Raw genomic sequence first — 114,989 nt, 5'->3', positions numbered from 1 at the left:
CCCAGACCCTGCCTTCGGCGATCTATGCGCTGTTACAGACACCGTCGGGCGAAAGCGCGGCGTTGCGACTGGTCGCGGTTTCGGTGGTGATCGCCATGGGAGCGGTGCTGGTCTCGGAGTGGCTGGCACGGCGGATGAAGGGACGAGGCTGATGCTTGAGGTCGCCTTTCGTCACCGCTTTCCCGGGCTGGCACTGGATGTCGCATTCGAGGCACCTTCGGGGGTAACGGCGTTGTTCGGTCCCTCGGGCTGCGGCAAAAGCACGGCGATCAATGCCATTGCCGGGCTTTTGCGACCTGATCAGGGACGAATCGCGCTGGATGGCAGGGTGTTGTTTGCCGACCGCACCAACCTTACCCCACAGGCGCGCCGCATCGGCTGTGTTTTTCAGGATGCCCGGCTGTTTCCTCATATGACGGTCGAGGCCAACCTGCGTTACCCCTCGCGCTGGCGGCGCGGCGCGGCGCGGGACTTTGATCGCATCATCGGAATGCTGGCGCTTGAACCTTTGCTACAGCGCCGCCCCGACACTTTATCAGGGGGCGAACGTCAGCGTGCTGCCATCGGCCGCGCGCTTTTGTCGGACCCGGCGCTGCTGGTGATGGACGAGCCTTTGGCGGCGCTTGATGAGGCCCGCAAGGCCGAGATTATGCCCTGGCTTGAACGGCTGCGGGACGAGATCCGGCTACCGATCCTATATGTCAGCCATTCCGTGGCCGAGGTCCTGCGACTGGCGACAACGGTGGTTCTGATGCGTCAGGGGCGGGTGCTGCATTCCGGCCCGCTGACCCGCATCCTTGCCGATCCCGAACTTGCGCCCCAGCTTGGCGCGCGCGAGGCAGGGGCCCTGATCAGCGCCACGGTCGAAGGGCGCGAGGCCGACGGCATGATCCGGGTCGCTACCGCTGGCGGGCCAATGCTGTTGCCCGATCTGGACCTGCCCCAGGGCCAGGCGCTGCGGCTGCGAATCCTCGCTCATGAGGTCATCCTTGCCCGTGAGGCACCGCAGGGGCTTTCGGCGCTGAACGTCCTGCCGGTTACTGTGGCGCGGGTCGATGGCGGGCTGATCCAGCTCTCTTTTGGCAATGAGCGGATGCTTGCGCAAGTCACGCCACGCTCGGTCAAAGCGCTGGAATTGCTGCCCGGAACCCAGTGCCACGCCATCGTAAAATCGGTCTCGGTCCTGCCCAGTTAAACCGGGTCGAGCCATTGTCATTTGCGCCCGGCCGGGGAATTTGCTTATTCTGCCCCGCAAAAAAGACATGAGGGCAGTATGAACAGGTTTCTCAAGCTCGCCATTGTCGGGCTGGTGGCCTCTTGCGGGGGCGGCGGAAACTATAAGGCGCCGCGCAGTCTGGACAACGCCTGCGCCCTTGCAGCGGAAAGGCCCGCCTATATGCGGGCGATGAAGACGACTGAACGGCGCTGGGGCATACCGGTTCATGTCCAGATGGCAACCATCCATCAGGAATCAAAGTTCATCGGCGATGCCCGCACCCCGCACCGCTATGCGCTGGGAATCATTCCCATGGGGCGCCAAAGCTCGGCCTATGGCTATAGCCAGGCTTTGGACGACACGTGGGAGGAATACCGCAAAAAGACCGGCAACCGCCGCGCGCGCCGCGACAACATCCGCGACGCCACCGACTTCATGGGCTGGTACATGAACGATTCGGCGCGGATACTTGGTATCTCGAAATGGGATGCCGGCGCGCAGTATCTTGCCTATCACGAAGGTCGCAACGGCTTTGCCCGGGGTTCGCACAATTCCAAGCCGTGGCTGCTTAATGTGGCGGGCAGGGTTCAGCAGCGGTCCGAGCTTTACCGGGCACAGCTCGCCTCGTGCCGCTAAGGGGCCGGTTCGCCCGCCTATTTGCGGCGGGCGATCTCGTTTTCGATGGTAAAGGTCGAGGGCGGAAAGCTAAGCCCGGTCCGCATTTCACCCAGAATCACCGTCGTGCGCTTGCCGGTGTCATCAGTCACCACCCATTGGCGCAACTGCGTCGGGTTGGCGCTGAAAACCATCTGGATATTGCCGTATTCGGGGTGCTGGGGGTCCTGAGCCGTGACCACCGTGGTATTCTTTTTCTCGGCATAGCCAGTGACCATGCGCGCCTGCCCAAGGTTGATATTGGGCGCAAGGATCAGCGACAGCGGGGTCTTTGACAGCGGATATTGCTGCGGAGTGCCGCGCGTCTTGCCATCAAAGACCGCGACCTGTCCTGCCGAGGCCAGAACCAGCGTCCGGTCACCCTTGTATTCAAACCGGACCCGGTTCGGGCGGTGGATATAGACCACTCCGGTCGAGATCGAGCCATCGGCGTTCACCTGGGTGAAATCCGCCTTGGCGGTCTTGAGGCCGTTGAGATAGCGCGAGATCTCATTCAGCGGGATCTTTTCTGCCAAGGCGGGAAAAGCCATGGCAAGGCAAAGGACGGGCGCAAGGGCGAGCGTTTTCAGTTTCATGAGCGGAATGATACCGGACCTCCAAAGACTTGCACATCACGTTCACTGGATGCGCGCGTGCTTAACGCTGACAGGGCCGTGAGCGTTCCTTACAGCCGGCGCCCGGTCAACAGGCGCGGCATGGGGTCAAGGCTAAGGCCCGCCGCCTGCCGCATGAACCCGCGCCGCAGGGGTGGGATGGCATCAACCAGCCCCATGCCGATTTCCCGCGCCGCACGCAACAAAGGGTTTTTGTTGGAAAACAGCGTATTGACCCCGTCCATACCCATGGCCAGTGCCGTGGCATCCGGGCGGCGCCAGCCCTGATAGCGCGCCAGCACCAGATCGGTGCCGATATCTTCGCCGCGACGGCGGGCCGCAACGATCACCTCTGCCAAAGCCGCCACGTCGCGCAGGCCAAGGTTCAGCCCCTGCCCGGCGACGGGATGCACGCCATGGGCGGCGTCCCCGACCAGGGCCACGCGGGGGGCAACGTAACGCTCGGCCAGCGTGAGATTCAGCGGGTATGAGAATCGCGGCCCGGTCAGGCTGATCTCGCCCAGAAAATCGCCAAAGCGGGGGCGCAACACCGCCAGAAAGTCAGCGTCCGGCAGGGCCATGATGGCGCGGGCCTCGGCCTCGGCCTCGGACCAGACGATCGAGCTGCGATTACCCGGCAGCGGCAGGATCGCCAGCGGCCCGGTCGGCATGAAATACTGATGCGCCGTGCCGTTATGCGGCAATTCGTGATCGACCGCCGCGACCAGCGCGATCTGGCCATAATCGTGACCGACGCGCCGGATCCCCGCCCGCGACGCCACGCCCGATTGCCGCCCGTCCGCACCGATCAGCAGACTGGCGCTGAAACTGCACCCATCCGACAGGGTGGCGCGGATGGCAGGGCCCTCAAGCTCTTGCCCGATGACTGAAAGGCCCGGCAGATGCGTGACCCGCCCCCCCATCGCGGCCAGCAGCGCACGATAAAGGAACCTGTCCTCAAGCATATAGCCCAGACGGCCCTCTTCCAGCTCGGCACCGTCGAAATGCAGGCCAAAGGGACCCGCGCCCTCGCCCGGCAGGCCCTGCGTCGCCTCGACCTTGCGGATCTCTTGCGCATGTGGGGCCAGCTCGGCCCATAGCCCAAGTGCTGCAAGCAGCCGTTGCGAGGCCAGCGCCAGCGCATAGGCACGGCCGTCAAAGACGTCAGAGGCGCGGGCATCGGCCGGGCGGGTATCCACCACGGCCACCGACAGGCCCGCGTCAGCCAGCGCCAAAGCCAGCGCCGGACCATTCAGCCCACCGCCCGCGATCAGGATGTCGAAATCGGTCCTCATGCGGCGCACTATGACTTTCAGCGGCGAAATGTCCATGTGTCATGGTTGCCACCGTGCTCATTGCAGGGCTTCCCGCGCCGGGATAGCCTGCGCATCATCACCATAAAGATATTGGCTCGGGGGAAGCGCATGGATTGGCTCAAGGCATCAGCGGCGGAACAGGGACGTGCCATTCTGGCAGGGTTGATCAGCCCGCTTGAACAGGCCGAGGCCTATCTGGATGCCGCCACGCGCCATCCCTATGGCGAGCGGATCTATGCCCGCCTGACCCCTTCGCGCGCACGGGCCGAGGCCGTCGCCGCCCATGACCGTGCGCGGGCCGGGCTGCGGCGCGGCTTGCTTGACGGGGTAGCGATCAGTTGGAAAGACAATATCGACACCGCCGCCATCCCGACCGAGGCCGGATCGCGCCTGCTGCAAGGCCGCACCCCGCAAAGCGACGCGCCGATCCTGAGCGCGGCGGTGCTGCACGGGCTCGTCTGCCTTGGCAAGACCCATATGACCGAACTGGCCTTTTCCGGCCTTGGCGTAAACCCGATGACGGCCACGCCCCCGAACAGCATTGATCAGGACCTCGCACCTGGCGGGTCCAGTTCGGGCGCGGCGGTTTCGGTCGCCACGGGACTGGCCGCGGCAGCCATCGGCACGGACACCGGCGGTTCGCTGCGGGTGCCTGCGGCCTGGAACGGGGTCGTGGGCTTCAAGCCGACGACCGGCGCGATCAATGGCAAAGGCGTCGTGCCGCTGTGCCCCCGCTTTGACGTCGCCGGCCCCATCGCCCGTACCGTCGAGGACTGCGCCGAACTTTTCGCCGTTCTGCGCAGCGAACCTGCTGCCGATCTGGCGGGAATGGACACGCGCGGATTGCGGCTGATGGTGCTGGACGGCGTGCCCTTTGACGAGGCGCGCGCCGAACCGGTCGCCGCTTTCGAAGATGCGGTCAGCCGCCTTGCCCGCGCCGGCGCCCGCATCACCCATGCCGCACCGCCCTGCGTGGCCGAGGCGATGACGCTTGCCGGATTGCTGTTCTCGCCCGAGGCCTATGGCATCTGGCGCGCGCAGATCGAGGCTGCGCCCGAGCTGATGCACCCCCCGATCCTTGAACGGTTCCGCGGCGGCCAGAATGTGCTCGCCGCTGATTACGTCGCCGCCTGGACCGAGCTTGACCGCCTGCGCGAGACCTGGCGCGAGCTTGTCGCGGGCTTTGACGCGGTGATCCTGCCCACAGTGCCGATCATGCCGCCCCCGGTAGAGCGGCTTTTGCATGACGAGGCATTCTTTACCCGCGAAAACCTGCTGACGCTGCGTAATACCCGTATCGCAAACCTTCTTGGTCTGCCCGCAATCAGCCTGCCAACCGGCCATCCGGCCTGCGGTATCATGCTGATGGGGCGGGCAGGCGACGACCGCGCCCTGCTTACCGCCGCCGCCGCGGCCGAGGCGGCCCTGCGTTGAACCAGTCATTTTCAGGGAAAAACGCGGCCCAAGGGGCGCAAACAGCCCGTGAAACTCTGGACGCATGGGGGGATTGCCGGTAATCTTGCGACAAAACGGGGCGCAACGACCCCGACTGAGAGGCAGTCATGGCAATTCCCGAGCGGTTCTCGAACCTGCCGGATTACGCATTCCCGCGCCTGCGGAACCTGCTCGCGGGGATCGAGCCCGGGGGCGATCCGCTGATCCTGACCATTGGCGAACCGCGCCACGCGCTGCCGGATTTCGTCGGTCCGGTCATGGCCGAAAGCATCGCGGAATTTGGCAAGTACCCCTCGAACGAAGGGACGGCCGAGCTTTTGGCGGCGATTTCGGACTGGCTTGAACGCCGCCACGGGCTGCAGATCGGCCCCGAGCGGATCATGGCCCTGAACGGCACGCGTGAGGGGCTGTTCAACGCCGCCCTCGCGCTCGCACCCGAGCAAAAGAACGGCCAGAAACCGGCGATCCTTGTGCCGAACCCGTTCTATCAGGTCTATGCCGTGGCGGCTTCGGCCATAGGTGCCGAGGCGGTCTTCGTCCCGGCCACCGTTGAAACGGGTCACCTGCCCCGCTTTGCCGATCTGCCCGCCGATGTGCTGGACCGCACTACCGTGGCCTATCTTTGCTCACCCGCAAACCCGCAGGGCAGCATCGCATCCGAGGATTATCTGGAAGAGCTGATCGCGCTGGCCGACCGGCATGATTTCCTGGTCTTTTCCGACGAATGCTATTCCGAAATCTGGCGCGATGCGCCCCCGCCCGGCGCGCTGGCCGTGGCGACGCGCATGGGGCTGGCCGACCGGGTGGTGATGTTCAATTCACTGTCGAAACGCTCGAACCTGCCGGGCCTGCGCTCGGGCTTTGCAGCGGGTGGCGCGGCACAGATCGCCCAGATGCGACGGTTGCGCAGCTATGCAGGCGCGCCTTTGCCGCTGCCCGTTCAGCGTGTCAGCGCCCGCGCCTGGGCGGACGAGGCCCATGTCGACACCAGCCGCGCGCTTTACCAGCAGAAATATGCGATCGCAGACCGGGTGCTTGGCAATGTGCCGGGTTATCAACCCGTGCAGGGTGGCTTTTTCCTGTGGCTGCCGGTCCCCGAAAGCGTCGGGGACGGCGAGGCCGCGGCAAAGAAACTATGGGCCGAGGCCGGCATTCAGGTGCTGCCCGGCGCCTATCTGGCGCGCGACACCGCCACCGGAAATCCGGGGCGGAATTTCATCCGCGTTGCGCTGGTCGCACCGGCTGACCAGACCGAGGCGGCGCTGAACCGCCTGAAAAACTGTTTGTATCAAGGGGGTTGACGCATGGCGAGTTGGCAGGCGAAACACCGCGATCCGCTGTTTGACCAAAGCACGCAGGCTGCGCTGGAACGGCGCGGCAAAGAGCTGCTGGGTGCGGGCCTGGTCATCCTGGGCGTACTGATCGCGATGATGCTGGTCAGCTATTCGCCCGATGACCCCAGTTTCCTTTCCGCAACCGACCAGCCGGCGCAGAACTATCTGGGCCGCTTTGGTGCCTATGTCGCCTCGGCGCTGTTCATGATTACCGGCTTTGGCACCTGGGTTCTGGTGGTCGGCGCCGTCGTCTGGGGCCTGCGGCTGATGCTGCACCGGGGCGAAGAACGCATCATGCGCGGCATCTTTCTGCCGCTCGCCATGGTGCTGGTGTCGGTCTATGCCACCTCGCTTGCCCCGCCCGCTGACTGGACGCAAAGCTTTGGTCTTGGCGGGCATCTGGGCGATATGCTGATGGGGGGCATGCTGTCGGCGATGCCTCTGCGGGCCTCGGTCGCGATCAAGATCCTTGCGCTGCTGACCGCCATCGGCGCCGTTGCGCTGCTGGCATTCGTGCTGGGCTTTGACCGCAAGGAACTGGCGGCCATCACCCGCTTTCTGCGCGAGGGGCTGGCAACCGCCCGGCTGCTGGCGTTGCGCGGCGTGGATCGTGGTGCACGCCTGTCCTCGGGCATGGCGCAGCGCATAAAAAGTCGGGGCGAGACCCGGCGCGAACGTGGAGAGGGCCAGACCACGCAAGCGCGTCGCAGTGCCCTGCCCGGCCTGCGCCCTGCCCCCGCGCCTTTGGCCGAGGATCGCGATTTCGCGCCCGAGCCTGAGCTTGTCGATCCCGAAACGCATTACGCCGAGGATGATGAGCCGCCATCGGATGCCGCAATCAGCGCCCGGATCACCGATGCGATCCGCACCCGCTCGGAAGGCAAAGGGCTTTTGTCGGCGGTGACCGCACGCCTGACCGGAGCCCGTTCGGCCCCGGCACGCAATGAGCCTCCGCTGCGGGCCGGGGACGACGACGAGGATCACTTTCCCGAACCCGTCACCGCCGCACCCTTTGGTGCCGAAACCCCGCGCGTGGTGGTGCCGCCGAAAAAGCCCGCCCCCTCACGCCAGGCGCAATCCGAGGCCCAGCCCGCGCTGCGCTTTGACGATGCGGCAAACAATTACGAACGGCCTCCGCTGTCGCTTCTGTCTGCCCCCTCGACCGTCGAGCGCCATCAGCTGTCGCAAGAGGCGCTGATGGAAAACGCCCGCATGCTTGAGGCGGTGCTGGACGATTACGGCGTCAAAGGCCAGATCACCGAGGTCCGCCCCGGTCCGGTGGTCACGCTTTACGAGCTTGAACCGGCCCCGGGCCTTAAGGCCAGCCGGGTGATCGGGCTTGCCGATGATATCGCACGCAGCATGTCGGCGCTGTCGGCGCGGGTGTCGACCGTGCCCGGCCGCACGGTCATCGGGATCGAACTGCCGAATGCCCGGCGCGAAAAGGTGGTGCTGCGCGAAATCCTGGCCTCCAAGGCCTATGGCGACGGCTCCCAGCCCCTGCCCCTTGCCCTGGGCAAGGACATCGGCGGCGGGCCGGTGGTGGCAAACCTTGCCAAGATGCCCCACCTGCTGATCGCCGGGACCACCGGCTCGGGCAAGTCGGTGGCGATCAACACCATGATCCTGTCGCTGCTCTACAAGCTGACGCCCGAAGAATGCCGGTTGATCATGATCGACCCCAAGATGCTGGAACTGTCGGTCTATGACGGCATTCCGCATCTGCTTTCGCCCGTGGTGACCGATCCCAAGAAAGCCGTCGTCGCCCTGAAATGGGTCGTGGGCGAGATGGAAGAGCGCTATCGCAAGATGTCCAAGATGGGCGTGCGCAATATCGAGGGCTATAACGGCCGCGTGCGCGAAGCTCTGGACAAGGGCGAGATGTTCAAGCGCACCGTGCAGACCGGCTTTGACGAGGACACCGGCGAACCGGTCTTTGAGACCGAAGAGTTCCAGCCCGAGACCTTTCCCTATATCGTCGTCATCGTCGACGAAATGGCCGACCTGATGATGGTCGCCGGCAAAGAGATCGAGGCCTGTATCCAGCGTCTGGCGCAGATGGCGCGTGCCTCGGGCATCCACCTGATCATGGCGACCCAGCGCCCCTCGGTCGACGTCATCACCGGCACGATCAAGGCAAACTTCCCGACGCGGATCAGCTTCCAGGTGACCTCCAAGATCGACAGCCGCACTATCCTTGGTGAACAGGGGGCCGAACAGCTGCTGGGTCAGGGCGATATGCTTTATATGGCCGGTGGCTCGCGCATCACCCGCGTCCATGGCCCCTTTGTGTCCGACGAAGAGGTCGAAGAGGTCGTGAACCATCTGAAATCCTTTGGCCCGCCCTCATATATGGCTGGCGTCGTCGAGGGTCCGGACGAAGAGCGTGCCGAGTCGATAGATCAGGTGCTTGGCCTGTCCTCGGGCGAGGGGGGCGATGCCGAGCTTTACGACCTGGCCGTTGCCATCGTCGCCAAGGACCGCAAGTGCTCGACCTCTTACATCCAGCGCAAACTGGCGATCGGATATAACAAGGCGGCGCGACTGGTCGAACAGATGGAAGAGCAGGGCATCGTCAGCCCCGCCAACCACGTCGGCAAGCGCGAAGTTCTGGTGCCAGAGGTCTGAAAACCGCACGCATATGCCACTTGGGCCGGGCCGCTTAGCCCGGCCTTTTCTTTATTCGCCCTGCTCCTGAGGCCGACCCAGATGTAAAAGCAGCGCGTCGCGCGCGGCGGGGCGGATCAGCGACCCATGGCTTTCATCAGGATAAGGCCGGTGAATCAGGTTCAGCCCGGGAATACCGGACAACGCAGCAAGGATCGCGGGCGGCTGCGAAGGTGTTTCGGGCTGTCTTCCGGAATTGGCGATCAGAACCGGGGCCGGCGGATCCAGACGCCCGCCCGCCGCCAATATGCCGCCGCGAAACGCCCGCGCCTCACGCAGGGGCTCGCCCGCGTTCCACCAGGTCGAAGGATCAGCGGCGACATGCCGGGCGAAAAGGCGCGGCCGGGTAAAAAGCGCATGTAACACGAAAAGCCCGCCCAGCGAGTGGCCGAACAGCGTCAGATCCTGCGGATTGATCAGTTCGCGCCGGGCCAGTTCGGGCAACAGCGTGGTTTCGATCATGTCGAGAAAGGCGTCCTGCCCTCCGGTCGGGCGTTCGCCCGGACCGCGCAGGTCAGGCTGTGGCGGAACCGGCTTTTTGCCGGGCGAGGTCAGATCGTACCAGCGCCGCAGCGGATCAAAACGGGTCTTGACCGGGTAACCGATACCGACCACCGCCACCGGCGCGTTGGGCGCAATCTCTTCGCGCAGATGCCACAGGATCGGAAAGGTTGCGTTGCCGTCCAGCGCGACAATGGCCGAATAACCCTGCGGGGGGCGGCGCAGCAGGCAGGCCCATAAAGATGCGCCAGGGTTTCTGTGCCGGACCAATGTCGAAATAGCTGGCGCGGGGATCGTCGATACGCTCAGCCGGCTCCATGCCGCGCGGCCTGCGCTCTTGCGCGTGGGCCGATGCAGCCATGGCGATCAGCGAAGCCGCCAGAAGGTTACGTCGGGAAATGGGGGTCTTCATCCGCACCTCGGTCTGCCTGCGGGCTGGCGGTGAACGGGCTTGCCCTTGCAGGCGATGGGTTAGCCGGCACCGGTCATCCGCGCAAGCGGCTTAACCCTCATGCCCCATGACCAGCGGCGCAAGACTGGCCGAGCGATCACGCTGCCCCGAGCCTTCGTCCACCGTCACGACCACCGACAGGCCCGGCTCAAGGTATTCCGCCATCTCTTGCCCCGGATCGATGGCGATGCGTACCGGCAGGCGCTGAGCGACCTTGGTAAAGTTCCCGGTGGCATTCGACGAGGACAGCAGGCTGAACTCGGACGCCGTAGCGGGCGAAAAGGCCTCGATCCGGCCAGTAAAGGCGCGGTGTCGCATGGCGTCGACGGTAAAGCTGGCACGGTCGCCAAGGCGCATCCCGTGCAGTTCGGTCTCTTTGAAGTTGGCGATGACCCAGACTTCGGGACCGACATGGCTGACAAGCACCGTCCCCGCGGTCACATATTGGCCCACGCGCACGCCTACCTGTCCCAGCCGCCCGTCTGCGGGTGCGCGGATCACCGTATTATCCAGGTCGATCCGCGCCAACTCGACCTCGGCCCTGGCCGAGGCGATCCCGGCGCGTTTCGAGGCCAGCCCGACCTCGGCCCCGGCAACGTTTTCACGCGCAACCGCGATGGCGCTTTCGGCCTGGGTCACGGCAGCTTCGGCCTGACGCAGCGCAAGCTCGCTTTGATCGGCCGAGCTTTGCGCCGTCACGCCGCGCGATTGCAGCGCCTGCGCACGATCCCAATTCGATTTCGCCGTATCCCTTGCCGCCTCGGCCGAACGCAAAGCCGCCTCGGCCGATTGCAGGCTGGCGCGGGCCGAGTGAACGCTTTGGCGCTGAATCTCAAGCGCGGCCTGCGCCCCCTGCAAGGCGGCCTGAGCCTGCGCAAGCTTCTGGCGATATTGGCGGTCGTCGATCCGGGCTATGACCTGCCCCTCTCTGACGGCCTGAAAATCCTGCACCTCGACCGTGGCGACATAGCCCGACAGCTGCGGAGAGATCGAGGTGAGCTGGCCCCGGATATAGGCGTTCTCGGTCTGCGGATGGGCCGGACGAAACGGCGGCAGATGCCAAGCGTACAGCACGATCAGCAGGCCGGCGATACCGGCAATCAAGGCGATCAGGGTCGGGATAAGATGGTTCTTGGTCATATATCGGACTCGGGATGGGGTCGGGCGGCAGCGAAAAGGGGCTTCATCCGTTCTGCCAGCCAGTCGCGGAACAGATGCAGCAGCAGCGCGGCCAGTGCTGCCACCGCCACCAGAAAGGTAAGAAAGTAAGCGTCGTTATAGGCCATGACATAGGCCTGGGCGCTGGCGTCCTGTGCGATCTGCGCCACCGCCTGCGCACGCCGCAGCGCCGCATCGGCAATCTGCGGGGCAAGGGCGGCGCTGCGCTGCGCGATCTCGGCCGTGGTCAGCGGGTCGGCGGCGGTCAGCTCTTCGCGCAGGACTTGCAGATGCAGGGCCTGACGGTGGTTGATAAGCGTCGAGAACAGGCCCGAGCCCATCGCCCCGCCCAGCGACTGCGTGGACAGAAACACGATGACAAAGGACAGGATGTAATTCGGTCCCCGCGCCAGCGCCGCAAGCAGCCCCCGCATCATTGCCGGCGCGAGAAAGAACGCCCCGGCAAAGGCGATCATCGCCTGACTAAGCATCATCTGCGCCGGACGGGTGTCCTGCGTGGCATGGCTGTCCATAAAGGCCCCGGCGGCGATCAGCACCAGTGCGATGATGTGAAACAGCGGCACGCGCTCAGCCTTCATGAAGGGAACAAGCGCAAGCCCCCCCAGGATCGAAGCAACCGAGATCACCCCGAACAGTCCCACCAGTTGGTCCTGCGTGATCCCCAGCACCTGAAACATGCGCGGCGCGCCCGAGCTTTGTTCGGACAGCACCAGCCGAAAGATCAACAGCGTCACGGTCAGGTGCAGCATCGCCGGACTGGCAAGCCAGCGGATATCAAGCAGCGGCGCCTTGCGATGCAGCTCGATCACCACGGCAACGGTCAGCGCCACGATCGACAGCGCCAGCGTCCAGCCCAGCCATTCGGTGTCGGTCCACCAATGGATCGACCCCATGACAAAGCTGACCGTCAGCCCGCCAAAACCGATAGCGATCAGCAACCAGCTAAGCAGATCAGCAGCAGCAAGCACCTTGACGCGCGGCTGCGAGGTCAGCGGCAGCGCATAGACCAGCGCCAGTGACACTGCTGCCATCCCCAGCGCCATGTAATGCAGCCCGTCCCAGCCGTTATCACCCATCAGCGCAGGCGAGATCACCCGCGCCAGCATCGGCCCGGTCGCGACCACGGCCAGCACCATGGGCAGGCCGAAGCGCATCTTCCACTGGGGCGGCAAAGGCTCGAGCATATACATGAAGGCCAGCGTCGAAAGCGGGGCCGAGGCCATCCCGGCGCAGAACTGCACCAGTACCGCCGAACGCAGGTCCGAAATGGCAAAGGCCGCCAGCGAAACGGCCAGATAGACAAAGATTGCGACCTCGGCAAAGCGGCGCAGACCGAATTGGGTGCGGATCTTGATCAGCAACAGCGGCATCGAGGCGCGCGGGATCATAAAGGCCGCCATCAGCCATGTCGCCTGCGTGGTGGTGATGCCCAGATCACCAGCAACCTGCGGGATGTTGGTACTGACAAAGCCCTGCGCCAGCCCCTGCGTCAGGCCGATGATGATCGAGGCACCAATATAACCCAAGGCCACCGGCCAGGGTTTTGTAACAAATGACGCCGCCGCCGGGGTGGCGGGCGGAGGCGTGGGCGTCGGTGCGGCCCCTTCTGATGTGGCCGCAGTGGCAGTCATGCTTTCCTCAGCTTCTCGGCATTTTTGGCCATCTGCTTCAGAGTACGGCGCGTCACCTCCAGATCCTCGGGCGGGATATCCTCGGCCAGCTTGGCGTCTGCCTCGGCGCGAAAGCCCAGCAGAGGCTCAATCCGGGCGGTGTCGGTCAGATAAACAGCATGTTTGCGTGCGTCCCCGAAAGTCGGGCGGCGCACGGCCAGACCCAGCGACTCCAGCGCATCCAAAAGGCGCTTCAGCGTTGGGGTCTCAATCCCCATTTCCTCGGCCAGTTCCGCCTGGCTGGCGCCTTCGTTGCGGCCGATGATGATCAGCAGCCGGGCGCGGGCAAAAGTCAGCCCGTAATGTTCAACGCGGTGCTCAAAGGCCGAACGAATCGTTCTGGTCAGTCCGATCAGCGTCTCAAACAAGGTCGAGGATTGGTCTTTCATGGCGTCATAGGGCTGGCTGAAACAATTTCATTAGCCAGCTAATTAAATAGATCGCGAGTTTCAAGTCCCCTCGCCACAATGACGAAAGGGATGGGATCAGTAGTCGCGTTCGTAGAACAGGCCGATGGCGCTATCGCCCTCGCTATCCACCGAACCACGCGCGGTCAGCGTCTTGGAGACATCAAGATTCAGGTTCAGCTTGGTCTTGCCGTCACCGTCGACCTGCACATCGGTATAAAGGTTCTCGGACAGGTATTTGCCCGCCCTGACCGAGACCTTGCCCTGATCATCCGTCGTCAGGTCCAGATCGTCGAGACCGGTCGAGGCGCGCAGCCGCCCGACGATCCCTTCACCGCCACGCCCGGCCAGCGTTGCCACGGCACTTGCCAGTTGCGCGGCTTGCAAGGCGCTTATGTTGTCGAGGCCACGGCCGAACAAAAGCTGCGACAGCACCTCTTCCTGCGGCATCTCGGGCGAGGATTCAAAGGTGATCTCGGGGTCCTGCGCCTCACCATCTATGATGATGCGGGTGGTGATATCGTCTTGCTGTGTCTGGGCAACCAGCCGGATGACCGGGATCAGGCTGCCCTGCAGTTCGATCAGACCCTCGGTCATGTCAAAACGCTTACCCAGCAGGTCGACGCGGCCACGGATCAGCTCTAGTTCGCCGATGGGGATGGGCTGGCGGGCGTTGCCGGTCAGGCGGATCTCGCCCCCCAGCTCTGCATCGACGCCGCGACCGCGGACAAACACCTCATCAGGAGCCGAGATCAGCAGATCGAACTGTGCCGGATGCGCCGGGGGCGTTGCCGGAGGCGCGGCCATCCCCGCCTCGCGCGAGGCTTCGCTGGGGAATTCAAGCAGCCCGGCCTTGGCGCGGGTCTGACGTTGCGGCGGGCGTTCCGAACGGTGGATGATATCCGGGATAGCCTTGGCCCCACCAAGCCCGGTCGAGGGGATGCGCAGCTCGGTCGTGCCGACGTCGATCCGGCCCGAAACCATCGGCCCCTGTCCCAGCATGCCCGCGACGTTGATCGTGCCATTCACCCGTGTCTCGTAAAGGTTCGGGTCGCGCAACACGACATTCGCCAGCCGTACATCCAGATTCATCTGGCGATTGCCAGTCAGATTGACTGGGCCGGTCACGGTGATCGCCCCGCCCGCCTCGACCGCGCCCTGCACATTCACGTCGATCCGGCCGCCGTTGAAATCAGCATTCGCATTCAGGCCAGCCACCGCCAGCCCAAAGCGCGGCTCGGCCAGTCGGCCATTGGTCAGCGACACCCGGCCCGACAGGGACTCAAGTCCCGGCCGCCCGTTCAGGCGGAGGTCGAAATTCAACGGCCCCTCGACCGAGCGGGTACGCAGGAAGGGGTTCGCAGCAGCAGCATTGGTATTGCCATTGACTGTAATATCGGCAGTGGACAGGTCCGTCGCCGCCGAACCGGTTATCCGCGCCTGCGTATTGCCCGGTCCCGTCGCCGTCAGGTTCACATCATAGGCGCGACCGGTGTTCTGGATACGCCCGGCCACAGTCAGCGGGCCGGGGAACCCGGGCACCAGCAGCGCAAGATTGTTCAGCCTGGCATCCAGATTAAGCCCCTCGGTCGGGTTGCCGTCACCGGTGACGCTGAACTGGCCGTTGCCAGCGCGCAGCCGGCTGACAGTCAGGCTGCCATCCGGGCGTTGTGCGGCGGCCAGATCAAAGCGGGTCTCGCCGGCAAGGACGGCATCGGCCTGCGGATTACCAACGCCCAGCCCCCGGGCCGAACCATTCGCGGTGATCTGCCGCCCGCCGCCCTGCTCGTCCACAACATGGCTTGTGGCATTCACCGCACCACGGAAACCGCGGCCCAGGAACCGCAGGTCATCGGCGCGCAGGGTCGCAGTCAGATCGGTCGCGCCCTTGCCCAGCTGGCCTTCGGCGCCGACATGCAGGCGCGGGTTCTCGACCGTCGCCGTCTCGATCGCCAGAACGCCGCCGCGCTCGACACCGCGCAGAACCAGCCTTGTCTCGCCCGCCAGCGCGCCATCGACCTGCGTCTGACCAAAGGACAGGTTGGTTCCGGTGCCCGTCACGTCCAGCAACCGCGCGCCGGTCCCGTCATCCTTAAAGCTGCCCTGCGCGGTCAGCGCACCACGCCAGCCCCGGCCAAGGCTTGCCAGGGATTTCACATCGACCTGCCCGGTCATGTCAGTGCCGCTGGGCGCAATGCGCCCGCGCGCCGAAGCAAGCATCTGTTCATTCGTCAGGTTGAAATCGTGGACAGTAATCTCATCCCCGCGCTGCTCAGCCGAGAGGCGCAGATCGGTCACGCCGGTCAGCGCACCTTCGACATCCTTCTGGCCAAGACGCAGGTCGGTACCGCGCCCGGTCAGCTCGATCCGGCGGGCGCCGTCCTGTTCGACCGCCGTGGCCTCGGCCGTCAGCCCACCAGACAGGCCGTTGCCCAGCACCGCAAGATCAGGAACCGAGAAGTTCAGCGTCGCATCCATCGTCCCCGGCGCGAAATTGCCGCGCCCCTGCGCGTCAAGCTGGGGGTTGCTCAGCCGCAGGGTCTGAACCTCAAAATTCCCGCCCTTTTCAACCGCCTCGACCAGAAGGTCGGTTTCACCCTTCAGGGCGCCGTCAAGCTCGGCCATGCCGGTGACCAGATCCTGCCCCTTGCCGGTCAGGGTAATCTTGCGTGCACCCGATGCTCCGGTCACACGAGCCTCGGTCCTGACGCTGCCGGCAAAGTTCGGATCGGCAACCGACAGATCCGGCATGTCGATGGTCGCGGTCAGCGTGCTTGAATAGCTGTCCAGCCGCCCTTGCGCCTCGGCCGTCAGGTTCTGTGCGTTCACCGTCAGCTTGCGCAGGTTGATGCCCGAAGTGTCACGCCGCGCGCTAAGCCCGATCCGCGACTGACCTGAAAGCATCCGGTCGGCATGTTCCTGTCCAACGCTGATATTGTTGCCCAGGACCTGCGCCTCGACATCAAAACCTTTGCCAAGCAGGGCATAGCTTCCCTTGATATGTGCGTCAGCCGTGCCGCCAACCTCGCGCCCGGCCAGGGTCGAAAAGCGCCCGATATTGCGGTGCTGTGCGGTAATGTCGCCCGACAAGGTAATGCCGGTGCGCAGACCCGAAACCGTCGCCTCGCCCTTGAAGCCGAAATCCGCGCCGTTGATGTTCATGCCCCAGAGCCGCAGCGCATTGCCGGGGGTAAAGGCAAAGTTCAGACCGCCGTTCAGCGTATCACCCATCGCCTGCGCCAGACCGGGGTCGGAATGGGTCAGGTCGTCCATGCCAAAGGCGACCCAGCCCCGCACCTCTTCAAGCGCCTGCTCGGCCGTCAGGGTGACGCGGCCACGACCGTCCACGCGCAGTTCGGACAGCGAGACATCGTCACGGGCGATATCGCCCACCACGCCCTTAAGCACCCAGCCCGAGCCCTGCGTTGCGTCGTAATCCAGCCGCAGGTTGCCCGAACGCACCGTTGTCGGCTTGTCGGCCCAGGGCAACAGCACCGGCAACTTGGCCGCACCTGCGTCCTGTCCTAAAAGCAGTGTCAGATGCGCGCTTTCAGGTGCACCCCGGCTGGTGGTGGCGAGGTTTCCGTCCACGCGCAAAGCATCGGTCGCCACTTGCAGCGAAGGAATGACCAGCCGGCCATCCTGACCAAGCCAGCCCTCGGCCAACAGTTTGGACTGGCTGCCGAAAAAGGCGCGGTGCTGGGGCGGAACCAGCGCAGCGACATCGCCGCCAAGCTCGGCCCGGAAGGCGGTGCCGGGCGCACCGCTCTGCTCGACCGAATCGACCGAGACAGTGCCGGTCACACGCGGCTGGCCGTCAGTTGCCAGCTTGATGCTGACGTTGAAATCCGCCAACGGCCCTTCGCCCGCGATCTCGGCAGCGACAGCGGGACGGTCGTGCAGCTGAACCGCGTTGACGAACAGACCGTCGCGGTCCTCGTCCAGTTTCAGGTCAAGGCGCAGAACCCGGGTTTCGTTGGAAAAGGCTGCATCCAACGCGAATTCGCCGCGCGGCCCGTCCACGCGATTGATGGTTAGTTTCGTCTCACCCTCGCCGCCCGACAGGTTCATCGAACCGTCTATGGCGATCACCGCCTCTTGCCCGATCACCGGCTGACCAAGCTCGACCCGGCTGATGGCGATGCGGTCGATATTCACGCCCACCGGCAGCTGGGGCAAAGAGAACTCGCGCGCCTCTGCCCGGGGCGCGCTTTCGCCGCCGCCGGGCAGGCGCGGCAGGATCACCCGCTCGGCCGAAAGCTCGTCGATCTCGACCCGGCCAGCCAGCAGCGCCGAGCGGGTCCATTGCATCGCGCCGTTTTCCAGCGTGATCCACGCGCCGTCGTCATCGGTAATGGTCATGCGGTCAAAGGTCGCGCGCGAGGACAGGGCACCCCGGAAACCATCTATCACCACCTGCCGCCCGGCACCGGACAGTTTCTCCTCAAGAAACCGGGTGATAAAGCCCTTGTCGTCCTCGACCTGCTGCGAGATCTCGGCGGCGCTGTCCTGCGCCAAGGCCGCCAGCGGGGCGGTCAGCGCCAGACAAAGCGCGAACGCAAGACGATAAACCAGATCACGCATCAGAACGCCTGCCCCAGACCGATATAAACCTGCACCCCGCCGTCATCGCCATCGCCGCCGCCGACGGGTGTAGCGATGTCAAAGCGCAGCGGCCCGACCGGAGTGCGATAGCGAATGCCCGCGCCCGCGCCCGCCTGCCAGCCGCTGGCACCGGACCAGGCGCTGTCCTCCCACACCCGGCCAGCGTCGGCAAAGACGGCAAGACCGATGCGTTCGCGGATCTGGATACGCGTCTCGGCGGTCAGGGTGACGATGGACATGCCTCCGGTCTTGACGGTGCCCTCGGGCCCCTCGATCACCTCGACGCCAAGCGATTCATAGGAATGGCCGCGTACCGTGCCGCCGCCGCCAGACCAGAACAGATAGTCGCGCGGTGTCTCTTCGATCTCGGGGCCGACGACGGTGCCAAGCCGCACGCGCCCTGCCAGCGTAAAGCGATCATCGGTGCCAAAGCTGTAATAGGTGCGGCCTTCGGCCACGACCTGCGCGCCCGAGCCGGTCCCATCCCGCAGGCCGACAAAGGGGGTGATCCCGCCCGACAGCCAGTAGCCGCGCTTGGCATCGGTTGTATCGTCCCGCTTGTCCCAGGTGACCGAGGCGGGCAGCGCAAGCAGCCGGAAATTCGTGCGCCCACTGTCGTCATCGACCTTAAGGGCGCGGTATTGCAGGGCGATATCGGCTGTCAGCTCATCGCTGGGAATCCAGGTGAAGCCCAGACCGAAGGTGCCGGATTCAAGATCGTAATCCTCTTCCTCAAGGCTATCGACCCTGGCAATCAGATAGCCGGTCGTATCGGCGGTGATGGTCGCGGGCCGGTCAATGCGCAGCCCAAGGCTGTAATCCCGCCCGGTATCCCCCCCGATATCCGATATGCTGGCATCGACGCGCAGCCGCTCGCCGCCGCGGAAAAGGTTGCGGTTGATCCAGTAGCCAGTCAGCGACAGGCCGTCGGTGTTGGAATATTCAAAACCCGCGCCCAGACGGCGCAGTTTTTGCTCGGTCACCAGCAGGTCGACATCCAGCGTATTTCCGGGACCGATGTAATCCGATTCGGTCAGGGTGATGGCCGAGAATACGCCCGAGCGACGCAGGCGCTTGCGCACATCCTCCAGCTTTTCGGGGTCGAAACGCTCACCTTCGGGAAAGCCTGCGATCTTGCGCAGACGGCGGGGGTCCATACGTTTCTCGCCCCGGATCGTCAGCTTGCCAAAGCGCAGTTGCGGGCCGGGCGCCAGATGGATGCGGCTGTCCACCTGATTGGCGACGTGATCGGCGATGATCTCGGTCTCGGCGACGGCCGCCTTGGCGTGGCCGACATTGCGCCAGCCCTCGACCCCGGCCAGCGCGGCATTCTTCATATCGCCGGTGCGGGCGATCTCACCCCGGCGATAGTCGCGTGGGAGATCCGTCCCGGGTGCTACCGGCGCAATCTCGGCCCGGCTATAGCGGAAACGCGGCCCCGGCTGGACCGAGACAACCACCTGCCGCACCGCCTTGGGCGCATCGAGCGGTGCAATACTTGCCGCCTCTACCCCGTCCAGCCTGATGTCGATGACGCCCGAGTAATAGCCCTGATCGTAAAGCACCCCCAGGATGCGGGCATAATCCCCCCGCGCCGCCGCCAGCATATCCTGTCCGGCCACCCGGCCTTCGTCCTGGGCGCTGACCAGCAATGAGGTCTGCCTGATCGCCGCAAGCAGATCGTCGTCGCCGCCACTAACCTTGATATCCAGCTGAACCGGAGAGGAAGCGTTCCTGTCGCCGCGCCCGAACCAGCCCGAAAACGGCGAGGATGAGGCCGAGGACTGCGCCCAGACCACCCCCGCGCCGGCGCTCAATGCGACCGCGGCAACTGCACCTGCCCTGATCCAGCTTTTCATTGCCTGACTGCCCTGTTTCTGGCGTTTTGCCAGAGCATCGCAGGGAGTGGAGGCAAAATCCAGCGCAGCAGCCCCGTTCAGGGTAAATTTCAGCGGATTGCGGCCAGACAGCCATGCAATGCGGCCATGTCGTCACGTATTACCCCGACGGGCACGGCCTGCGGAATGCGCGCCATCAGCGGATCGGACAGGAAAGCACACTCGAATATCCCGAACCTGTCTGTGCAGGAACGCGCCACGCTGCCAGCCAGAAACAGCCCGTCCATCGGCATGAACCGCAAGGCAAGTTCGCGGCAGAACAGGCCAAACAGCCGCGCATAAAGGGCAAGCGTCGCCTCGGCCATGTCATCGCCCCGGGCGGCGGCCTCAACCACCGTCTCGGCCCGGCCCTGAGGCTGGCCCACGCGCATACTGTGCAGCCGGGCAAGACCGCGGCCCGCGAACAGCTCCTCGACCGAATCAATGGCGCGGCCCGCCTCGCCCAAGGCGGCGATCAGCGGCTCAGCCACCGATTGCGGCAGTCGGGTGTGGCCCTCTTCGGATTCAAGGCAGGCGATGCCGCCTTCGGGCAGTACCTTGACCGCGCAGACATTGAACCCGGTGCCTGCGTTCACCACCAGCCGCTGACCGTTCGACAGTGCACCCTTTGGCGCGGCGCGCAGAAAGCCCGCCGCCTCGCCATCCAGTGCCGGAGTGGCATAGCCCAGCGCGATCAGGTCGTTGATCAGCCGGGCACGCGGTGCGCCCGACAAAGCCCGCAGCCGCGCCTCGGAAAAGGTCCAGTCGCGGTTGGTCAGCCGCGCCTCATCGCCCCAGACCGGCCCGGCGACGGCAACGCAGACTGCCTCGATCCGGGGACTGCCCTGCTGGGCAAGATATTTCACAACTACGTCGTCAAAGGTCGCATGGTCATCGCCGCGAAACCGCGTGATCGCGCCCGTATCCAGCGCCCCATCCCGCGCCAGCGCCATACGCGCATTGGTGCCACCCACATCCGCCAACAGGATCGCCATGCCTGCCCCCATACATTAGCCGCAGTCTGCTGCGGGCCTTCTAGGCTATTCCGCGCCAGGCTGCTAGCGCTCACATCTCTATCGGGCGACCTGCTTTCATCCCCTGCCGCGCGGCTTCGGTTTGCAGGCAAAGCCCGGGAATGTTATGGCGCGCCAACAGCAGATGCGCGAGGCCACCATGACCGATTACATCATCCGAGACATCGCCCTGGCCGATTTCGGTCGCAAAGAGTTGGATATCGCCGAAACCGAGATGCCGGGCCTGATGGCCCTGCGCGCCGAATACGGCGAAGCAAAGCCGCTGAAAGGCGCCCGGATCGCGGGCAGCCTGCATATGACCATACAAACCGCCGTGCTGATCGAAACGCTGGTGGCGCTGGGTGCCGAGGTGCGTTGGGCGTCGTGCAACATCTTTTCGACCCAGGACCACGCTGCAGCGGCAATCGCCAAGGCTGGCGTCCCGGTCTTTGCCGTCAAGGGCGAGACGCTGCCGGAATACTGGTCCTATACCGACCAGATCTTTCAGTTCGCCGAAGGCACCGCCAACATGATCCTCGACGATGGCGGCGATGCGACCATGTATGTGCTGCTGGGCGCACGGGTCGAGGCGGGCGAGACTGACCTGATCGCCACGCCGACCAGCGAAGAAGAAGAGGCGCTTTTTGCCCAGATCCGCAAGCGGCTGGCCGCCTCTCCCGGCTGGTTCACCAGCCAGCGCGAGGCCATTCGCGGCGTCAGCGAAGAAACCACGACCGGCGTGCATCGTCTTTATGACCTGCACAAGAAAGGACTGCTGCCCTTCCCTGCCATCAATGTGAACGACAGCGTCACCAAGTCGAAATTCGACAATAAATACGGCTGCAAAGAAAGCCTTGTCGACGGCATCCGCCGCGCCACCGATGTGATGATGGCGGGCAAGGTCGCGGTGGTCTGCGGCTATGGCGACGTGGGCAAAGGCTCGGCCGCCTCGCTGCGTGGCGCAGGCGCGCGGGTGAAGGTGACCGAGGTCGATCCGATCTGCGCCCTGCAGGCCGCGATGGACGGGTTCGAGGTGGTGTTGCTTGAGGATGTCGTCTCGACCGCTGATATCTTCATTACCACGACCGGCAACCGCGACGTCATCCGCATCGAGCACATGCGCGGGATGAAGGACATGGCCATCGTCGGCAACATCGGCCATTTCGACAATGAGATTCAGGTCGCGGCCCTGCGCAACCACAAATGGACCAACATCAAGGATCAGGTGGACATGATCGAGATGCCCTCGGGCAATCGCATCATCCTGCTGTCCGAGGGGCGGCTGCTCAACCTCGGCAATGCCACCGGCCACCCCAGCTTTGTGATGTCGGCCAGCTTTACCAATCAGGTACTGGCACAGATCGAACTGTGGACCAAGCACGGCGAATATGCTCCGGGCGTCTATATCCTGCCCAAGGCGCTGGACGAAAAGGTTGCCCGCCTGCATCTGGACAAGATCGGCGTCAAGCTGACCAAGCTTAGCAAGGAACAGGCCGATTACATCGGCGTGACGCCCGAAGGTCCGTTCAAATCGGATCACTACCGCTACTGATACTGCCGGCACGGCCCTGAAAGGGGCCGTGCCCCGCAAATGCCGGGGAGGATGAGGAGGGGCCGCCCGCATGTCCGACGCTTGCCTGTTCTGCCGCATCGCACGCGGCGATCTGCCCGCCCATCGCGTGTATGAGGACGACCAGATCCTTGCCTTTCTGGACCTGCACCCGATCCGCCCCGGCCATTGCCTGATCATCCCGAAAGAGCATCACCCCTTCTTCGAGGATCTGCCCGAGGCGCTTGCCACCCGCATCACCACCTGCGCGCAACGCCTTGCCAGGCATATGAAGGTGCTTTACCCGGTCAGGCGCGTGGCGCTGTTCTATACCGGCATCCATGTCGCCCATGCACATGCACATGTCGTGCCGATGCACCACGAACACGACGTCTCATCACAAGCCTATCTGCGCGACGGAGTGCTGGATTTTGCGATCGTTCCGCAGCTTGCCGCCGATGAGGGCGCGGCAATTTCGGATGCGCTGGCGGCAGCCTTTGGCGGCTAATCGCCGCGAACGCGCGGTTTCTGTTGATATTCGTCGGACCGGCGCTAGGCTTTCTCTTGGGACGGACCAAACCCCAGGGGGACAATCATGAGCAAGCGCGACGATCTGATCGCCAAATATGCCGCCGATCTCAAGGACAAGCTGGGCATTACGCCCGACATGGATCTGTTGACCAAGGTGGTCATCGGCTGCGGGCCGTCGATCTATAACGCGGATGCGGAAACCGTGGCTGCTTCGGACAAGACCGAGCTTGAGCGGATCAGGAACAACTACCTGATCAACAAGCTGGGCTTGCCCGATGGCCCCGAGCTTTCCTCAGCCATCGACGAGGTCATCGCGAAATACGGCAGCTCGAACCGCAACAAATATCGTGCGGTCGTCTATTACATGCTCTGCACGCATTTCGGCAAACAGTCGGTCTATGCCTGAACCCGCCTGACGGGTCAGAAGCCGGCAACCGCAAGGGCAGGGCCGCCCGCCCTTGCGCGACCCAAAGGGCGCCGACCTGGCACCTTAATCAAGCATACGCTTGATCGCGACCACCTGCTCGGCACTGGCGGCGCGAACATCGGCTGCAAGCGCCGCGGCCTCGTCCAGCAAAGACTCGGGCGGGACCAGCCGATCCACCAGCCCCCAGGCCAGGGCCTCCGGGGCGGGGATCTTTTGCCCGGCCATCAGGATCATCCTGGCCCGGGACGGCCCGACCAGCGCCCGCAACCGCTGCGGATCGCTTGGCTGCGGCAAAAAGCCCAGACGCATCACGGGGTAAAAGAACTTTGCCTCAGGCACCGCCAGCCGCAGATCGCAGGCCAGCACCATGCCCAGCGAACCGCCCGCCGCCGTGCCGTTCAGCGCCGCGATGGTCAGACAGGGCATCGAGGCGACACGGGACGACAGGCGCTCCCACTCGGGGGAAAGGGCAAGGCCTGTGCGCGCCTCATCCAGATCGGCACCGGCGGAAAAGACCTTGCCTTCGCCGGTCAGGATCACCGCGCGCAGGTCGGGCCGGGCAGCAAGCGCATCGAATGAAGCCGTCAGCTCGGCCAGCATCGTGCCGGTCAAAGAGTTGGCCTTAGCTGGGCGCGAAATGATGATGCGACCAATTCCGTCAATGAATTCACTGATAACCATCATTCCCTCCTTGGCCCCGGGCGCTGGTTGTGGCAGAAGCCGGGTGGCGTTATTTATCTGTTCTCGCCCTGAAAGGTGTTAAGAAATGAACCTGCGACTGACAAGCTCCGCCCTGGCACTGGCCGCCATGACTGCTCCGGCTTTTGCTGATGTAACCCCGGAACAGGTCTGGCAGTCTTGGGTCGAGTATTATCAGTCGGTTGGCTATAGCGTGTCCGAAGGCAAGCGCGAGGCGGCTGGCGATACGCTGACCGTATCCGAAATCACCGTCAAAGGTGGCACTCCGGAAGGACGGGTTGACCTCACCATTCCCCAGATCGTGCTGAGCGATATCGGCGATGGCAAGGTCCGCACCGTCTATGCCGATCAGATGACCGGCCAGGTGCATGGCGTTAACCCCGAGGGCGCGAAATACGCTCTGCCCTTTACCATCGACCTGCCCGGCAACACCGCCGTTACCTCGGGTGCGATCGAGGATATGACGCATGAGCTCAACTATCCGACCATCGATATCACCCTGAGCTCGATCACGACGGAAGATAAAGAAACCAAACTGCCCGTTAAGATCGGCCTGGCGGATTCGGTCGGCACCATGCACTTTGTCGCAGGTACCCCCGCAAAGTATGACTATGACGTCAAGACCGGCAAGGTCACCTTTACGGGCGACATCACGTCCGAAGATGACGTGAATGTCAAATTCGACGGCAGCATCGAAGGCGTCGCAACCTCGGGCGACATGGTCGTCCCCGCCGACGGCATCGCCGACATCAGCAAAGACATGAATGCCGCGCTGAAAGCCGGTCTTGCCATGAACGGTCTGGCCAAAGCCGGTGCGCTGGCGGTCAGCTTTGAATTCTCGGGCACCGATGAGTACGACCAGCCCACCAGCGGTTCGGGCAAATACGACGGCAAGGGCCTTGATTTCAGCTTTTCGCTGTCCTCGGAAGGCGTCAGCTATCAGGCCGGCACCGATGCGAACACCTTCGAGCTGGCCAGCAGCAACCTGCCCTTCCCGATCAACTACGCCATTGAAAGCAGCAGTTTCGACGTTCAGCTGCCCGCAATGAAGTCGGACGAGGCGCAGCCCTTCAAGTTCACCTATTCGCTGACCGGGCTGACGCTTGGCGATGCGATCTGGAACCTGTTCGACGCCCAGGGTCAACTGCCGCGCGATCCGGCCACGCTGGATATCGACGTGACCGGCACGATGAAGGTCATCAAGGATCTGTTCGATCCGGCCACGATGGCTGACGCAGACACCTCTTCCGACGAGGGTGCCGGCGATATGGCCTCGGACGAGCCGCCCTTCGAACCGATCGACCTGACCATCAACCAGGTCGCGCTGAACGCGCTTGGCGCCAAGATCCACGCCGAAGGTGCGCTGAAAGCCCCCGAAAGCGGCGACATGACCACCCCGGTGGGTGAACTGAACGCCAGCTACGAAGGCGTCAACGGCCTGATCGACAAGCTGAGCACCATCGGGCTGATCCCCGAAGATCAGGCCATGAGCGTGCGGATGATGATGGCCATGTTTGCCAAGCCGGTCGGCGACGACAAGCTGGAAACCAAGCTTGAGTTCAAGGAAGACGGCTCGATCTTTGCCAACGGCCAACAAATCAAGTAATCCCGCGCGGCGCGGCACCGACGCGCCCTGAGGGATGCTTTCGCGGGGGTCGGGCATTGTCCGCGCCCCCGCCTTCATTTTACAAGGTGAACCGCATGTCAGAATTCGACCGACTCGAGACTTTGACGCAGCAGCTGCTGGCTGCGGCGCGCAAGGCGGGCGCCGAGCAGGCGGATGCCGTGGCGCTTGAAGCTGCCGCCGTCTCGGTCGATGTGCGTGCGGGGCATCTGGAACATGCCGAACGCGCTGAGGGGGTCGAAATCGGCCTGCGCGTGCTGATCGGTGGGCGACAGGCCTGCGTTTCGGCCTCGGACCGCTCACAGCGCACCATTGAAGAGATGGCCGCGCGGGCGGTTGCCATGGCGCGCGAAGCTCCGGTTGACGATACGCTGGGCCTTGCCGAACCCGGGCAACTGGCGCGCGACACCGACAACAGCGGGCTGGACCTCTTTGATCACGGCCGCGAGCCGACACCAGAAGAGCTGCAAGAACTGGCGCTGCGCGCCGAGGCAGCAGCACTTGCCGTTGATGGTATCTCCAAGATCGAATCCTCTGGCGCCAGCCACTCGCAGCGCCGGATGTGGCTGGCCGCGACCAACGGTTTCTCGGCGGGCTATGGGCGCAGCGGCCACAGCCTGTCCACAGTTGCAATCACCGGCGAAGGGCTGGCGATGGAGCGGGACTGGGCCGGGGAAAGCCGTGTTCATGCCGCCGACATGCCCTCGCCCGAGGAAATCGGCCGGCTGGCCGCTGAACGCACCGTCGCCCGGCGCGGCGCAAAGAAACCGCCGACCGGAGCCTTTCCGATCCTGTATGATGAACGGGTGGCGTCGGGGCTGATCGGGCATCTGGTCTCGGCGGTGAATGGCGCTGCGGTAGCACGTGGGGCAAGCTGGTTGCGCGATGCGCTTGGCGAACAGGTGCTGCCCAAGGGCTTTGACCTGCGCGAAGATCCCCACCGGCCGCGCTATGGCTCATCCCGCATCTTTGACGCCGAAGGGCTGGCGACCGCGCCCCGGCTGATCGTTGCGGATGGCGTCCTGCAGGGGTGGACGCTGGATCTGGCAACGGCCCGCAAACTGGAAATGGAGTCGACCGCCAGCGCCATGCGCGGGGCGGGTAGCCCGCCCTCGCCCGGCGTGACCAATCTGGAACTGACCCCCGGTGACCGCTCTGCGCAAGAGCTGATCCGCGAGATGGGGCGCGGCCTGATCGTCACCTCAATGCTTGGCGCCTCGATCAACGGCACCACCGGCGATTACTCGCGCGGGGCCGGCGGTTTCTGGGTCGAGAATGGCGAAATCGCCTATCCGGTCAATGAATGCACTATTGCCGGCAACCTGCGCGACATGCTGCTGCGCCTGATTGCGGCAAATGACCTGCATGACTGGCGGTCGATGCGCGTGCCCAGCCTGCTGGTCGAAGGGATGACCGTTGCCGGCGAGTGACCTTGCACTATTAGAGCAAGCCGCGCATGAAGCTGGCGAAATCGCGCTGCGCTACTGGCGGCGCGAACCGCGCTTTTGGGACAAGGACGGCGGTGCAGGTCCGGTGACCGAGGCCGATCTGGCCGTCAATGAACATCTTGAGCGACTGCTGCGCAGCGCACGCCCCGATTACGGTTGGCTTAGCGAAGAAAGCACCGATGACCCGGCCAGGCTTGAGGCCGAGTACTGTTTCATCATCGACCCGATCGACGGGACCCGCGCCTTTATCGACGGGCAGACCGGGTTTTCCAATGCGCTGGCACTTGCGCGCGGCGACCAGGTGGTGGCGGGCGTGGTCCATTTGCCAGCCATGGGCATCACCTATACCGCCTTGGCCGAGGGACCGGCCCTGCGCAACGGCCAGCCTATCGCGCCCTCGGCCCACGGTTTCGAGGGCGCGCATGTCCTGACCGGCAAGCCCAGCCTGGACCCGGTGCATTGGCGCGGCGTAACGCCCCCGCTCAAGCGTGGTTTCCGACCATCGCTGGCCTGGCGGCTGTGCCTGGTGGCGGAAGGACAGTTCGATGCGGCGCTGTCGACCCGCCCGGCCTGGGAGTGGGATGTGGCGGCGGGCAGCCTTGTCGCCGCCCGTGCCGGCTGTACGGTCAGCGAATTGTCCGGCACCCCGATGCATTTCAACGCTGCGCGCCCGCTGACCGACGGGCTGGTTGTGGCAGCACCCGCGCTGCACGATCAGTTGCTGGCCGCCATGACACCACGCAAAGGACGTTCAGGCAGCCAGCTTGATGCCCCGCCGCACGGCAGCTAAAAAGGACCAAAGGCCGGAGCCGCTCTGGTCTAGTCCCGCAGACGACAGGGCGCGAATATGAGCCGTCTTCCCCCCGCGACCCGCGACCGGCTGGCCGACGCGATCACATTTCATCCGGCCACGGCCGAAGCACGCTTGCTGCGCGAGGCGCTGGGGCGCTTTGCCACCGGCGTCACCGTCGTTACCACCGCCGACCCGCAGGGCCCGATCGGGATGACGGTGAACAGTTTTTCCAGTGTCTCGCTTGAGCCGCCGCTGGTCCTGTGGTGCCCGGCCCGCTCTTCGACCCGGCACGACGCGTTTGCCGGGGCCAAGGCATGGTCGGTCCATATTCTGGGCTCGGAACAGCTGGAAACCTGCCTGCGCTTTACCCGCGGCGGTCGCCAGTTCGAAGGGCTGGAGACCGCCGAAACCGCCGAGGGCGTCCCGGTTATCCCCGGTGTTGCCGCGCGTTTTGACTGCGCCGCACATGCCGTGCATGAGGCTGGCGATCATTCGGTGCTGATCGGCAGGGTGCTGCGGGTGACCGTGGCCGGACCGGGCGACCACCCGCTGGTCTTTGCCGCCGGACGTTTTGGCCAGTTCCAGCCCGACGCAGGCTAACCGCGCTTTAACCGCCGCAGCAGGGTGCGTACGATCAGCCGATGCGCCGGTCCTGCAACCAGCATATACGCCCGGCCACAGCGGTTATGCGTCACCACAGATGAAGTGATCGCCAGCTCTGCCCCTTGGGTCGAAATGCAGGTCATCACATCCAGATGCCGCTGCCGCTCGTTCAGCACCAAAAGGTCGGGTGTGGACTGTTCGACCAGAAAAGAACCCAGCTTTTCAGCCACACGCGCGTTGTCGCCAGGCTCTCGACCCGACCCGCCGATACGCCGGACCCCGAACCGCACCGAGACCGCATCGCGGATGCGAAAGGCCAGCCTCATCAGCGGCAAAGGATGGCCGCAGATGTAATTTCATGCTTCAAGCGTGATCGGTGGCTGAAGCCGCCCATCTTTTACTGGTTACGGCAATTCAACTGCTCGCGTGCAGCCACCAGCGGCACGTTGTGGATCTGATCTGCCTTGCACCATGTCTCGCGTCTCCGTCACTGTGCTGCGGACACCAGCCCAGGTGACGCCGTCGACACATAAAACGGACAAACCCCGCAGCCGGGCCTTAGCTGCCCTCAAGCGGGGGCAGCGGCTGCGAAAAGATGTCGTCAATGCGTGGCACCGGTGCCGATGAGGTGGCAATCGCCCGGCCCGGCCCCGACAAGGTGGCGATCTGGCGGGCCAGCTGGGCAATGGCCTGCGACTGGGCGCGAGCTATGGCGGCGGGCCCGTCATTCGTCAGCGGCACCGAGATGTCAAAGCTGCGCGCATGGTTCGCGCCGCCCGCCCCTTCGTTCGAGACGAAATAGCGCCCGCTGAGCCGATAGTTGCCGTCGGCCTGCGCCAGCGCCTTTTCGACCCGCACCTCAAGCCGGCGCTTGGGCGGCTCGGCCAAAGGCCACGGCTCGGCGATCACCGTGGCGCCGGACAGGTCCGAGATGCTGCGTGCCAGCGTCTGCGTAAAGGCACGCTGCGGGGTGTCAGCCCAAAGCTGTTTGGTGTTCGAACGCACCGCCCCGTCTTCGGTCTGCCAGCTAACCTCATCGCCCGAGGCATATTGCGGCAGGGACACGTCCTTAAGCTCGGCCGTGCCCAGACGGTCAGGAACGCGCGCGCCGCTGCTTGGCGGATCGATCAGGTAGCGCGCTGTCTTTTCACCGTTCGAGCAGGCACCAAGCAGGGCGAGGCAGGCGGCAGAAGCAAGGATGAGGCGCATCTTATCGTCCCAGGATGAAAGCTTGCGGATTGCGTTCGATGGTGCGCGCCAGACTGCCAAAGGCATTGGCGGCGCGGCGCATCTCGCGCATCAGGTTGATGGTTTCGTTATTGAAGCTTGACCGTTCGCCATAGGCGGCCATCACGGCATCGGCCCGCGCGGCCAGGGCCTCAAGCCGGGCCGAAAGCTGCGGCAGGCGCTTGGCAGCGTCCGAAACATCCTGCGCTGCCGTACTGGCCGAGGCCAGCGCCGTGTTCAGACTGCCCGCGGCATTGCCGTCGCGCAGATCGTTCAGCAGACCCGAAGCCGCCTGCAGCGTCTCGGACAGGTTCTTGGGCAGTTGCTCGGCGTCCTCGGTCCCCAGCAGGGCACGGACATCGCGCAGAATACCCTCGGCTTCGTTGCCGATGGCGGCAAAGTCCACCGCCTCGATCTTGGCGGCGGCGGCGTCTATCTGATCGACCATCGCTGGCACATCGGCAGCGGCCAGCTTGACCGCCTCGGCGGCGGCAGCAGCTTCGTCCACCATGCGGCGCACCTGACCGACCGCGCCGGATTCGCGCAACTCGGTGGTGACCTGACGGATCTCGCCCGCAGCGGCCTGCGCATCCTCAAGTGTTCCGCGCAAAGCAGCAGGAATGGCGCGGGTGTCTTCGCTGCTGGCGATGGCGGTGATGCTGTTCATCATGTCGGTGGCGGACTTCAGCGCCTCTTCGATCGGCAGATCGCCAACCCGGGCAAGGAAGCCCTGTGCAGTCTCGCTGAAATCCGAAATATCGCCCGGCACCGAAGGGATGATCGGATAGGGCTCGCCCGAGCGGTCAAGCTCGGCCGGGGCGGCCTCGGACAGCGAGACCAGTTCCACCTGCAGCGAGGTACCAAAGAATCCGGCGCTGGCGACCCGCGCACGCAGCCCCGCCTGAACCTGACGGGCAAGGAAGTCCAGCGCGTCTTCATGTGGCGCGTCCTCGGACAGGCCCAGACGGGTGGGGTTGATGACCAGCGTCACCTCTTGCTCGACATGTTCGCGGCCCTGATCGTCGGTAATGATCCGCGCCGCCAGATTGCTGACATGGCCGACCGTCAGGCCCATGAACTGTACATTCGCGCCCTTATCCAGCCCTTTGACCGATTCACCAACACGCATGAGAACGCGCAGCGCGGTTGAGTCGTCCTCGGCCAGCTTGTTCGCCTGCGCGGTGGCCTGATCGGTTTGCAGGGTAAAGACATGCCCGTCCTCGACCGGTCGCCCGCCCGAAGTCAGGGTGGCGAACTCGGCCCCGCCTTGCAGCACCGACGCCAGCGAGTTCACATTCAGCGACAGACCCTGCGCCCCAAGCGAAACGGAAAAGCCCGAGGTATCCCAGAACACCGTATTGGTGGTCAGCCGCTTGTCATGGGGTGCGGCGATAAAGACATCGGCCAAAACGGATTCATCAGTTTCGGACAGGCGCAGGTTCTGCATCTGCCCGACCGGCAGGCCACGGAACATCACCGGCGCGCCCTCGGTCATACCGCGCGAACGTTCCGCCGACAGCACTATCCAGGTGCCTTTCTCGCCAAAGCTGGTCAGCGGCGGCTTGTCGAGCCCCTGGAACCGGGTCTGCGGGTCGTCCGGTTTGTCATCCCAGAACCCTTCGATAAAGGCACCGGTCAGCACTGTATCCAGTCGCGAAATCCCCTGCGCCGAGACCTGCGGCCGCACGATCCAGAACTGTGCCTCTTTGTCGATGAAAGGGGCAAGGTCCTTGTCCACGCGCATATTGACCAGAACCTGCTGAAGATCGTCGGTAAAGCGCACCGATTCGACCTTGCCGACGGTGATCTCGCGGAACTTCAGCGCCGTCTCACCAGGAGTGATGCCGGTTGCATCCTTGAACGCGACCGAGATCAACGTGCCGCGGCTGGCAATCATGTTCCAGCCAACGCCCAGCGTGACAATCAGCGCCAGAATGGGCACCAGCCAGATCAGCGGCAGGCCGGGTCGCACCGGACGAGCGGCGGGCTTGCGGGCAGGATCAGCAGGTTTCAGCGGGGTATTGTCGCTTTGCGTGGGCGAAGGCCTGTCCGTCATTCCTAGTCCTTGCGGCTGCGCAGCGGTAAGCCGCGCCAGATCAGTCTTGGATCAAAACTTTGCGCGGAAAGCATGGTGAAGGCAACTGACAGCGCGAATGAGACAGCTGCCGGTCCCGGATGGATCGAGGCAACAAAGCCAAGCTGCACCAGTGCCGACAGGATCGCGACGACAAAGACGTCGATCATCGACCAGCGGCCAATGAATTCGACCACCTCATAAAGATGCAACCGCTTATGCGCCGCGCTTACCGTTGCCGGCCGCCCCGCGACCAGCGCCAGCCAGCTGATGGAGACAAATTTGGCGATCGGCACGATGATCGAGGCGATAAAGACAATCGCCGCAACACCATAGTTGCCATAATGCATCAGCTCGACCACCCCACCCAGAATGGTGGATTCGCTGCTGCCCTTGATCCCGCCCAAGGTTGAGGTCTTGAGCATCGGGAACATGTTCGCCGGAATGTAAAAGATGAATCCGGCCACCAGCCAGGCCCAGACCGCGTTCAGACAGCGCCGGTCAGGCGGCAGCAGCTCTGCGCCGCAACGCTGGCAGATCGCCTCGCCTTCCGGCCAGACCCGGCCGCAGCTGCGGCAGCCAACCAGCCCGGCGCGATGGGCGGTCAGGATCGGTCCGTCATGCGTGCTCATGCGCGGATCTCGGGCGTCATTTCGCGCCCGTCCGTGGCAACACCGGCGTCCTCGATGGCGTCCCAGATGGTCGCAGCACTGGTAAAGGCGTTGCTGGCCGCATTGACCACGATCAGCCCGCAAAAGGCCCAGAAGGCCGGGCCGAAACTGATATTTGCCAGCCCGCCCACCTTGACCAGCGCAAGCGCCGTGCCGATGACAAAGATCTCGGCCATGGACCACGGCCTCAGCGCCTCGGACAGGCGAAAGGCCGGGACGGCATGGGCATAGGGCGGGCGTCTGCGTGACAGGGGCCAAAGCGTATAGACCAAAAGCACCGCCCGCAGCACCGGAAGCCCGATGATCGAGCCAAGCAGCGCCACCGTCAGCGGCATCAGCCAGCCGTGGGAAAAGGCCAGTGCCACCCCGAAAAGCGAGGTCTGGTTGCCAAACCCCATGCGCGAGATTTCCAGGAACGGAAAGAACACCGCCCCGACCATCAGCACCAGCGAGGTAAAGGACAGCGCAATGATGCGGGTAAAGGCACCTGCGCGCGGACTGGCCAGCACGGTATTGCAGCGTATGCAGCGCGCAGTTTCGCCCGGCTCAAGCTCGCGCTCGATATGCAGCGCGTCGCAGCGCGGGCAGGCAATCAGCCCCGCGCCGGTGGTCAGATCATATGTGCCTTCGCTCTGCATTCCGTCAGAATATCGGGCCGCCGCCGCTGCGCAAGACGCGACAGAAGCGTGACAGAAGCGATTCGGCACCGGTGACATTGGCGCACCAGGCCACCCGCGCAGGGCTGAATAACACCGCTCGGCATGGCAGACATGATATTTAAAAGAAATCATGTACTTGAACGCGCCCTCATCACCCCACATGCAGGAAATACATGGTATTTGAAGCGTTAACTGGATTTTCACCGCGTTGCGAAAGACCTTCCCCGGCGAGCAGAGAAAGGGAAAGTTCATGGCCGGCAACGGCGGCGGCGCGCCAATCATCATCAAAAGGGTCAAAGGCGGAGATTCGGGCGGCCATCATGGCGGCGCCTGGAAAGTTGCCTATGCGGACTTCGTGACCGCCATGATGGCGTTCTTTCTGCTTATGTGGCTGCTGAACGCCACGACTGAAAAGCAGCGCAAGGGGCTGGCGGATTATTTCAACCCGACCATCGTCCAATCGGTGCAAAGCGGTCGTGACGGCCCCTTCGGCGGTGAGATTCAGGATGCCGAAACGAATTCGGGACAGGGTGCGGGCGCATCGCGCGACACCTTTCTTGCCCGCGCACTTGAAGAGCAAGAGGCCGAGTTCGAAAAGATGGCCCGCCATATCCAGAGCCAGCTGACCGGCAGCGGGGCAGAATCCCTGCAAAAGGTCAATCTGCTGCGCCATGTCATAACCCGCATGACAGACGAAGGGTTGGTGATCGAGCTGACCGACCTGGTGGACGAGCCTCTTTTTGTCGGCGACAGCGCCCAGCCCACCCCAACGATGATCGAGCTGTCCCGGATTTTGTCGGACATTCTTGGCCGGGTCCGAAATCAGGTTGCGGTCAACGGCCATGTGCGCGCCTATCCCGAAATGCTGATCCACTCTCCGGTCTGGGCACTGTCGGACGCGCGCGCCCATACGCTGCGCAACCTGCTGGAAGTGGCCGGCTTTGACGAAAAGCGTATTCAGCGCGTCACGGCCTTTGCTGATCGGCGCAACCGCTCTGTCAATCCAATGGACCCGAGCAACAACCGGATAGAGGTGATTTTATTAAGATGACCCGGCCAGATCGGGTGCCGTTAGGAGCATGTTAACCCGAGACGGGCAGACTTCCTACAAGAACGACTCATACAGGGTGACAACAGAATGTCGATTTCATCTGCCCTCAGCGCCGGGGTTTCGGGGCTGGCCGCAAACTCTACCCGCCTGGCGAATATTTCAGATAACATCTCGAACTCAGGCACCTATGGCTACAAGCGCGTCAATACCAGCTTTGAAAGCATGGTGATCAACCAGGCCCGGGGCGACGGATTTTATACCGCTGGCGGGGTGCGCGCCAGCAGCAGCCGCGCGATTGATCAGCGCGGCAACCTCGTGTCAACCTCGCATCCGCTTGACATCGCCATTGCGGGCCGTGGCATGCTGCCGGTACTTGATGCGTCGTCGGTACGCGCAGGCGAAGGTACAACATCATCCAACCTGCTCATGACCTCGACCGGGGCATTCCGGATTGATGAACAGGGCTACCTGCGCACCGATTCAGGTCTGGTCCTGACCGGCTGGCCAGCAAATAGCGACGGCACCATCCCTGCGCAGTCGCGCAATTCGGCTGGCGGGTTGCAGCCAATCATGATCAACGCAAGCCAGACCGCCGCCGCGCCAACCACACGAATCAACCTGGGCGTCAACCTGCCCGCGGATGAGGCGGTGGGTGATGCGGCCGGCACCGCACGCAAGGTCGAGGTCGAATATTTCGGCAACCTCGGCAATTCGGAAAAAATGGAGATCACCTTCAAGCCGGATGTCTCCGGCACGGCGGGGGCACGAACGAACCGCTGGACAATGGAGATCCGTGATAAGGCGATTACCGACGATCCGTCCACCCCGGATGATGAGTCGCTGATCGGCGTCTACACTCTGGAGTTCGACAATAGCCAAAGCGGCGGCGGCACCTTGTCGAAGGTTACTACCGACGCCGGAGGCGCCTATGATCCTGAAAAAGGTACACTGACGGTTCCTGGTGCGAACGGCCCTATGACCATCAACCTTGGGCGCTATGGCGACAGTCAGGGCCTGACCCAGCTCAGCACGGATTTCACATCCGCCAATGTGACCAAGAATGGTTCGCCCGTCGGCAGCCTGACCGCGCTTGAAATCGACGAGAATGGCTCTCTGCAGGCAACCTATGACACCGGCTTCACCCGTACCTTGTATCAGGTTCCGCTGGTGGACGTTCCGAATCCAAACGGTCTGATCGCAATGGACAACCAGACCTACAAGATCTCACCTGAATCAGGGGCCTTCTACCTTTGGGACGCAGGCGATGGCCCGACCGGATCGGTCGTGGGCTATGCACGCGAAACATCAACGACCGATGTCGCAGCAGAGATGACCGATCTGATTCAAACCCAGCGCGCCTATACCTCCAACGCCAAGATCATTCAGACGGTCGATGAGATGTTGCAGGAAACAACAAACCTCAAGCGCTGACGCTGATCGGGACGATCTCGGACCATCCCGCATTATAGAAAAGCAAGGATTTGTTTATGAGTATTTCATCGGCTATCTCAAACGCCGTATCGGGCCTGACCGCGGCTTCGCGGGGCACCGAGGTCGTCTCTGCCAACATCGCCAATGCATTGACTCCCGGCTATGCACGCCGGGAGCTGAACCTTTCTACCCGCTCCCCCCAAATGGGCGGCGGCGTGCACATCGGCGGTGTCAGCAGGCTGATCAACAAAGGACTGCTTGCCGATAACCGGTTGGCTAAGGCAAGTTTGGGTGCCTCGGAAACCACTGCCGCCTTTCACGCCGCTATGGAAAAGACCTTCGGGGCCGGAACTGAGCGCACCTCGCTGGTTCAGGCCCTGACCGATTTTGAAACCGCGCTGACCAGCGCCGCATCGCGTCCGGACAGCGAGGCGCGCCTGTCGGGCGTGGTCGATGCAGCCGGAGCACTGGTTAAAAAGATCAACGACATTTCGGCGTCGATCCAAAAGGAACGCGCAAAGGCAGACAAAACCATCAGCCAGGACGTAACACGGGTAAACGATGCGCTCGAACAGGTGGCAAAGCTGAACAGCCAGATCGTCGTCCTTGCCGCCCAAGGCAAGGACACCGCTTCCTTGGTCGACGCACGTCAGGCCGCGATTGACGAAATTTCGGGCATCTTGCCGCTTCGCGAAGTTCCGCGTGAAAATGGTCAGGTCTCGCTGTTCACACCAGGTGGAATGGCGCTGTTGGATGGCACCAAACCGGTGCGAATTGGTTTCAGCGCCGCCCCGGGCATCAGTGCCGGGATGTCGGTCGAGAATGGCGACCTTTCCGCTCTGACCTTTGACGGCACCCCCCTCACCGCCGCGCAGCAGGCAATGTTGGGCAAGGGCAGCCTTAGCGCAAATTTTGCCATCCGTGATCAAATCGCTCCCGCCTTCCAACAGCAAATCGACGCCTTCGCGCGTGAGATTTATGCGCGCTTTTCCGATCCCGCCCTCGATTCGTCGCTGACTGAAAATGATCCGGGGCTGTTCACAGATGCTCAACACGCGCTTGATCCCGACAATGAGCCCGGTTTCGCCAGCCGTATCGCCCTCAACTCTTTGGTTGTCCCCGATCAAGGTGGGCAATTGTGGCGGCTTCGGGCTGGGATCAATGCCGATGGGCCGGGCGACGCCGGGGAAAGCGAACTTCTGAGCCGTCTGGCGAAAGCAATAACAGATACCCGAAGCCCGGCTTCGTCCAACCTCTCTGACACACAACGCAGCTTGCAGACGCTTTCCGCTGAGCTTTCCTCGAAAGCGGCGACGAGCCGGCTGACTTCGGAAGCAACCGCGCTGCAAGACCGTTCGCGCCAGTCCGGCCTCAAGGAAGCACTTCTCGCTGACGGCGTAGACAGCGACAAGGAAATGGAAAGCCTGCTGGCCTTGGAGCGCGCCTATTCGGCTAATGCCAAGGTCTTTCAGACCGCTAATGACATGCTTGACGCTATCCTGAGGTTGACATGAGCTCTTTCTCCTCCATCGGCGATCTCACCCGCCCGCATCAACTCCGGCTGGGTCAATATACGTTAAAGGCCAAGCTCAACCGCCTGACTCAGGAGGTCACCACAGGCATCAAGTCGGATATTGCCAAGGCCGTCGGCGGTGATCTATCGGAAATCTCGCATATTGATTCGCGCTTGAAAATACTGACCACGCTTCAGCAGAATGCCTCAGAGGCCGGGATCCGGCTGGAGGCCATGCAGTTGGCATTGGGTCAAGTCCAGTCCCTGACGGACGACCTTGGTCCCAAGCTCCTTGTCGAGGCAGAAAATCTTGAGCCCAGCGACCTGATCTTGCGGGCTCAGGATGTCGAACAAAGCCTCCGTCAGGTGTTCAACGCACTGAACGGTAATGTAGGCGGTCACTATGTTTTCTCGGGTACGCGAAATGATCGCGCACCGCTCGGCGGCTTTGAAACCATGCTGTCCGAACTGAAAACTGCTGTCGCGGGGGCGACAACTGCGGCTGATATCACCAAAAAAATTGACGCCTGGTTCGACGCCCCAGCCGGAGAGGGCGGCTTCACCGACCTGATCTACCAAGGTGCAGATGCTAAAGGTCAGCAGGTTCCTATCTCATCAGAACACCATACCGGCAGCCGTTTGACTGCAAATTCTCCAGAACTGCGGGACGCATTAAAAGGTATGGCGATCATGGCCTACATTGCCTCGGCCGGCCAAACCATTGACGCGACCAACCTTCGAGAACTCTTCACCGAGGCCGGCGGCCTGCTCATCAAAGCAACTACCGGGTTAACCAGTGCCCGAGCTGAATTAGGTCAGCAGCAAGCGCGGGTGACGCAAGCGCAAGCCCGGAATGCTGCCGAAGTGACATCATTCTCAATCGCGCGCAACGCCCTGATCGGAGCAGATCCTTTTGAGGCCGCAACAGCGTTAAAAGAAACCGAAGCAAGCATTGAAAGCCTCTACATCCTCACGAACCGGCTTTCCCGCCTTAGTCTGACGGAGCACCTGTCGTGAGGTTTCTTTGCCTTCTTCTATTGCTGCTTGGCATCATCCATCCCAGCTTTGCCATGCCGGTCCGCATCAAGGATCTGACCAATGTCGATGGCGTCAGAGGCAATGATCTGGTCGGCTATGGCCTCGTCGTCGGCCTCAACGGCTCCGGCGACAGTCTGCGCAACGCTCCCTTTACCGAAGAAATCATGGCTGGTCTTCTGGAACGGCTCGGCGTGAACGTAACTGACGAAGCATTTCGGCCAAAGAACGTTGCAGCAGTGATCGTGACAGCCACACTGCCTCCTTTTGCCCGAACCGGATCACAGATTGATGTGAATGTGGCCGCGATCGGCGACGCGAAAAGCCTTTTGGGCGGGACTCTGGTGATGACACCGCTGAACGCCGCCGATGGTGAAATCTATGCCGTCGCACAAGGCGCAGTACTAGCCGGCGGGGTCGAGGCCTCGGGTGCTGCCGCTTCCGTCGTGCAGGGCGTGCCAACGACAGGCATGATCCCGTCTGGCGCCAGAATCGAAAGAGAGGTCGCCTTTGACTTTTCACAGATGACCAATCTGCGTCTGGCACTAAGAAATCCCGATTTTACCACTGCAGCGAGGGTGGAGGCGGCGATCAACCAAAAGCTCGGCCGGGGCCTGGCCGAAATGATCGATTCAGGGACTATTGCCATCGACCTTACATCCCAAGGCCGTCTGAATCCGGCGCGCATGATGGGCCAGATCGAGAATATCGTCGTCGAGCCAGAAACCGCTGCCCGGGTGGTCATAGATCACAAGTCCGGCACCATCGTCATGGGGAAAGATGTCCGCATTTCGCGCGTGGCTGTATCACAGGGCAACCTGTCGCTGCAGGTGCGCGAAACTCCCGTAGTGTCGCAGCCCAACCCCTTCGCCCCGGGTGAAACTGTCGTAGTACCTCGGACAGAGGCTGCCATCACTCAGGAACCCGGAATCGGTTTTGCCGAAGTCACTGGAGAATCATCTCTTTCTGATGTTGTTGCTGGGCTCAACGCGCTTGGCGTTCGCCCACGCGACATGATCGACATTCTGAAAACGATCCACGCCGCCGGCGCGCTGCACGCCGAATTCGTCGTGAACTGAGCAGCTTACGACACTGCAGATCGACGATAATGGATTCCCACGCCAGCAGCGCCCGGTCGGGTAGGGAACACGTCAGCTTCGACGGATCACAGGATCGGTATGAAACTACTGAGCTGGCTATCATACTGCTCAAGCACACCTTCGGCGATGTCGTGCAGAACGCCATGCAAGGACAGGTTTCCTGTTTCCACGGCTTCCTTCACGAATGGAAAGGTCATCATGTTTTCGAGAGAAATCAGCACTGCCTGCCGTTCAAGCGCGCGAATTTGCTTCTCGGCCGGTAGGGACGCAATACGTTCATAGCCGGGACGCAAAATATCCATCCATCGTCCAACGAAGCTCGATTTTTCTTCCAACTCGGGTGCATGACCTGAACACATTGCGTGACAGCCCTGAACACCGCCGCAGTTGGTATGTCCGACGACAACAATATGCGCGACCTTAAGCGTATTGACTGCATATTCGATCGCAGCCGAGGTGCCGTGCTGCTCTCCGTCAGGCGCATAAGGCGGGACCAGATTGGCAATGTTGCGGTGAATGAAGAATTCGCCGGTGTCCGCGCCAAAGATCGAGGTCACATGCACCCGCGAATCACAGCACGCGATGACCATAGCCCGGGGGTGCTGACCGTCCTCGGCAAGGCGGCGATACCAGACCTTGTTTTCAAGAAAGGTTGTCGCACGCCATCCATAATAGCGTTGGATCAGATACTGCGGCAGGGGACGTGCTTGCTTCATCGTTTCCTCATCTGTCAGCCGCGACTTGATAACCGCAGAACCCGTAAAGTTCGAGCGTTTTGGCACCATCCTCATAACCTTTTCTTGAGGGATTGGTGCCAGTTTCCACCTCAACTTTTATGACCCGACAAATGAGCGGCTATGACCAGGATTTCAGTTCTGACTGTAAGTGAGGCCGCGCGGATAGATGTGCAAAGGCTTGAGCAAATCATACAGGAACTGGGGGAAATCGCAGCCGGTCAGATCATCGGCATGGCACTTGAGCAGATGGCCCTGACCTTGCATCGTACCGTCTCTGCGTTCCAGAGGGGTGATCCGGGGATGATCGTCGCCCATGCAGACAAACTTTCCCGGCTGGCCTGGCAAATGGGGATGGTGACACTGACAGCTGTCGCCATCGATGTCGGGGCCTGTGCCGAGCGGCAGGATTACACCGCCCTCGCCGCCACCGTCGGTCGCTTGGAGCGAATCGGAAACCATTCGCTGACCGAACTGTGGGACTTGCGAGAGACACCATGAAGCTCAGCCCTTGCAGCCCCCGACCCGGGCGCTAGGCTGTGGTCAGAAATGCAAAACAGAGCATATCAATGACACCCGAATTCGCGGACCCGAGTACCTCTTCGCTACCCCTATGGCTGATTCGCCAGGGCGAGAACGAACCCGTTTTGCCTCCAGAGCTTGGCTCTGTGGCAGCGAACTGGGCGAAGGCGCAGGGTTTCATCGGCAGGCCGGGGCAAATCTGCCTTCTGCCCTCGGCCCAGGGCGGGATCGAAGGGGCGCTTTTCGGCATAGGCCCGGCACCAAAACCATCCAGCCGACCAGCACGCGAGCGCTTTTCACTGGCACGGGCAGCCGAGGCGCTGCCCCCAGGCAGCTGGCGGATTGCAAACCGGCCTGACGGGTTCGATCTGACCAACGGCGCGCTTGGCTGGCTTTTCGCACAATACCGCTTTGACCGTTACAAGCGAATCGAACCGCCGAAAGCCCGGCTCATATGCCCCGAAGAGCTGGAGCCCAGGCGATTGATCGCCATGGCGGCGGGCGAATATCTGGCACGCGACCTGATCAACACCCCCACCTCGGATATGGGCCCCGACGAGCTTGAGCAAGCCGCCCGCGCGCTTGCCCAACGTCATGGTGCAGCGGTCGAGGTGATCCACGGCGAAGATCTGCTTACCGCGAATTTCCCGATGATCCATGCGGTCGGCCGTGCCGCCGCGCAGGCACCGCGGCTGATCGACCTTCGCTTTGAGGGCAAGGGGCCACGGCTGACGCTGGTTGGAAAAGGCGTCTGTTTCGACACGGGCGGGCTCGATATCAAGCCCCCTTCGTCGATGGGGCTGATGAAAAAGGATATGGGCGGCGCGGCCAATGTCCTGGGCCTGGCCGAGACGCTGGCCCGCCTGGGCCTGCACCAGAGCATGCAGCTGCGCGTTCTGATCCCGGCAGTGGAAAATGCCATTTCCGCCAATGCATTCCGCCCCGGCGACATCCTGACCAGCCGCAAGGGACTGACGGTCGAGGTGAACAATACCGACGCCGAGGGCCGGCTCGTGCTCGCCGACGCATTGGCGCTGGCAGATGAAGAGGCGCCCGATCTGCTGATCTCGATGGCAACGCTGACCGGCGCGGCCCGCGTCGCACTTGGCCCTGAACTGCCGCCTTTTTTCTGCGACAGCGATGCAGTCGCGGCGGCAATCCAGTCGGCCGGGCTTTCCCACGATGATCCGGTCTGGCGCATGCCGTTTTGGGAACCGTACGAGGCGATGATCGAACCCGCCATCGCCGATCTCGACAACGCGCCATCGGGCGGCTTTGCGGGCGCGATTACGGCCGCCCTGTTCCTGCGCCGCTTTACTGGCCAGGCCCGGGCCTATGCGCATTTTGACATCTATGGATGGCACCCCAGCACCGCGCCCGGCCGACCCAAGGGCGGCGCGGGTCAGGGTATGCGCGCCCTTCTGCATGCCCTGCCGGAGATTTTGTCATGACCGCACCCGACCGCCGCCTGACCCCGGCGACCGAGCGGGTCGCGTTGGAAACATTGCGCGGCACCCTGCAGCGCCCCAGCTATACGGCAGGAGAGCCAGCGCGTCTGGCAGTGCCGGTGGCCGATCTGTGCCGCGCACCGCGAGGCGCGCGCGACCGTCAACTGAACTTTGGCGCCGATCTGACTGTGATTGAACGACAGGGGGACTGGGCCTTTGTCCAGGCCACATCCGATAGCTATTGCGGCTGGGTGCAGGCGGCTGGGCTCGGCCCGCAACACCCGGAAATTACCCATCGCCTCAGCGCCCCCGCGAGCCACGCCTATACCGGGCCGGACCTGAAAACGCCCGAAACGATGCATCTGTCACTGGGCGCACGGCTGTCGGTGACCGGGATAAAGGACGGCTTTGCCCGGTTGGCGCAAGGCGGCTGGGTCCCGGTCCAGCATATCTCGGACCGGCCCGAAGCCGACCCTGCGGCGGTGGCCGGGCGTCTGCTCGGCACGCCCTATCTCTGGGGCGGCAACAGCCGCTGCGGGATTGATTGCTCGGGTCTGGCGCAGGCGGCACTAAGCGCCTGTGCGATCCCCTGCCCCGGCGACAGCGATTTGCAACGGAAAGCCTTTCCCGAGATAGGGGACGAGATTCGCCGCAACGACCTGTTGTTCTGGCCCGGTCATGTCGCCCTTGCACTGGATTCGCAGCGTATAATTCATGCCACCGCCTATGCCATGGCGGTGATCATCGAGCCTATCGCCGAAGCTGTCGCCCGAATCGATACGGCTGGGAACGGGCCGTTTCTTGGCGCCCATCGCCCGCCACCACCGGGAGGGGCCACCTATCCCTGACCCCCTATAACAAAGGAGGCATGCTTGGTTCATCTTTGGGTCCGCGCGGAAAGCCGCGCCAATGAGCAAAGGGTCGGCGTCACGCCCGAAGGCGTGGCCGCGCTGATTGACCAAGGCTTCCGCGTCACGGTCGAGGAAAGCCCGCATCGCATCCTGCCTATCGCCGATTACCGGGCAGCAGGGGCCGCGATCGCCCCCAATGACAGTTGGCCCGACGCCCCAGGCGATGCGATCATCTTTGGCATCAAGGAGCTGCCCGAAGACGGTGCGCCGCTTGCCCATCGGCACATCATGTTCGGCCACGCCTATAAGGGACAGCCCGCCGGGCAAGCGCTGCTGCGCCGGTTCCGCGACGGGGGCGGCACCCTTTACGATCTGGAATACCTGACCGACGACAATGGCCGCAGGCTGGCAGCCTTTGGTTATTGGGCCGGGTATGCCGGTGCAGCAGTGACGTTAAAGGCATGGGCGGCCCAGCGAAGGGGTGGCATCTGCGGGCCGGTTGATACCTGGCCTTCGCAAGACGCGCTTGAGACAGAGCTACGGGCCGAACTGGACGCGACCGGCGCCCCGCGTCCCCATACCATCGTCATCGGCGCGCTGGGGCGGGTGGGTAGCGGGGCCTCGGACCTGCTGACGCGGATGGGGGTACGGGTGACGAAATGGGACATGGCCGAAACCGCAGGCGGCGGCCCGTTCCCAGAGGTCCTTGCCCATGAGATGTTCATCAACTGCATTCTCGCCAGCCCGCAAACTCCGGTCTTTGTCCCGCCCAATGCGGTCAATCCCGGCCGCCTGCTAACCGTGATCGGCGATGTGGCCTGCGATCCCTCCAGCAGCTTCAACCCGGTCAAGGTCTATGACCGGGTGACGGACTGGGCCCGGCCGGTGATACGCGTCGCCGAGCAACCACCGCTGGATGTGATGGCAATCGACAATCTGCCGTCACTTTTGCCGCGCGAAAGCTCGCTTGATTATGCCGGACAGCTTTTGCCAGTCCTCAAGCAGCTTGATCATATAGATCAGGGCGCATGGGGCCGGGCCGGCGCGCTGTTTCGCGACCATCTCGCGGCGCTTTCAGCGTAAAGGGGAACACAAGCCGCCCCGGACCGTTGAGCTTGCGAACCGATCCGGGACCGGAGGCGATCATGAACACTATCCGACGCACCCTTGCCGCCACGCTCGTCCTCGGCCTTGCTGCGCCTGCAGCGATGGCCGAGTTGAACGACCGTCCCCCGAATGCCCGTGACCAAAGCCCGGCCTTTCCCGGCCAGACCCGTGCGCCCGAAATCCATCAGGACATCCCGATTGCCCGCAGCACGCTTATTCGCGGGCTCGACAGCCCATGGGGGATGGCGCTTTTGCCTGATGGCGGGCTGCTGATCACCGAGCGTAGTGGCGGGATGCGGCTTTTCCGCGATGGCAAGCTTTCAGACCCGATCAAGGGCCTGCCCGCTGTCGACGCCCGCGGCCAGGGTGGTCTGCTGGATGTGGCAGTCGCACCGGATTTCTCCCGGACACGGCAGGTCTGGTTCAGCTTTTCAGAACCACGCGGCGAGGGGCGCAACAGCACCTCGGTCGGCACCGGAAAGCTATCAGCAGACGGAAAGGCGCTTGAGGGCGTGCGCGTGATCTTTCGGCAAGAGCCGGCATGGGCCTCGACCCTGCATTTCGGTTCGCGGTTGATCTTTGACCAGCAAGGGCAGCTTTTCGTCACCACAGGCGAAAGATCGCTGCCCGAGCCACGCAAGCTGGCCCAGGACCCGCACACCCATCTGGGCAAGGTCCTGCGCATCAATCCGGCAAGCGGCGGCCCTGCACCGGGCAATCCCCCCGCTCAGGGTGACACGCGGCCCGAGATCTGGTCCCTTGGCCACCGCAACCTTCAGGCAGCGGCGCTTGACGCACAGGGTCGGCTGTGGACGGTCGAACACGGCCCGCGCGGCGGGGATGAGCTCAACCGCCCGCAGCCAGGGCGCAACTACGGCTGGCCAATCATCACCTATGGGCAGGATTACAGCGGCGCGCCCATCGGCCAGGGCATCACCCAACGCGAGGGGATGGAGCAGCCGGTCTATTACTGGGACCCGGTCATCGCCCCCAGCGGCATGGTCTTTTATCAGGGCACAATGTTTCCCGAGCTGCGCGGCGACGCGCTGATCGGCGGCCTGCAAGCACAGGCCGTGGTGCGCCTGCGGATCACCGGCGACCGCGTCAGCGGCGAACAGCGCCTTGTCGAGGGCATCGGCCGCGTCCGCGATATCGAGGTTGCCCCCGATGGCGCGATCCTGATCCTGACCGACGGCGGAGCGTTGATCCGGCTTGCCCGGGGCTGAGGGTCAGACCGGACGTTGCAGGTTGTCCTCTTCCTCTTCGGGGGACAGGCCCAAAGCCTCCATCCCGGCTTCGAGGTAATCGGCAAGCTGGGGCTCGCCCATCAGGTAATCCTCGGTCGGGGTGCGGCGCTCGGCCTTGGCGGTGCGAATCGCCTCGGTCAGATCTTCGGCGGCAAAGGTATCGCGGCCAATCCACATCACCGCGACAAGGCTTGCCTGCTCATCCTCGTTCAGACCGGCGATGAATTCGGCAAGCTCGGTTTCGGTTCCATGGCCCCTGCGCTGCCCGCTATGCGCCCAAGGGTTTACCCCGCTGTCATATTCGCGCGCGCGGATGATGACATGGGCGATCTTTTCGGGGCTGATTTCCAGCATGGCTGCACCTCCGGTCTTTGCCCCTTTGTCGCGCCGGGCAACGACGGGGTCAATCACGGCCGTACGGTCACCGTCCAAACAGCCGCTCGATATCCGAAAGCTTGAGCTCGATCCAGGTCGGGCGGCCATGGTTGCACTGGCCCGACTTCGGCACCCGCTCCATCTCGCGCAGCAGGGCGTTCATCTCATCCGCCGTCATGCGCCGTCCCGAACGGACCGAGCCGTGACAGGCCATTGAGGACAGGACCGCGTCGACCCGCGCCCGCAGCCGCTCGGATGTGCCCTGATCGGCCAGATCGTCGAGAATGTCGCGGATCAGTCGCTGGACGTTCAGCCGTTTGACCAGCACCGGCACCTCGCGTACCGCCACCGCACCACCGCCGAAAGGTTCAATCACCAGACCCAGCTCGGCCAGATCCCCGGCGATTGAAAGAATCCGCTGGGCGTCGGCCTCGGACAGTTCGACGATCTCGGGGATCAGCAGGGCCTGACTGGCGATGCCGTTCGTCTCTTGCTGCGCCTTCAGCCGCTCATAAACCAGCCGCTCATGCGCGGCGTGCTGGTCGACGATGACGATGCCATTGGAGGTCTGGGCGATGATCCAGTTTTCGTGCAGTTGCGCGCGGGCCGCGCCCAGCGGGGCGTCGGTCTGCGCCTCGCCCCCGGGCTCCGGCTCGACGCGGGCCGAGGGCGATTCGGCAAAGCCCGGCGCCTGCAGGGCAAGGCTGGCTGCAATCGCCGGAGCCGAGGGGCGAGAGGGGGCGTAGCTTGCCTGATAGCGGCGCGGAGCTTCGGGCTGCGGCTCAGGCCGCGCAAGACCCAGCGCCGCCGTTGCCACAGTCGATGAGACACGATGCCCCGCCCCCGCCAGCGCGTGACGCAGGGCCGAAACGACCAGCCCGCGCGCGATCCCCGGTTCGCGGAAACGCACCTCGGCCTTGGCGGGGTGGACGTTGACATCGACCTGATGCGGGTCGCAGGTCACAAACAGCACCGCCGCCGGGTGACGCCCCGAAGGCAGCACATCCATATAACCGGCCCGCAGCGCCCCGGTCAGCAGCTTGTCGCGAACCGGACGACCGTTCACGTAAAGATGCTGCGCAACCGCCGCGCCGCGCGAATAGGTCGGCAAGGCGGCAAAGCCGGTCAGAGTGATACCGTCCCGCTCGGCGTCGATCGGCAGGGCGTTGTCGATAAAATCGCGACCCATGACCCGCGACAGCCGTGTTTGCAGGGCGCCGAACAGATCGCCTTGTTCGGCATCGGCGCGGAACAGTACCCGCGCCTCGTCCTCATCGGTCAGGATAAAGCCGACATAGGGTTCGGCCATGGCAAGGCGGCGGATGACATCGGCCACGGCCTGCGTCTCGGCCCGGTCCGTGCGCAGAAACTTGAGCCGGGCAGGGGTGGCAAAGAACAGATCGCGCAGTTCGACCACCGTGCCCCGATTGCCAGCGGCAGGCTTGACCGAACCGATACGACCGCCAGAGACCGAGATTTCAGCCCCGTCAAACCCCGCGGCACGGCTGGCAATACGCAGTCGCCCGACCGCGCCCAGGCTGGGCAAAGCCTCACCGCGAAAACCAAAGCTGCGAATATCCAGCAGGTCGCTGCCGTCGATCTTGCTGGTCGCATGGCGGGCAAGCGCCAGAGGCAAGTCCTCGGCAGTCATGCCGCAACCGTCATCGGTAACGCGGATCAGCGCCTTGCCACCCTTGGCAATCGCCACCTCGATGCGGGTGGCACCGGCATCCAATGCGTTCTCGACCAGTTCCTTGACCGCCGAGGCCGGCCGCTCGACCACCTCACCAGCGGCAATGCGGTTGGCGGCCGCCTCGTCCAGTTGCCGGATCACCGGGCGCATATTGGGGTCATGGGTGTTCATAACCCCATATTTAGCAGTTTCGGGCAAGGCGGGAAAGGATTCGTCAGTCGGTCGCCTCAACCCCGTCGGGCCGACCGACCAGAACAAAGCGAATCTGATCGGAATGCAGCAGGCGACGCGCGACGCGCTGCACATCCTCGGCAGTGACGGCCTCGATCTTGCTGTTCCGGGTATTCACGTAATCAGCCGGCAGGCCGATCAGCTGCATCCCCGCCAGAATCGACGCGATCTTGCCATTGCCATCGAAACGCAGCGGATATTCCCCGGTCAGGTAGGTCTTGGCATCGGCCAGTTCCTTTTCGGTCACGCCTTCGGTGACAAAACGGTCCCAGACCTGCCGGATCAGATCAACCGCCTCGGCCACCTTGTCATTGGCGCTGGCCATGCCGCCCTGCCATGTCTCGCCATAGACACCATTCGACAGACCGGTGCCCACGCCATAGGTCAGGCCACGCTTTTCGCGGATCTCTTCCATCAGGCGCGAGGAAAAACCGCCGCCGCCAAGAATGTGATCCGCGACGAAGGCCGCGAAATAATCCGGGTCGGACATGGGCAGACCGGGTTGGGCAAAATTCACCACGGTTTGCGGGCTGTCCCAGTCTATCACCGTCACGCCTCCGGTCAGTTGCAGGCTGGCGGGCTGGGGCAAGGGGGCCAAGCCGGTTTCAGGCAGCCCGCCCAGCACGCTGTCGATCAGCTTGCCCAGTTCCTCGCCAGTGATGTCGCCCGCCGCCGCGACGACCACGCGATCCCGGGCGAGGATACGATCCTTGGCCGCGACCAGATCATCACGGGTCAGGCTGGCAACGGATCCGGCAGTGCCGTTGACCGAGGTGGCATAGGGATGATCGCCCCATGCCTGTCGCGCCAGTTCCTTGGCGGCAATGGCATTGGGATCGGTCGCCTCGGAACGGATCACCGCTTGCAACTGTCCGCGCACCCGCTCGACCGCGTCGGGGTCAAAACGCGGCTCGGTCAGCGCCTGACGCAGCAGCCCGGCTGCCTGATCGCGGTTTTCGGTCAACATACGGGCGCTGACGATCAGCGCGTCATCGCCAACGTCAAAGCGGTTCTGCGCGCCCAGCCCCTCGACCGCCTCGGCATATTGGACCGAGCTCATGTCGCCCGAGCCTTCCTCAAGCAAGGCGGTCATCAGGCTGATCTGGCCGCGCTTGCCGGGCGCATCAAGGCTGGCGCCGCCCCTGAACATCAGCGACAGCGCAGTAAAGGGAATCGAGTGATCTTCGACCAGCCACACCTTGATGCCACCGGGCGAGGTGATCTCCTGAATATCAATAGCGCGCGCACCCTGACCCATGGCAGTCAGGCTGACCAGCGCAGCAAAGGCGAGGGTAAAGACAGCGCGGATCATTCGATTTCCCCTGATTTGGCGGCGTCTGCCGAGGCCGATCTTGCAGCCTCGTCCGTCGTGTCAGGCGCGGGCAAGAGCCAGCCGGTGACGCTGACCTTGCTGTCGAGCACCAGTTTTGCGGCGGCACGGATATCCTCGGGCGTTACAGCGGCAAGGATATCCGGCCAGTCGTTCACATCCTCGACCGTCAGACCGACCGCCAGGCCCTGACCATAATCATAGGCGCGGCCATGCGCCGAATCCTGGGCATAGACGCGGGCGGCGCGGATGCTGGTCTTGACCCGTTCAAGCTGGGCAGGGTCGGGACCGTCGGTCAGGAATTTCGTCAGCGCCGCGTCCAGAGCCGCCTCGGCCTCGTCATTCGGGACGCCCGGCACCGGCACCAGCGAGATGCCAAAGGTGGTCGGATCGACCGACAGCCCGTCATAGAAGGCATTGACGTAAAGCGCCTTGCCGGTCAGCACCAGATCGCGCGCCAGAACCGAGGTCTGGGCCGAGCCGGCCAACAGATCGGCCAGCACGGTCAAGGCAGCGGCGGTCTGTTGGTCACCGGGGTTGCGTTCGGGCGCAATCACAGTGCGGATCAGCACCGGCTGGGCCACACGGGCGTCAACACGCTCAATGCGGCGGGGCGAGCGCTGGACCGGCTCTTGCGGGCGCGGTTTGCGGGCGGCGTCGGGTTTGGGCGGCACCGGACCGTAATATTTCTGCGCAAGTTCGCGGACCTGATCGGCGGTTACGTCGCCCGCCACCACCAGCACGGCGGCATTGGGCGCGTAATGGGCATCGTACCAGGCGATCGCGTCCTCGCGCGTCAGACCCTCCATCTCCTGGCGCCAGCCGATCACCGGGCGGCCATAGGGATGGTTATAGAACTGAACCGCGCTGCGCTCTTCGGCGAATTGCGAACCGGGGTCGCTGTCGGTGCGCTGCGAGCGTTCCTCAAGCACCACCTGCCGTTCGGCCTGCCAGTCATCCTCACCAATACGCAGATTCGCCATGCGGTCTGATTCCATCTCCATGATCAGCGGCAGGCGATCGCTGGCGATACGCTGGAAATAGGTGGTGAAATCATAGCTGGTAAAGGCGTTGTCCATGCCGCCATTGGCGGTCACGGTTTTGGACAGCTCACCCGCTGCCAGCTTGTCAGTGCCCTTGAACATCAAATGCTCGAGGTAATGGGCAATGCCCGACTTGCCGGGCTGTTCATCAGCCGAGCCGATCCGATACCACAGCATCTGCACGACAACCGGGGCGCGGTGATCCTCGATCACCACGGCCTCAAGCCCGTTATCAAGCGTGAAGTGGCTGATTCCCTTTGGCATCTCGGCCAGTGCAGGCGTGGCGGCCAGCACCAGTGCAAAAGGTGTCAGGCGGGAAAGGATATTCATGGGCAGGCTCCGGTTCCGGGTGCGCGCCCAGAAGCTGCCTTGCCCGGCGCGGGCGCGCAAGCCTGCCGCCCGTCACCTAAGCGTGATACGCGCGGAATCAGTCGCGCAGCACGCTTCTTTCAGGGGCTGCCGGCGCAGGCACACCCCGGTTGCGCGGCGGCGCGGCGGGCAGCAGCACGCCGGTCGGGCGCCAACGCTCAAGCTCGGCCCAGCTGTCCAGCGTCATAGGCTCATAGGCGCGGTAATAGACATTGGTCCGCGCCAGCACCTCAAGCAGGCGACGCGAATGACGGCTACGCCATTGGGCATCCTCTTGCGCGGTGGTCTGGCGGATGGTGCCGTCGCGGCCCAGCCGCGAGCTATAGGCGATCAGCGCCCCATCCGCTGCCCCGACCCCCTGGGCCGAAAGCTGCGCCGGATTACCCCCCAGGGCGGCAACGGCATCGGCGCGCGGCGTCGGATCGGTAATATTCGAGCCACCCGGCGTCGGAGCCGGCAGGTCGTTCAGATCCGTCGGCATTTGCAGCGGCTTGGTGGGCAGGATGGCGAATTCGTCGGGACTTGTCCGCCCGGCATTGATGTTCATCAGGTGCGGATCGGTGCTGCAGGCGGCAAGGCCCAGCATGGTCAAGATCAGTGCGATCGCCCGCATCTTCCGTCCCTCTTATTCGTCCCGCGCCGTTCTTAGCGCGTATTCCCGTCCTCGTCACGGGTCTTGTCGTCAAAGGCCGCATCGCCCGACGCCTCGGGCTGCGCCGCAGGTTCGGGCTGGCGGGATCTGGCCTGCCGGGGCTTGGCAGGAGCCTTGCGCTTTTTTGTACCCTTCTTGCTTTCCGGCGGCTGCAGAACCAGCCCCAAAGCACCAAGAAAGATGGCAATATCCGCGACGTTGAAACTATAGGGGTTGCGCCAGCCGGGCAACGACATGTTCAGGAAATCCGCGACCGCCCCATAGGTCAGCCGGTCCACGACATTGCCCAAAGCCCCGCCGATCAGCAGCCCCGCCGCGATCTGGGCAAAGCGCGAAGGCTTTGCCTGTCGGATCCAGATCACGACCCACAGACAGACCGCCAGCGCAATCGCGATCAGAACCCAGCGCATGATGTCGACATCGCTGGCGAACAGGCCAAAGTTCATGCCCTGATTCCAGGCCATGCGCAGGTTCAGCCACGGATCGAACAGGTCGATTTCGCGCACCCGGTCGAGCCGCATCATATGCACGACCAGATATTTCAGCACCTGATCCAGCAGGAAAATCACCCCCGCCGTCAGGATGACAGGACGCCAGACCGGGGGCGCCGGTTTCTTTGAGCGCCGCCGGGGTGCCGCAGATTTCTTACGCGGCTGGGGGGTCGCGGTCTCGGCCATCAGTGACGGAAATGCCGCTGGCCGGTAAAGACCATGGCAAGGCCCAGACGGTCTGCCGCCTCGATCACCTCAGCGTCACGCATCGAGCCGCCGGGCTGGATCACCGCCCGCGCCCCGGCTGCAGCCAGCGCCTCGACCCCGTCGGCAAAGGGGAAGAAGGCGTCAGAGGCAACCGACGAACCGATGGTCAGCGCCTCGGTCAGACCCAGCGCCTCGGCCATGTCCTCGGATTTGCGCTTGCCGATCCGGGTCGAATCGACGCGGCTCATCTGACCGGCGCCGATGCCGACGGTGGCAAGATCGCGGGCATAGACAATGGCGTTCGACTTGACGTGCTTGGCAACGGTCCAGGCGAAAAGCAGGTCCTCAAGCTCTTGCTCGCCCGGCTTGCGCTTGGTCACGACTTTCAGATCGGCGCGCAGGATGCGGCCATTGTCACGGCCCTGCACCAGAAAACCGCCCGCGACCTGCCGGAAGGCCAACCCAGGGGCCGCCGGATCAGGCAACCCGCCAGTGGTCAGAAGGCGCAGGTTCTTTTTGGCGGCAAAGATCTGCTTTGCCTCGTCGGTGGCATCGGGCGCGATCACCACTTCGGTAAAGATCTCGGTGATTGCCTGCGCGGTTTCACCGTCCAGAACCGTGTTCAGCGCGATGATGCCGCCAAAGGCCGAGGTGCGGTCGCAGTCAAAGGCGCGGCGATAGGCCTCGACCGCCGTCTTGCCGCGCGCCACACCGCAGGGGTTGGCGTGTTTGATGATCGCCACCGCCGGCCCTTCGGCCGGGTCGAACTCGGCCACCAGTTCAAAGGCCGCGTCGGTGTCGTTGATGTTGTTATAGCTCAGCTCTTTGCCCTGCCACTGCTGCGCGGTGGCAACGCCGGGCCGGTCCGAACCGTCGCGGTAGAAGGCGGCGGACTGGTGCGGGTTCTCACCATAGCGCAGGCCTTGGGCAAGGGTGCCGGCAAAGCTGCGGCGGCGCGGGGTTTCTTCGCCGATCGCCCCGGCCATCCAGCCCGAGACCGCAGCGTCATAGGCAGACGTGCGCGCATAGGCGATCTGCGCCTGACGCTGGCGAAAGCCCAGGGTCGTGGCGTCGTCGTTGGCATCCAGCTCGGCCAAGACGGCGGAATAATCCTGAACGTCCACCACCACGGTCACGAAGGCGTGATTCTTGGCCGCCGCGCGGATCATCGCCGGGCCGCCAATATCGATGTTTTCGATGCAGTCTTCGTAGCTTGCGCCTTTGGCGACCGTCGCCTCGAACGGATAAAGGTTCACGACCAGCAGGTCGATCATCCCGATATTATGCGAGCTGGCAGCGGCCATATGCTCTTCGTTGTCGCGCAGGGCCAGCAGGCCGCCATGCACGACCGGGTGCAGCGTCTTGACGCGGCCGTCCATCATCTCGGGAAAGCCGGTGACATCGGCGACGTCAACGACACTCAGCCCTGCCTCGCGCAGCGCCTTGGCAGTGCCGCCGGTGGACAGGATCTCGACGCCCCGCGCCGAAAGCGCCCGCGCGAAATCGATCAGCCCGGTCTTGTCGGAAACGGAAATCAACGCGCGCTTCAGCGGAATGCGGTCGGTCATCGGTCTGGGCCCCGTGAAATGGATGACAGATTTGGCCCGTCACCTAGCGCCGGAGCGCGCCAAGGTCCAGCAGATCTGGATGGCGCGGCCCTGCAATCGCGCAGAAATCACCATCTGACGCGATGGGCGCGGCTCGGCCAGTGCCCGGTCAAGCAGGCAGGACGCCTCAAGCCGCAGCTCTCCGACGCCATCATGCGAAAACAGCCATTCATCGCCGCCGGGCAGGGTCAGATGGATTTCCTGCCCCTGCTGGCGGGCCTGAATCTCGGGGTGCAGGTGGAAACGGACGTCAAAGGCCAGACCGCCCTCGGGGCGGACCTGCTCAAGCCGGGCCTGGGCACTGGCATCAAGCGCCGCAAGCGAATCCTCGCCCCGCAGCCCAAGACCGTCGGGATCAAGCCACAATTCCCGCAGATGGGTCAGCCCGTGGCTGGCCAGCCAGCCGTCGTGGCCGGCCAGCAGATGCGCGGGTTCAGGCGAATGCGCCGGGCCGCAATCCGGGGTGGTCAGGTTGCCAAGCGCATCGCAATCGCCGGCCCAGACCAGATCGGGACGCTCGGTCAGGATATCGGGCTCTCCCTCCTGACGGTTGGGGTTCAGCCGTGACGAAGACAGCCCGGCCAGGCACAGCGCCGAATGGCAGGGCGTGGCGCGGCTGGCCCTGGCCCATAGCGGGCCGAAACCGTCGCCCGGGCCGCAGTTCACGATCAGGGGCTGGCGCGCTACCGTCAGCTCAAAAGCCAGCGTCGAGGCATGGGCGCGGACGGCAGCCGGACCCCCGGGCGGAGGTGCCGCGTCAAGGATCAGCGTGGTGCGCGACCGTGTCATGCGGGCAAAGCCCATGGCAAGACCGCTGACCGGCAGCGCGGGCCCTTCGGCAGCGCGCAGACAGCGATCCAGCCGCCCCGCCGCGCCCCGGCCGCCGCCATGGAAACAGGGCAGCGAACCGTCGGCATGGCGCAGCGCCCGCAGGATCGGGGCGATTTCCGAGATGATGGCGCCAAGTTCGGGCGGGGATTCCTGCCCCACCTCATCAGCGACCTCCTGCGCCCAGACAAGCAGCGCCATCGCCTCCAGCAGCGATTCGGGGGCGCGCGTTTCGGACAGGGTGGCAATGCCCATGGCGTCAGCCTCTTCGGCCAGGGCAATCAACGCCGGCTGGGCCATGGCGTGACGGTCGCGCAGCAGCATGGCGCCAATCGCCAGCCCCGCCAGCGCCTCAAGCCGGCACAGCCCGTCGGCGGCGTCATACCAGCAATCGCGCAGGTGGCTAAGATGCTGGTCAAGCGCGTCGAAATAGGGTTCGGCCCCACTACGGTCCAGACCGGGCAGAATCATCCCGGCGTGAAAGATCCAGCGCAACACCCTGCGTCCCGAAACCTCGGGCGACCATTCCGGCGTGCCGGGCGCCGGTTCGGGGTGCAGGCGCAACCAGCGCATAACATGGTTCTGGGCCACCGCCCGGGCCCTGGGCGTACCGACCGCGGCCAGATCGTCCAGCCAGCCAAAGCCGTGCAGCTCGGCCGCGACGGTGGGCGGCAGGTCGGCGGCAAAGAAATCATCGCTCAGCGTAAAGCCGCCAAGATGCAGCGTGCCGCCGACGATCTGTTCGCCGCGACCGGGATGGCCGATGGCTTTGGGTTCGGGGCGGCGCAGAAACCCCCTTGGCGCAACAGAACTTTCGGTCATGGGCAACGCATTGACTAAGGACGGCTTAACCTTAGGTCTGGTCAGCGGATTTTCGCAAGCGCGCGATGAAGAACCCATCCATCCCGCCGCGTTCCGGCCACAGATCCGGGCGCAGGCGCAGCCCGCCTTGCGGGGTGATCCAGCCCGGCTCGATACCCGGTGCCTCGGGCGACTCGACCATCAGGCCGGGGTGGCGGACAAGCAGGGCGGCCAATTGGTCCTCTCCCTCAGCGCAAAGCAATGAGCAGGTGGCATAGACCAGCCGCCCACCGGGTTTCAGCAGCGTCAGCGCGTGGTCCAGCAACCGCGCCTGCAGATCGGTCAGTTCGGCCAGCGCACTGTCATCGCGGATGCGCGGCAGTTCGGGATGACGGCGAATGGTGCCGGTGGCCGAACAGGGTGCATCCAGCAAAACCGCATCCAAAGGTGCCTCTGGCCGCCATTCCAGCGCATCCGCCGCCACCAGCCGCGCCGAAAGACCACAGCGGGCAAGGTTTTCAGCCACCCGCGCCAGACGGGGCTCAGAGATATCCAGCGCCGTGACCTCGGCCCCGGCGGCAGACAGTTGCAGCGTCTTGCCGCCCGGCGCGGCACAAAGATCGGCGATCCGCTCACCCGGGCGCGGGTCAAGCACCCGTACCGCCAGCGCGGCAGCGGCATCCTGCACCCACCAGTCGCCCGAAGCATAACCCGGCAGTGCAGAAACCTGCGTCCCCACAGACATGCGGTGTGAACCGGTCGGCAGCGCCTCTCCTGGGCAATCCGCACCCTTGGGCGTCAGATCAAGGGGCGCGCCTGCCTCGTGTGCGGCCTCGATGGCACGCGCGGCATCCTCGCCCCATGCATCAACGACCGGGCCACGCAGCCATGACGGCATCTTTTGCGGCGTCAGCCCGGCCCAGACCTGACCAGTGCCCGCGACCTTACGCAGTACCGCGTTCACCATCCCGGCTGCCGCCTGCCCTTTGGGGCCCATGGCGCGCGCCAGCGCAACAGCAGCATTCACCGCGCCATGCGGAGCCTCGGCCAGCGCCAGCATCTCGATCGTCGCGAGCCGCAGGATGCGCATGATCTCGGGCCGCGGGGGACGGGCCAGCATCGGTGCAAGCAGCTGGTCCGCACGATCCATGCGCCGTAGCACCTCCAGCGCCAGACGGCGGGCGCGGGCACGCTCGGCCGGCGGCAGACGCTCAACCTGCGCGGCGGCCTCGTCCAGCGTCGCACCTGCCTCGACCGCTCCGAGCAGCCGCAGGGCGCCCGAACGCGCCCCATCCCTGACCATCTTGCCGCGTGACTTGTCCAAAGCCTGCCTCTTGCCTAGATTGGTCTGGTCTAGCGTGTAGCAGGGGAAACTGCCATGACCGACCGCAAGGATCTGCCGCCTGCCGCCCAGCGCGCCCTGGCCGAAGCCGAAGAACGCCGCCGCAAGGCCAAACCGCTGGACCTGCCGGTTGAACTGGGCGGGCGCGACGGGCCCGAGCCGGTGCGCTATGGCGACTATGAGCGTAAGGGCCTCTGCGTCGATTTCTAAGCCTCGCGCGCCTCGCTGCGCGAGCATTTGGACATATTCTGCCCACTCTGCCGTGATGGCGAATCCGTGAACAGAGGTGGGTCCGCCGTTTACTTGCCATTGGGGTTCGCCGCTTAAAGAATGCGCCAACCACCAAACCGCAAGGAACGGCAGATGGCCTCTGGGCAGGGGATTTTGAAATGGGCGGCGCTGACGCTGCTGCTGGCAGGACAGGCACTGGCACAGCAAGGTCCGGACAGGCGCGGGCCACAGGGCCCGATCGAGGTCGGGGTGATCGTCACCACCGAAGAGGACGTCCCCTATACCGTTACCCTGCCCGGCCGCGCGATTGCCTATCAGCAAACCGGTATCCGCCCGCAGGTCGGCGGAGAAGTGCTTGAAATCTCTTACGACCCCGGCAAACCCGTCAAGGCGGGCGATGTGCTTTTCCGCCTCGACCCTGAAACGCTGGCCGCTGCACTGACCGCCGCCGAGGCCGCCGTTGCAGGTGCCGAGGCTGGCCTTACCCAGGCCCAGAACACCGTCACGCGCTATCGGCGGCTTGAGGGGTCGGGTGTCTCGGCCGTCGAGCGCGCCAATGCCGAAGTGGCCCTGAAAGAGGCCGAGGCCAATCTGAAATCCGCCGAGGCCTCGCGGGACGCCGCCCGCCTTGCGCTTGAACGGACCGAGATCCGCAGCCCGCTGGACGGCATGGCCGATGTAGCGGCGGTGTCGGTCGGGGATCTGGTCACGGCAAACCAGTCCGAGGTTCTGACCACCATTACCCAGCTTGACCCGATCTATGTCGATGTCTCTGAATCCAGCGCCCGGATGCTGCGGGTGCGCGAGCGGATCAAGGCCGGCCTTCTGGTCGTCAACGGCGGGGTCAAGACCCAGCTGATCCTTGAAACCGGCGGGGAATATCAGGGAGAGGGGCGTATCGTCAGCCCCGGCATCGCCGTCTCACCCACCACGGGCACGGTGCCGATCCGGCTGCAGTTCGATAACCCCGACCGGATGATCCTGCCCGGCCAGTTCCTGCGGGTAAAGCTGACGCTCGGCACGACCCGCGCGGTACTGGTGCCCCAGCGCGCAACCAGCCGCGCCTCGGACGGCACGCTGACCGCCTTTGTCGCCCGCGATGGCAAGGCCCAGCAGGTGACGCTGATCGAACAGGGCAGCTACCGCAACAGCTGGATCGTGACACAGGGCATCAACCCCGGCGAACAGCTGATCCTTGACGGGCTGGACAACCTGCGCGCCGGATCAGAGGTCACCACCATCCCGGTCACCATCGATGCCGAAGGCGTGGTGCGCGAGGCCACGGATAGCAAGGAAGGCTAGGGCATGGCTGGATTTTTCATTCACCGCCCGGTCTTTGCCTGGGTGCTGGCCATCGTGACCATGCTGATCGGCACCTGGTCGCTGCTGAGCCTGCCGGTTTCGCAATACCCCGACATCGCCCCGACGACGATCCGCATCAGCGCCGGCTATTCCGGGGCGACAGCGCGGGCGGTGCAGAATTCGGTCACTACACCGATCGAGGACGCGCTGACCGGGCTGGACGGGCTGCTTTACACCGTCTCATCCTCATCAACCGGGCGCAGCGTCATCACGCTGACCTTTGACGACAGTGTGGACCCGGTCGATGCACTGAACGAGGTACAGTCCAAGGTCCGCTCGGTCGAAGGCCGCCTGCCCGGACCGGTGCAGAATGATGGCGTTTCGGTCTCGCGATCATCCTCGTCGATCCTTATGGTGGGGGCGCTGGTCTCGACCACCGGCCAGCACTCGACCATTGAGCTTGGCAACCTGCTGGAACAGGTGGTCGAAGGTCCGGTCAAGCGCACGCAGGGCGTCGGCGGTGTCGATGTCTTTGGCTCGGGTTATGCCATGCGGATCTGGATGGACCCGCTGCGGCTGGCACAATTCCAGCTGACTCCGACCGATATCACCACTGCGGTCGCCCAGCAGAACAGCACCGTATCGGTCGGGGCGCTGGGGGAACAGCCGGTGGTGCCCGGCCAGCAGTTCACCGCCAATATCACCGCGCAAAGCCAGCTGACCTCGGTCGAGGATTTCCGCAACATCCTGCTGAAAACCGGGTCGGATGGCGCAGCCGTGCGGCTGGGGGACGTGGCAGAAGTCGCCATCGGCCAGACCCGCTATGGCCGGGATTCACGCTTTAACGGCATGAACGCCTCGGGCTTTTCGGTGAACCTCGCCACCGGTGCCAATGCGGTCGAAACGGCAAACGCCGTGCGGGCGACATTGGATGGCCTGAAAAACGCCCTGCCCGAAGGGGTCGAGATCCATATCGCCTATGACACCGCCCCCTTTGTCGAGCTGTCGATCGAAAAGGTCTATCACACCCTGATCGAGGCCATCGTGCTGGTGTTTCTGGTCATCCTGCTGTTCCTGCAGAACTGGCGCGCGACGCTGATCCCGATCATCGCCATTCCGGTGGTGCTGCTGGGCACCTTCGGAATGCTGGCGGCGCTGGGATACTCGGTCAACACGCTGACGATGTTTGCCATGGTGCTGGCCATCGGCCTTTTGGTCGATGACGCCATCGTCGTGGTCGAGAACGTCGAGCGCGTGATGGAAGAGGACGGGCTTGGCCCGGTCGAGGCCACCGAAAAAAGCATGGGCCAGATCAGCGGCGCGCTGATCGGCATCGCGCTGGTCCTGTCGGCTGTGTTTCTGCCCATGGGCTTCATGCCCGGCTCGACCGGGGTGATCTATCGCCAGTTCTCGGTCACGATCATCACTGCCATGGTGCTGTCGCTATTGGTGGCGCTGATCCTGACGCCGGCGATGTGCGCCAGCCTTTTGCGGCAAAGCCACGGGCCGACCCGCTTTGCCCCCGCGCGCTGGTTCAACGCCGGGTTCGAGCGGATGACGCGCGGCTATTCGGCCACCGTCCGCCGTACCCTGCGCCGCCCGCTGCTGGTCATGCTGGTGCTGGCCGCAATCAGCTTTGGCGCGGCCGAGCTTTTCGGGCGGATGAACACCACCTTTATCCCGTCCGAGGATCAGGGCGTGCTGCAATCGCGCATCACCCTGACCGAAGGCTCGACCGCCCAACAGACCGCCGCCGTCGTGCAAGAGATCGAAGATTATATGCTTAACGAGGAAAGCGAGGCAGTCGAGTCGGTCTTTGTCGCCATGGGCTTTGGCTTTTCGGGTAATTCGCAAAGCCGGGCGATGATCTTTGTCAAGCTGCGCGACTTTGACGAACGGCAGGACCCCGCACTTGCGGCCAGCGCCGTGGCTTCGCGCGCCAATGCGCGCTTTGCCGGGCACCGGGCGGGACGGATCGCTTTCCTGCAACCCCCCGCCATTCCTCGGCTTGGCAATGCCGCGGGCTTCAGCATGTATCTGATGGATCAGGCCGGCGCCGGGACCGAGGCGCTGACCCGCGCCGCCGAGGCGCTGGAACAGGCGGCCGCTGCTGACCCGCGCCTGCAAAACGTCGAAAGCAGCGGTGCCGAGAACGAGGCCGCGCTGAAAATCGACATCGACCAGCAAAAGGCCGAAAGCCTGGGCGTCAGCCTGTCGGGCGTGAACGCGATGCTTTCAACCATCTTTGCCGGAACCGAGGTGAACGACTTTGCGCTTGGCGCCCAGCTGCGCCCGGTCATCGTGCAGGCAGCCGCCGAAAACCGCATGCAGCCCGAGGACGTGGACAGCTGGTATGCCCGCAATGCCGATGGTGAGATGGTGCCTTTTTCGGCCTTTATGACCACCCGCTGGGAACCGGTCGAACCCAGCCTGTCGCGCATGGACAGTATCGACGCGATCGAGTTCAGCGGCCAGCAAAGCGACAGCGCCAGTTCGGGCGAGGCGATGGCCGCGATGGAAGAGCTGGTTTCGCAGTTGCCGGGCAATTACGCCACCGCCTGGACCGGCCTGTCCTATCAGGAACGCCAGGCCGGCAATCAGGCGCCATTTCTGTTCGCGCTGTCGGCGCTGGTGGTGTTTTTGTCGCTGGCCGCGCTTTACGAAAGCTGGTCTATCCCGTTTTCGGTCATGCTGGCAGTGCCGGTGGGTGTTCTTGGCGCGGTCGTCGCGGCGCTGGCCTTTGGTCAGGCCAATGACGTCTATTTCAAGGTCGGCATCCTGACCACCATCGGCCTTGCCGCCAAAAACGCCATCCTGATTGTCGAATTTGCCCGGGACCTGCAACAATCCGCGGGTCGCAGCGCCGTAGAAGCAGCGGTCGAGGCCGCGCGGCTGCGGCTGCGGCCGATCCTGATGACCTCACTGGCCTTCATCCTTGGCGTGCTGCCTCTGGCGGTCGCCACAGGGGCCGGGGCGGCCGCGCAGAACTCGATCGGGATCGGGGTCATGGGCGGTATGATGGCGGCAACCTTCCTAGGCATCTTCATGGTCCCGGCTTTCTACGTTACCGTACGGCGGCTGACCGACAGGAGTGCCCGGACATGAAAGATCTTCCCCGACTGACCTCTTTGGCGCATGGCGGCGGTTGCGGCTGCAAGCTTGCGCCTTCGGTATTGCGCGAATTGCTGGCCAATCAGCCGGTGGCGCAGGCCTTTCCGCAACTGCTGGTCGGGACCGAAACCTCGGACGATGCCGCGGTCTGGCAGGTCGACGACAACACCTGCGTCATCGCCACCACCGATTTCTTTATGCCGATGGTGGACGATCCGCGCGCATTTGGCCGCATCGCCGCCACCAATGCGATTTCGGATATCTACGCCATGGGCGGGCGGCCGATCATGGCGCTGGCGATCCTTGGCATGCCGATCGACAAGCTTGCCCCCGCGCAAATCCGCGACATCCTTGAAGGCGGGCGCGAGATCTGCCTGCAGGCGGGTATCCCTGTCGCCGGCGGCCATTCCATCGACTCGCCCGAGCCGATCTATGGCCTTGCGGTGATCGGCATCTGCCACCCGTCCGAGCTGCGGCGTAACGCCGATGCGCGCGCCGGCGATACGCTGATCCTGACCAAGGGTCTTGGCGTCGGGATCTATTCCGCCGCGATCAAGAAAGGCGTTCTGGACGCAGCCGGAGTGGCCGAGATGATCGCATCGGCCACCACGCTGAATCAGGTGGGTGCCGATCTTGCCAAACGCGAGGACGTCCACGCCATCACCGATGTGACCGGCTTTGGCATCCTGGGCCATGGGCTGGAGATCGCACGGGGTGCGGGGCTGCGCCTGCGGCTGAAACTGGCAGAGCTTCCGCTGCTGTCCCGCGCCGCCGAACTGGCCGAGGCGGGATTTGTCACCGGCGCATCGAATCGGAACTGGGCCGCCTATGGGGCCGAGGTCACGCTGCCCGAGGGGCTGACCCCATGGCAGCAGGCGCTGCTGACCGATCCGCAAACCTCGGGCGGGCTGCTTGTCGCCTGCGCGCCCGGTTCGGCCGATGAGGTACTGGCGATGGTCCGTACCGCCGGTTTCCCGCTGGCAGCGATCATCGGCCAGACCGAGGAAGGCCCGGCTGGCATCGTGGTCGAATAAGGCTGGCGGACCGGGCGGCGGGACAGTGCGGAACCCCGGCGCCCGGGCGGGCGTTGGGGCAAAGGAGGAACGCACCATGCCGCAGATTTCCCTGCCCCGCCTTGCCGCGCTCAGCATGGCGCTGGCCTGTCTGGCCGCGCCTCTGTCCGCCCAGACAGCACCAACAGAGCCCGCGACCACGGAAACCGTCCCTGCCGGGGCTACCCCCGCACCAGCGCCGCAACCGGCCGAGACAGCAGCAGCATCCGCTGGCGAATGCCCGCCCGCCGCTGGCAAGGCCGAACCGGCAACGCCCGAGACCGCCTCGACTGACGGCACCGCGCCCGCCAACTCGGGCTCGACCGGCTGGACGGGCGGGACCGGAGGCTCTCAGATCGGGACCAACCCTTCGGGCGCGCATCATGCCACCCGGACATGGCAGCCGCCGACCGCGCGGGGCCTTGATCTTGCCGGACGGCCCGAACCGACGGCACCCTGCTGACAGAGCACAGCGATTGACGCGGTCCCCGCCCCCGCCCAAGATGCGGGCGAAACAGGGGAGACAGCCGCGATGCCCGACAGCCAGCCAGCCGCCGCCATAGATGTGCATGCGCCCTATTCCGAATCGCTGGGGATGCAGGTCATCTCGGCCACGCTGGACGAGGTCGTCCTGCATATGCCCGTGACCACGGCCCTGACCAATCGCAACGGCGTCCTGCATGGCGGCGCGATCATGAGCCTTGCCGACCATGCCGCTGGCACCGCAACCCATCTGCGCCTGCCGGCTGGGGCGACGACCACGACGATGGAAAGCAAGACCAACTTCCTGCGCCCGATCCGGCTGGGCGATGTGGCCGAGGCGCGGCCGAAACCGCTGCATCTGGGCCGCACCACGATGATCTGGCAGACCGATATCCTGCGTGGCGACGGCAAACTTGCCGCCGTGGTGATCCAGACGCAACTGGTGATTGAATGGAAGGAACCGGCCTGAACCGGCCCGCTATTCAGCCGGGCCGATGGTCAGTTCGACCTGCGCCAGCCCCTCGACCCCGCCAGCCAGACGATCACCCGGTCCGACCGCCCCGACACCGGATGGCGTGCCGGTCATGATCAGATCCCCCGGCGCGAGATGATAATATCGTGACAGATCGGCAATCAGCTCGGGTATGGTCCAGACCATGTCCGAAACCTGACCCTCTTGCCGCAGATCGCCGTTCACCTCCAGCCGGATGCTTTGGGCACCGGGGGTGAAGCCCGCCGCCGGGGTCAGGGCCGAGATCGCCGCCGCGCCTTCAAAATTCTTGCTCAGATCCCAGGGGTGGCGCTTGTCCTTGGCCCGCGCCTGTAAATCGCGCCGCGTCATGTCCAGCCCCGAACCATAGCCCCAGACTGCTGACATTGCGTCATCAGCACCGATGCGAAAGGCCGAAAGGCCGATGGCAACGACCAGCTCGATTTCGTGATGCAGGTCGGCCGTGCCGGGCGGATAGGGCAGAATCGTGCCGCTTTTTCTGACCGCATGGGCAGATTTGAGGAAATAGAAAGGCGCTTCGCGGTCAACCTCGGACCCCATCTCGGCGGCATGGGCAGCATAGTTGCGCCCGACGCAAAAGATGCGATTGACGGGGAATTCAGTACTCTGCCCCAGGATGGGCAGTGCAGCGGGCGGGGGCAAAGGGAACAGATATCCGGTCATGGTGCGACCCTGCCACGGCAACACCGTCGCGGCAAGCGTGCCGGCTGCCGTTGCCCAACCGGGAATTTCATGGCAAGAGAGCATCAAAGCCAACCGAGAGCAGGGTCTCAGAATGACCGATTTCGCGCAGCGCCGCACCCATATGGTCGATACCCAGGTTCGCCCCAACGATGTGACCAGCTACCCCGTGATCGAGGCGATGCTGAACGTCCCGCGCGAACAGTTCGTCCCCGAGGCACGCCGTGAAGTTGCCTATGTCGGCAACAACATCGACCTCATCCCCGGCCGCGTGCTGCTAGAGCCGCGCACGCTGGGCAAGATGATCGACACGCTGAACCTTCAGTCCGAAGATCTGGTTCTGAATATCGGCTGTGGCTACGGCTATGCAGCCGCCGTCATGGCCCGCATCGTCGAAGCCGTCGTCGCGGTCGAAGAAGATGCCGGCATGGCTGCCGAGGCTGAAAGCCGGCTTGCCGCGCAGGACGTCTTTAACGTCGCCGTGGTTCAGGGCCCGCTGGCCGAAGGTTGTGCCGGTCAGGCCCCCTATGACGCCATTCTGATCGAAGGCGCCATCGAAGAACTGCCCGAAGGCCTGGTTGAGCAGCTAAGCGAAGGCGGCCGCATCGTCGCGCTGTTCCGCGAAGGCAATCTGGGCACCGCCCGCATCGGCCAGAAGCTGGACGGCCGGGTGAACTGGCGCTTTGCCTTCAATGCCGACGCCCCGGTTCTGCCGGGGTTCGTACGGCCCAGAGGCTTCGTCTTGTGACTGCCGACACGAAAGGCCAAGGCATGTTTCGCAGAACGTTCGAAACCCTGCGGCGACCACTGATCGCAGCCATTGTTGCAGGGGCGACCGCCCTGCCCGCCTCGGCCGAGACTTTGGCCGATGCCATGGTCGCGGCCTATCGCCACTCGGCATTGCTTGAGCAGAATCGCGCCGTCCTGCGTGCCGCGGACGAGGATGTGGCGACGGCCCTCGCCCAGCTGCGCCCGGTGGTGCAATGGATCGCCGAGCACAGCTTTCAAAAGGTCGATAACAGCCGGATCGGCCGTTCGACCAGCATCGCGCTGCAAGCCCAGATCACGCTTTACGACTGGGGCCGCAACGCCATCGCCATCGACGCCGCCAAGGAAACCGTTCTGGCCACCCGCGCCGCGCTGGTCGGGGTTGAACAGGATGTCCTCCTGGGGGCCGTCCAGGCCTATCTGAACGTACGCAGCACGACTGAACAGGTCGATCTGCAGGAAAACTCGGTGCGGGTGATCGGTCAGGAACAGCAGGCCGCCTCGGACCGGTTCGAGGTGGGCGAGATCACCCAGACCGACGTCGCACAGGCCGACGCAGCCCTTGCCGCCGCGCGCGCCAGCCTCGCCTCTGCGCGAGGAGAGCTTGAGATCGCACGCGAAATCTATCGCACCGCTACGGGCCGTGCGCCGGGCAAGCTTTCCCCGCCCCCGCCCACGCCCGCCCTGCCCGCCACGCTGGAGGCGGCGCGGCAGATCGGACAGCGCAGCCATCCGGCGATCCAGCAGGCGCAACGTCTGGCCGCCGCGGCCGAACTGGGCGTCGCTGCGGCCGAGGCCGAGCGTAACCCGACCCTCAGCGGTACGGTCGGCATTGGCCGTTCGCACGATATGTCGGTGCAGACGCAACGCGAAACGACGACGAACGATATTGGCGCGTCGGTCAGCATGTCGCAGACGATCTATTCCGGTGGACGCCTGCCGGCGGCCCATCGCAAGGCCATGGCGCGACGGGACGAGGCACGGGCGTCGCTGCTGCAGGTTTCGCGTCAGGTTAACGAGGCGGTCGGTCAGGCCTGGGCGGGAATCGACGTCGCAAAGGCGCAGATTCGCGCCATTGACGAACAGATCGTCGCAGCACGGCAAGCCTACGAAGGCGTGCGCGAAGAGGCGACGCTGGGTGCCCGCACCACTCTGGACGTGCTGGACGCCGAGCAGTCGCTGCTTGAGGCGCGTGCCAATAAAATCTCGGCGGAAGCCAATCTGCAATTAGCACATTATCAACTTCTGGCTGCTATGGGTCTGTTGACGGTGGAAAACCTGAAACTGGGGATACCGACCTATGACCCTTCGGCCTATTACAACGCGGTGCAGGACGCACCTTATACCAGCAGGCAGGGCAAAAGCCTGGACCGGGTCCTGCGCGCCATCGGCAGGGACTAATCCCGCCCCTGCTACGGGGGCGCATCATGCAGCATGAAATGATGCGCCAACCGACTCCGGCCCCGATGCCGGATCATATCGGCGATGTCCTGTCCTCGATCCGCAAGCTTATCGATCAGGACACTGCCGGCAGCCACAGCCCGGATCATCCCTCTGGCCCGCGGATCACCCGCGACCTCGCAGGTCCGACCAGCGCCCGGATCGAGCTGGTGTCATCCGAGCCACCCGCAACAGCAGCGCGCGTGACACCGCTGGTGCTGGATGTAAACGCCATGGTCGCACCCGATCCCGAGGATCAGGCTGAGCCGCCAGCCGCACTGCCAGAGGTGCATGCTGTGATGGAAAACGCCGATCAGCCTGAAATGCTCTCCGACGCCCTGCCCGAGGCGCGCGTGACCAAGCCAGAACGGGCGGATGATCTTACCTCCGACAGTGACACGGAACCGCCGTCGTTCGATACGGCGGCCCCTGCTGCGATCGAAATGATCAGCAGCAGCACCCCCGACCTTTCGCTGCAAGGACCCGCTACTATCACGGAAATGGAAGAAGCCATGCTGCATGTGAGCACACCCGCAACCCCCGCAACTCCTGTCGTCGAGATGGAGGACAGCATTGCCTCTGCCCGCGATAGTAGCGAGCCGCATCTCTTTGCGCCCAGGGACAAAGGACCGCAGAACGGCCCCCAACTGCGCGGCCTGATTCGCGAGGCGATCCGGCAAGAGCTTCAGGGAGAGATCGGCAACCGCCTTAGCCGCAATCTGCAGCAAATGATCCGCCACGAGATCGAGCTGGCGCTGCGTCAGATGTGCGAACAAGACTGAGCAAGGCAACCGCCTGAATGCCGCATAGGGTGGGGTAGCGGCCCCCGCCCATCGCGAATGGTGGTGCTGGGGCCGGTCAAGTACCAGAACCCGTCCACAATACCCTGAAAAGGCTTGCCCTGACTTGGTTTGCTCAAGCTGCCATTCACTGATGGATTGGATCTGCCGGTCAGCGACTGTCGCAGCGGCCAGCCGTTAAGGCGCGGCCACTGCGACAACGGGCAGAGCCCGCTAGTTCAGGTATTTTTCGGGATCAACGCTATCGAAACCGTTGCGCACCTCGAAATGCACCACGCCCTGATTGCGCGCCTTGCCAAGTGCGGCTCCTGCGCTGACCGATTGCCCTTTGGTGACGGTAACATCATCAAGACCGGCATAGACAGTCATCAGATTGCCGTCGTGCCGAACAACGATAATCGGCACCTGATCCGTATCGCGGGTGATGGCGGCGACCGTCCCGCTGCCAGCAGCTGTCACGGTGCTACCCGGCGCGGCAGCAATGTCGATGCCGTCGTTCTTGCCCTTCTCATAGGTGCGGATGATCGAACCATTGGCGGGCATACGGAATTTGCCATTGCCCGAAGCAGCAGTCCGCGTCTTGCCCAGATCAGGGCTTGCGGGGGTGTCGACCTTGCTGGTGGCGGGCTTGGTCTGCTCCTTTGGCAGCGGCTCGGCTGCCGAAGGCGGGCGCGGGGTCGGACTGCCGGTACCGGGAGCGGTCACGGCACCGCTGGCAGGGCGGCTTTGACCGACGACCGGGATCAGCAGGCGCTGGCCGGTACGCAAAGCCATATTCTGCGACAGGCCGTTCCACTGGGCCAGATCATTGACCGAGACATTGTATTTACGGGCAATGGACCAGGCCGTCTCGCCCGCAGCAACAACGTGCTGCTTGGGTTGGCTCGAGGCCGGCAGGGTCTGCGCAGTCACCCCTCCTTCTGCCGGGGGCACCGCTGGCTGCTTGACGCCCTGACCGGCAAAGGGATCGGTGACTTGCCCGGTCGAGGAGGTGACAGGTGCGGCAGGCGCACCTGCTGCAACCCGCCGCGGCAAGGCAACCACCGCCCCGGGGTTCAGCGGAGTATTCGCGTCGATCGCGTTGTAGCTGGCCAGTTCGCCCGCGCTCAGCCCCAGCCGTGCGGCGATGGTGGTCACCGTATCGCCCTGACGGGCGATGGCGACCTGATAGCCGGGATAGGAAATCACCCCGCGCTGATCCGGCGTCGGTCTGGGCTGCGCGCGCGCGGCCGCGCCGGCGGTGTCCAGCCCCCCGCCGCCCCAGCCGCGCAGGTCGGGATCGAAATTGCTGAAGTCCAGGCCACCCTGCGGCCCGCAAGCCACCAGAGTCACCGCAGTTCCGGCAACCAATGCCAACTGCCTGATCTTGATCATCTGCCCGTTCCTCACTCTGGACGGTCGGGGGTCATGTCTGTCCCAACCCCTCGACCAGCGGCACGAAACGCACCTGCCGCAATTCGTCGTAGTCAAAACCGTTTTCGCCACGGCGCACGCGGATCAGCGTCTGAACTGCGTCCGACTGACCGACCGGCACCACCATAATACCGCCGATCTTTAACTGCGCCAAGAGCGGGCCCGGCGGATCCTCGGCGGCAGCCGTCACCATAATGCGATCAAAGGGCGCCTGTTCGGGCAACCCGCGCGAACCGTCGGCAACCAGCGTGGTGATATTGGTCAGGCCCAGGTCGCGAAACAGCGCCTCGGCCTCTGCCACCAGCCGGCGATGGCGGTCGATGGTATATACCCGCCGGCACAATAGCGACAGGATCGACGCCTGATAGCCCGAGCCGGTTCCGATCTCGAGCACCTTGTCACGCGGCCCGACCTCCAGCGCCTGGGTCATCAGCCCGACAACCGAAGGCTGGCTGATGGTCTGGCCGCAAGGGATGGGCAGGGGCGTATCCTCATAGGCGCGGTCTTCGAAATGGCCGCGCACGAATTCGCCGCGGTCGATGCGCTCCATCGCTTCGAGTACCCGCGGATCGGTAACCCCGCGCTGCCGCAGCGCGAATAAAAAGCGCATCTTGCGTTCGGCAGTCTCGGGATCGTCGCTCATCTGTTGCTTAGCCCTCTTCGAGAACGCCACGCAGTTCGGCCAGGGTCTTGTGGCAGGTCAGATCCGGCCGCATCGGCGTCAGCGAGATATAATCGCGCATATTGGCATCAACGTCACTGTCTGGCGTCGCGGGTGCGGTCTGTGATCCGCCCAGAACCCACAGGAACCGCCGCCCGTTCGGGGCGTGATAAGGCTCGACCTCAAAACGGACGCCGCGCCGGCGGCCCTGCGGGGCAACCCGCGTGCCCTTGACCGAGGCGGCGTCACAGGCCGGGAAGTTGATGTTATAGAACAGGCGGAAATCCTCGTCCGAGGTCCAGTCGCCATATTCCAGCAACTGCCGGATCAGGCGCGGTCCATGCACGCGCGCCGCCTCGAACGGGTCATCAAGCGTGGCGGTGCGCTGGCCCATATACTGGGACAGGGCAATGGCGGGCAGCCCCTGTAAAGCGGCCTCCATCGCGCCGCCGACGGTACCCGAATACATCACGTTCTCGCCCGAGTTATTGCCGCGGTTCACCCCCGAGAGCACCAGATCGGGCGGGTTATCCCGCATCACATCGGCAATCGCGGCAAGCACGCAATCGGCGGGGGTGCCCTCGGCGGCAAAGCGGCGCGGCCCCAGTTCGGCGATCAGGGTCGGGTGAACATAGCTGATGCAATGCGCGACACCGGACTGTTCAAAGGCCGGGGCGACGGTCCAGACCTCACCCCCGGGCCCGGCAACCTCGGCCGCGATGGCGGCAAGCGCCTCCAGCCCCGGAGCGTTGATGCCGTCGTCATTGGTAATCAGAATACGCATGTTCTTTCCTGTCCGACCTGCCGTGACGGGCCTGCCCGGCAAGGCCGCCCGCGCCCGAGGCATTTTTGCCCTCATCTTGCATGCTTATCCGGGCCACAGCCTTGCGACAACCCGCAGGAACAGCCATGGAAGCGTTTGACGCGCGGCTGCGCTCGGGGCAGCATTGGAACAAGGCAAAAGGCCGGGCAGGACATGCAGATCTATCTTCCCATCGCCGAGGTGGCGGTCAATGCGCTGGTGCTGACCGGGCTGGGCGGCATCGTCGGGCTGATGTCGGGCCTGTTCGGGGTCGGCGGCGGCTTTCTGATCACGCCTCTGCTGTTCTTTATCGGCATTCCGCCAGCCATCGCGGTGGCGACCGGCGCAAACCAGGTCGTGGCCTCGTCCTTTTCCGGCGTGCTGGCCCATGTCAAACGCAAGGCGGTCGATTTCCGCATGGGCTGGGTCCTGCTGGCGGGCGGTCTGGTCGGGTCCTCGGTGGGCGTGCTGATTTTTAACCTGCTGTCGCGGCTGGGGCAGGTCGATCTGGTCGTTCAGCTGTGCTATGTCATCTTCCTGGGCCTGATCGGCGCGATGATGCTGCAGGAAAGCCTGCGCGCCCTGCATCGCGCCCGCCGCAGCGGACCGATCAAGCCCATGCGCCGTCACCAGCATGGCTGGGTGCACAAATGGCCGCTGAAGATGAAATTCCGCGCCTCGGGCCTGTATATCAGCGCCATTCCGGTGCTGATGGTCGGCGCAGCGGTCGGCGTTCTTGGCGCGATCATGGGCGTCGGCGGCGGCTTTATCATGGTGCCGGCGATGATCTATCTGCTTGGCATGCCGACCAAGGTCGTTATCGGGACCTCACTGTTCCAGATCACGTTCCTGTCAGCCTATACGACGCTGATGCACGCGGTGTCGTCGAACACCGTCGATGTGATGCTGGCAGTGCTGCTGATCGTCGGAGGCGTGATCGGGGCACAGGTCGGCACCCATCTTGGCGCACGGCTGAGGGCCGAGCAGCTGCGCATTCTGCTGGCGCTGCTGGTTCTGGGCGTTTGTGGCAAGCTGGCGCTGGATCTGTTCCTGCGCCCGGATGAGCTTTACTCGATCACACAAGGGGGCAAGGCATGATCCGGCAGTCCTGTCACGCCCTTCTGGCGCTGGCGATGCTGGCCCTGCCCCTGCAGGCGCAGGAAAGCCCGCCACCCACCCCGGCAGAGGGCGCGACCTCGGCCACAATCGAGGCCGAGCCCGAGACCACGCCCGAGCGGATCGTTGCGGGCCTGTCGCGCGACGACATCGATATCACCACCAGCTTTGACGGGTCCGAGATCATCATCTACGGCGCCGTCAAACGCGAAAGCCGCATCCCGCCCGGCCAGCCCCTTGATGTGATCGTAACCGTCGAGGGCCCACACCGCCCCGTCACCGTCCGCCACAAAGAGCGGCGGCTGGGCATCTGGGTCAATACCGGCCGCGTGAACATCGGCTCGGCCCCGAATTTCTATGTCGTGGCAACGACCCGGCCCCTGCACCTGATCCTGCCGCCCGAAGAGGACCAGCGTTACCGGATCTCGATCCCGCTGGCGATGCGGGCCTTTGCCGGACCGACCGAGGTCGAGGACGTCGTCCCCTATACCGAGGCCCTGATCCGCCTGCGTCGCGCCGCAGACCTTTACCGACAGGATGACGGCTCGGTCCTGCTGGCGGAACAGACGCTGTTTCGCGCCGATATCGGCCTGCCCGCGAACCTGATCGAGGGGTTCTACAGCACCCGCATTTTCCTGTTGCGCGACGGCAAGGTAATCGACACGTTCCGCGCACCCATCGACGTACGCAAGGTCGGGCTGGAGCGCTGGCTTTACCGCCTCGCCCTGGAACAGCCGTTTATCTATGGCATCATGTCGCTTGCCATCGCAATGGCAGCAGGCTGGGCGGCATCGGCGGCCTTCCGGCTGATCAAGCGGACCTGAGCGGACCGGTCTGGCCGCGCCGGAACGGGCCAAGTTCCGTCAGGACCGCCATTTCCTCGTCCACCGCCTCGCGCTCACGCTGCAGATAATCGGCGATGGCACCGTAAAAGCCGGGGTCCGCGACCCAATGCAGCGAATGGGTCTGGCTGGGCAAATAGCCGCGCGCCAGCTTGTGCTCGCCCTGTGCGCCGGCCTCGACCCGTGACAGGCGATGCTTGATCGCCCAGTCAATGGCACGGTGATAGCACAGCTCGAAATGCAAAAAGGGGTGATCCTCGATACAGCCCCAATAACGGCCGTAAAGCGCATCCGGCCCGATCAGATTCAGCGCACCGGCAATCGGGATGCCGTCACGCTCGGCCAGAACCAGCAGGCAATCGTCGCGCATGGTGTCATGCAGGATGTCGAAAAACGCCCGGGTCAGATAAGGCCGCCCCCATTTGCGCCCGCCGGTGTCCTGATAAAAGGTCCAGAACGCGTCCCAGTGGCCGGGCCTGATCTCATCCCCGGTCAGGCTGCGGATAGTGCCGCCAAAGGCCTGAGCACGCTCACGCTCTTTGCGGATCGCCTTGCGCTTGCGAGACGAAAGCTGGCCCAGAAAATCGTCATAACCGTCATAGCCCTGATTCAGCCAGTGGAACTGTTCGCTGGCGCGAGGCAGGAAATCGACCGCCTCACCCAACCCGGCCTCGGCTTCGGTACAGAACGTGACATGCGCCCCCGACAACCCCGATTGCTGCGCGAATTGCGCCATCCCGGCCAAAAGACCACGCTGCACCGCCGGATCGGGCGCGATCAGCCGCGGCCCGGTGACGGGGGTAAAGGGAACCGCGCATTGCAGTTTGGGGTAATAGCGCCCGCCCGCCCGCTCATAGGCTTGTGCCCAGCCGTGGTCAAAGATGTATTCGCCCTGGCTATGGGTCTTGATGTAACAGGGCGCAACGCCCGCTACCCTGCCATCCAGCCGGGCGACCAGATGGGCCGGATGCCAGCCCGTGCCCTCGCCGACCGAGCCGGACTGCTCAAGCGCCGACAGAAAGCGATGGGTGGTGAAAGGGTTGGTGCCCGCCCCGCAGCCATCCCATTCAGGGGCCTTGATCCCGGAAATCGCGGGCAGGACGGAAACGGCAAGCTCGCTCATGGCAGCAACATAGGGGCGGGCGCGACGATTGTCAGGGCCTTGCGGGCAAGTAACGCTCGAAGGTGATGTTATCGGCCACGCGGCGGGCAGCTGCCTCTTCTTCGGGCGAACGGACGGTCCAGCACAGTACCGGCACGCCGCGCTGTTTCAGCGCCGTCACCGCCGGATTGTCCAGATCCTTGCGGTCATGCGAGATGAAGCTGGCACCGACCCGGTCGAAATCACCGATGGCGGCCAGATGCGCAAGGGCAGCCTCGCCCGCGACGGCCCATTCCTCATCCTTATAGTCGCAGGTGGTCAGACCGACCGTCACGTCTGGCGCTGCGACGTGAAAGGCCGCGATCGTATGAGGATTGAAGGACATGACCGCGACCGGACCGCCATAGGCCAAGACAAGCCGCGCCACTTCGTCCTGCAGATCGCCGACCTGATCGGAAAGACGCAGGCTCTGGTCCTTGATCTCGATAAGCAACGGCACCCGGCCTGCAACTTCGGCAAGCAGATCTGCCAGCGTCGGGATGGGTTCCGAGGTGCCAAGAAGGCGCAGTTGCGACAGATCATCCATGCCCTTGGCGCCAACGGGACCCTCAGCCCCGGTCAGCCGCGGCAGGTCGTCGTCGTGAAACACCAGCGCCGTGCCATCGGCCGTGCGCTGGATGTCGCATTCGATGCCATATCCCGCAGCGATAGCGGCGCGAAAGGCCGCCATGCTGTTTTCCGGCACGCCCGGCCCATGCAGCCCGCGATGGGCAATGGGCATGTTCAGAAAATCCGGGTGCAGACTCATCATGCGAACTCGAACACGGCCTCGATCTCGACGGCGACCCCGCGCGGCAGGGCCGGGGCCGAGACGGCGGCGCGGGCATGGCGGCCCAGATCGCCGAACACCTCGACCATCAGGTTTGAGCAACCGTTGATAACCTCGGGCTGGTCGGTGAATTCCGGGGTCGAATTGACAAAGCCAGCCAGTTTGACCACGCGCGTCACCCGATCAAGCGAGCCAAGCGCCGCCCGTGCCTGCGCCAGCAGCGCCAGACCGCAGGCCCGCGCCGCCTCGGCGCCCTCTTCGACAGCCAGATCTGCGCCCAGACGGCCTTTGGCCGGGCTGATCTGCCCCGAAACGAACAGCAGGTTGCCCGTGATCACAAAGGGCACGTAATTCGCCGCCGGAGCCGGCGCGTCGGGCAGCGTGATTCCCAGATCTGCCAGTTTCGTTTCGATGGACATGCTTGTTTCTCCTACCAGTCGATAAACCCGCGGAAGTCGCTGAGGACGATGCGCCAGGTGTCCAGAGTATCCTCGAAATTCTTGCGTCCCACACCTTCGCCTGCAAGGCCGATGTCCATTTCGATAAAGGGATCGCCCTCTTCGTCCAGCCAGACCTTGCCGAAACGCTTGTCCCGGTTCCAGCGGTTGGCCTTAGTCGCGTTCATCGGATCGTCAAGGTCAAAGCCAGCCGAGAACTGGATCGACTGGCAGGATTTTTCGCAGCTGTAGAAATAGACCTGAAACCTGGTGCCATCGATGCGGCTTTCGATCATCGGATCGCCGGAATCGTCTTTGGTCATCTCTACCGGCAGACCAAAGTCCATCATCAACAAGCGAATCACATCGGGATCGCCCAGGACCTGCGCCTGTGCGACAGGTGCCTGCAGCAGCATCGCCAACGCAAGGGAAACCAAGGTACGCATACTCTTCTCCGTCACGGGAACAGCTGATTGCTTAACGGTTTGCGCCTCAGGCTACCAGTGCTTCGGCACGCTTCAGGTCCACGCTGACCAATTGGCTGACGCCCTGTTCCACCATGGTCACACCAAACAGCCGGTCCATGCGCGACATGGTTACGGCATGGTGCGTGATCACAAGAAAGCGCGTCTCGGTCCGCCGCGTCATCTCGTCCATCAGGTCGCAAAAACGGGTGACGTTGGCATCGTCCAAAGGCGCGTCCACCTCGTCCAGAACGCAGATCGGCGCGGGATTGGCAAGGAACACCGCAAAGATCAGCGCAAGCGCGGTCAGCGTCTGTTCGCCCCCCGAAAGCAGGCTTAGCGTCGACAGTTTCTTGCCCGGAGGCTGGCACATGATCTCAAGCCCGGCCTCAAGCGGGTCGTCGGATTCGACCAGCACCAGCCGCGCCTCGCCGCCACCGAACAGATGGGTAAAGAGATTGGCGAAATTGGCGTTCACCGTGTCAAAGGCCGCCAGCAGACGTTCGCGCCCCTCGCGGTTAAGGCTGCCGATGCCCTGCCGCAGCTTGCGGATCGCCTCGGTCAGGTCCTCTTTTTCGGCGCCAAGGCGGTCACGCTCGGCCTCAAGCTCGCGCTTATCTTCATCTGCACGCAGGTTGACCGGCCCAAGCGCATCGCGGCCCTGACGCAGGCGGGCAATCTCGGCCTCAAGCGCATCGGGGGTGATCTCGTCGATCTCGCCCAGCGATTCCAGCAGCGTCCCGGGCGTGGCCTCAAGTTCTTCATGAATGCGGGCTCGGGCATTCGCCTCGGCCGTGACCGAGGCTTCGGCGCGGGCCTCGCAGGCCGCACGGGTTTCGCGCGCGTCTGAGGCCGCCCGTTCCGCCTCGCGCTCGGCCTCGGCAGCGTGGCGCAGCGCCTGATCGGCGGCTGACAGCGCATCGCGGGCCCGGGCAAGCCGCGCCCCGGCCTGAGCTTCGGCGTCGATCAGAATACTGCGACGCCCGGCAAGGATTTCGGGTTGGGCCTCGGCCTCTTCCAGTTCAAGGGCGGTTTCTTCGCGGCGGGCAGCAAGCTCGGCGGCGCGGGTACCTGCCTGATCCAGCCGCAGACGCCAGCCCGATTCCTCCTTGGCGATTTCCTGCAGACGCCTGATGCGGGCATTGGCCTCGCGCCGCAGTTCCTCAAGCGCGCCGCGCCGGGTCAGGGTGGCGATGCGCGCAGCCTCGACAGCGGTACGGGCATGTTCGACCGCCGCAGCCGCCGCGCCTCGGTCGGGCAGTTCGGCCAACGCCCGTTCGGCCTCGGTCAGCCGGGTGCGGGCGTCAAGCGCGTCCTCGCGGTTGCGCGCCAGTTCGGCGCGGGCGGATTCGGCGCGGCTTTGCGCCATGGCAAGCTCGGATTCGGCACGCGTTACGGCCCGGACAGCGTCGGACAGTCCGCGCTCGGCCTCGCGCCTTGCGTCGCGGGCGCGTTTCTCGGCCTCGGTCGCCGCCAGATAGCGGGCGCGCAGCGTCTCATGCGCGGACAGGGTCTCATCAGCGCGGGCCTGCGCCACCTCGGCTTGCGCGCTCATTTCGGCAAGCTGGTTAACCTTTTGCAGATGCAATGCAGCCGCAGATGCGGCCTCGCCCGCCATCACCCGCATCCCGTCCCAGCGGAAAAGGTCACCTTCCCGGGTCACCAGCCGCTGACCGGGGGCAAGCTGCGCCTGCAGGGCCACGCCTGTTGTCACATCGGCGACCAGCCCGACCTGCGACAGACGGCGGGCCAGGGCGGCAGGCCCGTCCACATGGGGCGCCAAGGCCTCGACCCCATCGGGCAGAGGTTGCGGCGCGTCATAGCCCGGCAGCAGGTGCCAGCCCGAGCCATCCTCGGCCAGTCCGACGCCCAGATCGTCGCCCAGTGCCGCGCCGAATGCAGTTTCATAGCCACGCCCGACGCGGACCAGATTCAGAATAGAATCGCTGCTCTGCCCGCGTTCGACCAGCCGTTTCAGCGCCGCCACCTCGGCTTTCAGCGCCGAAACTTCGCCCTCGGCCTCGGCGCGGGCCGAGCGGGCGGCAGACTCCTCAGCCTCCAGCGCAGCGCGGGTTTCCTCAGCTTCGGCCAGCCCCTCTTCGGCGACTTCGACGCAGGCGCGGGCTTCTTCCTGGGCCTCTTCGGCAGCCTCGCGGGCGGCCTCGGCCTCGGCACCGGTTTCAGCGGCGCGGACAGCGGCGGTTTCAGCCTCAGTCGCAGCGCGGGTCGCGCGTTCCTGCATCTGGCGCAGATCGTGAACCAGCCGCTCGGCCGATTGGTGACGGGCGGCGATACGGGCGGATTCGTCGGTCAGCTCTGCCAGCTTGGCCTCGACCTCGCGCAGCGTCTCGGCGGCCTCATCGGCAACATCGGCCGCGGCCTGCAACCGCTCATCATGGCCCTGTCCGGCCTTTTCCAGCTCACGTTTTTCCCAGACCAGCCGCTCGATCACCTCGCCAGCGTCGCGGTTCAGCGCCGCCTCGCGCTCGATATCGCGGTCAAGCTGGGCGATGCGCGCCAGCAGCGTCTGGATCGCTTGCGCCGCGCGGGTCTCGGCCTCATCCAAAGCTTCGCGCTCAACGACGGTGCGGGACAGGATCGCGGCGGCAACCTGTTCCTCTTCCCTCAGGGGGGGCAGTTTCTCTTCGGCCTCTTGCCGGGCGGCAATGGCGCGGCGGGCGGCACCCTCGGCCTCGGCAGCGGCGCGGATCGCAGCCTGCAGCGCCTCGGCGGTCGCAGCCCTGGCACGGTCTGCCTCGGCCCAGCGCCGGTAAAGCAACATCCCCTCGGCCCGGCGCAAAGCAGCGCCGATTTCGCGGTAGCGGGCGGCGGCACGGGCCTGACGGGCAAGACTCGCCGCCTGGCTGGAAAGCTGGTCCAGCGTGTCGTCGACACGGGTCAGGTTCGCCTCGGCCGCGTTCAGCTTCAGCTCGGCCTCATGCCGACGCTGATAAAGGCCCGAGATCCCTGCCGCCTCTTCCAGCACCCGCCGGCGGGCCTTGGGCTTGGCGTTGATCAGTTCGGAAATCTGCCCCTGACGCACCAGAGCCGGCGAATGCGCCCCGGTCGAGGCATCCGCAAACAGCATCTGCACATCGCGCGCCCGCACCTCTTTGCCATTGATGCGATAGGCCGAGCCCGCATCGCGCGTAATGCGGCGGGTGATGTCCAGCGCATCGCTGTCGTTCAACCCGGCGGGGGCAAGGCGGTCCTTATTGTCGATGGTCAGCGTGACCTCGGCATGGGCGCGGGCCGAGCGGCGGGCCGTGCCGGCAAAAATCACATCCTCCATCCCCTCGCCGCGCATGGCGGTGGGACGGTTTTCGCCCATGACCCAGCGCAATGCCTCAAGCAGGTTCGACTTGCCACAGCCGTTCGGCCCGACCACACCGGTCAGGCCCTCGCGGATGACCAGATCGGTCGGATCCACGAAGCTTTTGAAACCATTGAGGCGCAGGCGGTCAAAGCGCAAAAGGGGGGTCCCTGAGGGTCATCCAGATGCTGGGGATTTTTGGCAATACCGGCCAACAAGTCAACACAAACCCCATATATCGCGGGGTTTAACCGATCTATCCACAAGATTCTGGTTCACGCCGGGAAAACTGGTGTTAATCTGGCGCCATGATTCCAGCGCTTTCCATCATTCTGATCTTTCAACTTGTGGGCGAGATCGCGACCCGCAGTCTGGACCTGTTGTTGCCGGGGCCGGTTCTGGGGCTGCTGCTGCTGGTGCTGTCGTGCAGTCTGCGCCCGGCGTTGGCTGAACTGCTGCGCCCGGTTGTGAACGGGATCCTTGGGCATCTGTCGCTGTTCTTTGTCCCTGCGGGTGTCGGTGTGATCGCGCATCTGGGACAGTTCCGCAGCGATGGGTTAGCCGTGGCGGTGGCGCTGGCGGTATCGACCGCATTAGCAATTGCTGCCGGGGCGCTTGTATTCTGTGCCGTGGTTAAGTGGATGGGCGGACCCAGGGAATGACAAACGCAGCCCTGATCTGGAGCTATCTGACCGAAGGCCCGCTTTTGTGGCTGACGGCGACCCTGCTGGCCTATTGGGCGGGCGATACCTTCTTTCGCGCCATGGGCCGGCAAAGCTGGGCGAACCCTGTCCTGTGTGCGGTGATTATCCTGGCCTGCGTGCTGGGGGTGACCGGCACCAGCTACCAAACCTACTTCGAAGGCGCTCAGTTCGTGCATTTCATGCTGGGCCCGGCGACGGTGGCGCTGGGGATGCCGCTTTATGACAACCTCCACCGGGTCAAAAAGGCACTGCTGCCATTGATTGCGGCACTGTTGGCGGGGTCGATAACTGCAGTGGTCTCGGCGCTGGCGATTGCCAAGGCCTTTGGCCTGTCCGAGGTGATGCTGGCAAGCCTTGCCCCCAAATCCACCACAGCACCTGTTGCCATCGGCATCGCCGAAGGTCTGGGCGGAGAGCCGACCATCACCGCCGTTCTGGTGCTGGTGACCGGTATTTTTGGCGCGATTATAGCAACACCACTGCTGAACGCGCTCAAGATCACCGACTGGCGGGCACGCGGCTTTTCACTGGGGGTCGCCGCGCATGGCATCGGCACTGCCCGCGCCTTTCAGGTGAATGAGACCGCCGGCGCCTTTGCCGGAATCGGCATGGGGCTGAACGCGGTGCTGACCGCGATCATTGCGCCGCTCGCTCTTTATCTGTTCCAGTAAAGATTGCCGCGCCCTCTGCGCGGAATGTCATATCCGGGAAACGCGCCAGCGATATAGCCCCTGCCAATCAAAGCGGAGAGGCCGGATGACAGATCAGCCGACAAACATACCGCCCCGGCAAGGAACGCCGGCCGAGGTCTTTGCGGCCTTTCTGAAGCTGGGCCTGACCAGTTTTGGCGGCCCGATCGCCCATCTGGGCTATTTCCGCGACGAGCTGGTGACGCGGCGCAAATGGCTGAACGACAGCGCCTATGCCGATCTGGTGGCGCTTTGCCAGTTCCTGCCCGGCCCGGCCTCAAGCCAGGTCGGCTTTGCGCTGGGACTGATGCGCGCGGGCTGGGCAGGTGCGCTGGCAGCATTTGCCGCGTTCACACTGCCCTCGGCGCTGGTGTTGCTGGTCTTTGCCATGACGGCGGCAAGCATTTCTGGCCCGGTCGGAGACGGCGCACTGCACGGGTTAAAGATTGTCGCAGTAGCAATCGTTGCACAGGCTGTCTGGGGCATGGCCCGCAACCTGTGCCCGGATAAAGAACGCGCGGCGATTGCAGCCGTCGCAGTGGCAGTGCTGGCCTTTGTCCCAGGGGCCTTGGGGATGATCGGGGCAATCCTGATTGGCGCAATCCTTGGCCTGGCACTGGGCCGGGGGACAGTGACCAAGGTCCATGGCCCCGCCATCCTGCCTGTTTCCCGCAAACTGGCGACCGGGGCGGGGATTGCCTTTCTGGGTCTGCTCACCCTTTTGCCACTGCTTGCGACCCAAGGGCAGGCGCTGGCCGTCATCGACAGCTTTTACCGCGCCGGGGCCCTGGTGTTCGGGGGTGGGCATGTCGTCCTGCCGCTTTTGCAGGCCGAAACGGTTGCTACTGGTTGGGTTACACCAGATCAGTTCCTGGCCGGATATGGCGCGGCGCAAGCGGCGCCGGGGCCGCTTTTTACCTTTGCCGCCTATCTCGGCGCTGTTCTGGGACCTGCGCCGAATGGCCTGACCGGAGCCGTTCTCGCGTTGCTGGCTCTGTTTCTGCCGGGATTTCTGATCCTGATCGCCGCCCTGCCCTTTTGGAACCGCTTTCGATCAATAGCGCAGGCGCAATCGCTGATGCAGGGCGCGAATGCCGCCGTGGTCGGTATCCTGGGCGCGGCCCTTTACACGCCCGTCTTTTCCAGCGCCATCGGGGATCTGCGGGATTTCGCACTGGCCCTGATCTGTTTCGTGCTGCTGACAGCGTGGAAATCGCCGCCATGGGTCGTGGTGATCCTGTCGGTGCCTGGCGGGATCGCCCTGGCGCTGATCCCCTGACCGGGCCCGATCACCCAACGAAAAAGGCCGCCCGCAGGACGGCCCATCGCAGTAGGAATGAAAGGCGCGCTTATGCGGCGTCGGCCTCTTCTGCGGCATGGCGGCGCTCACTTTCCTCGCGCGACAGCGCGACAGAGGTGCGCACACCCTTGGCCACGAATTCCATCAGACCTTTCACCACGCGTTCGTTCGGATCAATTCCGGCGCAGGACAAAACCTCGCGACCGTCGCGCGACCGTGCCCAACGTGCAATTTGTTCAGGCCCGTTGCCGTATTTTTTATCATCGGCGATCGCATCGTCCAGCGCGGCCAGCACAACCGCAGCAAAAAGCTTGCGGGCCCGCTGTCCTTGTTCAAAGTTGAAAGCCGAGCCATCCACGAAATCGCGCATCATCGTTATCCTGTTTTTCTTGCGGTGCCACCGCACCTTGAACAATGCCAAGGCTGCTTAATGGTCTTGCCTCCAGGCGGCGCTGGTCGGCTTAGCCGATCCAGGCTATGATTCGGTATGCCCCCCACCGCATGTCCGCCATGCACACTGTGCAAACCCCGGCGGATGTAAAGAATAGCCGCCAAAAGCAACGGTCTTGCGACAAGCGGAAGTTCGCAGGCCCCCTTGACAACGCTGCAAGCGTGATCGGGTTTCCGAAGGACACGGGGGTGGATATAGGCGTTTACCCCCACGGTTCAAGCCTCGCGAGGCGGAATTCCTGCAAGCTTGTCAAAGCTGTCGTGGAATTATGCGGGCTTGCCCGCCATTAATTGCGCCGTCTGCAAATAACGCGCAACGATATTATCAGCGATTCTTTAGCTTACTGCAATGGTTGCGCATAACAGATATTCCGCCAGTTTTTATTCCGGCTATGGTCAAGCGCAGGTTTGCAAGCCTAGAATTAGCGTAGATTTAGTCAATGACGGGAAATCAGCCGATATGGCAGAATCAGGTTTCCCCGTAATTTTTTATCAAGGACAGGGAAATCAACATGGCGCAACCAACCATCCATGTCGCGCATGAAGATCAAGGAAATTCAGGCCGTTACGTCGTCACCTTGCCCGGGGTCGAGGGCGAGGCCGAGCTGACCTGGCGCAGTGCCGGCCCGGGGATCATCGTGGCCGACCATACCTACGCCCCCGACTCGATGCGCGGCACCGGCGCGGCCTCAGCGATGGTTCAGCGGCTGATCGCTGATGCCCGTGAGCGTGGCCTGCGCATCATCCCGGCCTGTTCCTATGTCCGTGCCCAGTTCAGGCGCCATCCCGAATGGTCCGACCTTCAGGCAGAGGTCTGACCGCGATTGACGCGCCGTCACATTGTACGCTTTGCTATGTTAGCGCAAACAAACATATCAGTACCGGTATGTAAACTCACTTTCTGAATAATTGACGGACATGTCGTCCATGTCTAGCTTCGCGGGGAGGCAGGTGGCCTGGCCACCGCCGCGTCGCGGATGCGTCCCGAAAGGACCGCCCTGCACCCGCGCAGAAAGGGGAAGGCACGGGCTGGACCCCGGCTGTGGAGGCAGCCGCCACCCGGGCAAATGGAGTGGGAGGAATGATGGTGAACCTCAGGAAATACGCCCTGGCGCTGGCCTCGGCGGCAGCACTTTCGCTGCCCGGCATTGCTGTGGCCGAAGGCATGGTCGGGATCTCGATGCCGACCAAGACCTCGGCGCGCTGGATCGACGACGGCAACAATATGGTCAAGCAGTTCCAGGATGCGGGCTACCAGACCGACCTGCAATATGCTGACGACGATATCCCGAACCAGCTTGCGCAGATCGAGAATATGATCACCAAGGGCGTGAACGTTCTGGTGATCGCGGCGATCGACGGCACCACCCTGTCGAACGCGCTGGCCAATGCCAAAGCCGCCGATATCAAGGTCATCGCCTATGACCGGCTGATCCGCGACACGCCCGACATCGACTATTACGCGACATTCGACAACTTCAAGGTCGGGGTCGAGCAGGCGACCACTCTGGTAGACGGCCTCAAGGAACGTTTCCCGGAGGTGAAGCCGTGGAACGTCGAGCTGTTTGGCGGCAGCCCGGACGACAACAACGCCTATTTCTTCTATGACGGCGCGATGTCGGTCATCCAGCCGCTGATTGATGACGGTTCGATCGTGATCCCTTCGGGACAGATGGGCATGGACAAGGTTGGCACCCTGCGCTGGGACCCCGCCACCGCTCAGGCGCGCATGGATAACATCCTGTCCGCAAACTATACCGACAAACAGGTGCATGGTGTCCTGTCTCCCTATGACGGGCTGTCCATCGGTATCCTCAGCTCGCTCAAAGGGGTCGGCTATGGCTCGGGCGACCTGAAAATGCCCATCGTCTCGGGTCAGGATGCAGAAATCCAGTCGGTCAAGTCGATCAAGTCGGGCGAGCAGTATTCGACCATCTTCAAAGACACGCGCGAACTGGCCAAAGTCACCGTCAGCATGGTCGATGCCATGATGAAGGGCGAAGAGCCCAAGGTGAACGACACCGAAAGCTATGACAACGGCGTCAAGACCGTGCCTTCTTACCTGCTGGAGCCGGTGGCCGTGACCGGAAAGAACCTCGAAGAGGCGCTGATCGGTTCAGGCTATTACACCGAAGACCAGCTGAAGTGACACCAACCGGCGCTGTCGCGGACCCTCTCGCGGCGGCGCCTTCGGCGTGACCGCAAGGGGTGGCCATGGACGCTATTCTGGAAATGCGGGGAATCACCAAGGAATTCCCTGGTGTAAAAGCCCTCGACAATGTGAACATGACCATCCGGCGCGGAGAGATCCGTGCTTTGGTGGGCGAGAACGGTGCCGGAAAATCGACGCTGATGAAGGTGCTGTCGGGCGTCTATGCGCATGGCAGTTATCAGGGCGATATCCTTTATAACGGCAAGCCGATGGCCTTTCGCTCGATCAGGGACAGCGAAGAGCAAGGCATCGTCATCATCCATCAGGAACTGGCGCTGGTGCCGCAGATGTCGATCGCCGAAAACATCTTTCTTGGCAACGAGATCGCAAGACATGGCGTCATCGACCGGCGCGAGACCAACCGCCGCACGGCCGAGCTTTTGGCCCAGGTCGGGCTGCGAGAAAGCCCCGAGACCAAGGTCGGCACGCTGGGCATGGGCAAGCAGCAACTGATCGAGATTGCCAAGGCCCTGTCGAAAAAAGTCGATCTTCTGATCCTTGATGAGCCGACCTCATCGCTGAACGAACATGACTCGGACGCGCTGTTGCGGCTGCTTGAGCGGTTCCGCAAACAGGGGATGACCGCGATCCTGATTTCGCACAAGCTGAACGAGATCAGTCAGGTCTGCGACAGTATCACCGTGCTGCGCGACGGCGCGACGGTCGCACATCACGACGGTATGGTCGATGAATCCGCCATCATTCGCGATATGGTCGGTCGCTCGATGAATGACCGCTATCCGCCGCGCCAGCCTCAGATCGGCAAGGTGGTGATGCAGGTGCGCGACTGGACCGTTGCAGATCCCGCGCGCGATGGCCGTTTGCTGGTCAAAGAAGCCAGCTTTGAACTGCGGCGCGGCGAGGTGCTGGGCATCGCCGGACTGATGGGCGCTGGCCGGACCGAACTGGCGATGAGCATTTTTGGCCGCTCGATGGGCGAGTTCAGATCCGGATCGGTCGCGCTGCACGGCAAGCCCGTCGATCTGTCCACGGTGCCCGCGGCGATCAGGGCCGGCCTTGCCTATGTGACCGAGGACCGAAAATCGCTGGGCCTCGTGCTTGAGGACACGATCCGCCGCAATATTCCGCTGGCGAATTTGCCCGGTATCTCGCGCCAGGGGGTGGTGGACCGTCAGCGCGAAGGTGCGGTCGCGCGCGACTTTCGCCAGCGCATCAACATCCGCTCGCCCTCGGTCGAGCAAAGGACCGTCAACCTCTCGGGCGGGAACCAGCAAAAGGTAGTGCTGGCGAAATGGCTTTTCGCCGGGCCCGAGATCCTGATCCTTGACGAGCCGACGCGCGGCATCGACGTAGGCGCGAAATACGAGATCTATACGATCATCCGCGACCTCGCCGCCGCTGGAAAGTCGATCATCGTCATCTCGTCAGAAATGCCCGAGCTTTTGGGCATCACCGACCGCATCCTGATCATGAACGAGGGCCGTCTGGTCGGAGAGATGCCGACCGCAGAGGCCACGCAGGAACGTATCATGCAGGTCATCATCAGGTCGGGCCAGGACCTGACCGACGAAAACGTTACCCCCGAGCAAATCGAGGCAGAGGCCGCACATGTCTGACACGACCACTGAACGCTCCGGCGATACGTTCGGCTTCATCCGCCGCAACATCCGCGAATATGGCATCCTGTTCGCGCTGATCATCATTATGGCCTTTTTCCAGGTGGTCACCGGCGGCATCCTGTTCCGGCCGGTCAACCTGACCAACCTGTTCCTGCAAAACAGCCACATCGTCATCATGGCGGTAGGCATGTTGCTGATCATCGTCGCGGGCCATATCGACCTGTCGGTCGGTTCGGTCGCGGCCTTTGTGGGGGCACTGGCGGCGCTGATGGTGGTACGGCTGGGACTGCCCATTCCGGTCGTGGTTGTCCTTAGCCTTGCCGCAGGCGCAGTTATCGGCGGCATTCAGGGCTATTGGATCGCCTATTGGAAAATCCCCAGCTTTATCGTCACGCTGGCGGGGATGCTGATTTTCCGCGGGCTGACCATGTGGATCCTGCAGGGCCAGAATATCGGCCCCTTTCCGCGTGGCTTTCAGATGATCGCCTCGGGCTTCATCCCGGATATCTTTGGCCCCGACAAACCGCACACCCTGTCGTTGCTGCTTGGCTGGGGGGCGGCGGCATTGATCCTGTGGCTACAGATCCGGGCCCGCCGCCGCGAAGAGGCCGTCGGTATCGCGGATGAACCCTTTGCCTTCTTTGCCGCCAAGAACACGCTGATCTTTCTGGCACTGGTGTGGATCAGCTGGGTGCTGGCGAATTTCCGCGGTCTGCCCAACGTCTTTATCGTCATGGCGGTGCTTGTCGCGCTTTACGCCTTTATCTCTGAGCGCACGACGCTGGGGCGGCGCATCTATGCGATCGGCGGCAACGCCAAGGCGGCCAAGCTTTCGGGCATCAACTCGGAACGTGTGGTATTCCTGACCTTTATGAACATGGGGATGCTGGCGGCGCTGGCAGGGATCGTAGTCTCGGCCCGGCTGAACTCGGCCACGCCAAAGGCCGGGGTCGGGTTCGAACTTGACGTGATCGCGGCGGTCTTTATCGGCGGCGCCTCGATGGCAGGCGGCGTCGGCACGGTGATCGGCGCAGTGGTCGGAGCCTTTATCATGGGCGTGATGAACAACGGCATGTCGATCCTGGGTATCGGCATCGACTATCAGCAGGTCATCAAGGGGCTGGTGCTGATGGCCGCCGTGATCTTCGACGTCTCGAACAAGAGCAAGACGTGACCCCGGACTGGATCGCTGTCGACTGGATCGCTGTCGACTGGGGCACCACCCGGCTGCGGACCTGGGCCATGCGCGGGACCCAAGCGGTCGAGGCACGGGCCTCGGACAGGGGGATGGGTGCACTTAGCCCCGCAGGGTTCGAGCCGGCCTTGCTTGATCTTGTCAGCGACTGGCTGCCCGCCTCGGGTCGGATACGGGTCATCGCCTGCGGCATGGTCGGCGCGCGGGGCGGTTGGACCGAAGCCGCCTACCGCGCCATCCCCTGCCCCCCGCTTGACCCGTTGCAAGCCATTCACGCCCCCGCTATTGATCCACGGCTGGATGTCCGCATCCTGCCCGGCCTGTCACAGAACGATCCGCCCGATGTCATGCGCGGCGAAGAAACCCAGATCGCAGGCTTTCTGGCTGAAAACCCGGATTTTGACGGCACGCTTTGTCTGCCCGGCACCCATTGCAAATGGGTCCGGCTGGCGCGCGGGCGTGTCGTTGGTTTCCGCACCTTCCTGACCGGAGAGCTGTTCTCTCTGCTCGCCGGCCAATCGGTACTGCGGCTGACGATCGGGACGGCAAAGCCCGACGCCACGGCCTTTGCCAGGGCCGGCGCGTTGGCGCTGGCTGACCCCCATGCCGCGAACGCGCAGCTTTTCACGCTGCGCGCCGCCGCGCTGTTGCAGGGGCTTGCGCCGGAACAGGCGGCGGGGCGGCTGTCAGGCCTGCTGATCGGCGCCGAACTCGCCGCAGCGCGCGACCTCTGGCAAGGTAACTCAACCGTGATCATTGGCACAGCAGGGTTGGCACAACTTTACGAAGATCTGCTGCTGGCAGCGGGCGCAAAGGCGTGCCAAAAGGATGGCGCGGCCCTTGTCCTTGCCGGTCTTGTCGCCGCCAGCTTAGCGTTGCCGGAGAACACATGAACCAGCCTATAATTGCCATCCTGCGCGGGTTGACCCCCGCGGAGGCCCTACCCATTGGTCGCGCTCTGGTTGAAGCGGGGGTCGACCGTATCGAGGTGCCCCTGAACTCACCCCAGCCGCTCGACAGCATCCGATTGATGGCGGCGGCGCTGGCAGGGCAGGCAACAATCGGGGCGGGCACCGTTCTGACAGTCGCACAAGTGGCCCAAGTCGCCGATGCCGGCGGGCGGATGATCGTTTCGCCCAATACCGACCCGGCGGTTATCCGCGAGGCGCGCTCGCGCAGGATGCAAGCCTGGCCCGGCGTTTATACCGCCACCGAATGCTTTGCCGCCATCGCTGCCGGGGCGACCGGGCTGAAACTGTTCCCCGCCGATCAGGCCGGAACCGGAACGCTGAAGGCGCTGCGGCAGGTGCTGCCCAGCGAGGTCGCAGTCTATGCCGTGGGCGGCGCCGGCCCTGATAATTTCGCCGAGTGGCGCGCGGCGGGGGCGCAGGGCTTTGGCATCGGCAGCGCCCTTTATCGCCCCGGCGACACCCCCGAAACAGTCGCAGCAAGGGCACGAGAGGTGGTGGCGGCACTACAGGCCCTGACATGAGCGCGCAGGTCTTTGACCCTCGCATCTGTGAATTGGGCGAAGGCGCATTCTGGCACCCCGAACGCGGCCAGCCTTTCTGGTTCGACATCCTTGGCCGGCGACTGCTGTCGCGTCAGGACGGGGCCGAACTGGAATGGCGCTTTGACGAAATGGTCTCGGCCGCAGGGTGGATCGGCCGCGACCAGTTGCTGATCGCAAGCGAAAGCGCGCTGATCCGGTTTGACCTGCGCAATGGCCAGCAAAAGCGGCTGATCGCGCTTGAGGCCGACCGGCCCGGCAACCGTTCGAACGACGGGCGCGCCGATCCCTTCGGCGGATTTTGGATCAGCACGATGGCGCGGAACGCTCAGGCTGGCCAGGGCGCAATTTATCGCTATCTTGACGGAGAGTTGCGCCTTTTGCGGGGAAACATGTCGATTCCGAATGCGATCTGCTTTTCTCCTGATGGCCGACTGGCCTATTTCGCCGACACCGCCGCCCAGGTCGTCTGGTCGCAAGACCTTGATGAGCAGGGCTGGCCCTTGGCCGAGGCACGGGTTTTTCTGGACCTGAGCGGCACCGATCAATTCCCCGACGGGGCCGTGACCGACGATCAGGGCCGGTTCTGGAATGCGCGCTGGGGCAGCGGCACGGTCGCCTGCCACGCGCCCGACGGACGGTTGCTGAAACAGCTGGCCCTGCCCGCCGTCCAGCCAAGCTGCCCGGTCTTTGCCGGACCCGACCTGACGCGGCTGATCGTCACCAGCGCCGCCGAAGGCCGGCACGGCCCCGATGATGGTCGCACCTGGCTGTTGGCCCCCAACGCACGGGGGCGGGCCGAACCACGGGTCCACGCGTGATGGCCAGCGAATTCGGCACTCTGCCCGATGGGCAAAGGGTCATGCAGGTCACAATCTCGGGGCACGGGCTAAGGGCTTCGATCATCACGCTTGGGGCTTCGCTTCAGGAACTGCGGCTCGACGGGATCGGGCATTCTCTGGTGCTGGGCTTTCCCCGGCTTGAACCCTATCTTGACGAAGGGCGCTATTTCGGGGCCGTGGTCGGGCGCTATGCCAACCGCATCGCCCATGGCCGGGCCGTCCTTGACGGGCAAAAGCTGCAGCTTGACCGCAATCAGGACGGTCGCCACATGCTGCACGGCGGCCATGACGGCTGCGGCACCCGCAACTGGATACTTGCCGACTGGGACAAAAGCTCGGTTGCGATGGCCGATCACCTGCCTGCCGGCCACATGGGCTTTCCGGGGGCAATGCTGATTCGGGCGACCTGGTCGATCCTGCCAGGACCGGTCCTGATGCTGACCATTCTGGCCACATCGGACGACACGACCTTTTGCAACTTTGCCCAGCACAGTTATTTCAACCTCGACGGCTCGGATACGATTGCCGATCACCGCCTGTCCGTGCCCGCTGCGACCTATCTGCCGGTGGATGATGACCTGATTCCCCTTGGTGCGCCCGCATCTGTTCAGGGCACCCATCTGGATTTCCAGAACCCCACCCGTCTGGGGGAAAGGCTGGGCGGGCCGCGCATCGACCACAATCTTTGCCTGTCGGACCAGCGCCATGTCCTGCCGCGCAAGGTCGCAACCCTGCAGGCAGGTGGGCTGAGTATGGACCTTAGCTCGACTGAACCGGGCCTGCAGGTCTATACCGCTGAACATCTGTCCCCCGGGGCGCCGGGCCACGGCGGCAGGCCCTATGACCGTCATGCCGGGGTCGCGCTGGAATCGCAGATATGGCCTGACGCACCGAACCACGCCGATTATCCCTCGGCGCGGTTAGAGCCGGGGCGGCTTTACCGCCAAACCACGGTCATGAGCTTTCGTGGCAGGGTAGCTTGACCTTACATCAACCAAGCCCCTAATGCGGGACAGGGAGGAGCCATGGACCCTGCACCGATTATAAACGCCTATTCCGAGCCTTTCGTGCAGGCGCCCTTTGCGGTGCAGCTACAGATCCGGCTGCGGAAACGCATCATTCGCGGCGAACTGCCGCCCGGGACGCGCCTGTCCGAACAGGAAATCGCCGATCAATACGAGCTTTCCCGCCAGCCGGTGCGAGAAGCCTTCATCCGCCTTGCCGGAGAGGGCCTGCTTGAGATCCGCCCCCAGCGCGGCACCTTTGTCACCCGCATTGATATGGAATGGGTGCTCTGTACTCGCTTTATTCGCGAATCGCTGGAATCCGACATCGTGCGGCTGGCGGCGACCCGCGCCCAGCCGCAGGATCACGAGGCGCTTTTCGCCCAGATCGCGCGGCACGAGGCCGAAACCGACCCCGCCAACCTCGCCCAGCTTGACGAAGAGTTTCACGCCATGCTGGCCCGGATCTCGGGCAAGGTGATGGTCTGGAACCATCTGCAGCAGCTCAAGGTGCATCTGGACCGTGCCCGCCACCTGCTGGCGGCGATGACGCCCAAGGACGATATGCTGGCCCAGCACCGGGAGATCGCCCAGGCCATCGCCGCCCAGGACCCCGACCGGGCCGAGGCCGCGATCCGCGACCACCTGCGCCGGGTACTGATGGAGCTGCCGGGCGTGCTGCGCCTGTCTCCGAACTATTTCACCAAAACCGACACGCTGGCCGAAACCCTCGCCGCTGAAAGCTGAGCCGCGCCCGGCCTGTCACGAGCGCCGTACCCTCTGGGACTGTTCGCCAAGGCCTGAAATACCAAGCCGCATCACCTCGCCGCCGCGCAGAAAGACCGGGGGTTTCGCGCCCATGCCCACACCCGGGGGCGTGCCGGTCGTGATCACATCCCCCGGCATCAGCGTCATCAGCCGCGAGCAATAGGCAACAATCTCGGCCACGCCAAAGATCATCGTCGCGGTCGAGCCATGCTGGCGGCGCACCCCGTCCACCTCAAGCCACAGGTCCAGCGCCTGCGGATCGGGGATCTCGTCCCGGGTGACAAGCCACGGGCCGATGGGGCCAAAGGTGTCAAAACCCTTGCCCTTGTCCCAGGTGCCGCCGCGTTCGGCCTGCCATTCGCGCTCACTCACGTCATTGACGACGCAATAACCCGCGACATGTTCCAGCGCCATCGCCTCGGACACCTGACTTGCGCGCGCGCCGATGACGACACCCAGCTCGACCTCCCAATCGGTCTTTTGCGCGCCGGGCGGAATGATCACATCATCATCCGGGCCAATGATGCAGCTGGTCCATTTGTTGAACACCACCGGTTCGGCCGGGACTGGCAAACCGGCCTCGGCCGCGTGATCGGCATAGTTCAGCCCGATAGCCACGAATTTCGGCACATGGCCGACGCAGGGCCCAAGGCGCGGCTGACCCGACACGATGGGCAGCGCGTCAAGATCCAGCACCGCTAACTGCGCCAGCCCATCGGGGCCCAGCACCTCGCCCGAGATATCGGCGATATGGGCCGAAAGGTCGCGAATACGCCCCTCGGCATCCAGAAGCCCCGGTTTTTCCTGACCCGCCGGGCCATAGCGCAGCAGTTTCATCGCTGATCCTTTCGCTTGTTCGCCTATGGCTCGGGCGGCGTATCAACCGCGCCCGACAAAGGGCATGTTGGTCGCCATGACAGTCATATGCAGGACATTTGCGCCCTCGGGCAGGTTCGCCATATGAAACACCGCCTCAGAGACATTCGCCGCGTCCATCACCGGTTCGGGCCGGATCGAGCCATCGGCCTGGGGCGCACCCTGCGTCGCCACACCCGTAATCATCTCGGTCGCGGCATTGCCGGCGTCAATCTGACCGCAGGCGATGTTAAAGGGCCGCCCATCCAGCGCCAGCGTCCGCGTCAGCCCCGTCACCGCATGTTTGGAAACCGTATAGGGAACCGAACCGGGGCGCGGCGCCTCGGAAGCAATCGAGCCGTTGTTGATGATCCGCCCGCCCATCGGGTCCTGCCGCCGCATCTGGCGAAAAGCTGCACGGGCACACAGGAACATACCGTCGATATTGACCCGCGCAACGCCCTGCCAGTCCTGCCAGGAAATTTCGTCGATCAGGCGCGAAATCAGGATCGCGCCTGCATTGTTGAACAGAACATCCAGTCGCCCCCATTCGGCCACCGCACGGGCAAAGGCGGCATCGACCGCCGCCTCATCCGTCACGTCGCAGGGCAGAATCAGCGCATCAGGATGGCCATCCGCCGTCTCGGCCAAAGCCGACTCGCGTCGGCCGATCAGCCCGACCTTCCAACCCCCATCAAGAAACCGTCGGGCGGTAAGCCGACCAATGCCGCTGCCACCGCCGGTAATCAGGATCGTTTTCATCGCATGCCCCCCTTTTCCCGTCGTGGGCGGATGCTAGCGACAACATCCGCCCAGGAAAAGGGCCGCTCGGGCAAAGGCGCGGGAATCAGGCCTCGGGGTCCCAGCCGCTGATCTGCTTGCTGTCCATGAACTCTTCGAGCCCCCAGACACCACCCTCACGCGCCCGGCCCGAAGCCTTGACCCCGCCAAAGGCCGCGCCACGCCCGCGCGACTGGCCATTCATTTCGACCATGCCGGCACGCAGCTGGCGTGCCAGTCGGTTGCGACGGGCACCATCCTGCGTCTGAACATAGTTCGTCAGCCCATAGATCGTGTCATTGGCGATTTCGACCGCCTCTTCTTCGCTGTCAAATGGGATGATCGACAGCACCGGACCAAATATCTCTTGCCGCGCGATGGTCATCTCATTGGTCACATCGGCAAAGACGGTCGGCCGGACGAAATAGCCGCGATTGACGCCCTCGGGCAGGCCGGGACCACCGGCGACCAGACGCGCGCCCTCGTCGATGCCCTGCTGGATCAGACCCTGAATCTTGTCCCATTGCTGCTTGCTGACCACCGGACCGATGTGACGGCCGGGCTGATGGGCGCTGGCGACCTGGGTTTCCTCGGCAACCTTACGGGCCTGCTCGACCGCGGTTTCGTAGAACGAACGCTCGACCAGCATCCGCGTCGGCGCGTTGCAGGACTGGCCACTGTTGTAAAAGCAATGCCGCGCCCCGCGCACCACCGCCTTTTCGTCGGCATCGGCAAAGATCAGGTTCGCACCCTTGCCGCCCAGTTCCAGCGCCACTTTCTTCAGCGTGTCGGCAGCAGCCTTGGTGATCGCAATCCCGGCGCGGGTCGAGCCGGTAAAGCTGATCATATCCACATCAGGATGGGTGGAAAGCTGGGTCCCTACCCCCAAGCCGTCCCCGTTCACCATGTTATACACACCCGCAGGCAACCCGGCCTCATCCACGATTTCGGTAAAGACGACCGAGGAAAGCGGCGCGATCTCGCTGGGCTTCAGCACAACGGTATCGCCCGCAAGCAACGCCGGGATCACCTTCAGCGTCACCTGGTTCATCGGCCAGTTCCACGGCGTGATCAGCCCGACAACGCCAACCGGCTCCCACGCGACCATGCTGTTTGGGGCATGCGGACCCAGCGGGCGGATGAATTCAAAGTTGCGGAACGCCTCGATGAAGGTCTCGATATGATAGCTGCCGGCTGCGGTCTGGTCGTTCAACGACATGTCCTGCGGCGCGCCCATCTCGGCGGTGATCGCGGCGGCCATATCAGAGGCGCGGCGCTGGTAGATCTCCAGAATCCGTTCGACATAGGCCAGCCGTTCGGCCGGAGACGTCCGGGACCAGCCCGGGAAAGCCGCCTTGGCCGCCGCAACCGCCGCATCGGTATCCGCCTGATCGCCAAGGCTGATGACCGCCACCGGCTCTTCGGTCGAGGGGTCGATCACCTCGAGATCGCGCGGCTGGCTGGGCGCAACCCAGGCGCCGTTGATGTAAAATTTCCGCTTGTCGGCAAGTCCGCTCATGAGAGCCTCCCTTGATCTGCGATTGGCCAGCAGACTGGCACCCGGACAGCCGGGCTGCAAGCCACAGCAGCCGCCCCGATTTTTATCACGACTTGAAAGATCGTGTTGGACAATCCGATACGCATGACTATCTTGACGCGGGAGAGCCAACCGAAAGGACCTGCAATGTCCCTGCGCATCAACGATATCGCCCCCGATTTCACTGCCAACTCGACCGAGGGGCAGATCAGCTTCCACGACTGGATCGGCGACAGCTACGCGATCCTGTTCTCGCATCCGCGGGACTTTACCCCGGTCTGCACCACGGAATTCGGTGCCGTGGCGCAACTGGTCCCCGAGTTCGAAAAGCGCAACACCAAGGTGCTGGGCGTCTCGGTCGATTCGGTCGAGGATCACGGGAAATGGAAGGCCGACATTGAAAAAGTCGCTGGCGTTCCGGCCAATTTCGCCATCATCGACGACACCGATCTGACGGTCGCCAAGGCCTATGACATGCTGCCCGCCGACTATTACCTGCCGAACGAAGGCCGCACGCCCCAACACTCGGCCACCGTGCGGACGGTGTTCATCATCGGGCCGGACAAAAAGGTGCGCCTGACCATGACCTATCCGATGTCGGTCGGCCGCAACTTTGCCGAAATCCTGCGCGCACTTGACGCGGTGCGGAAAACCGACGGCGTTCCGCTGGCAACCCCGGCAAACTGGGTCCCGGGCCAGGATGTGATCGTGGCGCTGGCGCTGGACGACGCCGCCGCCGAGGCGCGCTATGGCCAGCTTGACAAAAAGCTGCCTTACCTGCGTTTTGCCAAGGACCCGGCGTAACTCCGGGCCGGGTGGGGCCTTTCGCCCCGCCTGGATTGTTCAGTTCGGACATCTGGCGGACGGTTCTGGATGAATCGTTCCGGCTCTGATGTCCGGATCTTGCAGATGTATTGACCGTCGAGGGTCTTGAGCCTGCGGGCAAGGCTGCCAATCACTGTATGGCCGCTTGGACGGCGAGCGTGGTCGTGGCGCTTCCACAACGAACTCGCCTATAAGGCATCCTTCCATTCCAAACAATGGATCGCACCATCAAACCGGGGAAACAAACAGCTGACCCGACCGCCCTGGCGGACAATAACCTCGCCGAAAAAGCAACAGCCCGCCCGCAAACCTGCGGACGGGCCGATATGCACTAAGAAAAAGAAAGATCAGCCTTCGGCGTCTTCTTTTTCTTTTTTCTCGGGCTGGATCTCTTCGCCCGTCTCTTGGTCGACCATTTTCATGCCAAGGCGAACCTTGCCACGGTCATCAAAGCCTAGCAGCTTGACCTTGACCTCCTGGCCTTCCTTAAGCACCTCATTGGGGTGGTTCAGGCGCTTGTTGGCGATCTGGCTGACATGGACCAGGCCGTCACGCTTGCCAAAGAAGTTCACGAAGGCACCAAAGTCGACCAGCTTGACCACCTTACCGGTGTAGATCTTGCCTTCCTCGGGCTCGGCCACGATCGAATAGATCATCTCATGCGCCTTGCGGATCGCATCGGCGTTGGACGAGGCGATCTTGATGGTGCCATCGTCGTTGATGTCCACCTTGGCGCCCGAAGTCTCGACGATCTCGCGGATGACCTTGCCACCCGAGCCGATAACTTCGCGGATCTTGTCGACCGGAATGGTCATGGTTTCGATACGCGGAGCATGGGCGCTGAATTCGCGACGGCCCTCGGACAAAGCTTTCGACATTTCGCCCAGGATGTGCATCCGGCCGTCCCTGGCCTGGGCCAGGGCCTGCTCCATGATCTCGGGGGTGATGCCCGCGACCTTGATGTCCATCTGCAGGCTGGTGATGCCGTTTTCCGTCCCGGCAACTTTGAAGTCCATGTCGCCCAGATGGTCCTCGTCACCCAGAATGTCGGTCAGGACTGCCCAGCGGCCATCCTCTTCGAGGATCAGACCCATGGCGACACCGGCAACCGGAGCCTTCAGCGGCACACCCGCATCCATCATCGACAGCGAGCCACCGCAGACCGAAGCCATCGAGGACGAGCCGTTCGATTCGGTGATCTCGCTGACCACGCGGATGGTGTAGGGGAAGTCGGTCGGCGCAGGCAGAACCGCCTGCAGCGCGCGCCATGCCAGCTTGCCGTGACCGATCTCACGACGGCCCGGCGAACCCACACGGCCAACCTCGCCGACCGAATAGGGCGGGAAGTTGTAATGCAGCAGGAAGTTGCTGCGGAAGTTACCGTGCAGCGCGTCGATGATCTGTTCGTCATCGCCGGTGCCCAGGGTGGTCACGACCAGCGCCTGCGTCTCGCCGCGGGTGAACAGAGACGAACCATGGGTACGCGGCAGGAAGCCGACTTCCACGTCGATCGGACGCACGGTGCGGTTGTCGCGGCCGTCGATCCGCGGGCGGCCATCAATGATGCCCCCACGCAGGATGCCCGATTCCAGCTTTTTCAGCGCCGAACCCAGGTTCGGGTCAAGCTGCTCTTCCTCGCTCAGACCTTCGAGGATCTTTGCCTTGGTTGCCTCGATGGCGTCGCGGCGCTGACCCTTGTCCTGAATTGCATAGGCGGCGCGCATATCGGCCTCGCCCAGCGATTTCACGCGGTCATACAGGGCCGAGTAGTTCGGCGCCTGGAACTCAAAGGGTTCTTTGGCGGCTTCTTCGGCCAGCGAGATGATCAGGTCGATCACCGGCTGCATGGCCTCGTGGCCGAACTTGACCGCGCCCAGCATCTCGGCCTCGGTCAGCTCATAGGCCTCGGATTCGACCATCATCACCGCGTCGCGGGTACCGGCAACGACCAGATCAAGGCGCTGCTCGGGGTTGCCGCGCAGGTTTTCCATATCGGCAACTTCGGGGTTCAGCACATATTCGCCGTTCGCAAAGCCAACGCGCGCCGCGCCGATCGGCCCCATGAAGGGCACGCCCGAGATGGTCAGGGCAGCCGAGGCAGCAATCATGGCGACGATATCGGGATCGTTGACCAGATCGTGGCTGAGCACGGTGCACATCACCAGCACTTCGTTCTTGAAGCCGGGGACGAACAGCGGGCGGATCGGACGGTCGATCAGGCGCGCGGTCAGCGTCTCACGCTCGCTCGGGCGTGCTTCGCGCTTGAAGAAACCGCCGGGGATCTTGCCGGCGGCATAGTATTTTTCCTGATAATGCACCGTCAGGGGAAAGAAATCCTGACCGGGCTTGGGTTCCTTGGCGAAAGTGACGTTGGCCATCACGCTGGTTTCGCCCAGAGTGGCAATCACCGAGCCGTCGGCCTGACGGGCAACCTTGCCCGTTTCCAGCGTAAGCGTTTCATTGCCCCACTGGATCGATTTCTTCACTTCATCAAACATTCGGTTTCCTCTGGCGACGCGCCGGCCCTCCGGTCGCGTCCCGTGTCAAATGGCGGCCCCATTGCCGCCGCCCCTATCCTTTGCATGTGCCCCGGGGCCTGGCGTCACGTCACAGATGGAGTTGCCCCATACAGGAAAACAGGGTGCATGGGAAGTGGTTTGCCAGCGCCCTGCCCCTTCAGGCCAGCAGCGTAACGGGCAAATCCGTGGCCGGAAAATGCAAACGCCCGCGGCCTTGGCCACGGGCGCAACGCTTGGCGGCGCAGCTTGCGCCACCCTGTTCCTGCCTTAGCGGCGCAGGCCCAGCTTGCCGATCAGCGCGGTGTAGCGGGCTTCGTCCTTGCGCTTCAGATAGTCCAGCAGCTTACGACGCTGCGCGACCAGCTTCAGCAGACCACGGCGGGAGTGGTTGTCTTTCTTGTGGGTCTTGAAGTGCTCGGTCAGAGTAGCAATGCGCGAGGACAGGATCGCAACCTGCACCTCGGGCGAGCCGGTGTCGCCTTTCTTGGTGGCGAATTCGGCCATGACGCGGTTCTTTTCTTCAACCGTAATCGACATCGGGGGCTCCTTTCAGAACAAAGGGTTATGGCTCAGGCCGGGATGTCGTCCAGCACAGGCCCATGGAGAACACCGCCAGAATCGTTCAGGCGGATGCGGGCGTATAGGCGGAATCGGTGCAAAAGGAAAGCGGATTCCTTGGCCAGCACGGTTACTTCTGCGGTTTGATCTGGTTCAAAAGGATATCTTCTGCGCGCAGGTTCGGGGCGTTCTGAACCTCGCAGATAATCACCCCGTCCACGCGGATCACCGCTGCGTCGTTTTCGTCCCGCTCAACCGTCACGACAGGTTCGGTGCCGCTGCCATCATCCTGATAGCGCAGCTCAATCCGGTCCTCACGTGGGTTGAAATCGGCAATAACGGCCGGAGGCGCGTCCAAGTCAGCCCGGTCGCCAGGCATTTCGAGAGCGAACAGATCCTCGCCCTCGCCCCCCTCGGCGAAATCGCCCGCGCCGGGCAACAGCGTATCGCGACCCTCACCGCCATGCAGCCAGGCGCGATCCGGATCGGCCGAACCGATCAGCAGATCATCGCCCTCACCTCCGTCCAGATCATCCTCGCCCCGCCCGGCGATCAGGGTGTCATTGCCGATCCCGCCCCACAGCCAATCATCGCCGTCACCAGCGGTAAGCAGGTCATCGCCCTCACCGCCAAAGATCGTATCGTTACCACCGCCACCGTGCAGAGTGTCATTGCCGCCCTGACCGGTGAGGTAATCGTTGCCCTCGCCCCCGCCGATCAGATCGTCGCCACCCGGACCATAATCGCCGTCGCCATAGATCCAGTCATCGCCGTCGCCGCCCAACAGGGTATCATTCCCCTGCCCGCCATGCAGATCGTCGTTGCCGCCATGACCGCGCAGCAGGTCATCACCCTCGCCGCCGGCCAGCCAGTCCGAACCTTCGGTGCCATCCTGAACGGAACTTTCAGCCCCATTACCCTCATCACCGTCAGGCGGGCTGCCCGAACCGTCCGGCTCATCATCAGTCGTCGGGTTCCGGGTCGTCGAGGTCACGTCAATGGCAAGACCAGCGAACAGCATCGTGAGCAGACTGCTGAGCAATAACATGACAACACCCGAAAGAATCACACAACCTTTACGAGCAATCTAGCGCGGCACCGCTGGGCTCGCATCCTCAATGTCAACAATGAGTTAACAAAGCAGATGCTCCTCACGGCCGCACCGAGGATTCAGTAAAAGGGTGATCTGAACGGGTCAGCTATAATCGCGAGCGCCAAAGATTGCGCTGCCGACGCGGACATGGGTTGCGCCTTCGGCAATGGCGGTTTCGAAATCGGCGCTCATACCCATCGACAGGCCGCGCAAACCATTACGGGCGGCGATGTCACGCAAAGCGCGGAAATGCGGCACCGGATCTTCGCCCTCGGGCGGGATGCACATCAACCCCGATAAAACCAGCTCCATGGCCTGACACTCGGCGATGAAGGCATCGGCATCATCCGGCAGAATACCCGCCTTTTGCGGCTCGGCACCGGTGTTCACCTGAACGAAAAGCTGCGGACAACTGCCGCGTGCCTGCACTTGCCGGGCCAGTTTACTTGCCAAAGACGGACGGTCCAGCGTGTGGATCGCGTCAAAAAGCTCAAGCGCAGGTTTCAACTTGTTGGTCTGTAAGGGGCCGATCATGTGCAGCTCGACCCCGGAAAAGCGCGTGCGCCAATCGGGCCATTTTCCGACCGCTTCCTGGACGTAGTTCTCGCCAAAGATGCGGTGGCCGGTTTCCAATACCGCCTCAACCCGCCCGGGGGGCTGCACCTTGCTGACCGCAATCAGAGTGACCTCTCCTGCTGCGCGTCCCGATGCCTTTTCGGCCGCCGCGATGCGGCGCTTGATCTCTTCCAGTCCCATGAGTGCATGATTCCCAAAAGAAAAGAGCGGGCGCAAGGCCCGCTCTTCCTGATTCCAGGTTCTGACGGATCAGAACTTGAACTTCACGCCGACGTCAGCGTAGGTGTCGTCGTCTACACCAGCAACGTCGGAGTCGACGTTGATGATGCCGCCGGCCAGAACGGCGCCGCCGCCCAGGTCGTAGTCAGCGCCGATACCGATAGCGCGCGGTTTGATGTCGCTGGCGCCATACACGTCAACTTTGTCCTGACGGAAGAAGCCCTTCACGGTCAGAGCGTCAGCTTGGTAAGCAGCCGACAGACCGATGGTCGAGTCGAACTCAGCGCCGGTGCCGACGAACACGTCGTCGTATTTGACGAAGACGCCTTTCACCGAGAAGTTATTGAATTTGGCTTCACCGCCGAGCGAGATTTCGCTCATGTCGTCGTGCTTGGCATAGCCCAGAGCGGCCCACCAGTTGCCGGCGTCGTATTTAGCGGCCAGCGAGTAGGCAACGTGATCCGACAGAGCGTCGGAGTCGGGGCTGCCGGTGATGGGGTTGTAGCTGTTAGCGCCGGTGGTCACGTCGTAGACGCTGGTGTCAACACCATCGGTAGCCGAAGCGTAGAACGAGATCTGGTTGACGGTGTATTCATACAGGATCGTCGGGCCCTGATCGCGGTTGGCACCGTCGCCGACCAGGTAGCTGATCTCTTCCGGATCGCCAGCAACGGCGCCGTCGGTGTAGCCGATCTCATACAGGTCGCCGATCGCGGCTTCCGAAGCCGAAACGACGTCGCCCATCGACAGTTTGCCGTAGGTGCCCGAAATCCAGACAGCGCCACGCTCACCGCGGGCAGCCGAACGGTACGAGTTGTTCCAGTCTTCCTGGTCAACGCGGAATTCACCGCCGAAGGACAGACCAGCGTCCGATTCGCCGGTCAGCGTGAACTTCACGCGGGCGCGGCTGGCGAACTGGACATCGTCACCGTCATAGATCACACCCATGCGGCCGTCGCCCGAGATGGCGACTTCGGCAGCGGCAACACCGGCGGTCATAACCAGCGCGGTGGTGGCGAAAAGAACCTTTTTCATGGTTTTCCCTCTTGTCTCTCTCGTATGCCCCACCCCGGAGTACCGGCTGGGGTATGCCTGTTGTGTCGCGCTTTCCCCCCCGCATTGCAACGAAATCGCATCCACTTAGCCAGTTTCCGGGATGCTGTGATGCACATGAGCCACACCCCATTGCAACGCCCCGGTGCCGGTTTTGCCCCGCCGCGGAGCCATGCGCCCCCTGTCCCGCGCGCGTACTATATTCACCACGGCCAGCCGGATTGCGCAGGCAGGCGCGGCATCTCTTGTCGCAAGGGGCAAAATTGCGCTATGGCTCCGGCAAGGACGATCCGGGGGACTTCAGATGACCAGACGCGCCGTACGGCTGACCGCCACCCTGCTGATCCTGGCGGGGCTTGCCGCCTGTTCGGGCACAGGACGTCAGGGCCAGTCCCAGACCGCGCAGCCGCAACAGCGCGAATCCACGATCTGGGACGTCTTTTCGAATCGCCGCGACCCGAACGATACGGTGGCCGTCAACCGCTATCTCTGGAACGCCAGTCTGGAGGTTCTGGACTTTCTGCCGATCCAGTCGGTCGACCCCTTTACCGGCGTGATCGTCACCGGCTACGGTACGCCTCCGGGCGGTGGCCGCGCCTATCGCGCCACAATCAAGGTCAGCGATCCTTCGCTTGATGCGCGTGCGCTTAAGGTTTCGCTGCAGGGTTCGGGCGGCGCAGCGGTGGCGCCGGACACGGTCCGCGCGGTCGAAGACGCGATTCTGACCCGCGCCCGTCAGCTGCGGCTGCAGGACCGTAATCTCTAAGCAGCACCGACCCCGCTGGACCTGCATCGGGCAAGCGGCTAATACCCTGCGGGCAGTCTGACGCCCGGAGGTTTCCATGCCCTATGATCCCGCAATCAGCGAGCCGCGCTGGCAAAAAGCGTGGGAAGAGGCGAGCGCGTTCCGCGCCGTCCGGGACGAACGGCCCAAATATTACGTGCTCGAGATGTTCCCCTATCCTTCGGGGCGCATCCATATGGGCCATGTGCGCAACTATACCATGGGCGACGTTGTGGCCCGGTTCAAACGCGCGCAGGGCTTTTCCGTGCTGCACCCGATGGGCTGGGATGCTTTTGGCATGCCGGCCGAAAACGCCGCGATGGAACAGGGCGGCCATCCGCGCGACTGGACCTACGGCAATATCGCCACCATGCGGGGGCAGCTGAAACCGCTGGGCCTGTCAATCGACTGGAGCCGCGAATTTGCCACCTGCGACGACGATTACGTCAAGCAGCAGCAGTCGCTGTTTCTGGATTTCCTTGAGGCGGGGCTGATCTATCGCAAATCGGCCATGGTCAACTGGGACCCGGTCGATATGACCGTGCTTGCCAACGAACAGGTGATCGACGGCAAGGGCTGGCGGTCGGGCGCCCCGGTCGAGCGGCGCGAGCTGACGCAATGGTTCTTCCGCATCTCGGACTATTCCGAAGAGCTGCTTGCGGCGCTGGACGGGCTGGAGGGCTGGCCCGAGAAGGTCCGGCTGATGCAGCAGAACTGGATCGGCAAGTCGCGGGGCCTGCAATTCCGGTTCGAAACCGTGAACGCCCCAGAAGGCTTTGAAAAGATTGAGGTCTATACCACCCGCCCGGACACGCTGCGCGGGGCGTCCTTTGTCGCGATCTCGCCCGATCATCCCTTGGCGCGCAGGCTTGAGGCCGACCCTCGCATTGCCGCCTTTGCCGCCGAGGCGCGCAAGCTCGGCACCAGCGAGGAAGCTCTTGAAAAGGCAGAAAAGCTGGGCTTTGACACCGGGCTCAGGGTTCGTCATCCGCTTGATCCCGGCTGGGAACTGCCGGTCTGGATCGCGAATTTCGTGCTGATGGACTATGGCACCGGCGCCATCTTTGGTTCGCCCGCCCATGATGAGCGCGACCATGAATTCGCGGTGAAATACGGGTTGCCGATCCGCGCCACCTTTGGCCCGCGCGGCACGACGCTGGACGAGGCCGACGCGCTGGTCGCCAAAGAACCCTATGTGCCGCTCAAATCCGAAGTCGTGACCTATGTGCGCGGCTTTGCCGGAGAGGCCGAACAGACCGGAGAGGCCGCGGTGGATGCCGCCATCGCCCATGCCGAGGCGAATGGCTATGGCGAAGGCGTGACCAAATACCGGCTGCGCGACTGGGGCATCTCGCGCCAGCGCTATTGGGGCTGCCCGATCCCTGTGGTCCATTGTGACAGCTGCGGTGTGGTGCCTGAAAAGAAAGACAACCTGCCGGTTCTGCTGCCGCAGGATGTCAGCTTTGACCAGCCCGGCAACCCTCTGGATCGCCATCCGAACTGGCGTCAGGTGACCTGTCCGAATTGCGGTGCCGCCGCGCGGCGCGAAACCGACACCATGGACACCTTTGTCGATTCGTCCTGGTATTATGCGCGTTTTACCGCGCCCCATGCCGCGACCCCGACCGATCGGGCCGAATCTGACTACTGGATGAATGTCGACCAATATATCGGCGGCATCGAACATGCGATTCTGCATCTGCTTTATTCGCGCTTTTTTGCCCGGGCAATGGTCAGGACCGGCCACCTGCCCGAAGCCGCGAAAGAGCCTTTCGATGCGCTCTTTACCCAGGGCATGGTCACGCATGAGATCTACATGACCCGGGATGGACGCGGTCGCCCGGTCTATCACCTGCCCGAAGATGTCGTCGACGGAAAGCTGAGCGATGGCACAGCGGTTGAGGTGATTCCCTCGGCCAAAATGTCGAAATCCAAGAAAAACGTCGTTGATCCGGTCAATATCGTCGGAAGCTTTGGTGCGGATACCGCGCGTTGGTTCATGCTTTCGGACAGCCCGCCCGAACGTGACGTCGAATGGACGGCCGCCGGGGCCGAGGCCGCGAACCGCTTTCTTGGCCGGGTGTGGCGGCTTGCCGACGAGATCCCCGAAGGGGGCGAAGACCCCGATCTGATCCGCGCCGCACACCGCGCCATTGATGAGGTGACGCGCGCCATAGAAAGCTTTGCCTTCAACAAGGCTGTGGCCAAGATTTACGAACTGGCGAACACGACCGCAAAATCAAAGGCAGGCGGCGATTCGCGGCGCGAAGTGCTGCGCATCCTTGCCCAGCTGATGGCCCCGATGGTGCCGCATCTGGCCGAAGAAGTCTGGTCCAGGGCCGGCGGACAGGGCATGGTTGTCGATGCCCCCTGGCCCAAGGCGGACCCGGCGTTGCTGATTTCGGATTCGGTCGTGCTGCCGATCCAGATCAACGGCAAGCGCCGTGCCGAGATCGAGGTGCCCAAAGACATGCCCAAGGAACAGATCGAATCGCTCGTTCTGGCCGATGAGACGGTGCAGAAATTCATGGCCGGCTCTGCGCCCAAGAAACTGATCGTCGTGCCGGGGCGGATCGTCAATGTCGTGGTCTAGACGAACGGCGATCCTTGGCGCGCTGGCGCTGGCGGCCTGCGGCTTTTCCCCGGTCTACGGACCGGGGGGCACGGGCGGCAAGCTTTTTGGCCAGGTCCGCACCGCCGATCCGCGTACCCCGGACGATTTTGCCTTTGCAGGCCGGATTGCCGAGCAGCTGGGGCCGGAAAAAGACGCGCGCTTCCTGCTGGAATACCGGCTGCGCATCGCTGTTGTTCCGCAGGCGATCACCCGGGATGAGGTGACGACGCGCTACGCCCTGAACGGCACCGCCGATTTCGTGCTGACCGAGGCAAGCTCGGCCCGCGAGGTGACGCGCGGACAGGTGAGCAGCTTTACCTCATATTCGACCACGGGGACCACCATCGCCACCATGGCGGCCGAACAGGACGCGCATGACCGGCTGGCCCGTATGCTGGCCGATCAGGTGGTGACGCGGCTGCTGGCCGTTCAGCCAGACGCGGTGCCATGATCCTCAAGGGCGCCGAGATCGGACATTATCTGGCGCGGCCCGATCCGACCCGCCCGGCACTGCTGATCCATGGCCAGGACGCGATGCGGGTGGCACTGAAACGGGCCGAGGCCATCAAGGCTCTGGTCGGTGAGGGTGCCGAGGAAGAGATGCGGCTGACCCGCATCCCGGGCGGTGACCTGCGCCGCGACCCCGCAACCCTGCTTGATGCCGTCAAGGCGGTCGGTTTTTTTCCCGGTCAGCGCGTGGTGCTGGTCGATGACGCAACGGATGCTGCTGCCCCCGCCATCGCCGCGGCAATCTCGGAATGGAGGTCGGGCGATGCCGTGATCGTTGTCGCGGCCGGGGCGCTGAACAAATCCTCGGCGCTGCGCAAGCTTTTCGAGCCCCATCCTGCCGCTGTCACCGCCCCGATCTATGACGACCCGCCTGGTGAGGATGAGGTCGGGCGCTGGTTGCGCGATGCCGGGTTGCGGGAAATCCCGCGCGAATCGATGCGCGATCTGATGGCGCTGGCGCGCGCGCTTGATCCCGGCGATTTCCGCCAGACGGTGGAAAAGATCGGCCTTTACAAACATGGTGACCCCGAACCGCTAAGCCCGGCCGAGATCGCAGCCCTTGCACCTGCGACCATCGAGGCCGAGGTCGACGACCTGATTGATTGCGTGGCCGAGGGCAGGGCGCGCGAATTCGGAAAGCTGATGCGACGCATCGAGGGACAAGGCATTGTCCCGGTGACGCTGTGCATCGCGGCGCTGCGGCATTTCAGGGCGCTGCATACCGCCGCCTCGGACCCCGGCGGACCGGGGGCAGGGTTGGCACGGCTGCGCCCTCCGGTCTTTGGGCCACGCCGTGACCGGATGATCCGGCAGGCCCAGGATTGGGGGATGCGCGCGCTGGAAGATGCGATCCATCAGCTGATCGAGACCGATCTGGTGCTGCGCTCATCCTCTCGCGCTCCGGCGATGGCGCTGATGGAGCGGATGCTGCTGCGGTTATGCATGATGCCGCGGGGGGTGCGGTGACAAATCCGCAAGACGTCGGGGCACTGGTGATCGGCGCGGGGCCTGCCGGGTTGATGGCGGCCGAGGTTCTGGCCGGACAGGGTGCGCAGGTGGTGGTGGCCGAGGCCATGCCGACCCCGGCGCGCAAACTCCTGATGGCCGGAAAATCTGGGCTGAACCTGACTAAGGATGAGCCTTGGGAGCTGTTCATGACGCGGTACGGGGGCTCTGCCCCCCGCGCGCCCGCCCCCTCAATGGGGGCGGGCGCGCGTCCCCCGGGATATTTGAGCACAGAAGAATTCGGGCCGCAGGAGGTCATCAGCTGGGCGCGCGGGTTGGGAATCGAGCTGTTTTCCGGCTCAACCGGGCGTGTTTTTCCGGTCGGGATGAAGGCGTCGCCGCTGCTTCGGTCCTGGCTGGCGCGATTAGCGGGGCAGGGCGTCGATTTGCGTACCCGCTGGCGCTGGAACGGCTTTGACGGAGTGTTCTGGCGGTTTGAAGTACCGGAGGGTACAGCCTTGCTGCGTCCCCGCACCGTGGTGCTGGCACTGGGAGGGGCGAGTTGGCCCCGGCTTGGTTCGGACGCGGCATGGGTGCCCTGGCTTGTCGGGCGCGGCGTTGAGGTCGTGCCCTTCCAGCCTGCGAATATGGGTTTTCGCGTCTCGTGGTCAGCGCAGATGGCGCGGCATTTTGGGCAGGCGGTCAAGGGTGTCGCCCTATGGGCCGGAGAGCATGTCAGCCGGGGCGAATGGGTCGTCACTGCCGAGGGGATTGAGGGCGGGGGCGTTTATGAGGTCTCGGCTGCCATTCGCGACGGCGCCCGGGTCCACGTCGATCTGGCGCCGGATCTGGGCGTTGATGAACTGGCGCGGCGGTTTGCGCGCGCACCGTCCAGACTGTCGATCGGCAACCGATTGCGCCGGGGGCTGGGCGATCCGGTTCGCGCTGCGCTGCTGATGGAATGGGGCAGGCCGCTGCCTTTGGCGAACGATGAGTTGGCCCGTCGCGCCAAAGCGCTGGTGCTGTCGCATGAGGGGCCGATGGGTATTGCGCGCGCGATCTCTTCTGCAGGAGGGATTGCCGCCGAGAGCGTGGCTGAGACTCTGGAGTTGAAGGCGATGCCCGGGGTCTTTGTCGCGGGCGAGATGCTGGATTGGGAGGCTCCGACCGGGGGCTATCTGCTGACCGGCTGTCTTGCCACCGGGCGCCGGGCTGGCCGGGGTGCCGCCGCTTATCTCGCCGCGGCACGGAGATAGGCGGGCCGGGCGCGCATCATCTCAAGATAACCCGTCAGCCGGTGTTCGATGATCGGAAACCGTGCGGTCAGGGCCCAGGTCAGACAATGCGCCAGAATGATGTCGGGCACCGTCATGCGGTCGCCCATCAGGAAACCTTCGTCGGCCATGCGATGGACAAGGGTACGCTGGCTGCGCTCAAACTCCCAGCGCAGGGTATTCTTGATCGCGGCAAGGCGCATTTCCTCGGGAAGGATGAAACTGTGGCGCGCGGCAAGCCATAAGGCGGCGTCGAATTCGTCCAGCACGAATTGCATCAGGCTGTCCTGGCGCGCGCGCTCAAGCGTGCCTGCGGGATGGGTCAGCGCGCCATGCTTGTCGGCCAGATAGGTCAGGATCGCGGTCGAATCAGTGATGGGCGTGCCGTCCACCACCAGCACCGGCACCTTGCCTGCGGGGTTGAAGGGTGTGACCCCTTCGGAATGCGGATTGACGGCGACATGCTCATAGGGACGCCCAAGCTCTTCGAGCATCCAGAGCACGCGCAGGGCGCGGCTCTTGCCAGTTCCGATTACCTGATACATCTGGCTCCTCGCATTGCCTTATGATCCAAGGCTAGACCGGCGGGACGATTCCCACAATCAGCGCCATTGACGCGGCCGCCATCGAGGCGCAGGAATTGCGGGCTGCGAGAGGGAGATCTTCATGAACAGGACACTGCGCGCCCCGCTGTTCAATGCGGTGCTGATCGGCGGATCGTTTATCCTGCTGATCAACTTTGCCTTGCGTGCCAGCTTTGGCGTGTTCCAGATCCCCGTCGCGCAGGAATTCGGCTGGCCGCGCGCCGAGTTCAGCCTGGCCATCGCCATCCAGAACCTGGCCTGGGGGATCGGTCAGCCGATCTTTGGCGCGCTGGCCGAACGCTGGGGCGACCGCTGGTCGGTGATCATCGGCGCATTCCTGTACTCTGCCGGGTTGATCCTGACAGCCTATGCGACCGACCCACTGACCGTGCAGCTGTTAGAGGTCATGGTCGGCTTTGGCATCGCCGGCACCGGCTTTGGCGTGATCCTTGCCGTGATCGGGCGGGCCGCCAGCGACGAAAACCGCAGCCTGGCGCTGGGGATCGCCACTGCCGCCGGCTCGGCCGGGCAGGTTTTTGGCGCGCCGCTCGCCGAGATGCTGCTGATGCATTACCCGTGGCAAAGCGTGTTCATCATCTTTGGGGTGATCGTGCTGGCCTGTCTGTTTTTCCTGCCCATGCTGAGCAGTGGCAAGCCCGCCAGCCGCAGCGAGCTTGAGGAAAGCATGGGTTCGGTGCTGAAACGCGCCTTTACCGACCCGTCTTATCTGATGATCTTTGCCGGCTTCTTTTCCTGCGGCTATCAGTTGGCCTTTATCACCGCGCATTTCCCCGCCATGGTGACCGAGATGTGCGGACCGATCAGCCCCCTTGGAACATTGGCAAGCATCGGGATCACCACCACTTCGACACTTGGTGCGGCAGCTATCTCGTTGATCGGGCTTGCAAATATCGCCGGATCAATCTTTGCGGGCTGGTTGGGCAAGCGCTATACCAAGAAATACCTGCTGGCCGGAATCTATACGCTGCGCACCATTGCCGCCGCTGCCTTTATCCTGCTGCCGATCACGCCGACCAGCGTCATCATCTTTTCGCTGGTCATGGGCGGGCTGTGGCTTGCGACCGTACCGCTGACCTCGGGGCTGGTCGCCTATATCTACGGGCTGCGCTACATGGGCACGCTTTACGGCTTTGTCTTTCTTAGCCACCAGCTTGGTTCGTTCCTTGGCGTGTGGCTGGGCGGCAAGATGTACGACATCTACGGCGATTACACGATCGTCTGGTGGGTAGGGGTCGGCGTCGGAGCCTTCAGCGCGCTGATCCACCTGCCCGTGCGCGAGGCCCCCTCACGGTTGGCCACTACCTGAACCAGACGGTTTTTTGTTTGACTGGTCAATCAATGAAATCTAGCTTTTGCGGTCAGGCGCAGACAGAAGCGCCACCGCGAAACAGGGAGAGTTTTCATGTCCATTGACCGCCTTGCCCGCCGTCTGGCGGCAGGCCTGACCGCAACGGCGCTGCTTGTTCCGGCTGCTTTGGCGCAGGACGCCGGGGAAATGCCGCAATGCCAGGTGCGCGAATTTGCCATGGGTCTGCGTTATCAGCAGCAATCGGCCGAGGTGCAGGCGCTGCAATTGCAGGCTTTTGCGCTGGCGACCGAACGGCTGGATGCCGCCGTTGCCAAGGCCGAAGACCCGTCAAAGCTGGCTGTTGTCACTGACCTCGATGAAACGGTGATCGACAACAGCGCGCTGCTGGTCCGTGACATGCAGGAATGCCACCAATACGACACCTGGGACACCTGGGGTTTCTGGGAACGTGAGGGCAAACCCACCCTGATCCCCGGCGCCAAAGAGTTTCTGGATCATGCCGACAAGGCAGGGGTAGCGATCTACTACATCTCGGACCGTTTCGGCGAGAACAAACCCTCGACCATCGCCACGCTGAACGAACTTGGGCTGCCGCAGGTTTCGGACGATCAGGTGCTGCTGTACGGCACCACCAAAATCGAGCGGCGCGGCGTCGTGTCAAAGGATCATCAGATCATCCTGCTGCTCGGCGATACGCTGCACGACTTTGACGGCGTATTTCATAAGGCCGACACCGCCACCAAACGGCAGAAGGTAGAAGAAAACCGCGCCCATTTCGGCACCGACTGGATCGTGCTGCCAAACGCCACCTATGGCGAATGGAGCGAGGCACCTTTGACCGGCTGGGACGCCGTGCTCAAGACCGAATAACCGCCGAAAGGACCATTGCCTCTGGCCGGGGGATCGGCAAGTCTCGGCCCGTCTGGCCGGAGGGGGTTCATGCGTGCATTGATGTCGGCGGGGATCATCAGCCTGATCCTGGCCTATACACTTAGCCAGTTTTACCGCGCTTTCCTGGCGGTTCTGGCGCCGGTGCTACGCACCGAGCTGGGGGCCGACCCCGAAGATCTGGCGATCTCATCTGGCATGTGGTTCCTGACTTTTGCCCTGATGCAGATCCCCATCGGCACGGCACTGGACCGGGTCGGGCCGCGCCGGACCGTAGCAGCTTTGCTGGCGCTTGGGGGCGCGGGCGGGGCAGCGGTCTTTGCGCTGGCGCAGGCGCCCTGGCATCTGCACGTCGCACTGGCCCTGATGGGGGTTGGCTGCGCGCCGGCACTGATGGGCAGCTATTACATCTTTGCGCGCACTTATCCGGCGGCAGTCTTTGGCACGCTGGCCGGGGCGACGGTGGGCTTTGGCTCGATGGGCAATATTCTGGGCACGGCCCCGTTGCTTTGGGCGATCGAGGCCATCGGCTGGCGCGAAACGCTGGCCCTGCTTGCGCTTGCCACACTTGCGGTGGCGGTGGCGATCCTTGCGCTGACCCGCGACCCCGAGCGGCTGCCCCCGACCGAGCGGCCCGGCTCTTTGGCCGAAATCCTGCGACTGCGGCCGCTGTGGTTCATCCTGCCGCTGTTTTCAGTGAACTATGCCGCCTCGGCCGCGATCCGCGGGCTATGGGCGGGTCCCTATATGGCCGAGGTGCACGACGCATCGGACCAGCTTATCGGCCAGGCAACGCTGGCGATGGGTGTTGCCATGGTGGTCGGCAACTTTCTTGTCGGGCCGGCACTGCGGCTTGTCGGCTCGATCCGGCGTCTGGCGCTGATCTCGAACGGCGGCGGGGTGGCAGTCATGGCGGCGCTATGGCTCTTTCCCGCCGAAAGCGTCCCGCTGTCGGTCACGCTGCTGGCGCTCGTCGGGCTGTCGGGGGTCAGTTACAGCGTCCTCATGGCGCATGGCCGCGCCTTTTTACCCCAACATCTGGTAGGGCGGGGTGTCACCTTCCTCAACATGTTCTCGATCGGAGGAACCGGACTTTTGCAATTCTCCTCGCGCCCGGTTTATCGCTGGGCCTCGGCGGGCGGGGATGCGGCGCATGCTTACTCAACCCTGTTCCTGTTTTTCCTGATTCCGCTTACGGTGGGGTTCCTTTTGTATTTCCTGACGCCCGAGACACCTGATGCCTGAAATTCCCGCCGACCGGATCAATGTGGTTGCCCCGAACCTGAAACGCCGCCTGTCGGGCGTGACGGCCACCGTGGTGCGGCTGATCCCGGTACAGGCACGCATGATCGGCATCGTCGCCACCGGCCCCGGTCTGCCACCCGATCTGCCACATATTCCACTGACCCGCGCCGCGCTGCTGCCCCGGGACCGCTGGCGGGTCTGGCACGCGCGGCGCAACACGGAAATGGCGCTGGGGCTGATCCTGCGGCATATGCTGCGGCGGCGTTACCGGCTGCTGTTCACCTCGGCCGCGCAACGCCGCCATACCGGCTTTACCCGCTGGCTGATCCGTCGTCAGGACGCGCTGATCGCCACCTCGCCGCAGGCTGCGAGCTATCTTGAACGTCCCGCCACGGTGATCCTGCACGGCGTGGACCTGTCGGTCTTTCATCCCGCCCCCGATCGCGCGGCGCTGCGGGCCGAACTGGGCTTTGCACCTGATGACATCGTGATCGGTTGTTTTGGCCGCGTCCGTGCGCAAAAGGGCATTGATCTGCTGGTCGAGGCGGCGCTGCGACTGTTCCCCTCGCGACCGCGTGCGCGGCTGATCATGAGCGGACGTATCACCGCCGACAATCAGGCCTTTGCGGACGGGCTGAAGGCGAAAATCGAGGCCGCCGGCCTTTCAGACCGTATCCGCTTTCTCGGCGAAGTCCCGTGGGAGCAGGTGGTGCGCAACTACCAGGCCATCGACCTGTTCACCGCCCCGGCCCGGTGGGAAGGTTTTGGCCTGACCCCGCTTGAAGCCGCGGCCTGCGGCGTGCCGACCGTCGCCACCCTGGTCGGTGCCTATGAAACGCTGATCCGCGACGGAGAAACGGGCAGCCTTGTCGACCGCGAGGACCTTGATGCGCTGACCACAGCACTGGCGCACTGGCTGGACGACGATGCGGGCAGGCAGGCGGCGGGGCAGGCGGCGCGCGAGCATGTCCAGACCAATCACGCCATCGAGGGCGAGGCCCGCGCCATCACAGAGGTCTATCGCAGGCTGTTGTCGTGAACCGCCTGGGCTTTCTGATCGCCCGGACCTTGCGCAATGAGACGGCGCTGCAAAGCCTCTCGGTGCCGCAAAGCGACCTGCTTGCGGCGCTAAAGGACAAACATGTCGCACTGGTCGGTAATGCGCGCGCATTGGCCCAGACCGGACATGGTAAGCGTATCGACAACGCCGACCTGGTTATCCGCATCAACCGCGCCCCGATGCCCGCCGCCGCAAGCCACGGCACCCGCACCGACTGGCTGGCGCTGGCGACACGGCTGCCCGATGCGGACCGTGACCGTATCGCGCCCGCGCGCATCCTGTGGATGTCGCCCAAGCGCAAGCGGCTGGACTGGCAAACCGCGATCAGCCCCGGCTTTTACCTGCATCCACTGGGCGATTATCAGGCACTAAGAGACCAGCTTGGCGCACCGCCCACCACCGGAGCAATGATGATCGCGCTGATCACCTGGTCGCAAATGGCGCGGCTAGAGCTTTTCGGCTTTGATTTCTTTGCCTCTCTGTCGCTGTCGGGCCGGCGAACCGCCGAGCAGGTTCCCCATGATTTTTCACAGGAATCTGCCTGGGTTCAGGAGCTGATCTCGTCAGATCGCCGAATTATTCGTCATTAGGACAGAATTTTGCCATTATATCAGTCTTTTTGACGAAATCTTGCTTTCCCTTTCCCGGGAAACACCCTATATCGCGTCGTCCTTTGTCATAGGAGACCCCAATGGGCTACAAGGTCGTTGTCGCCGGCGCCACGGGGAACGTGGGCCGTGAAATGCTGAACATCCTGGCCGAGCGCCAGTTCCCTGCCGATGAGGTTGTTGCTCTGGCTTCGCGCCGGAGCATTGGCACTGAGGTCAGCTATGGCGACAAGACCCTGAAGTGCAAGGACATCGAAGGGTTCGACTTTACCGGCTATGATATCGCGCTTTTTGCCATCGGCTCCGACGCGACCAAGACCTATGCGCCGATCGCCGCCTCGCAAGGCTGCGTGGTGATCGACAACTCGTCGCTGTATCGCTACGACCCCGAGATCCCGCTGGTCGTTCCCGAGGTGAACCCCGACGCGGTCGAGAACTATCGCAACAAGATGATCATCGCGAACCCCAACTGCTCGACCGCGCAGATGGTGGTGGCGCTGAAGCCGCTGCATGACCGCGCCCGTATCAAGCGCGTCGTCGTCTCGACCTATCAGTCGGTGTCGGGCGCCGGGAAAGAGGGTATGGACGAGCTGTGGAACCAGACCAAGGGCGTCTATGTCCCCGGTCAGGAAGTCGAGCCCAAGAAGTTCCAAAAGCAGATCGCCTTCAACGTGATCCCGCAAATCGACGTTTTCATGGATAGCGGCGACACCAAGGAAGAATGGAAAATGGTGGTCGAGACCAAAAAGATCATCGATCCGGCGATCAAGGTCACGGCAACCTGTGTGCGCGTGCCGGTCTTTGTCGGCCATTCGGAATCGGTGAACATCGAATTCGAAGAGTTCCTCGACGAAGACGAGGCCCGCGACATCCTGCGCGAGGCTCCGGGCCTGCTGGTCATCGACAAGCGCGAGCCGGGCGGCTACGCGACCCCGGTGGAATGCGTCGGCGATTTCGCCACCTTCGTCAGCCGCATCCGTCAGGACGTGACGGTTGAAAACGGCTTGAACATGTGGATCGTCAGCGACAACCTGCGCAAGGGTGCGGCGCTGAACGCGGTCCAGATCGCCGAGCTTCTGGGCAATCGCTGCCTCAGGAAGGGCTGATCGGATACGAAGATGTGACGGCGCTCCCGCAGGTTTCGTGGGGGCGCCCTCTTGCATTTCCCACGGCGCTTGCAGACCCTGACCGGATTCACGACGAGGGAAATTGATGCGCCATCTGTTGCTTTCCACCGCCATTCTTGCCGCCGGCCCGGCCTTTGCCGACCGGATCGAGGCAACTGCCCGCGTCACTGACGTCACCGTCTATCCGTGGGGTGCAAGCGTTACGCGCGAAGCCAGCCTTGATCTGCCCGACGGAGCGCATGAACTGGTCATCCCCGGCATTCCCGAAGGGATCGATCCCGCCAGCCTGCGCGTCACCGCCAAAGGCGCGGTGATTGGCGCGACCGGCTTTCAGCAGGAACGCGCGCTGCCCGAAACTCCGGCGAAATCCCCCGAACTGCGCGAGGCAGAGCAAGAGGTCCGCCGCCTCAAATCCGCACTCGCCGAACGCGACGCCAGCGTGGCCGGAATCAAGGCCCGTGCCGAAGCCGCAGAAGACACCATCGAATTCCTGATGAAGCTTGCCGAATCCGACACCGTCGGTGCCACGGACATCACCACCCTGGCAAATACGGTTGGCGAGCAACTTTTGCAGGCCCGCCAAACCGCGGTTCGCGCCGAGCTGGAGGCCGAGACCGCCGAGGCCGGGCGCGAGGATCTGGAAGAAGAGCTGGCCCGCGCCGAGGCCCGGCTTGAGGCTTTGCGCGGTACGGATTCCGGTCGCGGCGCGCTGGTCATCGCAGTGCAGGGGCAGGGCCAGCCCGCCCGTATCCGCATCACAAGCCTGACTGACGAGGCAAGCTGGTCGCCGGTCTATGACCTTTGGCTGCAGCGCAAGGAAAAGACGCTGCGGCTGGATCGCGGGCTGGTCGTCCGGCAGGAAACCGGCGAGGATTGGCTGGGCGCGCATCTGCTGCTTTCCACCGCGCGGCCTATGGATCAATCGGCACCGAGCGAGCTTTACCCTTCGTTCCCCCGCCTCGAAGGTCAGGACAGAAAGCTCTACAGCCGTTCAGGTGAACCGATGGCAGAAATGGCCATGGATGCGACTGCAGAGGCCGCCCCCCTCGCCCGAGGTAGGATCGCCGGCACCGCGCTGATGGGGATGCTGGGCGAAACAGTGGTCTATGACTACCCGGCGCCGGTAACGCTGCGCGATGGGGCCGACGCGCTGCGCCTGCCGCTCGATTCCCACGATCTGACGCCCAGGATCCTTGCCGAAGCCGTCCCGCGGCGCGACAGCACCGCCTATCTGGTCGCCGACACGGTTAACTCGACCGGCGCCATCATCCTGCCGGGACAGGCGACCTTCTATGCCGACGGCGCCATGGTCGGACGCAGCGCACTTGAGCTGACCGCCGCCGGCGACGATATGAAACTGGGCTTCGGTCCGCTGACCGGCATCAAGCTGGAACGGCGCATTCCCGACGAGGTCGAGGGCAATCGCGGGCTGATCTCAAAATCCTCTGAGCGGCGCGAAACCGCGATCTTGCAGATCCGCAACCTGACCGCCGAGGCATGGCCGCTGCGGGTGATCGATCAGGTTCCAGTTTCGACCCAGGAGGCTTTGCGCATCGACTGGTCCGCCAAGCCCGAACCGGATGAGACCGACCCTGATGGCAAGCGCGGGCTTTTGGTCTGGAACGGCGAGATCAAGGCAGGCGAGACACAGCAGATCACCCTGACCACCGCGCTACGCTGGCCCGAAGGGCAGGCGCTGGTCGGCGGCGAGTGACGCGTCCGTCCCGCGATCAATACCGGGGCGAAATCGCCCCGGCCGGCTGATCGGGTTTTGCTGCCTTAGCATTACAGTTGCGTTTTCATCTCATTTCTGAATCACTGGGCTACCATGATTTGAATGGGGTCATGGATGTCGGGATTAGCTGTCGAGGAAACGCTTGAGCTGTGGGCTTCGTCGCTTCGGGACGTGAAGTTGCGGATGCGGGTGCTGTTCACGCAGGAACGGGTTGCGGTATCGGCAGGGCAGTTTCTCGATGGCCTGCTGGGAGACGAACGGCGCAAGACCGGATGGATGCGGGCAGACGCCGCTGGCGACAAGGGTCCCTGGCGGCAGCAGGCGATCCTCGGTCGGGTGCACTGGGATGCCGATGCCTTGCGCAACATCGTGCGCGACTATGCGCT

Annotated in this window: 103 protein-coding genes and 1 pseudogene (1 of these 104 running past the window's edge); 60 read left to right on the top strand and 44 right to left on the bottom strand. The window is 63.8% G+C overall.

From position 1 onward, the window contains the following. The 3 genes from modB to M511_RS09530 form a co-directional block, all read left to right on the top strand. A protein-coding gene (modB, locus tag M511_RS09540) for a molybdate ABC transporter permease subunit (protein WP_010391805.1) crosses the window boundary here: on the top strand, positions 1-152 show its end. 541 nt of this gene lie to the left of the window's left edge; 152 of the gene's 693 nt are visible here — the last part of the coding sequence; its start codon lies off the left edge, out of view; it ends in the stop codon at positions 150-152. Continuing rightward, positions 152-1,195: a molybdenum ABC transporter ATP-binding protein gene (gene modC, locus M511_RS09535; RefSeq protein WP_085502035.1), complete on the top strand. Its 1,044-nt coding sequence runs from the start codon at positions 152-154 to the stop codon at positions 1,193-1,195. Before modB ends, modC begins: the two co-directional genes overlap by 1 nt. Before the next feature lie 78 nt (positions 1,196-1,273). Next, on the top strand, positions 1,274-1,852 hold the full coding sequence (locus M511_RS09530; RefSeq protein ID WP_010391807.1) for a transglycosylase SLT domain-containing protein: 579 nt from the start codon (positions 1,274-1,276) through the stop codon (positions 1,850-1,852). A gap of 17 nt (positions 1,853-1,869) precedes the next feature. On the opposite strand, the gene M511_RS09525 is transcribed toward M511_RS09530, so the two are convergent. Further along, the gene (locus M511_RS09525) at positions 1,870-2,466 is read right to left on the bottom strand and encodes a LolA family protein (RefSeq protein WP_085502034.1); all 597 of its coding nucleotides are present in this window, start codon (positions 2,464-2,466) and stop codon (positions 1,870-1,872) included. An 89-nt stretch (positions 2,467-2,555) separates the two neighbouring features. Next, the gene (locus M511_RS09520) at positions 2,556-3,779 is read right to left on the bottom strand and encodes a UbiH/UbiF/VisC/COQ6 family ubiquinone biosynthesis hydroxylase (protein ID WP_085502063.1); all 1,224 of its coding nucleotides are present in this window, start codon (positions 3,777-3,779) and stop codon (positions 2,556-2,558) included. Positions 3,780-3,908: 129 nt separating this feature from the next. Here M511_RS09520 and M511_RS09515 point away from each other — a divergent pair, with 129 nt between their 5' ends. From M511_RS09515 to M511_RS09505, 3 genes are all read left to right on the top strand, one after another. After that, positions 3,909-5,234 (top strand): amidase, encoded by a 1,326-nt coding sequence (locus tag M511_RS09515; RefSeq protein ID WP_085502033.1) that lies wholly within the window; start codon positions 3,909-3,911, stop codon positions 5,232-5,234. Between the two features lie 128 nt (positions 5,235-5,362). Beyond that, positions 5,363-6,556 carry an aminotransferase class I/II-fold pyridoxal phosphate-dependent enzyme gene (locus tag M511_RS09510; RefSeq protein WP_085502032.1) on the top strand — a complete coding sequence of 398 codons (1,194 nt, stop codon included), beginning with the start codon at positions 5,363-5,365 and terminating at the stop codon, positions 6,554-6,556. Between the two features lie 3 nt (positions 6,557-6,559). Continuing rightward, positions 6,560-9,217, top strand: coding sequence for a DNA translocase FtsK (locus M511_RS09505; protein ID WP_085502031.1), 2,658 nt, complete (start codon positions 6,560-6,562; stop codon positions 9,215-9,217). A 51-nt stretch (positions 9,218-9,268) separates the two neighbouring features. On the opposite strand, the gene M511_RS09500 is transcribed toward M511_RS09505, so the two are convergent. The 7 genes from M511_RS09500 to M511_RS09470 all read right to left on the bottom strand — a co-directional run bounded on the left by M511_RS09500 (position 9,269) and on the right by M511_RS09470 (position 20,941). Next, complete coding sequence (locus M511_RS09500) at positions 9,269-10,027, bottom strand: alpha/beta hydrolase (protein ID WP_240547580.1); 759 nt, start codon at positions 10,025-10,027, stop codon at positions 9,269-9,271. Between the two features lie 232 nt (positions 10,028-10,259). Continuing rightward, positions 10,260-11,348, bottom strand: coding sequence for an HlyD family secretion protein (locus M511_RS09495; protein WP_085502030.1), 1,089 nt, complete (start codon positions 11,346-11,348; stop codon positions 10,260-10,262). Further along, entirely contained in the window at positions 11,345-13,018 is a 1,674-nt protein-coding gene (locus M511_RS09490) for an MFS transporter (protein ID WP_010391824.1), read from the bottom strand. Before M511_RS09490 ends, M511_RS09495 begins: the two co-directional genes overlap by 4 nt. Beyond that, positions 13,015-13,446 carry a MarR family winged helix-turn-helix transcriptional regulator gene (locus tag M511_RS09485; RefSeq protein ID WP_010391826.1) on the bottom strand — a complete coding sequence of 144 codons (432 nt, stop codon included), beginning with the start codon at positions 13,444-13,446 and terminating at the stop codon, positions 13,015-13,017. Before M511_RS09485 ends, M511_RS09490 begins: the two co-directional genes overlap by 4 nt. 96 nt (positions 13,447-13,542) lie before the next feature. After that, complete coding sequence (locus tag M511_RS09480) at positions 13,543-18,048, bottom strand: translocation/assembly module TamB domain-containing protein (RefSeq protein WP_085502029.1); 4,506 nt, start codon at positions 18,046-18,048, stop codon at positions 13,543-13,545. Further along, on the bottom strand, positions 18,048-19,928 hold the full coding sequence (locus M511_RS09475; protein WP_085502028.1) for an autotransporter assembly complex protein TamA: 1,881 nt from the start codon (positions 19,926-19,928) through the stop codon (positions 18,048-18,050). Before M511_RS09475 ends, M511_RS09480 begins: the two co-directional genes overlap by 1 nt. 89 nt (positions 19,929-20,017) lie before the next feature. Continuing rightward, a complete protein-coding gene (locus M511_RS09470) occupies positions 20,018-20,941 on the bottom strand; it encodes a glucokinase (protein WP_085502062.1) in 924 nt (307 codons plus the stop codon). Positions 20,942-21,119: 178 nt separating this feature from the next. Between M511_RS09470 and ahcY the strand changes: the two genes are divergently transcribed. From ahcY to M511_RS09455, 3 genes are all read left to right on the top strand, one after another. Next, positions 21,120-22,511, top strand: coding sequence for an adenosylhomocysteinase (gene ahcY, locus M511_RS09465; RefSeq protein WP_010391833.1), 1,392 nt, complete (start codon positions 21,120-21,122; stop codon positions 22,509-22,511). Between the two features lie 70 nt (positions 22,512-22,581). Then, positions 22,582-23,016: an HIT family protein gene (locus M511_RS09460; RefSeq protein ID WP_010391835.1), complete on the top strand. Its 435-nt coding sequence runs from the start codon at positions 22,582-22,584 to the stop codon at positions 23,014-23,016. A gap of 87 nt (positions 23,017-23,103) precedes the next feature. Further along, the gene (locus tag M511_RS09455) at positions 23,104-23,445 is read left to right on the top strand and encodes a DUF2853 family protein (RefSeq protein WP_010391836.1); all 342 of its coding nucleotides are present in this window, start codon (positions 23,104-23,106) and stop codon (positions 23,443-23,445) included. Between the two features lie 84 nt (positions 23,446-23,529). Here M511_RS09455 and M511_RS09450 read toward each other — a convergent pair whose 3' ends face one another. Further along, positions 23,530-24,150, bottom strand: a complete 621-nt coding sequence (locus M511_RS09450; protein ID WP_010391839.1) for an enoyl-CoA hydratase/isomerase family protein — start codon at positions 24,148-24,150, stop codon at positions 23,530-23,532. Between the two features lie 82 nt (positions 24,151-24,232). Between M511_RS09450 and M511_RS09445 the strand changes: the two genes are divergently transcribed. From M511_RS09445 to M511_RS09430, 4 genes are all read left to right on the top strand, one after another. Further along, positions 24,233-25,771, top strand: coding sequence for a DUF2125 domain-containing protein (locus M511_RS09445; RefSeq protein ID WP_085502027.1), 1,539 nt, complete (start codon positions 24,233-24,235; stop codon positions 25,769-25,771). Positions 25,772-25,866: 95 nt separating this feature from the next. Then, positions 25,867-27,219 (top strand): TldD/PmbA family protein, encoded by a 1,353-nt coding sequence (locus tag M511_RS09440; protein ID WP_085502026.1) that lies wholly within the window; start codon positions 25,867-25,869, stop codon positions 27,217-27,219. Beyond that, positions 27,206-28,027, top strand: coding sequence for a 3'(2'),5'-bisphosphate nucleotidase CysQ (locus M511_RS09435; protein ID WP_085502025.1), 822 nt, complete (start codon positions 27,206-27,208; stop codon positions 28,025-28,027). The genes M511_RS09440 and M511_RS09435 overlap by 14 nt, the downstream gene beginning before the upstream one ends. A 57-nt stretch (positions 28,028-28,084) precedes the next feature. Further along, positions 28,085-28,630 (top strand): flavin reductase FerA, encoded by a 546-nt coding sequence (locus tag M511_RS09430; protein WP_085502024.1) that lies wholly within the window; start codon positions 28,085-28,087, stop codon positions 28,628-28,630. Here the strand turns inward: M511_RS09430 and M511_RS09425 are convergent. The 5 genes from M511_RS09425 to M511_RS09405 form a co-directional block, all read right to left on the bottom strand. Beyond that, positions 28,627-28,959: a DUF2867 domain-containing protein gene (locus tag M511_RS09425; protein ID WP_085502023.1), complete on the bottom strand. Its 333-nt coding sequence runs from the start codon at positions 28,957-28,959 to the stop codon at positions 28,627-28,629. The genes M511_RS09430 and M511_RS09425 overlap by 4 nt on opposite strands. Before the next feature lie 232 nt (positions 28,960-29,191). Further along, positions 29,192-29,842 carry a PqiC family protein gene (locus tag M511_RS09420; protein ID WP_010391852.1) on the bottom strand — a complete coding sequence of 217 codons (651 nt, stop codon included), beginning with the start codon at positions 29,840-29,842 and terminating at the stop codon, positions 29,192-29,194. Between the two features lies 1 nt (position 29,843). Next, positions 29,844-31,916: a PqiB family protein gene (locus tag M511_RS09415; protein WP_010391854.1), complete on the bottom strand. Its 2,073-nt coding sequence runs from the start codon at positions 31,914-31,916 to the stop codon at positions 29,844-29,846. A gap of 2 nt (positions 31,917-31,918) precedes the next feature. Beyond that, complete coding sequence (locus M511_RS09410) at positions 31,919-32,566, bottom strand: paraquat-inducible protein A (RefSeq protein ID WP_085502022.1); 648 nt, start codon at positions 32,564-32,566, stop codon at positions 31,919-31,921. Continuing rightward, positions 32,563-33,243 carry a paraquat-inducible protein A gene (locus M511_RS09405; RefSeq protein WP_010391859.1) on the bottom strand — a complete coding sequence of 227 codons (681 nt, stop codon included), beginning with the start codon at positions 33,241-33,243 and terminating at the stop codon, positions 32,563-32,565. The genes M511_RS09410 and M511_RS09405 overlap by 4 nt, the downstream gene beginning before the upstream one ends. A gap of 271 nt (positions 33,244-33,514) precedes the next feature. Here M511_RS09405 and M511_RS09400 point away from each other — a divergent pair, with 271 nt between their 5' ends. The 5 genes from M511_RS09400 (at position 33,515) to M511_RS09380 (ending at position 39,373) form a co-directional block, all read left to right on the top strand. After that, complete coding sequence (locus M511_RS09400; protein ID WP_085502021.1) at positions 33,515-34,315, top strand: flagellar motor protein MotB; 801 nt, start codon at positions 33,515-33,517, stop codon at positions 34,313-34,315. An 87-nt stretch (positions 34,316-34,402) separates the two neighbouring features. Next, positions 34,403-35,746, top strand: coding sequence for a flagellar hook protein FlgE (locus tag M511_RS09395; protein ID WP_085502020.1), 1,344 nt, complete (start codon positions 34,403-34,405; stop codon positions 35,744-35,746). 56 nt (positions 35,747-35,802) lie between these two features. Continuing rightward, positions 35,803-37,260, top strand: a complete 1,458-nt coding sequence (gene flgK, locus M511_RS09390) for a flagellar hook-associated protein FlgK (protein ID WP_085502019.1) — start codon at positions 35,803-35,805, stop codon at positions 37,258-37,260. Further along, a complete protein-coding gene (locus M511_RS09385) occupies positions 37,257-38,276 on the top strand; it encodes a flagellin (protein WP_085502018.1) in 1,020 nt (339 codons plus the stop codon). The genes flgK and M511_RS09385 overlap by 4 nt, the downstream gene beginning before the upstream one ends. 53 nt (positions 38,277-38,329) lie before the next feature. Then, entirely contained in the window at positions 38,330-39,373 is a 1,044-nt protein-coding gene (locus M511_RS09380) for a flagellar basal body P-ring protein FlgI (protein WP_240547585.1), read from the top strand. An 86-nt stretch (positions 39,374-39,459) separates the two neighbouring features. Here M511_RS09380 and M511_RS09375 read toward each other — a convergent pair whose 3' ends face one another. Next, on the bottom strand, positions 39,460-40,110 hold the full coding sequence (locus M511_RS09375) for a carbonic anhydrase (RefSeq protein WP_010391872.1): 651 nt from the start codon (positions 40,108-40,110) through the stop codon (positions 39,460-39,462). A 141-nt stretch (positions 40,111-40,251) separates the two neighbouring features. Between M511_RS09375 and M511_RS09370 the strand changes: the two genes are divergently transcribed. From M511_RS09370 to M511_RS09350, 5 genes are all read left to right on the top strand, one after another. Continuing rightward, entirely contained in the window at positions 40,252-40,629 is a 378-nt protein-coding gene (locus M511_RS09370) for a hypothetical protein (RefSeq protein WP_085502016.1), read from the top strand. A gap of 68 nt (positions 40,630-40,697) precedes the next feature. Then, positions 40,698-42,101, top strand: coding sequence for a leucyl aminopeptidase family protein (locus tag M511_RS09365; RefSeq protein ID WP_085502015.1), 1,404 nt, complete (start codon positions 40,698-40,700; stop codon positions 42,099-42,101). Next, the gene (locus tag M511_RS09360) at positions 42,098-42,946 is read left to right on the top strand and encodes a C40 family peptidase (protein WP_085502014.1); all 849 of its coding nucleotides are present in this window, start codon (positions 42,098-42,100) and stop codon (positions 42,944-42,946) included. Before M511_RS09365 ends, M511_RS09360 begins: the two co-directional genes overlap by 4 nt. 24 nt (positions 42,947-42,970) lie before the next feature. Then, on the top strand, positions 42,971-44,032 hold the full coding sequence (locus tag M511_RS09355; protein WP_085502013.1) for a saccharopine dehydrogenase: 1,062 nt from the start codon (positions 42,971-42,973) through the stop codon (positions 44,030-44,032). A gap of 62 nt (positions 44,033-44,094) precedes the next feature. Next, the gene (locus tag M511_RS09350) at positions 44,095-45,282 is read left to right on the top strand and encodes a PQQ-dependent sugar dehydrogenase (protein ID WP_010391879.1); all 1,188 of its coding nucleotides are present in this window, start codon (positions 44,095-44,097) and stop codon (positions 45,280-45,282) included. Positions 45,283-45,285: 3 nt separating this feature from the next. Here M511_RS09350 and M511_RS09345 read toward each other — a convergent pair whose 3' ends face one another. The 9 genes from M511_RS09345 to M511_RS09305 form a co-directional block, all read right to left on the bottom strand. Next, positions 45,286-45,657, bottom strand: a complete 372-nt coding sequence (locus M511_RS09345) for a DUF3775 domain-containing protein (protein ID WP_029371198.1) — start codon at positions 45,655-45,657, stop codon at positions 45,286-45,288. A gap of 67 nt (positions 45,658-45,724) precedes the next feature. Beyond that, positions 45,725-47,542, bottom strand: coding sequence for a DNA mismatch repair endonuclease MutL (mutL, locus tag M511_RS09340; RefSeq protein WP_085502012.1), 1,818 nt, complete (start codon positions 47,540-47,542; stop codon positions 45,725-45,727). Positions 47,543-47,585: 43 nt separating this feature from the next. Next, positions 47,586-48,914 carry a M16 family metallopeptidase gene (locus M511_RS09335; RefSeq protein ID WP_176224533.1) on the bottom strand — a complete coding sequence of 443 codons (1,329 nt, stop codon included), beginning with the start codon at positions 48,912-48,914 and terminating at the stop codon, positions 47,586-47,588. Next, complete coding sequence (locus tag M511_RS09330) at positions 48,911-50,305, bottom strand: M16 family metallopeptidase (protein WP_085502011.1); 1,395 nt, start codon at positions 50,303-50,305, stop codon at positions 48,911-48,913. The genes M511_RS09335 and M511_RS09330 overlap by 4 nt, the downstream gene beginning before the upstream one ends. 97 nt (positions 50,306-50,402) lie before the next feature. Beyond that, the gene (locus M511_RS09325; RefSeq protein WP_010391885.1) at positions 50,403-50,957 is read right to left on the bottom strand and encodes a DUF3035 domain-containing protein; all 555 of its coding nucleotides are present in this window, start codon (positions 50,955-50,957) and stop codon (positions 50,403-50,405) included. A 32-nt stretch (positions 50,958-50,989) separates the two neighbouring features. After that, entirely contained in the window at positions 50,990-51,673 is a 684-nt protein-coding gene (gene lspA, locus M511_RS09320) for a signal peptidase II (RefSeq protein ID WP_085502010.1), read from the bottom strand. Then, entirely contained in the window at positions 51,673-53,262 is a 1,590-nt protein-coding gene (purH, locus tag M511_RS09315; RefSeq protein WP_085502009.1) for a bifunctional phosphoribosylaminoimidazolecarboxamide formyltransferase/IMP cyclohydrolase, read from the bottom strand. The genes lspA and purH overlap by 1 nt, the downstream gene beginning before the upstream one ends. A gap of 39 nt (positions 53,263-53,301) precedes the next feature. Next, on the bottom strand, positions 53,302-54,951 hold the full coding sequence (locus tag M511_RS09310; RefSeq protein ID WP_029371200.1) for a heparinase II/III family protein: 1,650 nt from the start codon (positions 54,949-54,951) through the stop codon (positions 53,302-53,304). 31 nt (positions 54,952-54,982) lie between these two features. Further along, positions 54,983-56,233, bottom strand: coding sequence for an RsmB/NOP family class I SAM-dependent RNA methyltransferase (locus M511_RS09305; protein ID WP_085502060.1), 1,251 nt, complete (start codon positions 56,231-56,233; stop codon positions 54,983-54,985). Between the two features lie 75 nt (positions 56,234-56,308). Between M511_RS09305 and M511_RS09300 the strand changes: the two genes are divergently transcribed. The 6 genes from M511_RS09300 (at position 56,309) to M511_RS09275 (ending at position 62,920) form a co-directional block, all read left to right on the top strand. Further along, positions 56,309-56,482: a DUF1674 domain-containing protein gene (locus M511_RS09300; RefSeq protein ID WP_010391895.1), complete on the top strand. Its 174-nt coding sequence runs from the start codon at positions 56,309-56,311 to the stop codon at positions 56,480-56,482. A 153-nt stretch (positions 56,483-56,635) separates the two neighbouring features. Beyond that, positions 56,636-57,805: an efflux RND transporter periplasmic adaptor subunit gene (locus M511_RS09295; RefSeq protein ID WP_010391897.1), complete on the top strand. Its 1,170-nt coding sequence runs from the start codon at positions 56,636-56,638 to the stop codon at positions 57,803-57,805. Positions 57,806-57,808: 3 nt separating this feature from the next. After that, positions 57,809-60,910, top strand: a complete 3,102-nt coding sequence (locus M511_RS09290) for an efflux RND transporter permease subunit (protein WP_010391898.1) — start codon at positions 57,809-57,811, stop codon at positions 60,908-60,910. Next, a complete protein-coding gene (gene selD, locus M511_RS09285) occupies positions 60,907-61,950 on the top strand; it encodes a selenide, water dikinase SelD (protein ID WP_085502008.1) in 1,044 nt (347 codons plus the stop codon). The genes M511_RS09290 and selD overlap by 4 nt, the downstream gene beginning before the upstream one ends. Before the next feature lie 76 nt (positions 61,951-62,026). Then, positions 62,027-62,431: a hypothetical protein gene (locus M511_RS09280; RefSeq protein ID WP_085502007.1), complete on the top strand. Its 405-nt coding sequence runs from the start codon at positions 62,027-62,029 to the stop codon at positions 62,429-62,431. A 69-nt stretch (positions 62,432-62,500) separates the two neighbouring features. Continuing rightward, positions 62,501-62,920: a PaaI family thioesterase gene (locus M511_RS09275; protein WP_085502006.1), complete on the top strand. Its 420-nt coding sequence runs from the start codon at positions 62,501-62,503 to the stop codon at positions 62,918-62,920. 9 nt (positions 62,921-62,929) lie between these two features. Here the strand turns inward: M511_RS09275 and M511_RS09270 are convergent, their stop codons facing one another. Further along, positions 62,930-63,625, bottom strand: a complete 696-nt coding sequence (locus M511_RS09270; protein ID WP_029371203.1) for a fumarylacetoacetate hydrolase family protein — start codon at positions 63,623-63,625, stop codon at positions 62,930-62,932. A 112-nt stretch (positions 63,626-63,737) separates the two neighbouring features. Between M511_RS09270 and M511_RS09265 the strand changes: the two genes are divergently transcribed. Genes M511_RS09265 through M511_RS09255 form a run of 3 tightly spaced genes read left to right on the top strand, consistent with a single transcriptional unit; the run spans position 63,738 to position 66,633 of the window. Continuing rightward, positions 63,738-64,391, top strand: a complete 654-nt coding sequence (locus M511_RS09265; protein WP_085502005.1) for a protein-L-isoaspartate O-methyltransferase family protein — start codon at positions 63,738-63,740, stop codon at positions 64,389-64,391. A gap of 23 nt (positions 64,392-64,414) precedes the next feature. Continuing rightward, positions 64,415-65,812, top strand: coding sequence for a TolC family outer membrane protein (locus M511_RS09260; protein ID WP_010391909.1), 1,398 nt, complete (start codon positions 64,415-64,417; stop codon positions 65,810-65,812). A 26-nt stretch (positions 65,813-65,838) separates the two neighbouring features. Further along, positions 65,839-66,633 (top strand): hypothetical protein, encoded by a 795-nt coding sequence (locus tag M511_RS09255; RefSeq protein ID WP_085502004.1) that lies wholly within the window; start codon positions 65,839-65,841, stop codon positions 66,631-66,633. A gap of 231 nt (positions 66,634-66,864) precedes the next feature. On the opposite strand, the gene M511_RS09250 is transcribed toward M511_RS09255, so the two are convergent. From M511_RS09250 to surE, 3 genes are read right to left on the bottom strand one after another with little or no spacing between them, the layout of a single operon-like run. Next, complete coding sequence (locus M511_RS09250; RefSeq protein WP_010391914.1) at positions 66,865-68,025, bottom strand: LysM peptidoglycan-binding domain-containing protein; 1,161 nt, start codon at positions 68,023-68,025, stop codon at positions 66,865-66,867. A gap of 31 nt (positions 68,026-68,056) precedes the next feature. Beyond that, entirely contained in the window at positions 68,057-68,707 is a 651-nt protein-coding gene (locus tag M511_RS09245) for a protein-L-isoaspartate(D-aspartate) O-methyltransferase (RefSeq protein ID WP_010391916.1), read from the bottom strand. 7 nt (positions 68,708-68,714) lie between these two features. Further along, positions 68,715-69,509 (bottom strand): 5'/3'-nucleotidase SurE, encoded by a 795-nt coding sequence (gene surE, locus M511_RS09240; RefSeq protein WP_010391918.1) that lies wholly within the window; start codon positions 69,507-69,509, stop codon positions 68,715-68,717. Positions 69,510-69,701: 192 nt separating this feature from the next. Here surE and M511_RS09235 point away from each other — a divergent pair, with 192 nt between their 5' ends. Next, a complete protein-coding gene (locus M511_RS09235) occupies positions 69,702-70,625 on the top strand; it encodes a sulfite exporter TauE/SafE family protein (RefSeq protein WP_010391922.1) in 924 nt (307 codons plus the stop codon). Continuing rightward, positions 70,622-71,467 (top strand): TIGR02186 family protein, encoded by an 846-nt coding sequence (locus M511_RS09230; protein ID WP_085502003.1) that lies wholly within the window; start codon positions 70,622-70,624, stop codon positions 71,465-71,467. Before M511_RS09235 ends, M511_RS09230 begins: the two co-directional genes overlap by 4 nt. Here the strand turns inward: M511_RS09230 and M511_RS09225 are convergent. From M511_RS09225 to M511_RS09205, 5 genes are read right to left on the bottom strand one after another with little or no spacing between them, the layout of a single operon-like run. Further along, positions 71,454-72,608 carry a GNAT family N-acetyltransferase gene (locus M511_RS09225; protein ID WP_085502002.1) on the bottom strand — a complete coding sequence of 385 codons (1,155 nt, stop codon included), beginning with the start codon at positions 72,606-72,608 and terminating at the stop codon, positions 71,454-71,456. The two genes, M511_RS09230 and M511_RS09225, sit on opposite strands and share 14 nt — an antisense overlap. A gap of 31 nt (positions 72,609-72,639) precedes the next feature. Further along, on the bottom strand, positions 72,640-73,395 hold the full coding sequence (locus M511_RS09220) for a glycerophosphodiester phosphodiesterase family protein (RefSeq protein WP_085502001.1): 756 nt from the start codon (positions 73,393-73,395) through the stop codon (positions 72,640-72,642). Beyond that, positions 73,395-73,835: a RidA family protein gene (locus tag M511_RS09215; protein WP_010391932.1), complete on the bottom strand. Its 441-nt coding sequence runs from the start codon at positions 73,833-73,835 to the stop codon at positions 73,395-73,397. The genes M511_RS09220 and M511_RS09215 overlap by 1 nt, the downstream gene beginning before the upstream one ends. Before the next feature lie 11 nt (positions 73,836-73,846). After that, positions 73,847-74,299 carry a YbjN domain-containing protein gene (locus M511_RS09210; protein WP_010391934.1) on the bottom strand — a complete coding sequence of 151 codons (453 nt, stop codon included), beginning with the start codon at positions 74,297-74,299 and terminating at the stop codon, positions 73,847-73,849. A gap of 46 nt (positions 74,300-74,345) precedes the next feature. Continuing rightward, positions 74,346-77,789 (bottom strand): chromosome segregation SMC family protein, encoded by a 3,444-nt coding sequence (locus tag M511_RS09205; protein WP_085502000.1) that lies wholly within the window; start codon positions 77,787-77,789, stop codon positions 74,346-74,348. 149 nt (positions 77,790-77,938) lie between these two features. Between M511_RS09205 and M511_RS09200 the strand changes: the two genes are divergently transcribed. The 3 genes from M511_RS09200 (at position 77,939) to chrA (ending at position 80,302) form a co-directional block, all read left to right on the top strand. Continuing rightward, positions 77,939-78,292 carry a CidA/LrgA family protein gene (locus M511_RS09200; RefSeq protein ID WP_010391938.1) on the top strand — a complete coding sequence of 118 codons (354 nt, stop codon included), beginning with the start codon at positions 77,939-77,941 and terminating at the stop codon, positions 78,290-78,292. Then, complete coding sequence (locus M511_RS09195; RefSeq protein WP_010391940.1) at positions 78,289-79,005, top strand: LrgB family protein; 717 nt, start codon at positions 78,289-78,291, stop codon at positions 79,003-79,005. Before M511_RS09200 ends, M511_RS09195 begins: the two co-directional genes overlap by 4 nt. Before the next feature lie 85 nt (positions 79,006-79,090). After that, positions 79,091-80,302, top strand: coding sequence for a chromate efflux transporter (gene chrA, locus M511_RS09190; protein ID WP_085501999.1), 1,212 nt, complete (start codon positions 79,091-79,093; stop codon positions 80,300-80,302). 70 nt (positions 80,303-80,372) lie between these two features. Here the strand turns inward: chrA and M511_RS09185 are convergent, their stop codons facing one another. Next, positions 80,373-80,693 (bottom strand): DUF6280 family protein, encoded by a 321-nt coding sequence (locus M511_RS09185; protein WP_010391945.1) that lies wholly within the window; start codon positions 80,691-80,693, stop codon positions 80,373-80,375. 592 nt (positions 80,694-81,285) lie between these two features. On the opposite strand from M511_RS09185, the gene M511_RS09180 reads away from it, so the two are divergent. The 9 genes from M511_RS09180 to M511_RS09140 all read left to right on the top strand — a co-directional run bounded on the left by M511_RS09180 (position 81,286) and on the right by M511_RS09140 (position 89,863). Further along, positions 81,286-81,591: a GNAT family N-acetyltransferase gene (locus M511_RS09180; protein ID WP_010391946.1), complete on the top strand. Its 306-nt coding sequence runs from the start codon at positions 81,286-81,288 to the stop codon at positions 81,589-81,591. Between the two features lie 266 nt (positions 81,592-81,857). Further along, positions 81,858-82,922: a multiple monosaccharide ABC transporter substrate-binding protein gene (gene chvE, locus M511_RS09175; protein WP_029371206.1), complete on the top strand. Its 1,065-nt coding sequence runs from the start codon at positions 81,858-81,860 to the stop codon at positions 82,920-82,922. A gap of 65 nt (positions 82,923-82,987) precedes the next feature. Continuing rightward, a complete protein-coding gene (mmsA, locus tag M511_RS09170; protein WP_085501998.1) occupies positions 82,988-84,562 on the top strand; it encodes a multiple monosaccharide ABC transporter ATP-binding protein in 1,575 nt (524 codons plus the stop codon). Further along, positions 84,555-85,739 carry a multiple monosaccharide ABC transporter permease gene (gene mmsB, locus M511_RS09165; protein ID WP_085501997.1) on the top strand — a complete coding sequence of 395 codons (1,185 nt, stop codon included), beginning with the start codon at positions 84,555-84,557 and terminating at the stop codon, positions 85,737-85,739. Before mmsA ends, mmsB begins: the two co-directional genes overlap by 8 nt. Beyond that, entirely contained in the window at positions 85,736-86,653 is a 918-nt protein-coding gene (locus M511_RS09160) for a 2-dehydro-3-deoxygalactonokinase (protein WP_085501996.1), read from the top strand. Before mmsB ends, M511_RS09160 begins: the two co-directional genes overlap by 4 nt. Further along, entirely contained in the window at positions 86,650-87,252 is a 603-nt protein-coding gene (locus tag M511_RS09155) for a 2-dehydro-3-deoxy-6-phosphogalactonate aldolase (protein ID WP_085501995.1), read from the top strand. The genes M511_RS09160 and M511_RS09155 overlap by 4 nt, the downstream gene beginning before the upstream one ends. Beyond that, complete coding sequence (locus tag M511_RS09150) at positions 87,249-88,091, top strand: SMP-30/gluconolactonase/LRE family protein (protein WP_010391953.1); 843 nt, start codon at positions 87,249-87,251, stop codon at positions 88,089-88,091. The genes M511_RS09155 and M511_RS09150 overlap by 4 nt, the downstream gene beginning before the upstream one ends. Continuing rightward, entirely contained in the window at positions 88,091-89,095 is a 1,005-nt protein-coding gene (locus tag M511_RS09145; protein ID WP_085501994.1) for an aldose epimerase family protein, read from the top strand. The genes M511_RS09150 and M511_RS09145 overlap by 1 nt, the downstream gene beginning before the upstream one ends. 42 nt (positions 89,096-89,137) lie before the next feature. Then, a complete protein-coding gene (locus M511_RS09140) occupies positions 89,138-89,863 on the top strand; it encodes a GntR family transcriptional regulator (protein ID WP_010391955.1) in 726 nt (241 codons plus the stop codon). Positions 89,864-89,878: 15 nt separating this feature from the next. Here the strand turns inward: M511_RS09140 and M511_RS09135 are convergent, their stop codons facing one another. The 3 genes from M511_RS09135 to M511_RS09125 all read right to left on the bottom strand — a co-directional run bounded on the left by M511_RS09135 (position 89,879) and on the right by M511_RS09125 (position 93,038). Further along, complete coding sequence (locus M511_RS09135) at positions 89,879-90,721, bottom strand: ureidoglycolate lyase (RefSeq protein WP_085501993.1); 843 nt, start codon at positions 90,719-90,721, stop codon at positions 89,879-89,881. 42 nt (positions 90,722-90,763) lie between these two features. Then, positions 90,764-91,501, bottom strand: coding sequence for an SDR family oxidoreductase (locus M511_RS09130; RefSeq protein WP_010391958.1), 738 nt, complete (start codon positions 91,499-91,501; stop codon positions 90,764-90,766). 85 nt (positions 91,502-91,586) lie between these two features. Next, the gene (locus tag M511_RS09125; RefSeq protein WP_085501992.1) at positions 91,587-93,038 is read right to left on the bottom strand and encodes an aldehyde dehydrogenase family protein; all 1,452 of its coding nucleotides are present in this window, start codon (positions 93,036-93,038) and stop codon (positions 91,587-91,589) included. A 165-nt stretch (positions 93,039-93,203) separates the two neighbouring features. Between M511_RS09125 and M511_RS09120 the strand changes: the two genes are divergently transcribed. Beyond that, entirely contained in the window at positions 93,204-93,860 is a 657-nt protein-coding gene (locus tag M511_RS09120) for a peroxiredoxin (protein WP_085501991.1), read from the top strand. A 368-nt stretch (positions 93,861-94,228) separates the two neighbouring features. Here M511_RS09120 and pnp read toward each other — a convergent pair whose 3' ends face one another. The 5 genes from pnp to M511_RS09095 form a co-directional block, all read right to left on the bottom strand. Beyond that, positions 94,229-96,379, bottom strand: a complete 2,151-nt coding sequence (gene pnp, locus M511_RS09115) for a polyribonucleotide nucleotidyltransferase (protein WP_010391961.1) — start codon at positions 96,377-96,379, stop codon at positions 94,229-94,231. Positions 96,380-96,667: 288 nt separating this feature from the next. Beyond that, entirely contained in the window at positions 96,668-96,937 is a 270-nt protein-coding gene (gene rpsO, locus M511_RS09110) for a 30S ribosomal protein S15 (RefSeq protein ID WP_010391962.1), read from the bottom strand. Positions 96,938-97,088: 151 nt separating this feature from the next. After that, positions 97,089-97,979 (bottom strand): calcium-binding protein, encoded by an 891-nt coding sequence (locus M511_RS19175; protein ID WP_010391963.1) that lies wholly within the window; start codon positions 97,977-97,979, stop codon positions 97,089-97,091. 174 nt (positions 97,980-98,153) lie between these two features. Beyond that, complete coding sequence (locus M511_RS09100) at positions 98,154-98,807, bottom strand: YggS family pyridoxal phosphate-dependent enzyme (protein ID WP_085502059.1); 654 nt, start codon at positions 98,805-98,807, stop codon at positions 98,154-98,156. 69 nt (positions 98,808-98,876) lie between these two features. Continuing rightward, entirely contained in the window at positions 98,877-99,881 is a 1,005-nt protein-coding gene (locus M511_RS09095; protein WP_010391965.1) for a porin, read from the bottom strand. 322 nt (positions 99,882-100,203) lie between these two features. Here M511_RS09095 and M511_RS09090 point away from each other — a divergent pair, with 322 nt between their 5' ends. The 5 genes from M511_RS09090 to M511_RS09070 all read left to right on the top strand — a co-directional run bounded on the left by M511_RS09090 (position 100,204) and on the right by M511_RS09070 (position 106,008). Then, positions 100,204-100,665, top strand: coding sequence for a DUF3576 domain-containing protein (locus M511_RS09090; RefSeq protein ID WP_085501990.1), 462 nt, complete (start codon positions 100,204-100,206; stop codon positions 100,663-100,665). A gap of 76 nt (positions 100,666-100,741) precedes the next feature. Continuing rightward, positions 100,742-103,276 (top strand): leucine--tRNA ligase, encoded by a 2,535-nt coding sequence (leuS, locus tag M511_RS09085; RefSeq protein ID WP_085501989.1) that lies wholly within the window; start codon positions 100,742-100,744, stop codon positions 103,274-103,276. Next, positions 103,263-103,748 (top strand): LPS assembly lipoprotein LptE, encoded by a 486-nt coding sequence (gene lptE, locus M511_RS09080; protein WP_010391970.1) that lies wholly within the window; start codon positions 103,263-103,265, stop codon positions 103,746-103,748. The genes leuS and lptE overlap by 14 nt, the downstream gene beginning before the upstream one ends. After that, positions 103,745-104,773, top strand: a complete 1,029-nt coding sequence (gene holA / locus M511_RS09075; protein ID WP_085501988.1) for a DNA polymerase III subunit delta — start codon at positions 103,745-103,747, stop codon at positions 104,771-104,773. The genes lptE and holA overlap by 4 nt, the downstream gene beginning before the upstream one ends. Then, a complete protein-coding gene (locus M511_RS09070; protein ID WP_085501987.1) occupies positions 104,746-106,008 on the top strand; it encodes a TIGR03862 family flavoprotein in 1,263 nt (420 codons plus the stop codon). Before holA ends, M511_RS09070 begins: the two co-directional genes overlap by 28 nt. Here M511_RS09070 and M511_RS09065 read toward each other — a convergent pair. Next, positions 105,984-106,571: a glutathione S-transferase family protein gene (locus M511_RS09065; RefSeq protein ID WP_010391973.1), complete on the bottom strand. Its 588-nt coding sequence runs from the start codon at positions 106,569-106,571 to the stop codon at positions 105,984-105,986. The two genes, M511_RS09070 and M511_RS09065, sit on opposite strands and share 25 nt — an antisense overlap. A 121-nt stretch (positions 106,572-106,692) precedes the next feature. Here M511_RS09065 and M511_RS09060 point away from each other — a divergent pair, with 121 nt between their 5' ends. From M511_RS09060 to M511_RS09025, 8 genes and pseudogenes are all read left to right on the top strand, one after another. Next, positions 106,693-107,937: an MFS transporter gene (locus tag M511_RS09060; protein WP_085501986.1), complete on the top strand. Its 1,245-nt coding sequence runs from the start codon at positions 106,693-106,695 to the stop codon at positions 107,935-107,937. Between the two features lie 96 nt (positions 107,938-108,033). Continuing rightward, positions 108,034-108,810: a 5'-nucleotidase, lipoprotein e(P4) family gene (locus tag M511_RS09055; protein ID WP_085501985.1), complete on the top strand. Its 777-nt coding sequence runs from the start codon at positions 108,034-108,036 to the stop codon at positions 108,808-108,810. 69 nt (positions 108,811-108,879) lie between these two features. Beyond that, on the top strand, positions 108,880-110,073 hold the full coding sequence (locus M511_RS09050) for an MFS transporter (protein ID WP_010391979.1): 1,194 nt from the start codon (positions 108,880-108,882) through the stop codon (positions 110,071-110,073). After that, positions 110,066-111,112 (top strand): glycosyltransferase family 4 protein, encoded by a 1,047-nt coding sequence (locus M511_RS09045; protein WP_085501984.1) that lies wholly within the window; start codon positions 110,066-110,068, stop codon positions 111,110-111,112. The genes M511_RS09050 and M511_RS09045 overlap by 8 nt, the downstream gene beginning before the upstream one ends. After that, positions 111,109-111,723, top strand: coding sequence for a glycosyltransferase family 29 protein (locus M511_RS09040; protein WP_010391983.1), 615 nt, complete (start codon positions 111,109-111,111; stop codon positions 111,721-111,723). The genes M511_RS09045 and M511_RS09040 overlap by 4 nt, the downstream gene beginning before the upstream one ends. A 101-nt stretch (positions 111,724-111,824) precedes the next feature. After that, a complete protein-coding gene (locus M511_RS09035) occupies positions 111,825-112,847 on the top strand; it encodes an aspartate-semialdehyde dehydrogenase (RefSeq protein WP_010391985.1) in 1,023 nt (340 codons plus the stop codon). 106 nt (positions 112,848-112,953) lie between these two features. Further along, complete coding sequence (locus M511_RS09030) at positions 112,954-114,582, top strand: DUF4139 domain-containing protein (RefSeq protein ID WP_085501983.1); 1,629 nt, start codon at positions 112,954-112,956, stop codon at positions 114,580-114,582. Positions 114,583-114,717: 135 nt separating this feature from the next. Beyond that, positions 114,718-114,989: pseudogene (locus tag M511_RS09025) on the top strand (IS701 family transposase); the annotation flags it as partial.

The organism is Paracoccus sp. J56, from assembly GCF_019633685.1.
Classification (GTDB): Bacteria; Pseudomonadota; Alphaproteobacteria; order Rhodobacterales; family Rhodobacteraceae; genus Paracoccus; species Paracoccus kondratievae.
Note: the sequence above shows the minus strand (reverse complement) of the source record. Positions and strands in the feature narration are given on the sequence as shown.

Bases quoted from the DNA above. Each gene is read 5' to 3' on its own strand.
- M511_RS09035 (WP_010391985.1), top strand. From the start codon at position 111,825: ATGGGCTACAAGGTCGTTGTCGCCGGCGCCACGGGGAACGTGGGCCGT.
- M511_RS09140 (WP_010391955.1), top strand. From the start codon at position 89,138: ATGGACCCTGCACCGATTATAAACGCCTATTCCGAGCCTTTCGTGCAG.
- M511_RS09365 (WP_085502015.1), top strand. From the start codon at position 40,698: ATGACACCCGAATTCGCGGACCCGAGTACCTCTTCGCTACCCCTATGG.
- M511_RS09050 (WP_010391979.1), top strand. From the start codon at position 108,880: ATGCGTGCATTGATGTCGGCGGGGATCATCAGCCTGATCCTGGCCTAT.
- M511_RS19175 (WP_010391963.1), bottom strand. From the start codon at position 97,979: ATGCTGTTCGCTGGTCTTGCCATTGACGTGACCTCGACGACCCGGAAC.
- M511_RS09370 (WP_085502016.1), top strand. From the start codon at position 40,252: ATGACCAGGATTTCAGTTCTGACTGTAAGTGAGGCCGCGCGGATAGAT.
- purH (WP_085502009.1), bottom strand. From the start codon at position 53,262: ATGACCGACCGCATTCCGCTGAAGCGCGCGTTGATTTCCGTTTCCGAC.
- M511_RS09460 (WP_010391835.1), top strand. From the start codon at position 22,582: ATGTCCGACGCTTGCCTGTTCTGCCGCATCGCACGCGGCGATCTGCCC.
- M511_RS09275 (WP_085502006.1), top strand. From the start codon at position 62,501: ATGCCCGACAGCCAGCCAGCCGCCGCCATAGATGTGCATGCGCCCTAT.
- mmsA (WP_085501998.1), top strand. From the start codon at position 82,988: ATGGACGCTATTCTGGAAATGCGGGGAATCACCAAGGAATTCCCTGGT.
- M511_RS09430 (WP_085502024.1), top strand. From the start codon at position 28,085: ATGAGCCGTCTTCCCCCCGCGACCCGCGACCGGCTGGCCGACGCGATC.
- M511_RS09250 (WP_010391914.1), bottom strand. From the start codon at position 68,025: ATGATCAAGATCAGGCAGTTGGCATTGGTTGCCGGAACTGCGGTGACT.
- M511_RS09455 (WP_010391836.1), top strand. From the start codon at position 23,104: ATGAGCAAGCGCGACGATCTGATCGCCAAATATGCCGCCGATCTCAAG.
- rpsO (WP_010391962.1), bottom strand. From the start codon at position 96,937: ATGTCGATTACGGTTGAAGAAAAGAACCGCGTCATGGCCGAATTCGCC.
- M511_RS09270 (WP_029371203.1), bottom strand. From the start codon at position 63,625: ATGACCGGATATCTGTTCCCTTTGCCCCCGCCCGCTGCACTGCCCATC.
- M511_RS09345 (WP_029371198.1), bottom strand. From the start codon at position 45,657: ATGCTGGAAATCAGCCCCGAAAAGATCGCCCATGTCATCATCCGCGCG.
- modC (WP_085502035.1), top strand. From the start codon at position 152: ATGCTTGAGGTCGCCTTTCGTCACCGCTTTCCCGGGCTGGCACTGGAT.
- M511_RS09380 (WP_240547585.1), top strand. From the start codon at position 38,330: ATGCCGGTCCGCATCAAGGATCTGACCAATGTCGATGGCGTCAGAGGC.
- M511_RS09415 (WP_010391854.1), bottom strand. From the start codon at position 31,916: ATGACGGACAGGCCTTCGCCCACGCAAAGCGACAATACCCCGCTGAAA.
- M511_RS09280 (WP_085502007.1), top strand. From the start codon at position 62,027: ATGCCGCAGATTTCCCTGCCCCGCCTTGCCGCGCTCAGCATGGCGCTG.
- M511_RS09440 (WP_085502026.1), top strand. From the start codon at position 25,867: ATGTCAGAATTCGACCGACTCGAGACTTTGACGCAGCAGCTGCTGGCT.
- M511_RS09255 (WP_085502004.1), top strand. From the start codon at position 65,839: ATGCAGCATGAAATGATGCGCCAACCGACTCCGGCCCCGATGCCGGAT.
- M511_RS09480 (WP_085502029.1), bottom strand. From the start codon at position 18,048: ATGCGTGATCTGGTTTATCGTCTTGCGTTCGCGCTTTGTCTGGCGCTG.
- M511_RS09045 (WP_085501984.1), top strand. From the start codon at position 110,066: ATGCCTGAAATTCCCGCCGACCGGATCAATGTGGTTGCCCCGAACCTG.
- M511_RS09395 (WP_085502020.1), top strand. From the start codon at position 34,403: ATGTCGATTTCATCTGCCCTCAGCGCCGGGGTTTCGGGGCTGGCCGCA.
- M511_RS09235 (WP_010391922.1), top strand. From the start codon at position 69,702: ATGCAGATCTATCTTCCCATCGCCGAGGTGGCGGTCAATGCGCTGGTG.
- M511_RS09470 (WP_085502062.1), bottom strand. From the start codon at position 20,941: ATGGCGATCCTGTTGGCGGATGTGGGTGGCACCAATGCGCGTATGGCG.
- M511_RS09200 (WP_010391938.1), top strand. From the start codon at position 77,939: ATGATTCCAGCGCTTTCCATCATTCTGATCTTTCAACTTGTGGGCGAG.
- M511_RS09490 (WP_010391824.1), bottom strand. From the start codon at position 13,018: ATGACTGCCACTGCGGCCACATCAGAAGGGGCCGCACCGACGCCCACG.
- mutL (WP_085502012.1), bottom strand. From the start codon at position 47,542: ATGAACACCCATGACCCCAATATGCGCCCGGTGATCCGGCAACTGGAC.
- M511_RS09245 (WP_010391916.1), bottom strand. From the start codon at position 68,707: ATGAGCGACGATCCCGAGACTGCCGAACGCAAGATGCGCTTTTTATTC.
- M511_RS09155 (WP_085501995.1), top strand. From the start codon at position 86,650: ATGAACCAGCCTATAATTGCCATCCTGCGCGGGTTGACCCCCGCGGAG.
- M511_RS09330 (WP_085502011.1), bottom strand. From the start codon at position 50,305: ATGAATATCCTTTCCCGCCTGACACCTTTTGCACTGGTGCTGGCCGCC.
- lptE (WP_010391970.1), top strand. From the start codon at position 103,263: ATGTCGTGGTCTAGACGAACGGCGATCCTTGGCGCGCTGGCGCTGGCG.
- M511_RS09185 (WP_010391945.1), bottom strand. From the start codon at position 80,693: ATGCGCGATTTCGTGGATGGCTCGGCTTTCAACTTTGAACAAGGACAG.
- M511_RS09215 (WP_010391932.1), bottom strand. From the start codon at position 73,835: ATGTCCATCGAAACGAAACTGGCAGATCTGGGAATCACGCTGCCCGAC.
- M511_RS09180 (WP_010391946.1), top strand. From the start codon at position 81,286: ATGGCGCAACCAACCATCCATGTCGCGCATGAAGATCAAGGAAATTCA.
- M511_RS09065 (WP_010391973.1), bottom strand. From the start codon at position 106,571: ATGTATCAGGTAATCGGAACTGGCAAGAGCCGCGCCCTGCGCGTGCTC.
- M511_RS09195 (WP_010391940.1), top strand. From the start codon at position 78,289: ATGACAAACGCAGCCCTGATCTGGAGCTATCTGACCGAAGGCCCGCTT.
- M511_RS09210 (WP_010391934.1), bottom strand. From the start codon at position 74,299: ATGCGTACCTTGGTTTCCCTTGCGTTGGCGATGCTGCTGCAGGCACCT.
- holA (WP_085501988.1), top strand. From the start codon at position 103,745: ATGATCCTCAAGGGCGCCGAGATCGGACATTATCTGGCGCGGCCCGAT.
- selD (WP_085502008.1), top strand. From the start codon at position 60,907: ATGAAAGATCTTCCCCGACTGACCTCTTTGGCGCATGGCGGCGGTTGC.
- M511_RS09385 (WP_085502018.1), top strand. From the start codon at position 37,257: ATGAGCTCTTTCTCCTCCATCGGCGATCTCACCCGCCCGCATCAACTC.
- M511_RS09475 (WP_085502028.1), bottom strand. From the start codon at position 19,928: ATGAAAAGCTGGATCAGGGCAGGTGCAGTTGCCGCGGTCGCATTGAGC.
- flgK (WP_085502019.1), top strand. From the start codon at position 35,803: ATGAGTATTTCATCGGCTATCTCAAACGCCGTATCGGGCCTGACCGCG.
- ahcY (WP_010391833.1), top strand. From the start codon at position 21,120: ATGACCGATTACATCATCCGAGACATCGCCCTGGCCGATTTCGGTCGC.
- M511_RS09225 (WP_085502002.1), bottom strand. From the start codon at position 72,608: ATGAGCGAGCTTGCCGTTTCCGTCCTGCCCGCGATTTCCGGGATCAAG.
- M511_RS09030 (WP_085501983.1), top strand. From the start codon at position 112,954: ATGCGCCATCTGTTGCTTTCCACCGCCATTCTTGCCGCCGGCCCGGCC.
- M511_RS09510 (WP_085502032.1), top strand. From the start codon at position 5,363: ATGGCAATTCCCGAGCGGTTCTCGAACCTGCCGGATTACGCATTCCCG.
- M511_RS09350 (WP_010391879.1), top strand. From the start codon at position 44,095: ATGAACACTATCCGACGCACCCTTGCCGCCACGCTCGTCCTCGGCCTT.
- M511_RS09400 (WP_085502021.1), top strand. From the start codon at position 33,515: ATGGCCGGCAACGGCGGCGGCGCGCCAATCATCATCAAAAGGGTCAAA.
- M511_RS09525 (WP_085502034.1), bottom strand. From the start codon at position 2,466: ATGAAACTGAAAACGCTCGCCCTTGCGCCCGTCCTTTGCCTTGCCATG.
- M511_RS09230 (WP_085502003.1), top strand. From the start codon at position 70,622: ATGATCCGGCAGTCCTGTCACGCCCTTCTGGCGCTGGCGATGCTGGCC.
- mmsB (WP_085501997.1), top strand. From the start codon at position 84,555: ATGTCTGACACGACCACTGAACGCTCCGGCGATACGTTCGGCTTCATC.
- lspA (WP_085502010.1), bottom strand. From the start codon at position 51,673: ATGGCCGAGACCGCGACCCCCCAGCCGCGTAAGAAATCTGCGGCACCC.
- M511_RS09295 (WP_010391897.1), top strand. From the start codon at position 56,636: ATGGCCTCTGGGCAGGGGATTTTGAAATGGGCGGCGCTGACGCTGCTG.
- M511_RS09445 (WP_085502027.1), top strand. From the start codon at position 24,233: ATGAACCTGCGACTGACAAGCTCCGCCCTGGCACTGGCCGCCATGACT.
- M511_RS09090 (WP_085501990.1), top strand. From the start codon at position 100,204: ATGACCAGACGCGCCGTACGGCTGACCGCCACCCTGCTGATCCTGGCG.
- M511_RS09070 (WP_085501987.1), top strand. From the start codon at position 104,746: ATGCATGATGCCGCGGGGGGTGCGGTGACAAATCCGCAAGACGTCGGG.
- M511_RS09325 (WP_010391885.1), bottom strand. From the start codon at position 50,957: ATGCGGGCGATCGCACTGATCTTGACCATGCTGGGCCTTGCCGCCTGC.
- M511_RS09530 (WP_010391807.1), top strand. From the start codon at position 1,274: ATGAACAGGTTTCTCAAGCTCGCCATTGTCGGGCTGGTGGCCTCTTGC.
- M511_RS09060 (WP_085501986.1), top strand. From the start codon at position 106,693: ATGAACAGGACACTGCGCGCCCCGCTGTTCAATGCGGTGCTGATCGGC.
- leuS (WP_085501989.1), top strand. From the start codon at position 100,742: ATGCCCTATGATCCCGCAATCAGCGAGCCGCGCTGGCAAAAAGCGTGG.
- M511_RS09335 (WP_176224533.1), bottom strand. From the start codon at position 48,914: ATGATCCGCGCTGTCTTTACCCTCGCCTTTGCTGCGCTGGTCAGCCTG.
- M511_RS09410 (WP_085502022.1), bottom strand. From the start codon at position 32,566: ATGAGCACGCATGACGGACCGATCCTGACCGCCCATCGCGCCGGGCTG.
- M511_RS09375 (WP_010391872.1), bottom strand. From the start codon at position 40,110: ATGAAGCAAGCACGTCCCCTGCCGCAGTATCTGATCCAACGCTATTAT.
- M511_RS09055 (WP_085501985.1), top strand. From the start codon at position 108,034: ATGTCCATTGACCGCCTTGCCCGCCGTCTGGCGGCAGGCCTGACCGCA.
- M511_RS09450 (WP_010391839.1), bottom strand. From the start codon at position 24,150: ATGATGGTTATCAGTGAATTCATTGACGGAATTGGTCGCATCATCATT.
- pnp (WP_010391961.1), bottom strand. From the start codon at position 96,379: ATGTTTGATGAAGTGAAGAAATCGATCCAGTGGGGCAATGAAACGCTT.
- M511_RS09405 (WP_010391859.1), bottom strand. From the start codon at position 33,243: ATGCAGAGCGAAGGCACATATGATCTGACCACCGGCGCGGGGCTGATT.
- M511_RS09135 (WP_085501993.1), bottom strand. From the start codon at position 90,721: ATGAAACTGCTGCGCTATGGCCCGGCGGGTCAGGAAAAACCGGGGCTT.
- M511_RS09290 (WP_010391898.1), top strand. From the start codon at position 57,809: ATGGCTGGATTTTTCATTCACCGCCCGGTCTTTGCCTGGGTGCTGGCC.
- M511_RS09265 (WP_085502005.1), top strand. From the start codon at position 63,738: ATGACCGATTTCGCGCAGCGCCGCACCCATATGGTCGATACCCAGGTT.
- M511_RS09360 (WP_085502014.1), top strand. From the start codon at position 42,098: ATGACCGCACCCGACCGCCGCCTGACCCCGGCGACCGAGCGGGTCGCG.
- M511_RS09260 (WP_010391909.1), top strand. From the start codon at position 64,415: ATGTTTCGCAGAACGTTCGAAACCCTGCGGCGACCACTGATCGCAGCC.
- M511_RS09100 (WP_085502059.1), bottom strand. From the start codon at position 98,807: ATGGGACTGGAAGAGATCAAGCGCCGCATCGCGGCGGCCGAAAAGGCA.
- M511_RS09515 (WP_085502033.1), top strand. From the start codon at position 3,909: ATGGATTGGCTCAAGGCATCAGCGGCGGAACAGGGACGTGCCATTCTG.
- M511_RS09425 (WP_085502023.1), bottom strand. From the start codon at position 28,959: ATGAGGCTGGCCTTTCGCATCCGCGATGCGGTCTCGGTGCGGTTCGGG.
- M511_RS09310 (WP_029371200.1), bottom strand. From the start codon at position 54,951: ATGACCGAAAGTTCTGTTGCGCCAAGGGGGTTTCTGCGCCGCCCCGAA.
- M511_RS09485 (WP_010391826.1), bottom strand. From the start codon at position 13,446: ATGAAAGACCAATCCTCGACCTTGTTTGAGACGCTGATCGGACTGACC.
- M511_RS09095 (WP_010391965.1), bottom strand. From the start codon at position 99,881: ATGAAAAAGGTTCTTTTCGCCACCACCGCGCTGGTTATGACCGCCGGT.
- chvE (WP_029371206.1), top strand. From the start codon at position 81,858: ATGGTGAACCTCAGGAAATACGCCCTGGCGCTGGCCTCGGCGGCAGCA.
- surE (WP_010391918.1), bottom strand. From the start codon at position 69,509: ATGCGTATTCTGATTACCAATGACGACGGCATCAACGCTCCGGGGCTG.
- chrA (WP_085501999.1), top strand. From the start codon at position 79,091: ATGACAGATCAGCCGACAAACATACCGCCCCGGCAAGGAACGCCGGCC.
- M511_RS09120 (WP_085501991.1), top strand. From the start codon at position 93,204: ATGTCCCTGCGCATCAACGATATCGCCCCCGATTTCACTGCCAACTCG.
- M511_RS09220 (WP_085502001.1), bottom strand. From the start codon at position 73,395: ATGAGTCTGCACCCGGATTTTCTGAACATGCCCATTGCCCATCGCGGG.
- M511_RS09495 (WP_085502030.1), bottom strand. From the start codon at position 11,348: ATGACCAAGAACCATCTTATCCCGACCCTGATCGCCTTGATTGCCGGT.
- M511_RS09505 (WP_085502031.1), top strand. From the start codon at position 6,560: ATGGCGAGTTGGCAGGCGAAACACCGCGATCCGCTGTTTGACCAAAGC.
- M511_RS09520 (WP_085502063.1), bottom strand. From the start codon at position 3,779: ATGAGGACCGATTTCGACATCCTGATCGCGGGCGGTGGGCTGAATGGT.
- M511_RS09130 (WP_010391958.1), bottom strand. From the start codon at position 91,501: ATGAAAACGATCCTGATTACCGGCGGTGGCAGCGGCATTGGTCGGCTT.
- M511_RS09300 (WP_010391895.1), top strand. From the start codon at position 56,309: ATGACCGACCGCAAGGATCTGCCGCCTGCCGCCCAGCGCGCCCTGGCC.
- M511_RS09145 (WP_085501994.1), top strand. From the start codon at position 88,091: ATGGCCAGCGAATTCGGCACTCTGCCCGATGGGCAAAGGGTCATGCAG.
- M511_RS09125 (WP_085501992.1), bottom strand. From the start codon at position 93,038: ATGAGCGGACTTGCCGACAAGCGGAAATTTTACATCAACGGCGCCTGG.
- M511_RS09420 (WP_010391852.1), bottom strand. From the start codon at position 29,842: ATGCGCCTCATCCTTGCTTCTGCCGCCTGCCTCGCCCTGCTTGGTGCC.
- M511_RS09150 (WP_010391953.1), top strand. From the start codon at position 87,249: ATGAGCGCGCAGGTCTTTGACCCTCGCATCTGTGAATTGGGCGAAGGC.
- M511_RS09305 (WP_085502060.1), bottom strand. From the start codon at position 56,233: ATGGTCAGGGATGGGGCGCGTTCGGGCGCCCTGCGGCTGCTCGGAGCG.